This window comes from Paraburkholderia unamae, from assembly GCF_003096875.1.
In the GTDB taxonomy this organism is placed as follows: Bacteria; Pseudomonadota; Gammaproteobacteria; order Burkholderiales; family Burkholderiaceae; genus Paraburkholderia; species Paraburkholderia unamae.
Genome location: NZ_QEOB01000005.1, coordinates 282,190 through 396,984, shown reverse-complemented (window position 1 = coordinate 396,984; position 114,795 = coordinate 282,190). Strand labels below are relative to the sequence as shown.

General features: G+C 65.2%; 105 protein-coding genes (2 of these 105 cut by a window edge). 37 read left to right on the top strand and 68 right to left on the bottom strand.

Going from position 1 to position 114,795, the window contains the following annotated elements; genetic code table 11:
* The 3 genes in view from C7402_RS13540 to C7402_RS13530 are tightly spaced (each overlapping or abutting the next) and all read right to left on the bottom strand, a layout consistent with a single transcriptional unit that may run on beyond the window.
* Positions 1-473, bottom strand: partial view of a flippase-like domain-containing protein gene (locus tag C7402_RS13540; protein WP_112177043.1) — the beginning only. It extends 538 nt beyond the left edge of the window; the window shows 473 of its 1,011 coding nt (coding positions 1-473); it begins with the start codon at positions 471-473; its stop codon lies off the left edge, out of view.
* Positions 470-1,279, bottom strand: coding sequence for a HalD/BesD family halogenase (locus tag C7402_RS13535; protein WP_116611022.1), 810 nt, complete (start codon positions 1,277-1,279; stop codon positions 470-472). Before C7402_RS13535 ends, C7402_RS13540 begins: the two co-directional genes overlap by 4 nt.
* Positions 1,276-1,977 (bottom strand): CDP-alcohol phosphatidyltransferase family protein, encoded by a 702-nt coding sequence (locus C7402_RS13530; RefSeq protein ID WP_116611021.1) that lies wholly within the window; start codon positions 1,975-1,977, stop codon positions 1,276-1,278. Before C7402_RS13530 ends, C7402_RS13535 begins: the two co-directional genes overlap by 4 nt.
* A gap of 220 nt (positions 1,978-2,197) precedes the next feature.
* Here C7402_RS13530 and C7402_RS13525 point away from each other — a divergent pair, with 220 nt between their 5' ends.
* Positions 2,198-2,632 carry a hypothetical protein gene (locus C7402_RS13525; protein WP_112177046.1) on the top strand — a complete coding sequence of 145 codons (435 nt, stop codon included), beginning with the start codon at positions 2,198-2,200 and terminating at the stop codon, positions 2,630-2,632.
* Between the two features lie 72 nt (positions 2,633-2,704).
* Here the strand turns inward: C7402_RS13525 and C7402_RS13520 are convergent, their stop codons facing one another.
* Positions 2,705-3,232: a hypothetical protein gene (locus tag C7402_RS13520; RefSeq protein WP_181565787.1), complete on the bottom strand. Its 528-nt coding sequence runs from the start codon at positions 3,230-3,232 to the stop codon at positions 2,705-2,707.
* On the opposite strand from C7402_RS13520, the gene C7402_RS46285 reads away from it, so the two are divergent.
* The 4 genes from C7402_RS46285 (at position 3,152) to C7402_RS13505 (ending at position 6,379) form a co-directional block, all read left to right on the top strand.
* Positions 3,152-3,514, top strand: coding sequence for a hypothetical protein (locus tag C7402_RS46285; RefSeq protein ID WP_133254489.1), 363 nt, complete (start codon positions 3,152-3,154; stop codon positions 3,512-3,514). The two genes, C7402_RS13520 and C7402_RS46285, sit on opposite strands and share 81 nt — an antisense overlap.
* Before the next feature lie 410 nt (positions 3,515-3,924).
* Positions 3,925-5,091, top strand: coding sequence for a porin (locus tag C7402_RS13515; protein WP_112177047.1), 1,167 nt, complete (start codon positions 3,925-3,927; stop codon positions 5,089-5,091).
* Positions 5,092-5,330: 239 nt separating this feature from the next.
* Positions 5,331-5,738 (top strand): sugar ABC transporter ATPase, encoded by a 408-nt coding sequence (locus tag C7402_RS13510; protein ID WP_244314836.1) that lies wholly within the window; start codon positions 5,331-5,333, stop codon positions 5,736-5,738.
* A 134-nt stretch (positions 5,739-5,872) separates the two neighbouring features.
* Positions 5,873-6,379: a metal-dependent hydrolase gene (locus C7402_RS13505; protein WP_112177080.1), complete on the top strand. Its 507-nt coding sequence runs from the start codon at positions 5,873-5,875 to the stop codon at positions 6,377-6,379.
* A 129-nt stretch (positions 6,380-6,508) separates the two neighbouring features.
* On the opposite strand, the gene C7402_RS13500 is transcribed toward C7402_RS13505, so the two are convergent.
* Positions 6,509-7,033, bottom strand: a complete 525-nt coding sequence (locus C7402_RS13500) for a hypothetical protein (RefSeq protein WP_133254488.1) — start codon at positions 7,031-7,033, stop codon at positions 6,509-6,511.
* Positions 7,034-7,430: 397 nt separating this feature from the next.
* Complete coding sequence (locus C7402_RS13495) at positions 7,431-7,634, bottom strand: DUF6900 domain-containing protein (RefSeq protein ID WP_112177050.1); 204 nt, start codon at positions 7,632-7,634, stop codon at positions 7,431-7,433.
* Between the two features lie 342 nt (positions 7,635-7,976).
* Between C7402_RS13495 and C7402_RS13490 the strand changes: the two genes are divergently transcribed.
* Positions 7,977-8,642, top strand: coding sequence for a helix-turn-helix domain-containing protein (locus C7402_RS13490; protein WP_116611019.1), 666 nt, complete (start codon positions 7,977-7,979; stop codon positions 8,640-8,642).
* A 22-nt stretch (positions 8,643-8,664) separates the two neighbouring features.
* On the opposite strand, the gene pcaQ is transcribed toward C7402_RS13490, so the two are convergent.
* Complete coding sequence (gene pcaQ, locus C7402_RS13485; protein WP_116611018.1) at positions 8,665-9,675, bottom strand: pca operon transcription factor PcaQ; 1,011 nt, start codon at positions 9,673-9,675, stop codon at positions 8,665-8,667.
* Between the two features lie 143 nt (positions 9,676-9,818).
* Here pcaQ and pcaH point away from each other — a divergent pair, with 143 nt between their 5' ends.
* Together pcaH and pcaG are read left to right on the top strand one after the other, a co-directional pair.
* The gene (pcaH, locus tag C7402_RS13480; protein ID WP_112177053.1) at positions 9,819-10,523 is read left to right on the top strand and encodes a protocatechuate 3,4-dioxygenase subunit beta; all 705 of its coding nucleotides are present in this window, start codon (positions 9,819-9,821) and stop codon (positions 10,521-10,523) included.
* Positions 10,524-10,526: 3 nt separating this feature from the next.
* The gene (gene pcaG / locus C7402_RS13475) at positions 10,527-11,114 is read left to right on the top strand and encodes a protocatechuate 3,4-dioxygenase subunit alpha (RefSeq protein ID WP_116611017.1); all 588 of its coding nucleotides are present in this window, start codon (positions 10,527-10,529) and stop codon (positions 11,112-11,114) included.
* A gap of 190 nt (positions 11,115-11,304) precedes the next feature.
* Here pcaG and C7402_RS13470 read toward each other — a convergent pair whose 3' ends face one another.
* From C7402_RS13470 to uvrA, 3 genes are all read right to left on the bottom strand, one after another.
* Positions 11,305-11,883, bottom strand: coding sequence for an NnrU family protein (locus C7402_RS13470; RefSeq protein ID WP_112177055.1), 579 nt, complete (start codon positions 11,881-11,883; stop codon positions 11,305-11,307).
* A gap of 321 nt (positions 11,884-12,204) precedes the next feature.
* Entirely contained in the window at positions 12,205-12,435 is a 231-nt protein-coding gene (locus tag C7402_RS13465) for an H-NS family nucleoid-associated regulatory protein (RefSeq protein ID WP_112177056.1), read from the bottom strand.
* Positions 12,436-12,742: 307 nt separating this feature from the next.
* Positions 12,743-18,640, bottom strand: coding sequence for an excinuclease ABC subunit UvrA (uvrA, locus tag C7402_RS13460; RefSeq protein ID WP_116611071.1), 5,898 nt, complete (start codon positions 18,638-18,640; stop codon positions 12,743-12,745).
* A 718-nt stretch (positions 18,641-19,358) separates the two neighbouring features.
* Here uvrA and adhP point away from each other — a divergent pair.
* Positions 19,359-20,387, top strand: a complete 1,029-nt coding sequence (gene adhP / locus C7402_RS13455) for an alcohol dehydrogenase AdhP (RefSeq protein WP_112177063.1) — start codon at positions 19,359-19,361, stop codon at positions 20,385-20,387.
* Positions 20,388-20,471: 84 nt separating this feature from the next.
* On the opposite strand, the gene C7402_RS13450 is transcribed toward adhP, so the two are convergent.
* The 4 genes from C7402_RS13450 to C7402_RS13435 form a co-directional block, all read right to left on the bottom strand.
* Positions 20,472-20,771, bottom strand: coding sequence for a putative quinol monooxygenase (locus C7402_RS13450; protein ID WP_116611016.1), 300 nt, complete (start codon positions 20,769-20,771; stop codon positions 20,472-20,474).
* Between the two features lie 52 nt (positions 20,772-20,823).
* Positions 20,824-21,921: an NADH:flavin oxidoreductase/NADH oxidase gene (locus C7402_RS13445; protein ID WP_112177064.1), complete on the bottom strand. Its 1,098-nt coding sequence runs from the start codon at positions 21,919-21,921 to the stop codon at positions 20,824-20,826.
* Positions 21,922-22,129: 208 nt separating this feature from the next.
* On the bottom strand, positions 22,130-22,813 hold the full coding sequence (locus C7402_RS13440; RefSeq protein ID WP_116611015.1) for a type 1 glutamine amidotransferase domain-containing protein: 684 nt from the start codon (positions 22,811-22,813) through the stop codon (positions 22,130-22,132).
* Positions 22,814-22,970: 157 nt separating this feature from the next.
* A complete protein-coding gene (locus C7402_RS13435) occupies positions 22,971-23,573 on the bottom strand; it encodes a TetR/AcrR family transcriptional regulator (RefSeq protein WP_116611014.1) in 603 nt (200 codons plus the stop codon).
* Positions 23,574-23,702: 129 nt separating this feature from the next.
* Between C7402_RS13435 and C7402_RS13430 the strand changes: the two genes are divergently transcribed.
* Positions 23,703-24,353 (top strand): SGNH/GDSL hydrolase family protein, encoded by a 651-nt coding sequence (locus C7402_RS13430; protein WP_116611013.1) that lies wholly within the window; start codon positions 23,703-23,705, stop codon positions 24,351-24,353.
* A 91-nt stretch (positions 24,354-24,444) separates the two neighbouring features.
* Here C7402_RS13430 and cyoD read toward each other — a convergent pair whose 3' ends face one another.
* The 5 genes from cyoD to C7402_RS13405 form a co-directional block, all read right to left on the bottom strand.
* Complete coding sequence (gene cyoD, locus C7402_RS13425) at positions 24,445-24,774, bottom strand: cytochrome o ubiquinol oxidase subunit IV (RefSeq protein WP_112177068.1); 330 nt, start codon at positions 24,772-24,774, stop codon at positions 24,445-24,447.
* Positions 24,775-25,386, bottom strand: coding sequence for a cytochrome o ubiquinol oxidase subunit III (gene cyoC / locus C7402_RS13420; RefSeq protein ID WP_112177069.1), 612 nt, complete (start codon positions 25,384-25,386; stop codon positions 24,775-24,777).
* Positions 25,386-27,419: a cytochrome o ubiquinol oxidase subunit I gene (gene cyoB / locus C7402_RS13415; RefSeq protein ID WP_112177070.1), complete on the bottom strand. Its 2,034-nt coding sequence runs from the start codon at positions 27,417-27,419 to the stop codon at positions 25,386-25,388. The genes cyoC and cyoB overlap by 1 nt, the downstream gene beginning before the upstream one ends.
* 7 nt (positions 27,420-27,426) lie before the next feature.
* Positions 27,427-28,314: a ubiquinol oxidase subunit II gene (gene cyoA / locus C7402_RS13410; RefSeq protein WP_116611070.1), complete on the bottom strand. Its 888-nt coding sequence runs from the start codon at positions 28,312-28,314 to the stop codon at positions 27,427-27,429.
* Between the two features lie 338 nt (positions 28,315-28,652).
* Positions 28,653-30,206: an NADH-quinone oxidoreductase subunit M gene (locus C7402_RS13405; protein WP_112177071.1), complete on the bottom strand. Its 1,554-nt coding sequence runs from the start codon at positions 30,204-30,206 to the stop codon at positions 28,653-28,655.
* Positions 30,207-31,042: 836 nt separating this feature from the next.
* On the opposite strand from C7402_RS13405, the gene C7402_RS13400 reads away from it, so the two are divergent.
* Entirely contained in the window at positions 31,043-31,522 is a 480-nt protein-coding gene (locus tag C7402_RS13400) for a hypothetical protein (protein ID WP_112177072.1), read from the top strand.
* A 124-nt stretch (positions 31,523-31,646) separates the two neighbouring features.
* Positions 31,647-33,149, top strand: coding sequence for an MFS transporter (locus tag C7402_RS13395; protein WP_116611012.1), 1,503 nt, complete (start codon positions 31,647-31,649; stop codon positions 33,147-33,149).
* 24 nt (positions 33,150-33,173) lie between these two features.
* Here C7402_RS13395 and C7402_RS13390 read toward each other — a convergent pair whose 3' ends face one another.
* The 6 genes from C7402_RS13390 to C7402_RS13365 form a co-directional block, all read right to left on the bottom strand.
* Entirely contained in the window at positions 33,174-34,613 is a 1,440-nt protein-coding gene (locus C7402_RS13390; RefSeq protein WP_112177074.1) for a sugar efflux transporter, read from the bottom strand.
* 606 nt (positions 34,614-35,219) lie between these two features.
* Positions 35,220-36,944, bottom strand: coding sequence for an acid phosphatase (locus tag C7402_RS13385; protein WP_116611011.1), 1,725 nt, complete (start codon positions 36,942-36,944; stop codon positions 35,220-35,222).
* 138 nt (positions 36,945-37,082) lie between these two features.
* Positions 37,083-37,964: a proteasome-type protease gene (locus C7402_RS13380; RefSeq protein ID WP_112173176.1), complete on the bottom strand. Its 882-nt coding sequence runs from the start codon at positions 37,962-37,964 to the stop codon at positions 37,083-37,085.
* Between the two features lie 68 nt (positions 37,965-38,032).
* Positions 38,033-38,833 (bottom strand): transglutaminase family protein, encoded by an 801-nt coding sequence (locus C7402_RS13375; protein WP_112173175.1) that lies wholly within the window; start codon positions 38,831-38,833, stop codon positions 38,033-38,035.
* Positions 38,834-38,911: 78 nt separating this feature from the next.
* The gene (locus tag C7402_RS13370; RefSeq protein WP_116611010.1) at positions 38,912-39,865 is read right to left on the bottom strand and encodes an alpha-E domain-containing protein; all 954 of its coding nucleotides are present in this window, start codon (positions 39,863-39,865) and stop codon (positions 38,912-38,914) included.
* A 58-nt stretch (positions 39,866-39,923) separates the two neighbouring features.
* On the bottom strand, positions 39,924-41,330 hold the full coding sequence (locus tag C7402_RS13365) for a circularly permuted type 2 ATP-grasp protein (protein ID WP_112173199.1): 1,407 nt from the start codon (positions 41,328-41,330) through the stop codon (positions 39,924-39,926).
* Positions 41,331-41,627: 297 nt separating this feature from the next.
* On the opposite strand from C7402_RS13365, the gene C7402_RS13360 reads away from it, so the two are divergent.
* Entirely contained in the window at positions 41,628-42,254 is a 627-nt protein-coding gene (locus C7402_RS13360; RefSeq protein ID WP_165841884.1) for a DUF2459 domain-containing protein, read from the top strand.
* On the opposite strand, the gene C7402_RS13355 is transcribed toward C7402_RS13360, so the two are convergent.
* The 3 genes from C7402_RS13355 to C7402_RS13345 form a co-directional block, all read right to left on the bottom strand.
* On the bottom strand, positions 42,248-43,714 hold the full coding sequence (locus C7402_RS13355; RefSeq protein ID WP_116611008.1) for a glycosyltransferase family 2 protein: 1,467 nt from the start codon (positions 43,712-43,714) through the stop codon (positions 42,248-42,250). The genes C7402_RS13360 and C7402_RS13355 overlap by 7 nt on opposite strands.
* Before the next feature lie 21 nt (positions 43,715-43,735).
* Positions 43,736-44,353, bottom strand: a complete 618-nt coding sequence (locus C7402_RS13350; protein ID WP_224038831.1) for a cytochrome b — start codon at positions 44,351-44,353, stop codon at positions 43,736-43,738.
* Positions 44,354-44,723: 370 nt separating this feature from the next.
* Positions 44,724-46,187, bottom strand: coding sequence for a catalase (locus tag C7402_RS13345; protein WP_116611006.1), 1,464 nt, complete (start codon positions 46,185-46,187; stop codon positions 44,724-44,726).
* Between the two features lie 429 nt (positions 46,188-46,616).
* Between C7402_RS13345 and phaP the strand changes: the two genes are divergently transcribed.
* Positions 46,617-47,180 carry a TIGR01841 family phasin gene (gene phaP, locus C7402_RS13340; RefSeq protein WP_116611005.1) on the top strand — a complete coding sequence of 188 codons (564 nt, stop codon included), beginning with the start codon at positions 46,617-46,619 and terminating at the stop codon, positions 47,178-47,180.
* A 109-nt stretch (positions 47,181-47,289) separates the two neighbouring features.
* Here the strand turns inward: phaP and C7402_RS13335 are convergent, their stop codons facing one another.
* The 5 genes from C7402_RS13335 to C7402_RS13315 form a co-directional block, all read right to left on the bottom strand.
* A complete protein-coding gene (locus tag C7402_RS13335; RefSeq protein WP_244314835.1) occupies positions 47,290-48,330 on the bottom strand; it encodes an alpha/beta fold hydrolase in 1,041 nt (346 codons plus the stop codon).
* A gap of 73 nt (positions 48,331-48,403) precedes the next feature.
* Positions 48,404-49,093 carry a FadR/GntR family transcriptional regulator gene (locus tag C7402_RS13330; protein ID WP_112173167.1) on the bottom strand — a complete coding sequence of 230 codons (690 nt, stop codon included), beginning with the start codon at positions 49,091-49,093 and terminating at the stop codon, positions 48,404-48,406.
* 126 nt (positions 49,094-49,219) lie between these two features.
* Positions 49,220-50,140 (bottom strand): aldose epimerase family protein, encoded by a 921-nt coding sequence (locus tag C7402_RS13325; protein ID WP_116611004.1) that lies wholly within the window; start codon positions 50,138-50,140, stop codon positions 49,220-49,222.
* A gap of 21 nt (positions 50,141-50,161) precedes the next feature.
* Complete coding sequence (locus C7402_RS13320) at positions 50,162-51,100, bottom strand: SMP-30/gluconolactonase/LRE family protein (protein WP_425273782.1); 939 nt, start codon at positions 51,098-51,100, stop codon at positions 50,162-50,164.
* A gap of 14 nt (positions 51,101-51,114) precedes the next feature.
* On the bottom strand, positions 51,115-51,849 hold the full coding sequence (locus tag C7402_RS13315; protein ID WP_112173165.1) for a ribonuclease activity regulator RraA: 735 nt from the start codon (positions 51,847-51,849) through the stop codon (positions 51,115-51,117).
* A 524-nt stretch (positions 51,850-52,373) separates the two neighbouring features.
* Between C7402_RS13315 and C7402_RS13310 the strand changes: the two genes are divergently transcribed.
* The 7 genes from C7402_RS13310 (at position 52,374) to C7402_RS13280 (ending at position 61,415) form a co-directional block, all read left to right on the top strand.
* The gene (locus C7402_RS13310) at positions 52,374-53,681 is read left to right on the top strand and encodes an MFS transporter (RefSeq protein ID WP_373864447.1); all 1,308 of its coding nucleotides are present in this window, start codon (positions 52,374-52,376) and stop codon (positions 53,679-53,681) included.
* A 69-nt stretch (positions 53,682-53,750) separates the two neighbouring features.
* A complete protein-coding gene (locus C7402_RS13305; RefSeq protein ID WP_116611003.1) occupies positions 53,751-54,575 on the top strand; it encodes an NAD-dependent epimerase/dehydratase family protein in 825 nt (274 codons plus the stop codon).
* A 276-nt stretch (positions 54,576-54,851) separates the two neighbouring features.
* Complete coding sequence (locus tag C7402_RS13300) at positions 54,852-56,003, top strand: branched-chain amino acid ABC transporter substrate-binding protein (RefSeq protein ID WP_112173163.1); 1,152 nt, start codon at positions 54,852-54,854, stop codon at positions 56,001-56,003.
* A gap of 228 nt (positions 56,004-56,231) precedes the next feature.
* Positions 56,232-56,786, top strand: a complete 555-nt coding sequence (locus tag C7402_RS13295) for an RNA polymerase sigma factor (protein ID WP_165841883.1) — start codon at positions 56,232-56,234, stop codon at positions 56,784-56,786.
* A complete protein-coding gene (locus C7402_RS13290; protein ID WP_165841882.1) occupies positions 56,779-57,852 on the top strand; it encodes a FecR family protein in 1,074 nt (357 codons plus the stop codon). The genes C7402_RS13295 and C7402_RS13290 overlap by 8 nt, the downstream gene beginning before the upstream one ends.
* 93 nt (positions 57,853-57,945) lie before the next feature.
* Complete coding sequence (locus C7402_RS13285) at positions 57,946-60,372, top strand: TonB-dependent siderophore receptor (RefSeq protein WP_133254486.1); 2,427 nt, start codon at positions 57,946-57,948, stop codon at positions 60,370-60,372.
* 8 nt (positions 60,373-60,380) lie between these two features.
* A complete protein-coding gene (locus C7402_RS13280; RefSeq protein ID WP_165841881.1) occupies positions 60,381-61,415 on the top strand; it encodes an alpha/beta hydrolase in 1,035 nt (344 codons plus the stop codon).
* 96 nt (positions 61,416-61,511) lie between these two features.
* Here the strand turns inward: C7402_RS13280 and C7402_RS13275 are convergent, their stop codons facing one another.
* The 8 genes from C7402_RS13275 to C7402_RS13240 form a co-directional block, all read right to left on the bottom strand.
* Positions 61,512-62,711: a porin gene (locus C7402_RS13275; protein WP_112173158.1), complete on the bottom strand. Its 1,200-nt coding sequence runs from the start codon at positions 62,709-62,711 to the stop codon at positions 61,512-61,514.
* A 136-nt stretch (positions 62,712-62,847) separates the two neighbouring features.
* A complete protein-coding gene (araD, locus tag C7402_RS13270) occupies positions 62,848-64,599 on the bottom strand; it encodes an L-arabinonate dehydratase (RefSeq protein WP_112173157.1) in 1,752 nt (583 codons plus the stop codon).
* Between the two features lie 44 nt (positions 64,600-64,643).
* Positions 64,644-65,570: an ABC transporter permease gene (locus tag C7402_RS13265; protein WP_116610998.1), complete on the bottom strand. Its 927-nt coding sequence runs from the start codon at positions 65,568-65,570 to the stop codon at positions 64,644-64,646.
* Positions 65,570-66,451, bottom strand: a complete 882-nt coding sequence (locus tag C7402_RS13260) for an ABC transporter permease (RefSeq protein ID WP_116610997.1) — start codon at positions 66,449-66,451, stop codon at positions 65,570-65,572. Before C7402_RS13260 ends, C7402_RS13265 begins: the two co-directional genes overlap by 1 nt.
* Entirely contained in the window at positions 66,448-67,539 is a 1,092-nt protein-coding gene (locus C7402_RS13255) for an ABC transporter ATP-binding protein (RefSeq protein WP_112173154.1), read from the bottom strand. The genes C7402_RS13260 and C7402_RS13255 overlap by 4 nt, the downstream gene beginning before the upstream one ends.
* A gap of 106 nt (positions 67,540-67,645) precedes the next feature.
* The gene (locus C7402_RS13250) at positions 67,646-68,785 is read right to left on the bottom strand and encodes an ABC transporter substrate-binding protein (protein ID WP_244314842.1); all 1,140 of its coding nucleotides are present in this window, start codon (positions 68,783-68,785) and stop codon (positions 67,646-67,648) included.
* Positions 68,786-69,046: 261 nt separating this feature from the next.
* Positions 69,047-70,627, bottom strand: a complete 1,581-nt coding sequence (locus tag C7402_RS13245) for an aldehyde dehydrogenase (NADP(+)) (RefSeq protein WP_116610995.1) — start codon at positions 70,625-70,627, stop codon at positions 69,047-69,049.
* Between the two features lie 32 nt (positions 70,628-70,659).
* The gene (locus C7402_RS13240; protein ID WP_112173151.1) at positions 70,660-71,607 is read right to left on the bottom strand and encodes a dihydrodipicolinate synthase family protein; all 948 of its coding nucleotides are present in this window, start codon (positions 71,605-71,607) and stop codon (positions 70,660-70,662) included.
* A 350-nt stretch (positions 71,608-71,957) separates the two neighbouring features.
* On the opposite strand from C7402_RS13240, the gene C7402_RS13235 reads away from it, so the two are divergent.
* The 4 genes from C7402_RS13235 to C7402_RS13220 all read left to right on the top strand — a co-directional run bounded on the left by C7402_RS13235 (position 71,958) and on the right by C7402_RS13220 (position 77,158).
* On the top strand, positions 71,958-72,692 hold the full coding sequence (locus C7402_RS13235) for a gluconate 2-dehydrogenase subunit 3 family protein (RefSeq protein WP_116611067.1): 735 nt from the start codon (positions 71,958-71,960) through the stop codon (positions 72,690-72,692).
* The gene (locus tag C7402_RS13230) at positions 72,693-74,468 is read left to right on the top strand and encodes a GMC family oxidoreductase (protein ID WP_112173150.1); all 1,776 of its coding nucleotides are present in this window, start codon (positions 72,693-72,695) and stop codon (positions 74,466-74,468) included.
* A gap of 8 nt (positions 74,469-74,476) precedes the next feature.
* Positions 74,477-75,832 carry a c-type cytochrome gene (locus C7402_RS13225; protein WP_116611066.1) on the top strand — a complete coding sequence of 452 codons (1,356 nt, stop codon included), beginning with the start codon at positions 74,477-74,479 and terminating at the stop codon, positions 75,830-75,832.
* Positions 75,833-75,964: 132 nt separating this feature from the next.
* Complete coding sequence (locus C7402_RS13220; RefSeq protein WP_112173193.1) at positions 75,965-77,158, top strand: porin; 1,194 nt, start codon at positions 75,965-75,967, stop codon at positions 77,156-77,158.
* A gap of 108 nt (positions 77,159-77,266) precedes the next feature.
* Here C7402_RS13220 and C7402_RS13215 read toward each other — a convergent pair whose 3' ends face one another.
* Both C7402_RS13215 and C7402_RS13210 read right to left on the bottom strand, forming a co-directional pair.
* The gene (locus C7402_RS13215) at positions 77,267-77,485 is read right to left on the bottom strand and encodes a hypothetical protein (RefSeq protein ID WP_112173149.1); all 219 of its coding nucleotides are present in this window, start codon (positions 77,483-77,485) and stop codon (positions 77,267-77,269) included.
* A gap of 67 nt (positions 77,486-77,552) precedes the next feature.
* Positions 77,553-78,359 (bottom strand): AraC family transcriptional regulator, encoded by an 807-nt coding sequence (locus tag C7402_RS13210; protein ID WP_112173148.1) that lies wholly within the window; start codon positions 78,357-78,359, stop codon positions 77,553-77,555.
* A gap of 113 nt (positions 78,360-78,472) precedes the next feature.
* Between C7402_RS13210 and C7402_RS13205 the strand changes: the two genes are divergently transcribed.
* Positions 78,473-79,423, top strand: coding sequence for a DMT family transporter (locus C7402_RS13205; protein WP_116610994.1), 951 nt, complete (start codon positions 78,473-78,475; stop codon positions 79,421-79,423).
* A 60-nt stretch (positions 79,424-79,483) separates the two neighbouring features.
* Here C7402_RS13205 and C7402_RS13200 read toward each other — a convergent pair whose 3' ends face one another.
* Together C7402_RS13200 and C7402_RS13195 are read right to left on the bottom strand one after the other, a co-directional pair.
* Positions 79,484-80,482 (bottom strand): fatty acid desaturase, encoded by a 999-nt coding sequence (locus tag C7402_RS13200; protein WP_116610993.1) that lies wholly within the window; start codon positions 80,480-80,482, stop codon positions 79,484-79,486.
* A 49-nt stretch (positions 80,483-80,531) separates the two neighbouring features.
* Entirely contained in the window at positions 80,532-81,575 is a 1,044-nt protein-coding gene (locus C7402_RS13195; RefSeq protein WP_116610992.1) for a sugar ABC transporter substrate-binding protein, read from the bottom strand.
* 187 nt (positions 81,576-81,762) lie between these two features.
* Between C7402_RS13195 and C7402_RS13190 the strand changes: the two genes are divergently transcribed.
* On the top strand, positions 81,763-82,797 hold the full coding sequence (locus C7402_RS13190) for a LacI family DNA-binding transcriptional regulator (RefSeq protein WP_116610991.1): 1,035 nt from the start codon (positions 81,763-81,765) through the stop codon (positions 82,795-82,797).
* A gap of 105 nt (positions 82,798-82,902) precedes the next feature.
* Positions 82,903-83,490: a flavin reductase family protein gene (locus tag C7402_RS13185; protein WP_116610990.1), complete on the top strand. Its 588-nt coding sequence runs from the start codon at positions 82,903-82,905 to the stop codon at positions 83,488-83,490.
* 83 nt (positions 83,491-83,573) lie between these two features.
* Here the strand turns inward: C7402_RS13185 and C7402_RS13180 are convergent, their stop codons facing one another.
* Together C7402_RS13180 and C7402_RS13175 are read right to left on the bottom strand one after the other, a co-directional pair.
* A complete protein-coding gene (locus C7402_RS13180; protein ID WP_116610989.1) occupies positions 83,574-84,878 on the bottom strand; it encodes an MFS transporter in 1,305 nt (434 codons plus the stop codon).
* A gap of 43 nt (positions 84,879-84,921) precedes the next feature.
* Complete coding sequence (locus C7402_RS13175; protein WP_116610988.1) at positions 84,922-85,695, bottom strand: putative hydro-lyase; 774 nt, start codon at positions 85,693-85,695, stop codon at positions 84,922-84,924.
* A 190-nt stretch (positions 85,696-85,885) separates the two neighbouring features.
* Between C7402_RS13175 and C7402_RS13170 the strand changes: the two genes are divergently transcribed.
* From C7402_RS13170 to acuI, 4 genes are all read left to right on the top strand, one after another.
* On the top strand, positions 85,886-86,818 hold the full coding sequence (locus C7402_RS13170) for a LysR family transcriptional regulator (RefSeq protein WP_112173140.1): 933 nt from the start codon (positions 85,886-85,888) through the stop codon (positions 86,816-86,818).
* A gap of 158 nt (positions 86,819-86,976) precedes the next feature.
* Positions 86,977-87,993 (top strand): SLAC1 anion channel family protein, encoded by a 1,017-nt coding sequence (locus tag C7402_RS13165; protein WP_116610987.1) that lies wholly within the window; start codon positions 86,977-86,979, stop codon positions 87,991-87,993.
* 58 nt (positions 87,994-88,051) lie between these two features.
* A complete protein-coding gene (acuR, locus tag C7402_RS13160; protein WP_116610986.1) occupies positions 88,052-88,687 on the top strand; it encodes an acrylate utilization transcriptional regulator AcuR in 636 nt (211 codons plus the stop codon).
* Positions 88,688-88,733: 46 nt separating this feature from the next.
* A complete protein-coding gene (gene acuI, locus C7402_RS13155) occupies positions 88,734-89,717 on the top strand; it encodes an acrylyl-CoA reductase (NADPH) (RefSeq protein ID WP_116610985.1) in 984 nt (327 codons plus the stop codon).
* A gap of 15 nt (positions 89,718-89,732) precedes the next feature.
* Here the strand turns inward: acuI and C7402_RS13150 are convergent, their stop codons facing one another.
* Positions 89,733-90,629 (bottom strand): helix-turn-helix domain-containing protein, encoded by an 897-nt coding sequence (locus C7402_RS13150; RefSeq protein ID WP_116610984.1) that lies wholly within the window; start codon positions 90,627-90,629, stop codon positions 89,733-89,735.
* A gap of 191 nt (positions 90,630-90,820) precedes the next feature.
* Between C7402_RS13150 and C7402_RS13145 the strand changes: the two genes are divergently transcribed.
* Positions 90,821-91,705 carry an NmrA family NAD(P)-binding protein gene (locus C7402_RS13145; RefSeq protein WP_116610983.1) on the top strand — a complete coding sequence of 295 codons (885 nt, stop codon included), beginning with the start codon at positions 90,821-90,823 and terminating at the stop codon, positions 91,703-91,705.
* Positions 91,706-91,771: 66 nt separating this feature from the next.
* Here the strand turns inward: C7402_RS13145 and C7402_RS13140 are convergent, their stop codons facing one another.
* The gene (locus C7402_RS13140) at positions 91,772-93,475 is read right to left on the bottom strand and encodes a hypothetical protein (RefSeq protein WP_208948935.1); all 1,704 of its coding nucleotides are present in this window, start codon (positions 93,473-93,475) and stop codon (positions 91,772-91,774) included.
* A gap of 436 nt (positions 93,476-93,911) precedes the next feature.
* Between C7402_RS13140 and pstS the strand changes: the two genes are divergently transcribed.
* On the top strand, positions 93,912-94,949 hold the full coding sequence (gene pstS, locus C7402_RS13135; protein WP_425273779.1) for a phosphate ABC transporter substrate-binding protein PstS: 1,038 nt from the start codon (positions 93,912-93,914) through the stop codon (positions 94,947-94,949).
* Positions 94,950-95,015: 66 nt separating this feature from the next.
* Here the strand turns inward: pstS and C7402_RS13130 are convergent, their stop codons facing one another.
* Positions 95,016-95,210, bottom strand: a complete 195-nt coding sequence (locus tag C7402_RS13130; protein WP_244314834.1) for a hypothetical protein — start codon at positions 95,208-95,210, stop codon at positions 95,016-95,018.
* 395 nt (positions 95,211-95,605) lie between these two features.
* On the opposite strand from C7402_RS13130, the gene C7402_RS13125 reads away from it, so the two are divergent.
* From C7402_RS13125 to C7402_RS13115, 3 genes are all read left to right on the top strand, one after another.
* Positions 95,606-96,804 (top strand): IS3 family transposase gene (locus C7402_RS13125; RefSeq protein WP_165841886.1). Its coding sequence is split into 2 segments (ribosomal slippage): positions 95,606-95,921 and positions 95,921-96,804, totalling 1,200 coding nucleotides; the frame shifts between segments, so codons are not numbered across the junction.
* 589 nt (positions 96,805-97,393) lie between these two features.
* Positions 97,394-98,233, top strand: a complete 840-nt coding sequence (locus C7402_RS13120; RefSeq protein WP_133254485.1) for a class I SAM-dependent methyltransferase — start codon at positions 97,394-97,396, stop codon at positions 98,231-98,233.
* Positions 98,234-98,268: 35 nt separating this feature from the next.
* Positions 98,269-99,447, top strand: coding sequence for a GNAT family N-acetyltransferase (locus tag C7402_RS13115; protein ID WP_133254484.1), 1,179 nt, complete (start codon positions 98,269-98,271; stop codon positions 99,445-99,447).
* 26 nt (positions 99,448-99,473) lie between these two features.
* Here C7402_RS13115 and C7402_RS13110 read toward each other — a convergent pair whose 3' ends face one another.
* The 18 genes from C7402_RS13110 to C7402_RS13030 all read right to left on the bottom strand — a co-directional run.
* Positions 99,474-100,826, bottom strand: a complete 1,353-nt coding sequence (locus C7402_RS13110; protein WP_112173129.1) for an MFS transporter — start codon at positions 100,824-100,826, stop codon at positions 99,474-99,476.
* 125 nt (positions 100,827-100,951) lie between these two features.
* Complete coding sequence (locus tag C7402_RS13105) at positions 100,952-101,392, bottom strand: hypothetical protein (RefSeq protein ID WP_116610977.1); 441 nt, start codon at positions 101,390-101,392, stop codon at positions 100,952-100,954.
* Positions 101,393-101,486: 94 nt separating this feature from the next.
* The gene (locus tag C7402_RS13100) at positions 101,487-101,717 is read right to left on the bottom strand and encodes a hypothetical protein (RefSeq protein ID WP_112173127.1); all 231 of its coding nucleotides are present in this window, start codon (positions 101,715-101,717) and stop codon (positions 101,487-101,489) included.
* A 103-nt stretch (positions 101,718-101,820) separates the two neighbouring features.
* Entirely contained in the window at positions 101,821-102,204 is a 384-nt protein-coding gene (locus C7402_RS13095; RefSeq protein WP_133254483.1) for a hypothetical protein, read from the bottom strand.
* A 48-nt stretch (positions 102,205-102,252) separates the two neighbouring features.
* On the bottom strand, positions 102,253-103,074 hold the full coding sequence (locus C7402_RS13090; RefSeq protein WP_133254482.1) for a hypothetical protein: 822 nt from the start codon (positions 103,072-103,074) through the stop codon (positions 102,253-102,255).
* A 61-nt stretch (positions 103,075-103,135) separates the two neighbouring features.
* Positions 103,136-103,870, bottom strand: a complete 735-nt coding sequence (locus tag C7402_RS47990; protein WP_165841880.1) for a lytic transglycosylase domain-containing protein — start codon at positions 103,868-103,870, stop codon at positions 103,136-103,138.
* Positions 103,867-105,270: an OmpA family protein gene (locus C7402_RS13080; RefSeq protein ID WP_165841879.1), complete on the bottom strand. Its 1,404-nt coding sequence runs from the start codon at positions 105,268-105,270 to the stop codon at positions 103,867-103,869. The genes C7402_RS47990 and C7402_RS13080 overlap by 4 nt, the downstream gene beginning before the upstream one ends.
* A 1-nt stretch (position 105,271) precedes the next feature.
* Positions 105,272-105,862, bottom strand: coding sequence for a hypothetical protein (locus C7402_RS46920; protein WP_165841878.1), 591 nt, complete (start codon positions 105,860-105,862; stop codon positions 105,272-105,274).
* Between the two features lie 3 nt (positions 105,863-105,865).
* Positions 105,866-106,603 carry a TadE/TadG family type IV pilus assembly protein gene (locus C7402_RS13075; RefSeq protein WP_116611064.1) on the bottom strand — a complete coding sequence of 246 codons (738 nt, stop codon included), beginning with the start codon at positions 106,601-106,603 and terminating at the stop codon, positions 105,866-105,868.
* 2 nt (positions 106,604-106,605) lie between these two features.
* Positions 106,606-106,959 carry a DUF192 domain-containing protein gene (locus C7402_RS13070; RefSeq protein ID WP_112173123.1) on the bottom strand — a complete coding sequence of 118 codons (354 nt, stop codon included), beginning with the start codon at positions 106,957-106,959 and terminating at the stop codon, positions 106,606-106,608.
* On the bottom strand, positions 106,956-107,843 hold the full coding sequence (locus tag C7402_RS13065; protein WP_116610973.1) for a type II secretion system F family protein: 888 nt from the start codon (positions 107,841-107,843) through the stop codon (positions 106,956-106,958). Before C7402_RS13065 ends, C7402_RS13070 begins: the two co-directional genes overlap by 4 nt.
* On the bottom strand, positions 107,843-108,691 hold the full coding sequence (locus C7402_RS13060; RefSeq protein WP_116610972.1) for a type II secretion system F family protein: 849 nt from the start codon (positions 108,689-108,691) through the stop codon (positions 107,843-107,845). The genes C7402_RS13065 and C7402_RS13060 overlap by 1 nt, the downstream gene beginning before the upstream one ends.
* A 13-nt stretch (positions 108,692-108,704) precedes the next feature.
* Entirely contained in the window at positions 108,705-110,648 is a 1,944-nt protein-coding gene (locus C7402_RS13055; protein WP_116610971.1) for a TadA family conjugal transfer-associated ATPase, read from the bottom strand.
* An 18-nt stretch (positions 110,649-110,666) separates the two neighbouring features.
* Positions 110,667-112,343 carry a type II and III secretion system protein family protein gene (locus tag C7402_RS13050; RefSeq protein ID WP_116610970.1) on the bottom strand — a complete coding sequence of 559 codons (1,677 nt, stop codon included), beginning with the start codon at positions 112,341-112,343 and terminating at the stop codon, positions 110,667-110,669.
* A 67-nt stretch (positions 112,344-112,410) separates the two neighbouring features.
* The gene (gene cpaB / locus C7402_RS13045; RefSeq protein ID WP_116611063.1) at positions 112,411-113,427 is read right to left on the bottom strand and encodes a Flp pilus assembly protein CpaB; all 1,017 of its coding nucleotides are present in this window, start codon (positions 113,425-113,427) and stop codon (positions 112,411-112,413) included.
* A 24-nt stretch (positions 113,428-113,451) separates the two neighbouring features.
* Positions 113,452-113,664, bottom strand: a complete 213-nt coding sequence (locus tag C7402_RS13040) for a hypothetical protein (protein ID WP_112173118.1) — start codon at positions 113,662-113,664, stop codon at positions 113,452-113,454.
* Positions 113,648-114,340 (bottom strand): hypothetical protein, encoded by a 693-nt coding sequence (locus C7402_RS13035; RefSeq protein ID WP_133254481.1) that lies wholly within the window; start codon positions 114,338-114,340, stop codon positions 113,648-113,650. Before C7402_RS13035 ends, C7402_RS13040 begins: the two co-directional genes overlap by 17 nt.
* A gap of 5 nt (positions 114,341-114,345) precedes the next feature.
* Positions 114,346-114,795, bottom strand: the 3' portion of a protein-coding gene (locus C7402_RS13030) for a hypothetical protein (RefSeq protein WP_116610968.1). It continues 369 nt past the right edge of the window; 450 of the gene's 819 nt are visible here — the last part of the coding sequence; its start codon lies beyond the right edge, outside the window; its stop codon occupies positions 114,346-114,348.

Below are 114,795 nucleotides of genomic sequence, written 5' to 3'. Positions count from 1 at the left end.
AACGTCGCGATGATCGCCGCAACGCCGAGATCGCGCGGCGCGCCGTTCGCGGCATAGGCCGAGAACAGCACGATGCCGAACACGGCGAACACGATCTGCGCGACGGCCTGGAGCGTGGTGCTCACGGTGATGGCCGCGGCCGCGTCGCGCATCGACATGCCGCGCTGCGCGAGCTGGCGCACCATCGCCACCGGGCCGCCGATCTGACCGGCCGGCAGCAGGCTGTTGACCGATTCGCCGGTCCAGCGCGCGAGCAGCGCGTCGCGCTGGTCGACCCGTGCGCCCTTGCCGAACAGCACGGCGATCGCGCCCGCGTCGAGCGCGAGCGGCACGACGTGGAACGCCGCGACGAGCGCAAGCCCCCAGCCGGCGGCCGCGAGCGCGCCCGTTACCGAGCCGAGGCCCTGCCACGCGAGCAGCGCGATGAAAAGTGCCGTGCCTATCGACAGCAGCAGGATGGCGGCACGACTCACACCTTGCCTCCGAACGCCTTGCGGAACACCTGACGGAAGCCGAAGTACGCAATCGCGTCCTTCATGTTCGAGATGAAACGCCGCCACGGACGCATGTTCGGGTTCGTCACATATTCGAGCGTGAGCGAGACGCGCACTTCGCCGTCGAGGCTCGGCGTCACGCGGTGGCGCAACTTGTCGCCGTCGAACACGATGAGCGAGCCCGGCGGATATTGCACCGAGCCCGGCAGGTCCGCCTTGTTCGGGTCTTTCGTGTGCAGCTCGTAGTCGAGCTTGCACGAGGACTCGTCGATCACGCCGAGCAGCACCGTATAGCGGCGGCCGTCGTAGTACGACGTGTCGTAATGCCAGCCGATATGGTCGCCCGCGCGCGTGTAGTAATAGAGCGCGTAAGCGTGCGGGTCGTCTTCGGGCGAAAGCTGGAGCCGGTCGCCCGTGATCTTTTCGAGCCACGCGATCAGTTGCGGCGAGCGGTACAGCTCGGCGATATACGGCGCGAGGCGGTCGATGGTGTGGCGGCTCACGCTGCCACCCGCCTTGTGACCCGGCAGATAATTGCGGTTGACCTCGGGCAGCAGCGCGTTGGCTGCGTCGATCAACTGCTGCGTGGCGTCCGCGGGCAGGAATTCGGAGAGATACAGGAACGAGCCCTGGCTCTGGTACTCCTCGCGCAGGCGGCCCGAATTCAACGGGCGCAGCGCGCGGCCAACCGCGCCCTCCGGGTCCCCGGCCGCGGCCCTCGAAAGGCCGGCTGACGACGGGATGGGAGACGTTACAACCTGTTCTTCTTCTGCTTGCACACTCATCGGCTGATCCACACCTGACTGGTTTCCTTGCCGGGACGCATGCGGCGCGTGACGCGCACATAGTCGAGCACCACCCAGACGGCGAACAACGGCGCCCCGATCGAAGCCGCGATGATGAACGGCGAGGCGACGCCCGTCAGCGTGACAAGGGGTAGCAGATACAGCACGTCTTCGGTCTCGAAACCGCCCGCGAACGCCTGTTGCGTACCGGCCTTGCCGGCCATTTCCTCGATGCGCATGCGCAGGAAGAAGATCACGGCGACGGCCACACCCGCAACGCCGCCGAGCACGGCCGGCGGCACGCGCCAGTCGGCGCCCGTTGCGGCGGCCACGACGCCGAGGCCGTAACCCATGCCGAAGAACAGCAGGACGGTCACGAGCGCGTCGGCTGCGAGATCGTAGAAATGCCCGATACGGCTGGTTTTGCCGCTGATGCGCGCCAGTTCGCCGTCGGTATGATCAACAAAATTCGACAAAACGATCAGAAATGCGCCAATATTGGCGTGCAGAAAGTCGCCGCGCGCCAGATAGAAGGCACCGGCGAGTCCGATCAGCAGTCGCAGGGTGGTCAGGTGATTCGGGGTAACAGGCGTGGGGACGAGCGGCGTCACGAGCCAGCGTGCGGCCCGCGCGTCCCAGGTGCGCGGAAGCGGCGCCGCGCGCGGGGCCGCTTTCTCAGGTTTGTCTTTTCCAGTCATAACCTCGCAATATATACGGCTTCCAGAAAACTTGCAGGTTTTCCGACGTTCAAGCCTCAATCACCTTACGCAATGTAATATTTGTGCCGAACCCCATTCCGCAGCGCCGCAAGCGAAATCGCCAGAACCCGCGTAGAGTGCATGCCTTCGCAGCGGACCGGGCATTGTGCGCTCGCCGCATTCCGGCATCCGCGCACGCACTTTTCGCGCCTTATTTGCAATGAAACGTTTCCCCGTCGCTGTCTTTTTCGCCACTGCTATCGCGTGCTTCGCGAACAACGCCCGCGCCGTCGTCATCGACGACTCCCTGACCTGCAAGGAGTCCGCGCACGACTTCATCTCGGCGCTCATCGACCAGAAACTGATCCAGCCGAAACCCATGCGGGTGGAAAGCAATTCGATCAACGCGTTCTGGCCCGCGCAGGGCCAGCATATGACGGCGTACGGCTTCAGCGTGTTCGCCGTGGTCGGCTTTCAGAAGGACGATCCGCTCTTTCGCACCGGCGACGGCAAGCCCATCGCACCTTCGGCCTACGGCGCCGTCGTGGTCGCCACGCAGGCCAAGGTTCAGGCGGCGCTCACGGCGGCGGGCAACAACGCCATCGTCCACCACGCCGGCCCGCTGCTCACCGCGATTTTCTGCCAGCAGGACTGAGCGCCCGGCGGCGCGCGCCGATCCGGTTTCGGGGCGCCGCCGTTTGATTCTTCTCGTTGACGCTACTCGTCGTTATTCGATGCGCCCGAAGCCGCCCTCGGCCCAGGCTTCGGCGCGCGCCTTCGTGAGCTTGAAGTTCGGCGCGACGCGCGCCTCGGCCAGTTTCTCGCCGAACACGTCGAATGCGCCGAGCAGTGCATAAGGTTCGTACTCGTCGGGGACGATGTCGAGCGTCACGTCCACGTCGCCCTCCCCGGTCTGCACGCTCACGCGCTTGTGCAGCAGCGCGCGCAGTTGCTGCTCGTGCCGGCGCAGCACCTCCGAGGCGGTCTTGACGAGCGTATTGAACGCGCCCGTGTCGAGCGGCTTGGGATTCTTCTTGTCGCGGCCCATGGTCCAGGGGCCCACGAGCGCGGGCTCCGGCTCGCCGTCCTTGATCATTTCGACGGCCCAGCCGTCGTCGTCCTCGTTCTTGATCACGCGCGCCGTCCAGCCGTCCTTGCGCCACAGGCGCGGCTCTTGGATCACCTCGGCTTCGGCTTCGGCGGCGGGGTCATCGGCAGGGAAATCGGGATCGACAGCGGGCGAGGAATCGGTCATGGCGGGTTTTTCATCGGGTTCTGCGAGGCCTGCCCGTTGCCGGGCAAGGGCAAGATTTTACCCCCATCGCGCCGCGCACCGGACATTGCGCCCGCACGCGCCCTCGATGCCGATTATCGCGCCGTGGAATTTTCATTCCGGCGCAATACCCGACTCATATTCGCGTCACGGCTTAATCATTGCGAATTTTGCAACGCACCATTCCGCAATATGCGATTAATTGAAGCGATTTTCTGGGGAGCAAAAAAAAACGCGGCCCGAGAGCCGCGTAAAAACAGATGAAAAAAGACCACCCTTGGTCGAGGGCTGTGCAAATTGTATCGCCACACCGCATCGGTGTTCAGCGCTTAATCTGGAACAGTACCTTCCAGAAAATTACCAGAATCGAACTTGAAAACGACGCGAAACCGCGCTATGGCCCGCCCCGCGCGGCTTTGTCGCACCGTCGCAAGCGTACAACGGATTTTTAAGAACGCACATTTTGTCGCAGTCGTTAATCACAAGAAAAATCCCTTTATATGCATCATGTTACGAGAATTAGTGCTGATACTGAAATGAGATATAGACATTGTTGCGGTAATTAACGTCAAGAGTCGAATTCACAGGCTTAGACTGCGTAGCGAATCACTCGAACACGAAACCGATTTTCCGAATTCGGCCGTGAAATACCCAGGTACTGACCGGAGAAAAGCATGAAAAAAACCCTCATTCTTGCAGGTGTCCTAAGTGCATTTGCAATGAGCGCCCATGCGCAAAGCACCGTCACACTGTATGGCTCGCTCGACGCCGGCATCGTCTACGCCAATAACGCGGGCGGCCACAGCCTGTGGGCGCAGGGCAGCGGCGCCCTGTCGAACAACTATTTCGGCCTGCGCGGCGCCGAAGACCTGGGCGGCGGGCTGAAAGCGATCTTCACTCTGGAAAGCGGTTTCAACATCAATAACGGCGGCTACAAGAACGGCGACAACGGCTTCAACCGCCAGGCCTACGTCGGCCTGAAGAGCGACCAGTACGGCACGCTCACTCTCGGCCGGCAGTACGACTCCATGGTCGATTATCTCTCGCCGCTCGCGGAGGCCGGCGCGGGCTTCGGCAACAATCTCGCGGGCCACCCGTTCGATAACGACAACCTCGCCCAGAGCTACTCGATCAAGAACTCGGTGAAGTACGCGAGCGCGAACTACGCGGGCTTCCAGTTCGGCGGCCTGTACGGCTTCAGCAACGACGCCAACGGCTTCGCGAACGGCCGCGCATGGAGCGTGGGCGCGTCCTACGCCACCGGCCCGCTGAACTTCGCCGCCGCCTATACGCAACTGAACAATTCCGGCGGCCTTGGCGCGGCCAACAGCGCCGCTTCGGCCGACGAGAACATCTCGGCACGCATGCAGCGCTCGTTCGGCGCGGGCGTGAACTACACCTATGGCCCGGCGCAGGTGGGCTTCGTGTGGACGCACTCGCAAATCGACGGCATGCAGAGCCTGTCGAGCGGCGGCAGTGTTCCGCTGCCCGGCCTTTCGGGACTCAACCTGCATCTGGACAACTATGAGATCAACGGCGCCTACCATCTGACGCCGGCACTCGCATTCGTCGGCTCCTACACGTTCACCGACGGCACCGTCACGGGCACCGGCAACGGCAACAACAGCCCGAAGTGGCACACCGTGGTGCTCGGCACCGACTACTCGTTCAGCAAGCGCACGGACGTCTATCTCGCCGGCGTCTATCAGCACGCTTCGGGCAACCTCGGCTACAACGCCGACGGTTCGGGCATCTCGAATGTCGCGGCGATCAACACGCTCTCGCCCTCCTCGACGAACAACCAGGTCGCCGCAACGATCGGTCTGCGTCACCGCTTCTGATCGATCGGCCTGGCAGGCGCGCGGCGCGATCCGCCGCGCGGCCTTTATCTTTCCTTTGCCTTTCCTTTACGAATTTGCGAAAACGGGACAGCGCACACGTGCCACGAGCGCGTGTGCGCTTCTTTTCTGTTTTCGTAACGGCAACATTCGATGCGGCGCGCGAGGCGGACAACGTAGCGTGCAGCGGGTACTCGCTGTTGCATCTTTTTACGTCTGCGAGGGGCTCGATTGAGATCGGCGTGCGTATACTCATTGGCACATTCCGCTGCATCGCTCATGCCACGCCGCCTATGAAAACGCTCACGCAACGTCTCCTCGCCGCCACTGCGCTCGCACTCGTCGCCGCTTGCGGATCGACGCCGCCTTCCAGCTCCGCCGACAATGGCGAGCCGATGATCTACGCGTCGTCAGCACGTTCGACGTCCTCGGTCGCGAACTGTCTCGAAGACCGCCTGCCGCACGTGCACACCTCGCGCGACGGCAACGCAACGGAGCTGAGTGTGGGCTCGCGTTCGGACGCGTCCTACCTCGTCACGCTCACGCCGAATGGCCACGGCTCCGTGATACGCGTGACGCATGGCGCTTCGGCATCGAACGATCCGCCTGAAGAAGAGTTGCGCTTCGACGTCGCGCGCTGCACGACCTGAGACGCCGACCTCATGACGGGCGGCAGCGCGTTCGAGGCTGCGCACGCCGCACGATAAACCGTGTGCCGCCCCCTGTCATAAAGGCGACACATCTGCGAAGATTGCGCCCCTTCGACTTCGCATCACTCCGCTTCATGGCATCAGGCACCGCACATCACGCCACCGGTTGGGCCGCCGGCGTCATCGCCGCCGCAATCGTCACGCATCAGGGCGCGGACAGCCCATGGCACCTCTACGCCGCGCTGGCCTTCGTGGCCGGCGTCGCGGGCGGATCGGCGCCCGACTGGCTCGAAGTCGCATGGTGGCGCAAGAAGCGGCGCCTCTGGGTCACGCATCGAACCATCACGCACTGGGGCATCGGCTGGATTGCGTTGCTCGTGTGGTCTTATCACAAGCTCGGGCATCTGGCGATTGCCGCGCCGGCGTTCGGCTTTGCATGCGGCGGTGTGATTCACCTGCTAGCCGACTGGCCCAACCCGCTTGGCGTACCGTGGATCCTGCAACGACATTCGCTGAACTGGTGGCGCAGTGGCCGATGCGATCTGGTTGTCGTCGCCGCGTCCTGGGTGGCGGCCTGGTTTTTCGCCGTGCACGGCGTGCCGCGTGAGTGGTCGCTCGGACCGCTGAGTCGATTTGTTTAGTTCGTCAGGTATCCCAGGTAATCGATACCGCGACGCCTGAGTTGCGGCGATTGCCGTTGATCAGCGCGGCTCGCGCTCATCACGAAAGCCGCGGGGTTCAGGCGAGCGCCAACGACGCTCGCCGACACCTCACCAACGGGCGTTGCCGTTCGCGTTGCCGTTTCCGTTGCCCTGCCAGTTCGATCTTCCGTTCGAACCGCCGCCTTCCTGGTGGCCTCCTCCGCCCTGCCGGCCCTGCTGCCCCGGTCCGCCGCCCGCACCCGGATTGGCGCCTGGATTTGTGCCTTGATTGGCACCCGGATAGCCGCCGCGCCCGTTCGGATCGCGCCCGCCGTTCGCGGCCGTCGTCTGGCCAGGTTGCGGGCGGCGGCCGTCGTAGCCTCGCTGCTGTGCGGCGCGCGCGTCGTCGCGCGAGCCGTGCCAGTCGCCGCGCGGGGGGCCGTCGTGATAGCCGTGATAATCGCGGCCGTCGCGCTGGCTGCCCACCGCGATATCGACCTGGCCATAGCCATACCCCGGCGCATAGCCGTATGCGGGCGCCGCGCCATAAACCGGCGCCGTCGCGTAACCCTGGTCGGCGTAGCCATAACCCGGCCCAACGACACACCCCGCCAGCGAGCCCAGCGCGCCCACCGCCAACAACCGTTTAAACATATCGAAATCCCATACACAATCTGGTCGCACAGCGAACGGCCGGACCGACGCGCCCGGACTCGGGCGGCCATGTCGGCAACACAAACCCCACGCGGGCGGGATTCGGCGTTCCGCGCCGGCATCTTACCGGTAGCACCGTGCTCCGTGGAAATGTTCGCGAACTTTGTAACACAAAAGACCGCCGCAAACCCGATTCAAACCGGATACAAACGCTCGCATCCTGGCAGCAAGCCCAATAGCCCGCCACCCATGCAAAATGCCAATTAACAGAATGCCTGGCGCACGCCAGTATCGGCCGAATTAATCCGGATATGTTTCTTATCGTTTTAATAAAGACCCAATGAAAAAGCGGCGCCCTGATTAAGGAACGCCGCCTCCCAATCGCCTCAAACGGTAATCAGGCGTCTTGCTCGCACTCCGCGCGGCCCATCCGGTAGCCGACGAGCAGGCCGGCGTCATATGCCGATTCCAGCGCGCGGCCAAGGTCCTCGACGCTCACCACGTGCGCGTCGGCCGTGGGCTTGCCCGTCAGTTCGAAGCTCTCAATGCCGAGCGTCCTTCGCGCGATCAGCAGCAGTAATTCAAGTCGTTCGTCGTGCATTTTTCCCTCCAAGCTTGCTTTATATCATCTGATTTCAATGATAAATGTCAAAGCTTTATGAATTGCGCGACGCATGGACGCATTTTGAAGAATTACTCTAAAATAATAGACGAGTAAAGTTTAAAATCTGTAAAATCGTCGGAATCAATCTTTAAATATCTTTAAATTAAATCGATTGATTATCATTCCATTTTCGACTCTGGCACCAAAGGCGTCCAGGAACCGGTGACGGCGCAACGCCCCGGCCATCCGGCCAGGGTTTCGCATGGGCAAGCGTTTGATATGATCGGAAACACCATGCGCGGGCCACCCGCGCTGGCCGTCAGCCTCCCAACGTCGCCCATGGACACCACGCTCAACCCATCCGCCAGCCCGGCGACCACCGACCTCGGCCGCCGCGTGCGCGCCGCGCGCGTCGCCCAGGATCTGACACTCGATACGGCCAGCCGCCTGTGCGGCGTCTCGCGCTCGACTTTGTCGAAAGTCGAAAACGGGCTGATGTCGCCCACCTTCGACGTGCTCCAGAAGATCGTCGGCGGCCTGAGAATCGATCTGGCGGAGCTGTTCGGCACCACGCCCAAGCTCAACGCAGGCGGGCGCCGCGCGCTCACGCGCAGCGGCGCGGGCCAGCGCCATGCGTACCGCGGCTATCAGATGGAGCTGCTCGCCACGGATCTCGCCCACAAGGCAATGCTGCCCTTTCGCATCCGTATCACCGCGCACTCGCTGGATGCCTTCGACGACTGGGGCCGCCATGAAGGCGAAGAGTTTCTCTACGTGATCAGCGGCAGCGTGTGCCTGTATTCGGAGCTCTACGCGCCCACCTACCTCGAAGCCGGCGACAGCCTCTACTTCGACAGCCGCACGGGCCATGCGGCGATCTCCACGAGCGAGGAAGACGCCGAAGTGCTGTGGATGGCCACGAGCGCCCGCTTGGCGGGCGTCGTCCCGGAGGGCAAGCCCGTGTCCAAAGTGCCGCGCGCCAAGGCGAAGCTGCCCGCACGCTGAACGCGCGAGCGCGCCCGGCGGCTCAGCTCTGTGCGCCGCTCGGGCGCTTGCCGCCGCCAGCCGCTCTGGCGCGCCGCGAGCGCGGCGTAGCGGCCCCTTCCGGCACCACGTCGCGTTCGCGCGCCGCGCGCCGCACAGCCTCGATCAACGCGCGCCCGGCGGGCGTGGGCTGCGTATCCGTGCGCTGAATCACGCCCACCGGCTCCTCGCCGCCCGCGGAAGGCAACGGCAGCCGCACGAGCGTCCCGCGCCGCAGGTCATATTCCACGGCGCCCGCGGGCACGAACCACACTGCGTCGTTCTCGAGCGCCAGTGCGCGCCCCACCGAAACCGAGAGCAACTCCACGAACGCCGACAGCGTCGGCGCGCCCCAGGCGGCGAGCAGGCTGTCCGCCGCCTGGCGAATCAACGTGCCGAACGGCGGCAGCACGAGCGGAAACGTCGCGAGCTGCGCGGGCAGGCCCGCGCCTTGGGCGAGCGGATGCCCCGCACGCACCACCACGGCCAGCGGCTCGTTGTACAACTGCTCGAAACTCAGGCCGACCATGCGCTCCGGGTCGGCCACCCGCCCCACGGCGAAGCTGATCGCGCCGGTCTTCAGCCGCTCCAGCAATTCCGTGTTGGAGCCGGTCACGAGGCGCACGCTCACGCGCGGCCACTCCGCCGCGAAGTGGCGCAACGCCCCCGGCAGCAAGGCCGTCGCCACCGTCGGCAGCACGCCAATATCGATCGTCGCGGCCACGGCGCCTTCGTCGCGCGCGAGCAGCGCCACGCCCTGGCGCAGCGCGCTCACGCAGGCGCTCGCGTGCGGCATGAAAAGCTGCCCTTCGCGCGTGGGCACCGCGCCGTGGCGACCGCGCTCGAACAGCTTCACGCCGAGCACCAGTTCCAGTTCCGCGATCGTCTTCGAGACGGCGGGCTGCGTGATCGACAGACTCGCGGCGGCCTGCTGCACGCTGCCCATCTGCGCCACAGCCAGAAAGCACTGGAGATGACGGAATTTGACGCGTCCGTCCGCGAGCCGGTTTTGCATAACGATTCGTTATACGAGATACGAAAAAACATCATTTTGCATAACTTTTCGCATTGGATAAAGTGGCTGCATCGGCTCGCGTCGCCCCAACCCCTCAAGGCGGCGCGTGGCGTTCCCCCAATAATCCACTCAGGAGACACCCCATGGACGAGTCCATCCTGTCGCCGCGCGACTTCGACTCGCACCCCGCGTACGTTTATCCGCCGTACCGCTCGTCGGTCAAACGCGGCCCCACGCTCCCGCTCATTCCGCTGAAGGAAAAGCTGCGCAACCAGCACGCCCCCGTATACGGCACCGACGACCTCGGCGCGCTCGATCACGACCTCACGCGCAACGCGGCCAAAAACGGCGCACCGCTCGGCGAGCGCATCATCGTGACGGGCCGCGTGCTCGACGAAGGCGGCAAGCCCGTGCGCAACACGCTCGTCGAAATCTGGCAGGCCAACGCCGCCGGCCGCTACGTCCACAAGCAGGACCAGCACGACGCGCCGCTCGACCCCAACTTCCTCGGCGCGGGCCGCGCGATCACCGACAACGACGGCCGCTATCGCTTCCTGACCATCAAGCCGGGCGCCTACCCCTGGGGCAATCACCCGAACGCGTGGCGTCCGAATCACATCCACTTCTCGCTGTTCGGCGACTACTTCGGCTCGCGTCTCGTCACGCAAATGTATTTCCCCGGCGACCCGCTGCTCGCGTTCGACCCGATCTACCAAGGCACGCCCGAAGACGCCCGCGAGCGCATGATTTCGCGCTTCTCGCTCGACACCACCGAAGAAGGCTTCGCACTCGGCTACGAATTCGACATCGTGCTGCGCGGCCCGAACCAAACTCCCACGGAGCGTTGAACCATGGCACTCAAGGAAACGCCCTCGCAAACCGTCGGCCCGTACTTCGCATACGGCCTGTGTCCGCAGCAATACGACTTCGACTACAAGAGCCTCTTTACCGCCCACGTGGTCGGGCCTGAAACGCCGGGCGAACACATCACGCTGATCGGCCGCGTGATCGACGGCGACGGCAATGCCGTGTTCGACGCGATGCTCGAGTTTTCGCAGGTGGATGCCGACGGCCGCTATCCGGCCTCGCGCGCAGACATCGCGCAAAACGGCTTCCGCGGTTTCGCGCGCGTGGGCACCGGCACCGATGCGCAGAAGCGTTTCATCGTGCGCACCGTGAAGCCGGGCAGCGAGAACGCCGGCGAAGCACCGCACGTGAACGTGATCGTACTGATGCGCGGACTGCTCACGCACACCTTCACGCGCATCTACTTCGAAGACGAAGCCGCCGCGAACGCCGCCGACCCGGTGCTCTCGTCGGTGCCCGCCGCGCGCCGCGACACGCTCATCGCACGCCGTAGCGAACAAGCCGGCAGCATCGTCTACACGTTCGACATTCACATGCAAGGCGAACGCGAAACGGTGTTCTTCGACCTGTGATGGATCGCGGGGCGCGCAGTTGAAACCGTCTGGACTTTCGCGCAGCTTTCACGCGGGTTTAACGAACGCGCCCTATCATCGCGTCACTGCGATCTGATCGCGGAACTCCGAGCTGTACCTTGCGAAGCCTGCCATGCGCAGGCTTCTTTTTTGCGGCACGCGGCGCGTTCCAGCTACGCGCGCATCAGCTTCAGCCCAACGGGCGCACGCCGATCAGCACGCCGTGCAGCCAGAATGCGAACACGGCCCAGGCCACGAGGCCGACCACCACGACGATCGCGTCGCGCGACACCTGTCCCGGCGGATAGACGACCCCGGCTTCGCGCTCGCGACGGTTCTCGCCGCGCAGTTCGAACAGCGCCCACACCAGAAATACCGCGAAGAGAACGATGTCGTTGAGCGTGCCGTTGGCGAGCAGATGCGCGAACGCCCACAGCGCCACGCCGCTCACGAACGGCTGGCCGAGCGCGCGCTTGAAGTGATTGCCCGGCACGTAGGCCGCCACGATGAGGATGAAGGCAATGGCGGTGAGGAGCGCCGTGATGTGCGCGGTCCAGAAAGGCGGCAGCCAGATCGGCACCGGATAGCGGCGCGAAAGGCCGTAGCCGTACACGGTGAGCACGATGCCGAGGATCGAGAGCAGCGCGAACGCGCCACGCCACGCATGGGGACCAAAGCGCTCGATCTGCGCGGCGCGCCACGGGGCGGCCACGATGCGGATCGAATGCACGCCGATGAAGATCACGAGGCCCAGCACGAGTATCGCCATGACAACCTCCCTGCCGCAGCAAGATGGGAATGGGCGAGATTGTCTCGCAGCCTGGCCGCGCGGCCAACCGGCGATTTCAAAAAGGCTGACGAATTACACGCATGTGAATGCTGCAAAAGCGCAATAGTAAATCGCCGCGGACCAAACGGGCGCGCGCGATTAGTCGGCACGATTAATACCACGTCGTGCTGAAAGGTATTTTAAAACTACACTGAAAAATGCCTTACACCGCGGCATTGCGCGGGCATTACAGCAGGCGTCGCGAACGGCCGGGCGGCAACGCCGGCGCGCGTTTTCACGCACACTCGGGCGCCGTCATGGCTAACAGCGAAAATGCTCGATATCCTGTCCCGCATGCTTATAGCGCAAGAGCCAGGCTGGCATTTCACCCTCGCCATTCCAGCTATTGCCATATGCGTCGCGGTACTTCGGTAATTTTTCGCTTTCGGCAATGGACGCTTCAAGCTCTTCGAGCGTAATGCCGTACTCTTCCATGCGGCGTCGAATCCACACGATGAGCCGTTCGCGCGCCTCTCCATCGAGGTCGAACATCGATTAATTCCTCTCGCTTCGTCAAGGGCAAGACGCCGATGCAACGATCAGCATCGAATCGACTTTCCTGAAAAGACAAAGGCTTCGCGCTAACAGACTGCGAAGCCTTGCTGCACTGATGAGGTGGTTCGGGCGTGAAACCCGTGACCGGTTCGGAGGGGATGGCAGTCCGCTGCTCCGCTCGCCAGGTGACGCCGCTACAGGTGAGCGAACGTTTGCTGCAAGCGGAACCCATGATACCTTGCGCGCGCGGCACAGATCAAGCGGTTTCAAGGCGCAACGGGCCTCTGCGGCCCGTTGCGCGCGGTCAGTGCGCGGCGGCCGACCCCGTTGCGCGCCGCTTTTCTTCCGGCTTCCGAACCGCCGGCGCCGGCTCGCCTGGACGGCGTGCCAGCACCGGCGCGAGCGCCGCGCCGGTGTGGCTCGCGCGCACCTTCGCGAGCGCTTCGGGGTCGGCGGCGGCGACGATGGTGCCGCCGCCCACGCCGCCTTCCGGCCCGAGGTCGATGATCCAGTCAGCCTCGGCGATCACGTCGAGATCGTGCTCGATTACGACGACGCTATGCCCCGCGTCCGCGAGCCGGTGCAGCACGCTGATGAGGCGCGCGACATCGGCCATGTGCAGACCCACGGTCGGTTCGTCGAGCACATAGAGCGTGTGCGGCGCTTTCTGCCCGCGCCGCGTGACGTCGTCGCGCACCTTGGAAAGCTCGGTCACGAGCTTGATGCGCTGCGCCTCGCCGCCCGAGAGCGTGGGCGAAGGCTGGCCGAGCGTGAGATAGCCGAGGCCCACGTCCTTCATGAGTTGCAGCGGATGCGAAATGCTCGTGATCGCCGCGAAGAACTCCACGGCTTCGTCGATCTCCATCGTCAGCACTTCACCGATATTGCGGCCGCGCCAGGTGACCGCCAGCGTTTCCGGGTTGAAGCGCTGGCCGTGACACACGTCGCACGGCACTTTCACGTCGGGCAGGAAACTCATGCCGATGGTGCGCACGCCCTGGCCTTCGCACGCCGGGCAGCGCCCGTCGCCGGTATTGAACGAGAAGCGCGACGCGCTATAGCCGCGTGCGCGCGCCTCAAGCGTATCGGCAAACAGCCGGCGAATCGCGTCCCATACGCCGATATAGGTCGCGGGGCACGAGCGCGGCGTTTTTCCGATCGGCGTCTGGTCGACTTCGAGCACGCGGTCGATGGTTTCCCATCCGCTAATCGAATCGCAGCCCTGCCACGTATGCGAAACCTCGAGCTTCGGCTTCGCGCTCGTGCGCGCGAGCACGCTCGAACGGCGCTCCGCCGCGCTCGGCGCTTTCTCCTTCACGGCCTTGCGCGCGCGGCGCTCGGCAGGCGACGACAGCACCGAGCGCCCCACCGCGTCGAGCAGGTTGGACAGCAGCACGTCGCGCGCGAGCGTCGACTTGCCCGAGCCGCTCACGCCCGTGATCGCCACGAGGCGCCCGAGCGGAATCTGCGCGGTGACGTTGCGCAGGTTGTGCAGCTTGCCGCCGTGCACGGTGAGCCACTGGCCCGGCACCGCCTCGCGTCCCGCGCGCGCCGGACGCACTTCGCGGCGCGGTTGCAGCGGGTGGACGATCGGCTGCGCGAGGTAGCGGCCCGTGATCGAGTCGGCCTGCGCCGCGAGATCGGCCACACTGCCCTGCGCGACCACGCGGCCGCCGCGCTTGCCCGCGCTCGGCCCGATATCGATGATGTGATCGGCGCGCCGGATCGTGTCCTCGTCGTGCTCCACCACGACGAGCGTATTGCCCTTCTCGCCGAGGCTGCGCAACGCGTCGAGCAGGATCTGGTTATCGCGCGGATGCAAGCCGATGGTCGGCTCGTCGAGCACGTAGCACACGCCCTGCAAGTTGCTGCCCAGTTGCGCCGCGAGACGAATGCGCTGCGCCTCGCCGCCCGAGAGGCTCGGCGCGGCGCGATCGAGGCTCAGATAACCGAGCCCGACTTCTTCAAGGAATTGAAGGCGGCTGCGGATTTCGCTCACCACGTCGCGCGCGATCTGCGCGTCGCGGCCATTGAGCTTCAGCGTGTCGATCCAGCGGCGCGTGTCCGCCACCGTCCATTGCGCGACATCGACGATCGCGTGCTCGTCGAACGTCACGGCGCGCGCCACCGGATTCAGTCGCGTGCCGCCGCAATCGTGGCACGGCTCGTCGACCACGCCTTCGGGTTCCTGCTCCTCGGAAGGCAAGGTTTGCTCGCGGCCGCGGCCGTCTTCGGCGACGATCGTGTCGTCGTAGGCCGCGCGTTGTTCGCGCGTGAGCGCGAGGCCCGTACCCACGCAGGTCGTGCACCAGCCATGCTTGCTGTTGTACGAGAACATGCGCGGATCGAGTTCGGGATAGCTCGTGCCGCACACCGGGCACGCACGCCGCGTGGAAAGCACCTTGACCGTGCCGATGCGCGACGTCGAGCCGCCGTTGCCGAGCGCGTGATCGAGGCCGTCGAGCGGCGCGAGCAGATGCACCACGCCTTTGCCCGCTTCGAGCGTCGCGTCGAGCATCGCGCGCAATTGCGCCTCGTTTTCCGGCTCGATCACGAGATCGCCCACGGGCAGCTCGATCGTGTGTTCGCGGAAGCGGTCGAGCTTCGGCCACGGCGCCACGGGCACGAACTCGCCGTCCACGCGCAGATGCGTATTGCCGCGCGCCTTCGCCCACTTCGCGAGATCGGTGTACACACCCTTGCGATTGACGACCAGCGGCGCGAGCAAGCCCACATGCTGGCCGCGATGCTCGCGCAACAACTGCGCGACGATCGCATCGACGCTTTGCGACGTAATGGGCGCGCCGTCATGCACGCAGTGCTGCACGCCGAGCTTCACATACAGCAGACGCAGGAAGTGCCACACCTCCGAGGTCGTGGCCACCGTGCTCTTGCGCCCGCCGCGCGAAAGACGCTGCTCGATCGCGACGGTCGGCGGAATGCCGTACACGGCATCGACTTCGGGGCGGCCCGCGGGCTGCACGATCGAACGCGCATACGCATTGAGCGATTCGAGGTAACGCCGCTGCCCTTCGTGAAAGAGGATGTCGAACGCGAGCGTGGATTTACCCGAACCCGACACACCGGTGATCACGTTGAAGCGGCCGTGCGGAATATCGACGTCCAGGGCCTTGAGGTTGTGCTCGCGCGCGTTCACGATGCGCACGACATCTTCCCCTTGCACTTCGCGGCGCGCCTGAGCCGCGCGCAGCGCGGTTTGCAGCGCCACGCCCTCTTCCTCGGCGAGCAACTCGGCGCTGCTGCCGAGCGCCGCTTCGTAGCGTTCAAGCGCCGCGCCCGTATGCGAGCGCGGGCACGCGATCACGTCGTCCGGCGTGCCGACGCACACCACTTCGCCGCCCGCATCGCCGCCTTCGGGGCCGAGATCGATCAGCCAGTCGGCCGCGCGGATCACGTCGAGATTGTGCTCGATCACGAGCAGCGAATGACCGCCCGCGAGCAGCTTGCCGAAGGCGCGCATGAGCTTGGCGATGTCGTCGAAGTGCAGACCCGTGGTCGGCTCGTCGAACATGAAGAGGCGCCCGCCGCCTTCCTTGCCGCGCGACTGCGCGGTTTCGGCGAGATAGCCCGCGAGCTTGAGGCGCTGCGCCTCGCCGCCCGACAGCGTCGGCACCGGCTGCCCCAGCTTCACGTACTCGAGGCCCACGTCCACGATCGGCTGCAACACGCGCAATACTTCGGCATCCTCAGCGAAACATTGCACCGCTTCGCTCACGGTGAGGTCGAGCACGTCCGCCACCGACAGCGTGCGGCCGCCGCGCTCGATCTTCACCTCCAGCACTTCCGCGCGATAGCGGCTGCCGTCGCAATCGGGGCAGCGCAGATACACATCGCTCAGGAACTGCATTTCGATATGCTCGAAGCCCGAGCCGCCGCAGGTCGGGCAGCGCCCTTCGCCCGAGTTGAAGCTGAACATGCCGGCTGTGTAGCCGCGCTGCTTCGCAAGCGTGGCCTTGGCGAACAGCTTGCGGATCTCGTCGAACGCGCCCACGTAGCTGGCCGGGTTCGAGCGCGCCGTCTTGCCGATCGGCGACTGATCGACGAACACGGCGTCGCTGATCTGCTCCGCGCCGCTCAGCTTGCGGAACGTGCCCGGCGCTTCCGTGGCCTTGCCCAGATGGCGCGCGAGCGCGGGATACAGCACGTCCTGCACGAGCGTCGACTTGCCCGAGCCCGACACACCCGTCACGCACACGAGGCGCTGGAGCGGAATCTGCACGGTCACATCGCGCAGGTTGTGCTCGCTCGCGCCTTCTAGCAGCAGGTTCGGCGTGGACGCATCGACCAGCCGGCGCTCCCAGTGCGAAGCGTCGGCAACGGCGCGATGGCCGCCCAGGTATTCGCCCGTCAAGGTGCCCGAGGTGCGAATATCGTTGGGCGTGCCGTCGTAGACGATCGTGCCGCCGCGCTCGCCGGGGCCAGGGCCCATGTCGATGAGACGGTCGGCCGCGAGCATGACCGAAGGGTCGTGCTCGACCACGACGAGCGTATTACCGGCGTCGCGCAGGCGATGCATCGCCTCGACAATGCGGTTGAGGTCGCGCGGATGCAGGCCGATGCTCGGCTCGTCCAGCACGAACAGCGTTTTCGTGAGCGAGGTGCCGAGCGCCGTAGTCAGGTTGATGCGCTGCACTTCGCCGCCCGAGAGCGTGCGGCTCTGGCGGTCGAGCGTGAGATAGCCGAGCCCCACGTCGCACAGGTATTTCAGACGCGTGCGCACTTCTTCGAGCAGCAGCTTGAGCGCGTCGTCGAGCAATGATGAGGAAAGCGAAAGATTGTCGAAGAAACGGCGGATGCGCTCGATCGGCAGCAGCATGACGTCATGCACCGTGAGGCCCGGCAGCGCTTCGAGCTGCGCGCGCGTCCAGTCCACGCCATGCGGCAGGAAGCGCCCCGAAGGCGCGAGCACTTCGTCGGCGTTCTGCTGCGTGCCGAGACGCCACTGCAAGGCTTCGGTCTTCAGGCGCGCGCCGCCGCAGGTCTCGCACGGCGTGTAGCTGCGGTACTTCGACAGCAGCACGCGAATGTGCATCTTGTACGCTTTCGATTCCAGATACTGGAAGAAACGCTTCACGCCGTACCACTGCGTTTGCCAACTGCCCTTCCAGTCCGGCGCGCCGTTGATGACCCAGTCGCGTTGCGGCTCAGTCAGCTCCGACCACGCGGTGTCGCGCGGAATGCCCGCCTTGGCCGCGTAGCGCATCAGGTCGTCCTGGCACTCCTTCCACGCCGGCGTTTGCAGCGGCTTGATCGCGCCGCCGCGCAGCGACTTGCGCTCGTCGGGAATCACGAGCCCCCAGTCCACGCCGATCACGCGGCCGAAACCGCGGCACACTTCACACGCGCCGTAGGCCGAATTGAACGAGAACAGCGCGGGCTGCGGGTCCGCATAGCGCAAATCGCTGTCCGGGCAATGCAGGCCGGTCGAGAAGCGCCAGATCTGCGGCTCGGCAGGCGCTTGTTCATCGTTGTCGGCCATCACGTAGACATTCACGCGCCCGCTGCCACGCTTGAGCGACGCTTCGATCGCCTCCACCGCGCGGCTTTTCTCCACGTTCTGCATGCGGAAGCGGTCGGCGACCACGTCGAGCAGCTTGCGCGTGCCTTCGGCGGTCTTCACCTCGCGCTGCGCCTGCACGCGCGTATAGCCGCTCGCCGAAAGCCATTGCGTGACTTCGTCCTCGGTGGTGGTGTCGGGCAACTCAACCGGAAACGTGACCACGAGGCGCGGATCGCCCACGGCCGTGCGCGCCATCAACTCGGCGTAAATCGTTTCGGGCGTGTCGTGCCGCACCGGCTGCGCCGTCACGCGGTCGAACAGATTCGCGGCGCGCGCGTAGAGCAGCTTCAGATGGTCGTTCAGCTCGGTCATCGTGCCGACCGTGGACCGCGAGCTGCGCACGGGATTGGTCTGGTCGATGGCGATGGCGGGCGGCACGCCGTCCACGCGATCGACCTGCGGCCGGTCCATGCGGTCGAGGAACTGGCGCGCGTAGGCGCTGAAGGTTTCGACGTAGCGGCGCTGGCCTTCCGCGTACAGCGTGTCGAATACGAGGCTCGACTTGCCCGAGCCCGAAGGCCCGGTCACGACCGTCATTTCGCCGGTGTGCAGGTCGATGTCGAGGTTCTTGAGGTTGTGCTGGCGGGCACCGCGGATTCTGATAGATCGGTTATCGCTCACTTGCGCTGGCATTCCGGATGGATCACACGCGTGGGGCCGGACGGCGCGCGAATTGGGGGCATAGGCGCGGCCCGGCAGCTTGCAGCGCGGCGCACGGGAAGTTCGCCGCGCGGCCCTGGCTGTCAGCCTCAGATTCTACTGTATATTTATACAGGCCGCTGGACGCGTGACTGGCGGCGCATTGGGCACGAAATCGGACGGATTTACGCGCCAGATCGCTTCATCGCGCCGCCGCGTGCCACATGCCCTCCTACGCCGTGCTCGATGCCGCGTGCCCTCGCAGATATGCCTCGCGCGGCCTGACCGGCGCAAAGCGCACACGCGCCAAATCGTCGGCAGCGCATTTATTTCGGAGGCCGAATCGATAGCGTCATAACCCCAGAACCTGTGCGGCAATCGTGCTGTGACCGGCTGTCGCACATGTCTCGCCCCCGGTGCACGAGGCTCCGCCAGGGATAGGGCTCAACGCCCTTTCTTCATTTGCCGGTGTTCACCAGAACTTACCCGAAGATCGTTCGAAACCTTTCCGGCCAGGGCGACCAGAATTTGCGCATTCTCATCGCAGGCGAAACGGGTTTCCCTCACACTTGAAAGCCAGCCGCGAACGCACGGCGACACCGCGATGCGCAACGCATCCGGTCGCACGCCGCCACTCAACCATGCATGTGTCCAGAGCGAGCATGAAAGCGCAGACTCTGGATCGACAAGGAGCCCGACGATGAACAAGACGATGCAAGCAGCCGTAGTCCGCGCGTTTGGTCAACCCCTCGTTCTCGAGGAGGTGGCTGTCCCAACGCCCGGTCCGGGCGAACTGCTCGTGAAAATCGAGGCGTGCGGCGTTTGCCACACGGACCTGCACGCCGCCCATGGCGACTGGCCGGTCAAGCCGCAGCCGCCGTTCATTCCCGGCCACGAAGGCGTGGGGTATGTGGTGGGCGTGGGCGCCGGCGTCAAGCACGTGAAGGAAGGCGACCGGGTGGGCATTCCGTGGCTCTACTCGGCGTGCGGCCATTGCGAGCATTGCCTCGGCGGCTGGGAAACGCTTTGTGAGCAGCAGCAGAACACCGGCTACTCGGTCAACGGCGGCTTCGCGCAATACGCAAAGGCCGACGCGAACTATGTGGGCCTGTTGCCGAAGGGCGTCGATTTCATCGAGATCGCGCCCGTGCTTTGCGCCGGCGTGACGGTCTACAAGGGACTCAAGGTCACCGACACGCGCCCCGGCAACTGGGTCGTGATTTCCGGTGTGGGCGGGCTCGGCCACATGGCCGTGCAATACGCGCGCGCAATGGGGCTCAATGTCGCGGCCGTCGATGTTGACGATGCGAAACTGGAACTCGCGAAGCGGCTCGGCGCGACCGTCACGGTCAACGCGAAGACCACCGACCCCGCCGCGTATCTGAAGAAGGAAATCGGCGGCGCGCATGGCGTGCTCGTCACCGCCGTTTCGCCCATTGCGTTTTCACAGGCGCTCGGCATGGTGCGCCGGGGCGGCACGGTGTCGCTCAACGGCCTGCCGCCCGGCGACTTCCCGCTGCCGATCTTCGACATGGTGCTGGGCGGCGTCACGGTGCGCGGCTCGATCGTCGGCACACGCCTCGATCTCGAAGAGTCGCTGATCTTCGCGCAGGAAGGCAAGGTCAAGGCAACCGTTTCCACCGACAAGCTGGAGAACATCAACGACGTGTTCGCGCGCATGGAGCGCGGTGCAATTGAAGGCCGCGTCGTGCTCGATTTCGCGAGCTAAGCGGCACTCGATGTAAAAGCAGGACGCCGCGGCGAAGCGGCGTCCTGCGCCGGCCGACATGCCGGCCAGCACGCAAACGCGGTTTCAGTCCGCGACGTCCACGCCAGAGAGCACCTTCACTTCTGGCGGCTCGGTCACCCACGCACCGATCTTCGCGCGATACGCAATGAAGTGCGCGCTGTCGCGATGCGCCTGCACAGCGGCCTCGTCGACATAGGCTTCGTACAGATGGAAGCCCGGTGCGCCATCGGCGCGGCGCAGCAGATCGTAGCGCAGATTGCCCGGCTCCTTGCGCGTGTGCGAAACCATCTCGCGCATCAGCGCTTCGACTTCAGCGACATGCCCGGCCTTGGGCATGAGGCTCGCGAACACATAGACGGTCATCGGGATTCCCTCATCGTTAGCGGTTTTGCCGATCGGCAACATTCGGCGTGTTTCAGCCGACCTTGTAGCGTTCGAGCCAGTGCGCGTATGGCGCGGGCAAGGTCCACGCCGCACGCTCGACGCCCAGTTCCTGGGCCGCGAAGTACGGCCAGTGCGGATTCGCGAGGTGCGCGCGGCCCACCATCACGAGGTCGAGTTGCTCTTTCGCCACCGAGCGCTCGGCCAGTTCCGGCGTGCCGATGCCCCACGCCGACGACACCGGCAGCCCGGCCGCGCGGCGCACCTTTTGTGCGATCGGCGCAAGGAACGCGGGCGCCCACGGAATCTGCGCGGTGGGCGTCGAGAAACCCACGCTCACGCCCAGCATATCGAGCCCTTCGCGCTTGAAGCCCTTCGCGAGTTCGATCGATTCGGCGAGCGTTTCCTCGTCGCGCCCATCGTATTCGATCACGCCGAAACGCGCGGTCAGCGGCAGGTGTTCCGGCCAGACCTTGCGCACCGCGGCCAGCGTTTCCAGCAGGAAACGGCTGCGGTTTTCGAGGCTGCCGCCGTAGGCGTCGTCACGCTGGTTCGAATGCGTCGAGAAGAAGCTCTGGCCGAGATAGCCGTGCGCAAAATGCAGTTCGAGCCATTCGAAGCCCGCGTCGAGCGCGCGCTTCGCGGCCGCCACGAAGTCTTCGCGCACGCGCGCGATGTCATCGAGCGTCATGGCCTTCGGCACCTTCGGCAGATGCGCGCCGAACTCGATCGCCGAGGGCGCGATGGTCTGCCAGCCGCGCGCGTCGCCTTCGGGAATATGGTCGTCGCCTTCCCACGGACGGTTCGCGCTCGCCTTGCGGCCCGCGTGCGCAATCTGGATGCCGGGCACCGCGCCCGCCGCCTTGATCGCGGCGACGGTGGGCTTGAACGCCTCGGCCTGCGCGTCGTTCCACAGCCCCGCGCAAGCGGGCGTGATGCGGCCTTCGGGCGAAACCGCCGTGGCCTCGACGATCACGAGCCCCGCGCCGCCGCGCGCGATCTGCGCGTAGTGCACGTGGTGCCAGTCGTTGATCACGCCGTCGACGGCCATGTACTGGCACATCGGCGGCACGGCGATGCGGTTGCGCAGGGACACGCCCTTGAGCTTGAACGGTTCAAACAATGCGGACATCTACAGCACTCCTTTCTGGCGCACGTCGCGCTGCGCGCGGCCTGCGCCGGTTGGCGAAAACGGGATTTCCTCGCGGCAACACACAGCCGCGCAGCCGCGGCGAGCGGTGCTCGCAGCGTTGCCGAAAGGAAAAGGAAATAGGGACTGCGGGCGGGCAAACGTACGTGACGCGCGCTTGCCCGCGTTGCGGTGCGGATCGGCGGCGCGATCAGCCTTGGCGCAGCGCCGCGAGCAGGGCCTCGGCAACCGGCTCCGACGACGCCGGGTTCTGCCCGGTGATGAGCAGCCCGTCGGTGACCACGTGCGGCTGCCAGTCGGCGACCTTGGTGTACTGGCCGCCGCTCGCCTTCAACATGTCCTCGACGAGGAACGGCACGACGTCGGTCAACTGCACGGCCGCTTCTTCGTCATTCGAAAAACCGGTGACCGACTTGCCCGCCACGAGCGGCTTGCCGTCCGCCCCCTTCACGTGACGCAGCACGCCCGGCGCGTGGCAAACGGCAGCTACGGGCTTGCCCGCCGCAATCGTCTTTTCGATCAGCGCGATCGAAACGGGGTCTTCGGCCAGATCCCACAGCGGGCCGTGGCCGCCGGGGTAGAACACGGCGTCGAACGCGCTCGCGTCGATGTCGGCAAGACGTTTCGTATTGGCAAGCACCGCCTGTGCATCCTTGTCGGATGCGAAACGGCGCGTCGCGTCGGTTTGCGCCGAAGGGTCGCTGCTCTTCGGATCGAGCGGTGGCTGGCCGCCCTTGGGCGAAGCGAGCGTGAGGTCCGCGCCGGCGTCGCGCAGCGCGTAATACGGCGCGGCGAACTCCTCCAGCCAGAAGCCCGTTTTCTTGCCCGTGTTGCCGAGGTCTTCGTGCGAGGTCAAAACGATCAGTACCTTCATCGGCGTTCCTTTATCGGTGAGGTTCGGGTGCTCGCGCACCCCGTGAAAACCGGTCCTGGCCGCATCGGCTATTAGACCGGTCGTCTAGTAGAATCACACAATGCGCGGCGCTCGCGGCCAGACTTCGGGGCCGCTCCCGCTGCTGCTTCGCGTTCGATCAGTTGCCCGGAGGCAGGTTCAACAAGATTCGCGTGGTCGTCATCGCCGAGTCGAGCGGCTTGCGGTCACGATGGATTTTTTCGAGCAGCGTGGCGCCCAGCCACAGTTCGTAGAGCGTCACCGCCGTGGTCGCCGCGTCGCTCACGCTCGCGAGCGAACCGTCGGCGCGCCCTTCCTCGATGCACGCGGCAATGCGCGTGATGATCGCGTCCGTGCCGCGCCGCAGAACCTCGCGCATCGCCTCGGAAAGGTCGCTCACCTCCGCGCCCAGCTTCACCGCGAGACACTTGCCTACGGGGTCGTCGGCGCACTGGATCTGGCGCCACTCGTCCCAGTAGCGCATCAGTTTCGCGGCGGCCGTGCCCGGTTGCCGCACCAGCAGTTCGTCGAGGCGCTCCGCGTACTCAGCGAAATACGATGTGAGCAACGCCTCGCCGAACGCTTCCTTCGAACCGAAATAGTGATAGAACGAACCCTTCGGGACGCCGGCCGCCGCGAGGATCTCGTTGAGTCCGACTGCCGAGAAGCCCTTGCCCAGCAAGATGGGCATGGCGGTATCGAGGATGTGTTGCCGTACTTCGACGGCGGCCGCTGCATTCATGGGGTGGCATGTTACAGACCGATTAGACCAGTCGTCTAGTAATCTCCCATGCTGAGTAGTGGCATTGCAGTCCGGCCGGAGTTTCACATCGGCAACTCCGCAACCTCACCCCATTCGAGAGAGGCAACCATGACGTCACGCACCCTGCTCTGTTACGGCGATTCCAATACGCACGGCACGAAGCCGCTGACCGTACCCGGCGTATCCGAGCGATTCGGCCCCGCCGACCGCTGGCCCGGCGTGCTGCGCGAGCATCTCGGGCCGGGCTGGACCGTCATCGAGGAAGGCTTGCCCGCGCGCACCACGGTTCACGACGATCCCATCGAAGGCCGGCACAAGAACGGGCACGCCTATCTGCGCCCTTGCCTCGAAAGCCAGTTGCCGGTGGACGTGGTCGTGCTGATGCTCGGCACCAACGACCTCAAGACGCGCTTTTCCGTCACGCCCACCGACATCGCGAACTCGGTGGACGTGCTGCTCGACACGCTCGTGGCGTGCCGTGCGGGCCCTGGCGGCTCGACGCCGCATGTGCTGCTGATGTCGCCTGTGCCGATCGAGGAGATCGGCTTTCTCGGCGATATCTTCGCGGGCGGCGCGGCCAAATCGCGCCTGCTCGCCCCGCTCTATGAGCGCGTGGCCGTGAAGTACGGCTCGGCGTTTCTCGATGCGGGCGAGTTCGCCGCGGTCAGCCCCACGGACGGCATTCACTACGAAGCCTCGCAACACCATCGGCTCGGCAAGGCCGTCGCCGAAGTCGTGCGCCAACGCTTTGGCGCCTGAGTCGCAAACCTGAGCCGCAAAAAGAAAAACGCCGCCGGCCCGAAGGCGCGGCGGCGTTTGCCGAAACGTTGCCGTTAGCGGCGCGATGCGCTTAACGCGACATCATGTTCATGCTGACGTTGTGCATGACCCACAGCGTACCGACCACGACAATCAACACGGTCAATACGGTGAAGCCAAACGCGGTCACGTTCCAGCGCTGACCCGACGACGTGTTCATGTGCAGGAAGAACACGAGGTGAACCACGATCTGCACCACGGCCAGCGCGGCGAGGCCGAGCAGCGCGGTTTCGCGCGGGAAGCCGCCGTGCAGCACGAGCCAGAACGAAGCGGCCGTGAGCACCACCGCCAGGACGAAACCGGCCACGTAGCTGCCTACGCTGCCATGGCTTTCTTCTTCATGGATGGAATGAGCACTCATTTAGATCACGCTCGCAAGATAAACAAAGGAGAACACGCAGATCCAGACGATGTCCAGAAAGTGCCAGAAAAGGCTCAGGCACGTCAGGCGGCGGATTTCGCGCTCGCCCAGCGTCGGCGCCTTCACGGCCTGAACCATCAGGACGATCATCCAGATCATGCCCATCGTCACGTGGATACCGTGGGTGGCAACCAGCGTGAAGAACGACGACAGGAACGCGCTGCGTTGCGGGCCGTTGCCCTCGGCGATCATGTTCGCGAACTCATGGAGTTCGAAGTACAGGAACGTCGCGCCCAGCAGGAAGGTGATCGCCAGCCAGAACAGCACTTGACCCTTGCGCTGCTTGTGCGCGCCGATCATCGCGAAGCCGTACGTGATAGACGACAGCAGCAGCACTGCCGTTTCCATCGCGACGCCATTGATGTCGAACAGGTCCTTGCCCGTCGGGCCGCCTGCGAACTGGTTCTGCATGACGGCGAACACTGCGAACAGCGAGCCGAACAGAATACAGTCCGTCATCAGGTACAGCCAGAAGCCGAACACCGAGTGTGACGGCGGGTGATCGTGGTGATCGTGCTCCGCGAGTGCGGCCGCACTTGTTTTCGTCAACATCAGTTGGCCTCCAGGGCTGCTTCAACCTTGCCACGGCGTTGCTTGTCTTCAAACGCCTTGACCAGTGCGCGGCTGCGCGCTTCTTCGTCTGCCCGGACCTTGGCGGCCGGGATGTAGTAACCCTCGTTCTTCTGGAAGCTGTAGGCGATGGCCGTGCCGAGAATACCGACGAAGCCAACGATCATGAGCCACCAGATGTGCCAGATGCCAGCGAAGCCGAGCACCAGGCTGAAGAAACCGATGAACACACCAGCGCTCGTGTTCGAGGGCATGTGGATGTCGGTGTACTTCGTGTTCGCGACGTCCACGGTTTCGCGGCCGGTTTCCTTCAGGTGCGCAAACTCGTCGAGTTCGCTCACGTGCGGAATGATCGCGAAGTTATACGACGGCGGCGGCGACGACATCGACCATTCCAGCGTACGGCCACCCCACGGATCGCCCGTCAGGTCGCGGTTTTCCGGCAGGTTGCGGTCGCGGATCGAGACATACAGTTGCAGCAGTTGGTGCGCGATGCCGATCGCCACGAGCACGGCGCCAACCCACGCGATGATCATCCACGGATGCCATGCCGGATTGTCGTAGTGGTTCAGACGGCGCGTTGCGCCCATGAAGCCCAGCACGTACAGCGGCGTGAAGGCGACATAGAAGCCCGAGAGCCAGAACCAGAACGCACGCTTGCCGAGCTTTTCGTTGAGCTTGAAGCCGAACGCCTTCGGGAACCAGTAGTTGAAGCCGGCGAGGTAGCCGAACAGCACGCCGCCGATGATCACGTTGTGGAAGTGAGCAATCAGGAACAGCGAGTTGTGCAGCACGAAGTCCGCGCCCGGGATCGCCATCATCACGCCGGTCATGCCGCCGATGGTGAAGGTGACCATGAAGCCGATCGTCCAGAGCACCGGCGAGGTGAACTCGAGGCGGCCGCGGTAGATCGTGAACAGCCAGTTGAAGATCTTCACGCCCGTCGGGATCGCGATGATCATCGTCATGATGCCGAAGAACGCGTTGACGTTCGCACCCGAACCCATCGTGAAGAAGTGGTGCAGCCACACGAGGAACGAGAGCACCATGATCGAGCAGGTCGCGTAGACCATGGTCTTGTAGCCGAACAGCGGCTTCTTCGCGTAGGTCGCGACGACTTCCGAGAAAATACCGAACGCCGGCAGGATCAGGATGTACACCTCGGGGTGACCCCAGGCCCAGATCAGGTTCAGGTACAGCATGGCGTTGCCGCCGCCGTCATTCGTGAAGAAGTGCGTGCCGATGTAGCGGTCGAGGCCGAGCAGCGCGAGCGTCACGGTCAGGATCGGGAACGCGGCCATGATCAGCACGTTCGTGCACAGCGCCGTCCACGTGAAGACCGGGATCTTCATCATCGTCATGCCGGGGGCACGCATCTTGATGATGGTGACGAAGAAGTTCACGCCGGTCAGCAGCGTGCCGACACCGGAGATCTGGAGCGCCCACAGGTAGTAATCGACCCCTACCCCCGGACTGTACGCAAGCTCCGAAAGCGGCGGATACGCGAGCCAGCCCGTCATCGCGAACTCACCCACGACGAGCGAGATCATCAGCAGGATGGCGCCGACCGCGGTCATCCAGAACGACAGCGAGTTCAGGAACGGGAACGCGACGTCACGTGCGCCGATCTGCAACGGCACGATGATGTTCATCAGGCCGACCATGAAGGCCATGGCCATGAAGAAGATCATGATCACGCCGTGCGCCGTGAAGATCTGGTCGTAGTGATGCGGCGGGAGATAGCCCGGTGCGTTGTACGCGAGCGCGAGCTGGGTACGCATCATGATGGCGTCGGCGAAGCCGCGCAGCAGCATGATGAGGGCGAGGATGATGTACATCACGCCCAGACGCTTGTGGTCGACGCTCGTCAGCCACTCCGTCCACAGATATTTCCACTTACCGAGGTAAGTGACTGCACCGAGGACCAATGCCCCGATGACTGCCATGCCGATCATCGTGCCGAGAATAATCGGCTCGTGATACGGAATGGCGTCCAGTGTAAGTTTTCCGAACATGCTTGGCTTACCCCTTGGTCACACACGACGGGTCACTGAAATTCGTGACGTGGCCGTTGTTGTACTTCGCGATGATGTTGTTGAAGAGCTTCGGGTCGACCGTCGAGAAGTACTCAACCGGAGCCTTCTCGCTCGGCTGCGAGACCGTTGCGTATTGATCCATGGAAAGCTGCGTCTGCGACGCCTTCACCTTCTGGACCCACGCGTCGAAGTCTTGCTGGCTCGTGGCGAGGGTACGGAACTTCATGTCCGAGAAGCCCCTGCCGCTGAAGTTCGCCGAAAGGCCGGCGTAGTCGCCAGCGTGGTCGGCGATCAGGTGCAGACGCGTCTGCATGCCAGCCATCGCATAAACCTGGGTGCCAAGCTGCGGGATGAAGAACGAGTTCATCACCGAGTCCGACGTGATGCTGAAGTTCACCGGCGTGCCAACAGGCACGGCCAGCTGGTTCACCGTCGCGATACCGAGATCGGGATAGATGAACAGCCACTTCCAGTCGAGCGCCACGACTTCGACGTTGATCGGCTTGACGTTCGATTCGAGGGGCTTGTACGGATCGAGCTCGTGCGTGGTTTTCCACGTGAGCACGCCGAGGAAGAGAATGATCAGCGTCGGGATCGTCCAGACGACGATTTCGATGGCTGTCGAGTGCGACCACTTCGGTGCGTAGGTGGCGTTACGGTTCGACGCACGATAGTGGTACGCGAACCAGAGCGTCAGGATGATCACGGGGATCACCACAATCAGCATGGCCCAGGTGGAGGTCGCGATCAGCTGCTTTTCCGCCACGCCCACGCTACCTTTGGGGTCGAGGAGCTCCATGTTGCAGCCGGAAAGACACATGGCCAATCCGGCGCTGACTGGAAGCAATAACCTTTGCAAGGTTGTTCTTTTCATCACGTTTGCCTGAATTTCATTCATTGAATAGTTCCGGGCACATCCCCTGACATCCAGCAAAGGAAGCGCGCCCGCATCATACAGCCGCTTTGATATTTCGCAATCAATGAATGTGGAAAATGACCTTTGTCAAAACGCGATTGAGACACTTTGTCGCATGTGTTCGCGAGGTTTGTCGCGCCTCGGAAACACACGCACGTCGCGCCCCACTCTCGTGTTGACAGTGGCCCGCCGCGGCTATTTTTCGAATCTCAGAATTCGAAAACCCTTACACACAGCAACGCGCCGCACGGCCTGTGAGCGGTGCGGCGCGTTGTTGCGTCGTCAATCTCTGGCAATCACGTCGGCGAATGCGGCGGCTGCGCGGCACGAACGTCCGTGCCCGCGCGAACTGCCTCGGCAGGTGCGCCGTCGTCGACGGGTTGCTTGCTGCGAAGGGCCTGGGTGACGAGGTTCGCCGCCGAGAGCTCGATCGCGTCGGTCATTGGCTTCGGATAGAGGCCAATCGCGAGCACAAACGCTGCAAGCGAAGCGAAGATCAGCGTTTCGCGACGGCCGATGTCGGCCAGCTTCGCGACGCCCTTGTTCGCCACAGCACCAAAGATCACGCGCTTGTACATCCACAGGGTGTACGCAGCGCTCAGGATGACGGTCGTCGCGGCAATCGCGCCGATCCAGAAGTTCACGCGGATCGCGCCCATGATGACCATGAACTCGCCCACGAAGCCCGACGTGCCCGGCAGGCCGAGGTTGGCCATGCAGAACAGCATCATGAAGGTCGCGTAACGCGGCATCACGTTGACGACGCCGCCATAGGCCGAGATCGAGCGCGTCTTGGTGCGGTCGAACAGCACGCCGATCGAGAGCAGCATCGCGCCCGAGACGAAGCCGTACGAGATCATCTGCACGATCGCGCCTTCGGTGCCGATCTGGTTGAAGAGGAACAGGCCCAGCGTGACGAGGCCCATGTGGGCGACCGTCGAGTACGCGAGCAGCTTGGTCATGTCGGTCTGCGCGAGTGCGAGCAGGCTCGAATAGACCACGGCCACGAGCGAGAGCGTGATGATGGCCGGCGCGAAGAAGTGCGCGGCGTCAGGCGTGATCGGCAGCGTGAAGCGCAGGAAGCCGTAGCCGCCGAGCTTGAGCATGGCCAGCATCACCGTCGCGCCGGTCGGCGCTTCAAGGTGGACGTCGGGCAGCCAGGTGTGGAACGGCCACATCGGGACCTTCACCGCGAAGGCCGCGAAGAAGCCGATGAAGACGAGGATCTGCGGGATGAAGCCGAGCGTGAGGTTGTGCCACACGGACATGTCGAAGGTGTGCGACTGGCTGTAGAGGTACAGCATCGACACCAGCATGAGCAGCGAGCCGGCCAGCGAGAAGAAGAAGAACTTCACCGCGGCGTAGGTGCGACGCGCATTGCCCCACGTGCCGATCAGCAGGTACAGCGGGATCAGCGTGGCTTCGAAGAACACGAAGAAGAGCATGCCGTCGGTCGCCGCGAAGGTGCCGACCATCAGGCCCGAGAGAATCAGGAACGCGCCGAAGTACTGGGCGACGCGCACCGTGATCGACTGCCACGAGGCAATCACGATCACGAGCGTCGTGAACGCGGTGAGCACCACGAGCCACATCGAAATACCGTCGATACCGAGTCGCCACGCCACGCCGAATTCAGGCAGCCAGTCGCGGAACTCAACGAACTGCATGCCGGCCTGATGATTATCGAAACCGGAAACGAGCGGGAGGGTCAGCAGCAGGCCGACGATGGCGCCAATGAGAGACAGCCAGCGGGCACGCTGCGGATGACGATCAGACCCGAGGCGCAGCACGGCCACGCCGAACAGGATGGGAATCCAGATCGCCAGACTCAGGAATGGAACGGATTGCATTTCAACAGGACCTTAAAAATGCGGAGCAAATAGCTTCGACAGCGCACGCTCTGGTGCGCAAGCAACTTGAAAGTTTGACGCGGGGTGAAAATCGAACCAGGCTGGCTGTAATGTATTTGTCAGCGACGAGGCGAAATGCAACACACGTTCAAGGGTTAACGAGGGTAAACGGAATACGGAAGTTTTGCAGCGCAACAACACGGGCCGGATCGAAGATTGATGCAAGTCATTGTTTTTATTCAGAAACGTACTAAGAGAAAAAACAACAAACAGGCCGTCTCGGCCCATTTTTGACCTCGAAAACCACGCTTTCGACCGCCAGGGCGCCGTGGGGCGCGGCAGGCTGTCGCGCTGCGCGGGCTGAATAATACATTACTTGTTTCTTTCGGTTCAATGACTTATGCATCAGGATGCGGCCCCCGGCGTCCTCCAAACCCCGTGCCAGCCCCATGTGCGGCACGTTTGCGCGGCGCAAAAAAAAAGCCCCGGCCGTTGTGGGGCCGGGGCCAACTCTCACGATGCGCCAGGCAACTGGAACACACGCATGGCGGCACTTTAGCGCCTTATGTTCCCGCAATTAAGCGCGCGGCCTGGAACAGTCCTTTCCCGGTCGCGCGAAGCCAGCGCCACCTCGACCCGATTCATCGCACCAATTCACAAATGAGAATCATTTGCATTTACGGAGAATTTGCCCGAGAATGGAGCCCATGCCGGAAACGCCCGGCACAACCTGAATGAACGCGGCGGCGCCCTGGCGCCCCGATTCCTTGTTCGCCAGCTCTGCAAGGGGCCGGAGTCACTGCTTGAGCAGCCGACTGCGGCCGACAGGAGGCTCCATGAACTACACCGCCCCTTTCGCAAGAAATGACACGCTGATCGACGACACCTTCGTCCAGCACCCCGACACCGTCGAGCAAACCGTGCTGCGCGCCGTGCGCACCTGGCTGCGCCCGCACTGCGACGCCTACGGCAAGGCGGAAAGCTGGCGCGGCGTGCTGGCCGACGCAGGACTCGGCGTGGACGGCATCGGCCACTTCGACCTGCTGATGGGCACGCTGCGCCGCGCCTCGTGCCGACCGCTCGACACGCGCTGCCGCTGCGCCTCCGAACTCGCGAAGGACGAAGGCTCGTTGTTGCAGGTGATCGCGCTCCTGCAATCCACGCGCAGCGAGGCCGCTGTGCGGTTGCTCAACGACTGGCTGCCCATGCCGAGCGTGAGCGGCATGCTCAAGACCGCACGCTGGTTCGCCATCGCGCTGCTCGACGCGGGCCTGCAACTGAGCGACCGCGCACGCCGCGTCACCTATATGCACTGATCGCACACTGACCATACCGGGCGCGGCGCATGAGCTCATAACCAAAAACGATTTGGGCGCGGGCCGCGCGACCGGTAGCATCTCGCGCTTTCCGCTATCTGCGCGCCCGAGCGCATCGCCTCGCATGTCCGCCCCTGCTTCTCCTTCTTCGCACAACACGTCCGGCCGCCCGGTGATCCGCAGCGCCGCCGACGTCTCACGGCTCGTCAACGCCGGGGCGGCCATCGGCAGCAACGCGCGCATCGTCGTCGCCATCGCGCTGGGCGGCGTTTTTCTCGACGCCTACGATCTCGGCGCCCTCGCCTTCGGCCTCAAGGACGTGGCGCGGGAATTCTCGCTTTCGCCCGCGGGGACCGGCTTCGTCGCCTCGGCCATCACGTTCGGCGCCATCGTCGGCGCGTTTCTCGGCGGCTTCCTGACCGATCGCATCGGGCGCTATCGCGTGTTCATGGCCGACATGTTCTTCTTCGTCGTGGCCGCCATTGCGTGCGCGCTCGCGCCCAACGCGTGGGTGCTCGGCGGCGCGCGCTTCGTGATGGGGCTGGGCGTGGGCATCGACCTGCCCGTGGCCATGGCCTTTCTTGCGGAGTTCTCGCGGCTTCAGGGCCGCGGCAACAAGGCCGCGCGCGTGGCAATGTGGTGTCCTGTCTGGTATGCGGCGATCAGCGTTTCGTACCTGCTGGTGCTGGCGTTCTACGCGAGCCTGCCCGCCTCGCACTCGCACCTGCTCTGGCGTTTGACGCTCGGCTTCGGCGCGGTGCCCGCGCTCGTCATCATCGCGATTCGCAGCCGCTATATCAGCGAGTCGCCGGTGTGGGCCGCGAATCAAGGCGATCTCGCGGGCGCCGCGCGCATCCTCAAGCGCTCGTACGGCATCGACGCGCAGCTCGCGCCCGAAGCCACCGCGAACGCCGGGGCGAAGCCCGCGCGCGTGGCGTCGTGGAAGAACTACGGCGCGCTGCTGCGCGGCGTCTATACGCGGCGCACGATCCTGGCCACGGTGATCGGCGTGGCTTCCTCGTTCGCGTACAACGCGGTCGCGTTCGGCCTGCCCGTGATCATCTCGAGCTTCCTGGCTCAATCGATGCTCACGACCATCCTCGCCTCGCTCGTGCTCAATCTCGGCTTCGCCTTCGTGGGCGGGCTGATCGCCGTGCGCACCGTGCCGCGCTTCGGCGCGTGGAAGCTCACCGTGTGGGGCTACACGATCCAGTTCGCCGCGCTCGTCGGCCTCGCGATCGTCGGCAAGCCGTCGAGCGGCCCCGAAGTCGTGAGCGCCGTCGCCCTGCTCGCGGCGTTCCTGTTCGGCCAGGGCGTGGGCCCGGGCTCGCACAGCATGACCTTCGCCTCGCTCGGCTATCCCACGTCGCTGCGCGGCGTGGGCGTGGGCTTCAATCAGACGCTCATGCGCGCAAGCTCCACGGTTTCGCTGTTCCTGTTCCCGGTGCTGGCCGCCGCGCTCAACACGCGCGTGTTCTGGATCATCGCGATCGCGCCGCTCGCGGGCCTCGCGGCGTTGCTGGCCATCCGTTGGGAGCCGTCGGGCTATGACGTCGACGCGGAAGATTTCGACGCCGCGCCGCCGGTGCGCGCCAACGCCGGACACGCCGCGGAGACCGTGCAATAACGCCGGGGCGCGTCCACTTGCCAGCTACTTGCGCGCCTTCATGCGCTCGCGCCAGTAACGCCGCACGGCGCGCGCCATCTTCGGATACTGCTCGCCCGGCACGGCGAACAGCACGAGCGCGCACAGCGCGAGCACGGCGCAAAAGACAAACGTGCCGCGATAGCCGAACGCCTGCACGAGCAGGCCCGAGAGCACGCCGGAGAGAATCGAGCCGAGACGCGCGGCGTTGAAGAACAGCGCCGTCGCCCGCCCCGGCGACGAGGGCATCAGATCCTGCACGAAGGTCATGCCAAGACACGACGTGACGGCGACCACGAACGCATTGAGGATCTGCATGGGGATCAGCGCCTGCACGCCGGGCGCCACCGACATCGCAACGAAGTACACGGCGTGCACCACGGCGCACGCCGCCAGCCACCACGGCTTGTCGAGCACCGAGGCGCGCGCGCCGAGCGCGAGCATCATCGGGATCTCCATGAACGCGCCGAGGCCGAGCATGATCGAGACGTCGATGCGCGTGCCATGCAGACCGTGCACGATGTAGAGCGGCAGCACGATCATCGTCGCGTTCGCGGCGAGGCCGATGAGTGTCAGCGCAACGATCGCGCGCATGATGTCTTTCTGCGAGCCCTCGGCGGCAAGCGGCAGCGGCGCCTTGGCTTTGCGCGTGGCCGTGGCCTTTGTCCTTGAATCCGACTTTGACTTCACGGACGGCGCGGCCAGCGCAGCGGAGTCGCGCGGCGCGCCCGGCTGCACCTCGGCCTGCGTGAGCGGCTGGCCTTCGTACTGCGCCGCGCCCTCCTCCGCCATTTCCCGCTCGACTTCGCCCGAGGTGGGCCGCGCCATCCAATGCTGCGTGGCGTGCTCGTCGGCGCGCGGCTCGCGCATGCGCCAGACGATCGCGCCACACGCCGCGAAGCTCGCCGCCGCGAACAGAAAGAGACCATAGAAGCTCGTGGCCGCGAGCACGAGCGCGCCGACCGCCGGGCCGAACACCCAGGCGGCCGAAAGAATCGTGCGCAATGTTGCGCTGGCGAAGGTGCGCTCGGCGTCGTCGCGCGCGGGCAGCGCCGCGCGGCTGAACGAGAACACGAGCGAGAGCGCGCAGCCGCCCGCGCCGATGAACGCAATGCCGACGATGAGCAATAGCCGGTAGTCGCGCACGACGCACAGACACAGATAGCCGAGCGTCGCCGCGCACAACGACACCAGCAGCAGCAGCTTGTGCTTGCCCGTGGCGTCGCTCCAGCGCCCCGCCGCCGTGCTCGCGATGACGCCGCTCGTGGCGATGGCGGTCATGAACACGCCCAGCCGTAACGGCGTCATGCCGGCGCGCTCGACGCCGAACAGCGACAGGTAAGGCGCGGTGAAGGACATCGCCACGCCCAGCATCAAGGTGGCCGCGGCGAGCGGCAGGAAACCGGGAATACGCAAAAGACCGGCAAAGCGCGAGTTCTTGAGCACGGCGCGGCGGGTAGTGGCGAGAAGTGAGTTTGCCGTGCGCGTGCAGCCACGCGACGGTCACATCGACGGCGATTATCGGGCGGAACTCCCACACTGTGCAAGGTTGTATCCGCCACGGCCAACATCTGGGTGCGCTATCCACAGCTTTGGTGGACAGGCTTGTGCGTAACCCTGGGACGACGCGCTCAAGTGCTTGATGCGATTCGTTTTGTGCGCAACGTCGCGGATTGTTGCAGCGGCGGCGCTGCGAGGAAAAACGCGCGTGGGCTTTTCCACAGTTTTTGGTGACAGCCCTGTGAGCAACTTCTGGATAGCTACGCCAAGTCCCTGATTGGAAAGACGAAGCCTGCAAACGACACGGAAGATGCACGTTTTTTGCGCAACAAGGTTGTCCACAGTTTTTGGTGACAAACCTGTTGATAACCGCCTGGGGATCGCGCCAACTCATTGATCCCACGGAGAGTTCATCGCTTCGGTCGCGCTTGCATCAATTTGCGCTTCCTGTGAGCAGTCCGGCAAGCGATGCGCAGGCGGCGCGAGAAGTTTCCCAACAAGCGCCGCCTTCGCCACATCGGAGCCCCCCACGGCCCACCGCGCTCCAGCCACTCAAGCGAGGTCGAGCGCGGCCGTGAGATCCCCCGGCGGCACGTCCCCGCGCGAGGCGAACGCCTGATCGCGCGAGGCCACGCCGTCGAGCGGCGCGAGGCCGTGCACGCGGCTGATGAAGCGCAGGATCGAAGCCGTGTCGTAGAACGTGTGATCGACGTAGCCCTTCTTCGCGAACGGCGCGATCACGAGCGCGGGAATGCGCGAGCCCGGCCCCCAGCGGTCGCCCACCGGCGGCGCAACGGGATCCCACCAGCCGCCGTTCTCGTCGTGCGTCACCACGATCACGGTGTTCGCCCATTGCGGGCCGCGCTGGATGTGCTCGATCACGGCGGCGATGTGACGGTCGCCCGATTCCACATCCGCGTAGCCCGCGTGCATGTTCAGGTTGCCCTGCGGCTTGTAGAACGTGACGGCGGGCAAGCGCCCCGCGTCGATGTCCGCGAGCAGGCGGTTGGTGGACGGATCGTCGCCCGTGCCGCCGTCGCGCAGATGGCGGGCGCGTGCGGCCGTGCCCGGCGCAAAATTCGCAAAGTAGTTGAACGGCTGATGGTGATACTGGAAGTCGGGCACCGCGCCCGTGTCGCGGTGATCGAGCGCGAACTGCCACGCGCCGCTATACCAGGCCCAGTCCACGCCCTTCGCCGAGAGCCGGTCGCCGATCGTCGCGTAGGTTTGCGGCGTGAGCACGCACGGGTTGGACGGATCGGCCAGCGCCGGATTGCCGTCTTCGGCGGGCCGCACATTGCTCGGCTGATACGGCGGCGCCATCGTGTTGACGGCATAGCCGTCGGGCGTGAAGAGTCCGTCGTTCACAAACTTCGGCGGTCCGTCGAGCGCCGACGCCGGCGACTTCGGCGCGGTCTTCAGGCGCGTGCCCGTGGGATCGTCGCCCTCCACGACCGAGGCGAGATGCTTCGCGGCGCCCGCCTGGATGTCCGGGTAATACGGCGCCTGCGCGGAAATCAGGAAGATATGGTTGAGCCACGAGCCGCCGAAGGCGGCCATGAAGAAGTTGTCGCACAGCGTGTACTGCCGGGCGATATTCCAGAGCCGCAGCGTCTGCGCCGAATTCTCGTAGTAGCCCATCACGAGTCCGCCCGAGTCGCCCCACGCGGCGAACTGGTCGTTGCGGCCCGCGTTGATCTGCATCTGGTTCTGATAGAAGCGATGCACGAGGTCGCGCGTGATGATGCCGTTCGGCAACGGCTCGCCGTGCGCGTCCACGATACGAAAGGGCTGGTTCGCGAGGCTGGGATGCGCATGTTCGTCGATCATGTAGCGCTTGCCGTCCAGTTCCTGCGCCTGAGGCACGAGGCCGCCCCAGATCTTCGGCAGTTGCGGCAGCGGCGTCTTGCCATCGCGATCGAGCTGCACATAGCGCTCGGCGCTCACGCTGGCAAGCGGCGTCTGGACGCCGGGATAGTTGCCGTACAGATTGACGAAGCTGCGATTCTCCGCGTAAATCACCACGATCTGGCGCACCTGGTCGCGCAGCGCGGCATCGACGCGCGCGTCGGCGGCGCTGCGGGTCGCGGCCGACGCGTTCTGCTCCGGTGTCTGGCAACCGCCCAGTGCAAGGCCCATGCCTACCGCGGCGAGTCCGCCGAGCACGCGGCGGCGCGCGGGGTCATCCGGGCCCGGGGTGGGCGCCGCGCCGGAAGGGCCGGTGGAAATGGCGTTGTCTGCGGGGCGCCCGGCTTGCGGGTCGTCGTCGTGCTTCATCAGCCTGCCTCCATGTCTTATCGGGGGGACGCGCGCCACGGCGCGCGGCGTACCGCGAATACTACGCAGGAGGATACCGGTTCCTTCGCCGCCAAGTCACTCGGGACGTTTGCCCACGCCGCCGCGCATGATTGCGTTTCAGCCGTCGCGCGGCATGCGCGGCACGATCGCCGCCGCGTTTGGCTGCGCCTGCGCGAGCGTTTGCGCGGGGCGTGGATCGGGCGCCTGGCCATCGTGCGCCGCGCGCGGCGCGCAGGGCAAATCCGCGCGCTCGTGCCGCGGCACGTTGCCTTCGTCGGTCCAGAGCGGATCGGGAATTTCGCCGAACACCTGACGCAGCCGCTCGCCCCACGTCGAATGGATCATCTGGAAATACGCATTCGACGAATCCAGCGACGCATAGCGCGTGACACGCAGCGAGTCGCGCTCGTACACGAGCAGGTCGAGCGGCAGGCCGACGGAAAGATTCGAGCGCAGCGTCGAGTCCATGGAGATGAGCGCGCACTTCGCGGCCTCGTCGAGCGGCGTGCGCGGCGTGAGCACGCGGTCGATGATCGGCTTGCCGTACTTGGACTCGCCGATCTGGAAATACGGATTGACGCTCGACGTCTCGATGAAATTGCCGGCCGCGTAGACCTGAAAGAGCCGCATGGGATGGTTGCCGATCTGGCCGCCCAGGATAAAGCTGCAATTGAAATCGACGTTGAAGCGCTCGAGGGCCTCGGCGTCGCGCCGGTGCACTTCGCGCACCGCCTCGCCCACCACGCGCGCGGCTTCGACCAGGGTCGGCGCGTTCCAGATCGTCGGGCGCGCCGCGTCCTGGGGCTCGGTCAACACTTGCAGCGTCGCCTGCGTGATCGCGAGGTTGCCCGCCACGAGCAACACGAGCACGCGCTCGCCGGGCGTCTCGAACACGGCCATCTTGCGCGACGTGCTGATGTGATCGACACCCGCGTTCGTGCGCGTATCCGAAAGAAACACGAGCCCCTGCTCCACCGCCATTGCCACACAGTACGTCATGCGCCTCCTCTGCCGCGCGCCGTTTCACATCCGTCCGGCCACGCGCGGTCTTCGTTATATCGGGAAAACTATTGTTGCGACGCCTGCGCGCTCACCTGCACGCTGACGTCCAGCGTCTCCGCGGCACCGCCCACGCGCCGCCCGCGCACCGGCGCGGCCGCCTCGTAGTCGCGCCCCACCGCGATCCGGCAATACTTCTCGCTGGCGAAACACGCGTGCGTGACGTCCACGGTCACCCAGCCGTTGTCGAGCCAGACGTCGACCCATGCGTGGCTCGCCATCTCGGGCACGTCGCCCGGGTCGAGGTAGCCGCTCACATAACGCGCCGGCACGCCGCGCGCGCGACACACCGCCAGCATCACATGCGCGTGATCCTGACACACGCCACGACCTAGCGCGAGCGCGTCGGCCGCCGTGTGTGTCACGTCCGTGACGCCCGACTCGTAGCGCACACGCTCGGTCACGCGCGAAGCCGCGTCGAGAATGGCCGCCGCGTCGTCGAGCGGCGGCAGGCTGTGCGCGAATTCGGCGAGGGCCGCGTCGGCCTCGGTCAGTCGCGTGGGCGACGTGAAATGATGCATGGGCACCGGCCCCTCGCCTTCGGGCAAGCGGCCGTCCGGCAGCGGCATGGTTTCCACTTCGCCGCGCACGCGCAGGCGGATTTCCGTGTGCGGACGCGTGAGCACGAGCGTCATCAGCGCGTTGCCGTAGGCGTCGCGGCCCGCGTCGAGCTTGCCCGGCGCATCGACATGCCATTGCGTGACGATCTGCGTGGACGTGGTGAGCGGCGAAAGCCGCAACTGCTGGATCGAATAGTGCACGGGCGCTTCGTAGCGGTACACGGTGTCGTGCCGGATTGCGAGTTGCATGACGGTTTTCCTCCAACAAGACGATGGAAATATCGATGAGCCATATCGGTCAGCCGTATCGGTCAGCGCTCAACCGCCCTACCCGACCGGCAACATCAGATAGGTGCGCGCGACCTGATTGCCCAGTTCGTACACGCGCGCGAGGAACTGCGTGAGATACGTGTGCACGCCCATCGAGAAGATCTGCCGCAAATCCGCATAGAGCAGTTCGGCGCGCAGCTTGCCCGCCGTGCGCTCGACTTCGCGCGAGGTGCCGGTGCGCAACATGGCCAGATTCGCGCACACGCCGTCCAGCGAGGCGAGCAGCGAACGCGGCATCTGCTGGTTCAGGATCAGCAACTCCACCACGCGCGCGGGCGTCACCACGTCGCGGTAGACCTTGCGATAGATTTCGAGCGCCGAAACCGAGCTGAGAATCGAGGTCCAGTAGTAGAAGTCTTCGAGCTGGCGCGCGGCCGAGCGCGAGTCGGCGTTCTCCACTTCGACGAAGCGCACGTCGAGGATGCGCGCGGTGTTGTCGGCGCGTTCGAGGAACGTGCCGAGCTGCGTGAAGAACAGCGCGTCGTCCTGCAACGCCGTGCCAAGACGCACGCCGCGTGAGAGATGCGAGCGGAACTTCACCCATTCGAACAACGCGTCCGGATGCGATTCGAGCTCGCCGCTGCGCAAACGCTCCACGAATTGCAGCCAGGTGTCGTTGATCGTTTCCCACCATTCCGTCGTGAGCGTGCCGCGCACCGCGCGCGCGTTCTCGCGCGTCGCTTGCAGGCACGAATAAATACTCGACGGATTCGTTGGGTCCGCAACGAGAAACTTGAGCACGTTGCTGCTCGTCGTTTCTTCGTGGCGTGCGTCGAAGGCCGGCTCCAGTTCGGAAATACGCAGCATCGCGCGATGCGTGCGCGCCTCGGCGTCCGCGCTGCCCGGCAGCAGCAGCGCCTTCAGGTTGATGTCCAGCATGCGCGCGGTGTTCTCCGCGCGCTCCATGTAACGGGCCATCCAGAACAGATGATCGGCAGTGCGGCTCAGCATGATCGGACCTCTTCTCCTTGAGCGTGCGGCGTAGGCAGCGAAATCACAGGCAATGAAATCATTCGAGCACCCAGGTGTCCTTGGTCCCGCCTCCCTGCGACGAGTTGACGACGAGCGAGCCCTCCTTGAGCGCGACGCGCGTCAGTCCGCCCGCCGCCATCTGGATCGTCTTGCCCGAGAGCACGAAGGGACGCAGGTCGATATGGCGCGGCGCGATGCCCGCTTCGACGAAGGTCGGGCAAGCGGAAAGCGACAACGTGGGCTGCGCAATGTAGTTGCCGGGCCGCGCGATGAGCCGCGCGCGAAACGCCTCGATTTCCTCGCGCGTCGAAGCCGGGCCGACCAGCATGCCGTAGCCGCCCGCGCCGTGCACCTCCTTGACCACGAGATCCGGCAGATGCTCCAGCGTCCACGCGAGATCGTCGGGACGCCGGCATTGCCAGGTCGGCACGTTCTTCAGGATCGGCTTTTCGCCCAGATAGAAGTCGATCATGTCGGGCACATACGGATAGATCGACTTGTCGTCGGCCACGCCCGTGCCCATCGCGTTGGCGAGCGCGACGCGGCCCGCGCGGTACGCCGTGAGCAAGCCCGGCACGCCGAGCGCCGAGTCGGCGCGAAACGCGAGCGGGTCGAGAAAGTCGTCGTCCACGCGCCGGTAGATCACGTCTACGCGCCGCGGCCCCTGCGTCGTGCGCATGAATACATAGTTATCCTCTACGAAGAGGTCCTTGCCTTCCACCAGCTCGACGCCCATTTGCTGCGCGAGAAACGTGTGCTCGAAATACGCCGAGTTGTACATGCCGGGCGTGAGCAGCACGACGACCGGGTCGTCCGCGCCATCGGGCGCGACCGAACGCAGCGTATCGAGCAGCAAATCGGGATAATGCGCGACCGGCGCCACCTTGTGCTGCACGAACAGTTCGGGAAAGAGCCGCATCATCATCTTGCGGTTTTCCAGCATGTAGGACACGCCGGAAGGCACGCGCAGATTGTCTTCTAGCACGTAGAACGCGCCGTCTCGGCCGTCGCGCACGATGTCGATGCCCGCGATATGCGCATACACGCCGAGCGGCAGGTCGATGCCCTGCATCTCCGGCCGGTACTGCGCATTGGTATAGACCTGCTCGGCGGGAATCACACCGGCGCGCACGATGTTGCGCTCGTGATAGACGTCATGCAGAAACAGATTGAGCGCCTGCACGCGCTGGCGCAGACCGCGTTCGAGCAACGCCCATTCGTCTGCGGGAAAAATGCGGGGAATGAGGTCGAAGGGAATCAGCCGCTCGGTGCCCGAAAGGTCGCCGTTCACCGCGAACGTGATGCCCACCCGCCTGAACAGCAGGTCCGCCTCGGCGCGCTTGCGCGCCATCGTCTCACCAGTCTGCTTTGCCAGCCAGCGCTGGAAGCGTTCGTAGTGCGGGCGCACCGCGCCCTCGTCGCGCATCTCGTCATAGACTTGCATCGGTTCGTTCTCGCGCGTGAATGCAGTGTCGCCCGGCATTTCGTCAATTTCGTGACATTGCGACGAGATGCCCTGCGCGCTGCGGTACAAACGAAAAAGCAATTGATATGCCATCGCGCAAGCCGTCATGGATGCGCCCAATTGGTGCAACTCGGGCATGATCGCTGTATCGAAACGGCGCGCGCCAGTGAGCGGCTACGCGCGCGCCTCAAGGTGGTGCACCCTGACATGAACGGAACCGGCGCTACGCGCCCACGCCCACTGCGCATCGCGGCTTGGCGAGCGAGTTTCGCACTGATGCTCGCGTTCGCGCTCGCCGCGCGCCCTGTTTCGCGCGCCGCGCCGCTCGCGACTGCGCAACCGCCGACCGACACACCGGCGCGCACCGCTATCGCCGTGGTTCAAGGCGAGTGGCACACCGATATCTGCTTGAGGAAAGGCGACGCCAACGCCTGGATCGCAGCGCTCGCGCGCGGCTTCGACGAGGCGCGATTCTTGTGCTTTGGCTTCGGAGAAAAGCGTTTCATGGTCGAAGGCCGCCACGATCCGCTCACGATGCTGGGCACGCTCACGCCCAGCGAAGCGGCCATGCAGATGACGGTGCTGCGCGCCACGCCGGAGAGCGCATTCGGCGTGCAAAACGTCGTGGAAGTGCCCGTGGACGACGCCGGGCTGGAGGGCCTGCAACGCTATCTACGCGCCTCGTTCGCAACGGACGCGGCAGGCGCGCCGCAACGGCTCGACAACGGCCCCGATGACGGCAGCCTCTATTTCGCGGCGTCGGCGACCTATGACGCCTTCCACACCTGCAACACGTGGAGCGCGCACGCATTGCGCTCGGCAGGTCTCGCGACGGTGCCCGACACGCTGTTCGCCGGGAGCCTGATGCGCGAAGTGCGCGCCGCGCTGGCGCGGGCTCACTGAGACGCCGCGCCCTCGCGATTACGCGCCGCCGCAAGGCCGGTGCGCCGCTGCACACCCCATTTGCGCCGCCCGAGCAGGAAGTGCAGCCAGCCGAGCGCCGCGCCGCTGTGGCGCATCAACTGGAACGAGAACGGCTCGAAGATGGCGGCCAGCAGCGCCATGCCGAAGCTCGAATGCGCGCGGTCGCCGCTCCAGCGCCGGTAGAGATGGACTGAGTACAGGTGAAATGCGAGATCGATGGCGATCTTGCCGACGATCACGCCGAGCACGGGCAGCACGATCGTGAAGCGGCCGTCGAACAGAAAGCCGAGCAGCAGCGCAAACGCCGTCAAACCATAAATCGGCTGCACGGTGTCGAACGCCTTGACCGGCAACATCATGAGGCCGAGCTTGCCATAGCGGCGATTGCCGGTCATGTCGCGATACCAGTACTGCGTTTGCAGAAAGCCCGCGAACCAGCGGCGCCGCTGGCGCAGGAAGCTCGCGAGCGTGCCGGGCGCGTCGGTGCGTGCGCGGGCCGTGCCGAGCACGCGCACGTCCCAGCCAAGACCTTCGCGCGCCGAGTGGCGGCGCAGGCGGTGGATCAGTTCGTAGTCCTCCACGAGGCAATGCGGATCGAAGCCGCCCACGGTCATCACCGCGTCGCGGCGAAAACCCGCGAACGCGCCGGAAACGAGCAACAGGCTGTCCGCTCGCATCCACGCAAAGCGCGAGATGAAATTACGGATGTACTCGTAGGTCTGGAACCACTGGAAAAAGCGTCCGCTCAACGTATGGTCGCAAACCGGCGTGAGCAGCCCCGCCGCCGCCACGAGTTCGGGCTCGCTGCCGAACGCGCTCGACATCGCGGCGCAGGCGTCCGGTTCGAGCAGCGTGTCGGCGTCCACGGTCATCACCGTTTCGGTTTCGATGGCCAGCAACGCGGCGTTGAGCGCGCGGGCCTTGCCGCCGTGCGCGAGCCTCAGCCAGCGCAAGCTCGGGTATTGCGGCGAAGGCGCACTCAACCGCCCTTCGCCGGGATCGGCGAGACCATAGCGGCCGGTGAGCAGCGCGGCGGTGCCGTCGGTCGAGCCGTCGTCGGCAATCACGATCTGCGCGGGCGCGCGCGTTTGCGCGAACAGCGCGTCGAGCGTGATCGGCAGCACCGCGGCTTCGTTGTGCGCGGCGACGATCACGCCGAGCGCAGGCAGCTTCTCAACGCTAACGGCACTGACGTTCGCGGGCGGCGCAAGCAGCACGCGCGCTTTCCACGCGACGAACAACAGCAACACCGTGTCGTAGACGACATAGGCAATGCCGGTCGACCACGCGACCACGCCTTGCAGGAAGAACGCGCGCGCGAACAGCACGAACCAGAGCACCATGACACTGAGATGAATCACGATGCTCGCCAAAGGCGTAGGAGGCGGCGCGAGGCGCGGCGACGTGCGCGCGAGCGCCTCTTGAAGCGTGTTTTTCAAGTCGTACCCTTCTCGTGTTGCTCAAGGCATCATCCGGCGCAGCACCGAATGACGGTCGATCCATTGATGCTTGAGCGCGCCCGCAATGTGCAGCGCAAGCACGCCGTAAAGCGCATAGCTGCACGCCGTATGCAGCGCGCCGAACTGGTTGTGCAACTGCTCCTTGGTGGCCGGATCGAGATTCATGATGAAGCCGATGCGCGGCCATTGCACGAGGCCGAACAGATACATGGGATGCGAGGCGGCGGCAACCCACGCGGAGTCGTGCAGCCAGCCCGAGAGCGGCATGGCGAAGATCAGCACATAGAGCGCGACGTGTGCGGCATGCGCCGCCGCGCGCTCCCAGCCCGGAAATTCGCGCGGCAACGGCGGCGGGCGATGCGTGAGACGCCACAGCACGCGCAGGATCGCGAGCCCGAGCACGGTGATGCCGATCGACTTGTGCGTGTCGATCACGAAGCGAATGGCGGTGTCCGACAGCGTGCCGTCGGGCAGCAACGCGGCCGTGAGGCCGAGCGCGACGTTCGTGAGGATCAGCAGCGCGATCAACCAGTGCAGGAGCACCGCGACGCGCGTGTACTTCTGCGCGCCGGCGGCGGCATCGGCGAAAGCGGATTCGGCGGAAAGGGAAGTTTTCACGTGAGCGTGCGGTAGCGGGACAGTAGGGATAACGCGGCGCGCGGCAAATTTATTCCCGCCGCGCAACGCCTGCCGCCGGGCCTGCGCGATGCGGCCCCGAGGCGACTCGCGCATTATGCGCTCTTGCGCCTGACGCCGCAGAAGCCGCCAGATGGCAGGCCTGCCAGTTTCGCAGCGGTAACGACGCGTTCGGCGCCGGCGCGCCGCCATGCAACGGCAAAGCCCATGAAACGCGCATGAAACGTGCATGAAACGTGCATGAAGCGCACATGAAAAAACCGGAACGGTGCGCAAGCCCCGTTCCGGTTTTTTCCATCGCTATCGCGTCAAACCGGCGCGTGCGGTGCGACCGCCGCGCGCCGTCGGCAGCTCACTTCCCGCTGCCCGCCTTTTTCTCGATCTGCGCGCCCACGGCCTCGTCGATCTTCTTCCAGTAGTCGAACACGCGCTCGCGCACGGGGCTGCCCACGCCGCTCAGGCTCGCCACCACCTGGTCGATGAGCGACTCGCGCTGCTTGTCGTTGAAGACGTTGCGCACGAGATCGCCCGGCTGGCCGAAGTCGTCGTCCTCGGCGTGCAGCGTGTAGGCGCTGCGCACCAGGTCGCCGTCGGCTTCCCAGCCGTCGTCGGCGGCGCCGGTCGTGTCCGCCCACGGGCGGCCGAAGCTGTTCGGCACATAGGTAGGCGCGTTGCCGCTATGTTCGTAGGCCATGTTGCCGTCGAACATATAGGTCTGCACCGGCACCTTCGGACGGTTCACCGGCAACTGATGGAAGTTCGTGCCGATGCGCGCGCGCTGCGCGTCGTTATAGGCGAACGCGCGGCCCAGCAGCATCTTGTCCGGCGAGAGACCGATGCCCGGCACCGTGTTGCCCGGCGAGAACGCGGCCTGCTCGATCTGCGCGAAGAAGTTCTCCGGGTTCCGGTTGAGCGTCATCGTGCCGACCTTGATGAGCGGATAGTCCTTGTGCGACCACGTCTTCGTGAGATCGAACGGGTTGAAGCGGTACTTCTTCGCCTCCGCGTACGGCATGACCTGCACGGAGAGTTCCCATGCCGGAAATTCGCCGCGCTTGATCGCCTCGAACAGGTCGCGGCGATGGAAGTCCGCGTCCTCGCCCGCCTTGGCCGCGGCTTCGGCGTTGGTGAAGAACTGCATGCCCTGCTTCGTGTGGAAGTGGTACTTCACCCAGAACTTCTCGCCCTGCGCGTTCACCCACATATAGGTGTGCGAGCCGTAGCCGTTCATGTGGCGCCAGGTTTTCGGCAGGCCGCGCTCGCCCATCAGGTACGTGACCTGGTGCGCCGACTCGGGATTGTTGGTCCAGAAGTCCCATTGCATTTCGGCGTCGCGCAGGCCCGAATCGGGCAGGCGCTTCTGGCTGCGGATGAAGTGCGGGAACTTCATCGGGTCGCGCACGAAGAACACAGGCGTGTTGTTGCCCACGAGGTCGTAGTTGCCCTCGGTCGTGTAGAACTTCAGCGAGAAGCCGCGCACGTCGCGCCACGTGTCGGGGCTGCCCATTTCGCCCGCGACGGTCGAAAAACGCGCCAGCATTTCGGTGGACGCGCCTTTCTGGAACAAGGCGGCCTTGGTGTAACGCGAAACGTCTTCCGTGACCTTGAGCTCACCGAATGCGCCCGCGCCCTTCGCGTGCGGCTGGCGCTCCGGCACTTTCTCGCGGTTGAAATGCGCCATCTGCTCGAGGAAATGCACATCGTGCAGCACGATCGGGCCGTCGGGACCGATGGTCAGCGAGTTGCGGTCGCTCACTGCCGGCGCGCCCGTGCTCATCGTCGATTGACCGAGGGACTTGTCGTTCGAAGCACCCATTACCACTCTCCAGAGGATTCGCGGTGGCGGCCGCGCGTGCGCCGCCGGGTCGATTGCCTCGGCGAACGCCGAGCGCAAGCGCCACCACCGCTAGATTGGGGGACCAACCCGGGCCGCTTGTGTGACGCTTTCGCCGCCCGGGCGAACGCCCATTCTGCCCCGTCTGGCAAAGCGCTGCGCTTAAGAGGATCAAGCGCGGACCGGCGCGCGGCGAAGGCGTTCGTCGGCTTGAAAATTTCCACCCAGAATCAGGCGTTTACATAATTGTTGCGACGCACAAAAAGTTCTTGACACGAATTATGGTTGCGTTAATATGAACTCGATTGCTGCATCGCACAAAACCTTCTCTGCGCGAACCGGTGATCGATCCGAAAGTTTTCTCTTTTTCGTAACGAAACCGACGCGTAGCGTCCCTACAGGAAAGACGACATGACTCTGCCGACCCCCGAACAGTTCGCCGCAACCCAGAAAGCCGGCCTCGAAACCCTCTTCGGCCTGACGAGCAAGGCATTTGAAGGCGCGATCAAGCTCGCCGAACTCAACATCGAAACGGCCCGCTCGGCGTTCGCGGAAAGCCAGGAACAAGCCCACCGCGCATTGTCGGCCAAGGACCCGCAAGGCTTCTTCGCCGCCCAGGCCGGCTTCGCCCAGCCCGCCGCCGAAAAGGCGCTCGCTTACGGCCGCAGCGTGTACGGCATCGTCTCGGCCACGCAGGCTGAGTTCGCCGCCGCCGCCCAGGCGCAGTACGAAACGCAGCAACGCACGCTCGAAACGCTCGTGGACAGCGCCGCGAAGAACGCCCCGGCCGGCTCGGAAGCCGCCGTCGCCGCCGTGAAGTCGGCGCTCAACGCCGCCACCAGCGCTTACTCGTCGGTGAACAAGGCCGCCAAGCAGGCTGTCGAATTCGCGGAAAGCAACTTCGACGCCGCCGGCAAGGCCGCGACGAAGGCCGTCGCGCAAGCGTCGGCACGCGTTGCCAAGCAGGCAGCGTAAGCGTCGCTTGCCGCCGGCGGGCAACGCCTGCCGGTCCCAAGACGGGCGTGGGCCTCGTGCAATACGAGGCTTCACGCCCGTTTGTCTTTGGTGCGCGCGCGGCGCCCGGTCAGCGCTCGCAGGTTTGCGTATCGAACATCGTCGCCAGCGCGCAGCCCGACGTGAGCATGCGCGCGCCGTCGTGCCCCACGCCCGGAACGATATGGAAGGTCTGGTTCAGGTTGCCCGGGTGGCGCGCTTGCAGGTAGCGAAAGAAACCTTGCGCGCGCGCCACGCGTTGCGCGCCCTGCGCCTGGGCGGCGCACGATTTGTCGAGTGAGGCCGAGGCCGGGTTGTGATCATTGCCGCCCACGAGATAGACGATGCGGCGCTTCACGTAGTCCGCTTCGAGCTGAGCGGCGCTGCGCCCGGCGATGAACGCGGGCCGGTCCTCCATGCCGTATTTCCAGCGGTCGAATCCCGGGCAAAGCGATGCGTCGAAGGCCGCGGGCGCGCCATTCGCATCGGGGCGCTGGCCGTCGAAATACGCATACGACGAAGGGCTCGCCACCACGAAACGCACGTCGATGCCCTGCGCCGCAAGTGCGTTGGCGCGCGACGCGATCGCATAGCGCTGCAACACCTGCGCGCCGCCCGAGTGCCCGGCGAACACGATCGTTTTCAGATTGGGAAAGAGACGCCGGTCGGCGAGATGCCGCTCTATATCGTCAAGCACAGCGTAGGAACTCACCGGCACGCCGCTCGCGGCGTTCGCCCCGGCCATCCACGCATTGCCCTTCCAGCTCAGGAGATCGCCCGGTGCGTCGTGCGCGCGCACGTCGGCGCCGCTCAGGAATTGCGGCGCGACGAGCAAGGTGCTCGCGGCATCGACGCCCGCCAGTTCCCGCGCGTGCTGGGCGGTGTGAAAGTAGGTATCGGCGTTACGCAGCCTGCCATGCACGATGACCACGGCGCGTTGCACGTCCGGCTGCGGCACGTTCCAGTCCGCGCTTAGATAAAGGGGAAACTGCGCGTGGCCTTGCGGGGTGTCGATGGCGAGGCGCGCGTCGGCGATCGCGTCGACGGGCCGCAGCGGCCGCGCCTGCACCGATGTCGTCGCAGCGACCAGAGCGGTCGCGATAACCAGCCAGCGCAGGACATTCAAACGCATGGAGGCGCTCGCCGCAAAAGGCAGACAAACAGACGGCACACACGCGCCGTCTGTGCAAGAAAAGCGCGGACGCTCAGGAACCGAACATGCGATTGACGGCGCGCTCCAGGTGCGCGCGCATGGCCGTCGCGGCGCGCTCGGCGTCGCGCGCCTGGATGGCTTCGAGCACTTCGAGGTGTTCCTGCTGCACGAGGCGCTGGCGTTCGATCGACTTCACGAGCGAGAGATTGCGCGAGAGGTTCATGCTGAACACCATCTGCTCCTGGATGCCCGAAAGCGCCGTGATGAAGAACTGGTTCTTCGAGGCGCGCGCCACGGCCATGTGAAACGCGAAATCGTCTTTCGCGCCGATGCCCGAGGTTTCGATGATGGTTTGCAGGTTGTCCCATTCGCGCCGGATCGCGGCGATGTCGTCGTCCTCCGCCTTCTGCGCGGCCAGCGACGCCGCGCCTGATTCGACCACCACGCGGTACTCGTAGCAGCGGCGAATGTCCGACAACGTTTCGAGCGGCGCGAAGCGGCGCACGTCCGGATCGGGCCTGCGCATGACCGTCGTGCCCGAACCGTGGCGCGTGGCGATGATGCCGTCCGCGCGCAGTTGGGCGAGCGCCTCGCGCACCGTGGGGCGCGAGGTCGCGAAGCGCTCCGCGAGCATGTGCTCGGTCGGCAGGCGCTCCCCTTCCTTGTATTCGCCCTCGATGATGCGATTGAGGATGTCGCTGTAAATCCGCGCCGGCATATTCGGCGCTTTCTGCTCAGACATGATCGGACGGTGCACTTTGGGTTGTCAGGAGTGTCGTCAATTGTAAGTCATATGGCGAGCCGGTAGCGCGCCCGCGCCCCCGTCCAGCCCCGTTTTACGCCTGTTGCAGCCCGTTCGGGCGTGTTTTTAAGCCGCTTTACCAATTTGCGCGCTCACGCGCATGCGCAGCGCCGCCGTTTGCGTCTCGCCCGGCGCGAGCCAGCGCAGGCCAAGCCCCGTGTGAATCGCGTCGGGCAAGCCAAGCCACGGCTCGACACAGTAGAAGTCCGAATCGGGCGCGAGCGTCCAGGTCGTGACCGCATACCACGACGCCGAACCGGGCCGCCGCAGATCGATTTCGATCGCGCGTTGCTGCGCAGGCATGTCGATGCGCACGGGCGCATCGGGCTCGCCGTCGAGGCAATGAAAGCGGTCGATGATCTGCGGGTCGTCGAAACGGTAGTGCGTTGCGCCCGGTGCGGGCGCGGTCGTCGCGCCGTCCGGCAACTGGCGGCGATGGACGTTGCGCGGCAGCGTGATCGTCGTCTCGCCGCGCTGGCCGTGCGGCAGCGCGAAGTAGAAGTGATGGCCCGCGTAGTACGGCAAAGGCGTGTCGCCGGTGTTTGTCGTGGTCAATTCCACGTCGAGCGTCGATTCGTCTTCGAGCCGGTAAGCGGCCTCGAAGCGAAAGCCGAACGGGTAGACCTCACGCGTCGCGGCGTTATCGGTGAGCGTCATGCGCACGCCGTCGCCTTGCGGCGCGACCTGGGCGGCAAACGGCAGGTCGCGCGCGAAGCCGTGCAGCGGCACGTCGCGCACGACGCCTTGCGCGTCGCGCCACCGGCCCATGCGGCCGTCCACCCAATGCCGCGCGATGAAAGGAAACAACAGCGGATTGCCGCCGCGGATCAAGCCCGGCCGGCTCCAGTCCGGCGCATCGGGCCAATGGATGATGGGCGCGCCGCCAATCGTCCACGAGAGCAGACGCGCGCCCGCCTGCGGCGCGACGAGCAGCCGCGAAGCGCCGCGCGCGAGTTCGATGACATCCTGGTTCTGAAACTGCGGCATGGTTCGCTCGATCGGAAGGAATCAGACAGCCGCGCGCAGCGCGCCCGCGAAATCGGGCTCGGGCAAGCCGCGCACGCCCGCGTCGATGGCGAACACCAGGCCGTCCTGCGCGCCGGGTTGCGGCGGGCAGATCGTCGTGACGTACAGCACGTCGAGGTTCGCACCGCCGAACGCACACATCGACGGCTTCGCAACCGGCACGGACACGCTGCGCTCCAGCCGCCCGGCGGGCGTGAAGCGCAGCAACCGGCCCGCGTCGTTCGCGCAGATCCAGTAGCAGCCATCGGCATCCACGGCCGCGCCGTCGGGCCGACCCGTGTAGTCGTGCAGATCGGCGAACACGCGCCGGTTGGTCGGCACGCCGTCGTCGATGTCGTAATCGAACGCCCAGATCACGCGGCTCGACGGATGCGAGTCGGACAGATACATCGTGCGGCCGTCCGGCGACCACGCGAGGCCGTTCTGCGTGCACAGGCCCTCGACCACGGGAGCGGACAAGCCCTCTTGCGCCGTGTAGCGATAGAGCTTGCCCGCCGGATGCGGTTGCGCGGCGTCCTGCACCATCGTGCCCGACCAGAAGCGGCCCTGGCGGTCGCAGCGGCCGTCGTTGAAGCGCATGTTCGCGGCGTCGTGCGCCACGCCCGCGAGCGCATGCACGCTCACCTCGCCCGTCCGCGCGTGGGCTGCCGGCTCGTGCAAGGTGACCGCGAAGAGTCCCGTTTCGAGCGCCGCGAGCACAGCGCCGTCACGCGCGAACGCGAAGCAGCCGATGCGCTCGGGCAGCGCCCACTCGGTGCGGCGCGACGTATCGAGCGCGTAGCGCACGAGCGTTTGCGCAGGTATGTCGACCCAGTAGAGCGCGTTTTCCCCGGCGCGCCACACGGGGCACTCGCCCACCGAGGAGCGGCGCGCATCGCGCGTTTCCAGCGCACGCGCCGCCATCGTCCCCACGTCGCTCATGATGGCTTGCGTGCTCAACGTTGTGCCTTCTTCCAGTCCTGATAGGCGGCGAGGGTCGCCTCGTTCGGCGGATACGTGCCCGGCAGCGCCGCGCCTGCCTCGATGCGCTCGGTGATGAAGCGTTCGAGCGTTTCCTGCTCGGTCGCGTCGCGCGCGACTTCCTCGGCCAGATGACGCGGAATCACGACCACGCCATCGGCGTCGCCCACGATGATGTCGCCCGGATACACGGCCACGCCGCCGCAACCGATCGGCACGTTCAGATCCACGGTGTGGTGCTTGCACAGATTGAGCGGCGCGGAGGCGCCCGCGCAAAAGACCGGAATGCCGAGCGCGGCGATGGTCGCGCTGTCACGCACCGGGCCGTCGGAGACCATGCCCGCCACGCCGCGCACCTTCATGCGCGTGGCGAGGATCGAGCCCATCGAAGCGGCATCGGTCACGCCACGGCAGTCCTGCACGAGCACCGCACCCGCGGGCACGGTCTCGACGCCCTTGCGCTGCGGATGCTCCGGGTTCTGGAACGCGCTCAACTGATCGAGGTCCTCGCGCGCCGGGATATTGCGCATCGTGAAGGCCGGCCCGACCAGGTTGGGCGCGCCCGACGCCGGTGCGGCGAGCGGCTTCACGCCATGCAGGAAGACGTTGCGCAGGCCGCGCTTGAAGAGTTGCGTGGTGAGCGTGGCGTTGGAAACGTGGCGCAGTTGTTCGAGCGCGGCGTCGCTCACGGGGATGGCGGGGGAATTCATCGTGTCTCGTCCGTTGTCGTGTGTCGTGGTGCGCGTGGCGCAAGCAGGCGGCTCGAAAAACTGTCGAGCAGATGGATCGCATTGTTGTAATACAACACGAAAATTGTCAACCAGCCATTGCGCTGCGGGCGAGCCTCGGATGTATGACGACTCGGTGCCGAAACGACCGGGCGCGCCAGCCGCACCATCGTAAAAATCGTCCGCGAAAAACGTGCGATAGATCAATAAACATCGAGCCAACCCGAGCAGAGGCCGCGCCGGGCGTCCGACCCCGATCCGGCACCAGGGAAATCCCCAGCGCATCAGGATTTGCTTTACAACTTTACCGCAAATAGAATGATGTCTTACATGAAGGGTCCGGTTCACGCGCGGCACGACCCTTCCTCGCGGCCAGCAGGAGACCAGCGGCACAAGCAGCCAGCGGCCAGCACGGGGCGCCACGCACAGAAACACATCCATTCGGGCTCCCCTTCCGGCACGGCCACGCGCCGGAAGGGGAGCCCGCCAACAGCAGGAGACGAGCAGTGCAACGCAAGACAATCAAGGGGGTGCGGTGGTGGATCATCGGCCTCATCATGATCGGCACCATCTTCAACTACCTCGCGCGCAGCTCGCTCGCGGTGGCCGCACCCACGCTGACTGAAACGCTTCACATGACCACGCAGCAGTACTCGTACGTGGTCACGGCCTTCCAGGCCTGCTATGCCCTCGCCCAACCCATCGCCGGCTTCGTGCTCGACTCCGTGGGCATCAAGATCGGCTTCGCGATCTTCGCGTTCGGCTGGGCCATCGCCAACATGCTGCACGGCCTCGCCGGCAGTTGGCCCGCGCTCGCCGCGTTCCGCGGCATGCTCGGCCTGACCGAAGCCGCGATCTTCCCGGCCGGCATGAAGGCCATCAGCGCATGGTTCCCGGCCAAGGAGCGCTCGGTCGCGACCGGCTGGCTCAACACCGGCACGTCGATCGGCGCGATGCTCGCGCCGCCGCTCGTCGTGTGGTGCATTCTCAAGTTCAACTGGCAGTTCGCGTTCGTGCTGACGGGCGGCGTCGCGCTGATCTGGGTGGCGCTGTGGCTCGTGTTCTTCAAGATGCCCGCCGAGCACCCGCGCCTCTCGCAGGAAGAAGCCGAGTACATCCGCGAAGGCCAGACCGCAGCGCAGAAGTCCACGCAAGGCCGCCGCGCCTCGTTCAAGGAAGTGCTCAAGACGCGCCGCTTCTGGGGCATCGGCATTCCGCGCATGCTCGCCGAGCCGGCATGGCAGACCTTCGGCGCGTGGATTCCGCTGTACATGGTCACCGTGCGACACATGAACCTGAAGGAAATCGCGCTGTTCGCGTGGATGCCGTTCCTCGCCGCCGACCTCGGCTGCCTCGTGGGCGGCTACCTCGCGCCGCTTTTCATCCGCTGGTTCGGCTGCTCGCTCATCACTTCGCGCAAGCTCGTCATCACGACCGGCGCGGTGCTGATGGTCGGCCCGGCCTGCGTGGGGCTCGTGGCAAGCCCGTACGCCGCCATCGCCCTCTTCTGCGTCGGCACGTTCGCACACCAGACGATTTCGGGCGCGCTGTTCACGCTCGCCTCCGACGTGTTCGGCCAGCACGAAGTCGCCACCGCCACGGGTCTCTCGGGCATGTTCGGCTACCTCGGCGCGACGGTGTTTTCGCTCATCGTCGGCGCAGTGGCCAGCACGATCGGCTATAACCCGTTGTTCGTATGCCTGATGCTGTTCGACATCATCGGCGCCTGCGTGGCGTGGCGCCTGATCTCGAACGAACAGAAGGACAACGCGGCCAGTCCCGCACTCCAGCCCTCGCATAACGTGAAGGCTTGATCGACATCATCACTGGCCGGCGCCCGCGAGGGCGCCGGCTTTCGGCATTTCCATGTGAGGACAATCACCGTGAAGAAAGTTGCATTGACCGGCGCGGCCGGCCAGCTCGGCACCGTGTTGCGCAAAGGCCTGCACGAGCGCGGCGTGAACCTGCGATGCGCCGCCGGCTCGAAGCCGCTTGAACCGCTCTTCGCGGGCGAGGACGTGATGCACGGCGACCTGCGTCAGCCCGACGTGGTCGACCGCCTGCTCGACGGCGTCGACGTGCTGATCCACATGGCCGGCACGAGCGTGGAACGCCCCCTGCCCGAGATCATCGAAAACAATCTGCGCGGGCTCGTCGAAGTCTACGAAGGCGCGCGCCGCCACGGCACGAAGCGCATCCTGTTCGCGAGCTCGAACCACGCGATCGGCATGTACCCGGTGGAAGACAAGCTCACGCTCGACTGCGCGTTCCGCCCGGACGGCTTCTACGGCCTTTCCAAGGCGTGGGGCGAATCGCTCGCGCGCCTCTACTGGGACAAGCACGGCATCGAGACCGTGAACGTGCGCATCGGCAGTTGCCTGCCGAAGCCCACTGAGTTCCGCCACCTGAGCACGTGGTTCGGCCACGAGGACCTGTTCCATCTCGTCGATCGCGTGATCAACGTCGATGAGATCGGCTTCGCCGTGGTGTGGGGCGTGTCGAACAACACGCGCAGCTACTGGATTCAGGAAGGCGCGCACGACGACGCAAAGCGCCTCGGCTACGAGCCGAAGCAGAATTCGGAAGACTGGGCAGCCGGGATTCTCGCGCGAGACAATCCGCTCGACGCGGTGGCGCAGCGCTACCAGGGCGGCAGCTTCGCGAGCTTCGATTTCACGCCGGCGGACCAGCGCGGCAAGCGCGCCTGATCTCCCGCCTTCCAGCCTGTATGCAGAAGCGCCCATTGCGGGCGCTTTTTTTTCGCCTCGCAAAGCCCCGCCACCAGGATTGCCGGACAAGCCGGCGGCTGTCCGACTATGCCGAATTCGGCATCGCCGCTGTTTATTTCCTGCAAGACCCGGCAGCTTTTGGACTCTTATATTGCTCAAAGCCGACCGCGAGAACCGGAACGCGAGGGGCAGGTGCCCGCAGAACCGTCAGGGGTGCAGGTACTGCACGATCCATCATTGAGGAGCACAAATATAATGAAGTTCCGTACCACAGCCATAGCCGCCGCCGTCATCCTGGGTACAACCCTGGCAGGCGCATCGAGCGCCTTTGCCGCCGCGCCGGTCGAAGTGAAGATCGGCTTCGCCGCGCCGCTCACAGGCGGTCAGGCTCACTATGGTGCCGATTTCCGCAGCGGCGTGCAGCTCGCGATCGAGGACATGAACGCGACCAACCCGGTGATCGGCGGCAAGTCCGTGCACTTCGTGCTCGACGCCCAGGACGACCAGGCCGACCCGCGCACCGGCACGACGGTCGCGCAAAAACTCGTGGACGACGGCGTGGTCGCCGTGATCGGCCACTACAACTCGGGCACGAGCATCCCGGCCGCGCCGATCTACGCGAAGGCGGGCATTCCCGAAATCGCCATGGCCACGGCCCCGACCTATACGCGCCTCGGCCTGCCCACCACGTTCCGCCTGCTGACTTCGGACACGCAGCTCGGCAGCGTGCTCGGCGACTACGCCGTGAAGGGCCTCAAGTTCAAGCGCCTCGCGATCGTCGACGATCGCACCGCCTACGGCCAGGGCGTGGCCGAAGAGTTCACCAAGGCCGCGAAGGCGGCGGGCGCCACCGTGGTCGCGCAGGAATACACGAGCGACAAGGCCGTGGACTTCCGCGCGATTCTCACGAAGATCAAGGAGGCAAACGTCGACGCGGTGTTCTACGGCGGCGCGGATACCCAGGCCGCGCCCATGCTCAAGCAAATGCGCTCGCTGGCGATCAAGGCGCCGCTGCTCGGCCCGGACATGGTCCAGTCCGCCAACCTGATCAAGGTCGCGGGCGAGGCGTCGGAAGGCACGCTGGCCGCGTCCGAAGGCAGCCCGCTCGCCCAGATGCCGGGCGGCAAGGCGTTCTCCGACCATTACACCAAGCGCTTCAGCCAGCCGGTGGAACTGTACGCGCCGTACGCCTATGACGGCACGATGGCCGTGTTCAATGCCATGAAGAAGGCAGACTCGACCGATCCGAAAGCCTTCCTCGCCGCACTGAAGGCGACCAACATGAAGGGCATCACCACCTCCGAACTGTCGTACGACCAGTATGGCGACCTGAAGTACGGCGGCGTCACGGTGTACAAGGTCGTGGGCGGCGAGTGGAAGCCGTTGCAGACCGTGGGCACGAAGTAAGGGGTTCCGGTCAATCGCGCGCGGGCGGAGGTGGGTTCTCCGCCCGCGCGGCCGTTTACGGCCGGAACGTCGCGGCCAGAACCTTGCGGCCCGAATCCCGTCGATCCGGCAGGAATCACGCCGCTGGACTTGCACGAAAACGCATAAACGATAATAATTCTCATTCGTAAAAATCGTAAGCGACCTGAAACCCGCGCCCGGACAGCGGCGGCTTTCTGCCAACCATTCGTGCAGCCATCCTCCAGCCTCGCCCACGCGTTCGCCGCGCATTACCGTACGCTGCTTGCGTTCGCGCGGCGGCGCATGCGCTCGGCGGAAGCGGCCTCGGATCTCGTGCACGACGCGTTCGTCAAGGTTGCCTCGCTGCAAGACTCGACCGAGATCCGGCAGCCGCGCGCGTTCTTCGTGCGCGTGATCGAAAACCTGCTGATCGACCGGTTTCGGGAAAGCCGGACGTCCTCGCACCTGCACGTCGACATGCTTGCGCACGACGACGATAATGACGCCTGCCCGGAGCTGGCCGTCGATCCCGTCGACCCCAGCCAGTTTGCCGAAGCCTCGCAAACCGCGCGGGCGCTCGAACAGACGGTGAACGCCCTGCCGCCGCGCTGCCGCGAGGTCTTTCTGCTGCGCAAGGTGCACGGGCTTTCGCACGAAGCTATCGCGCAGCGTCTGCAAATCAGCAAGAACATGGTCGAAAAGCATCTGCGGCGCGCGCTCCTGGACCTGCTCGAATTCGATCGCGACGCGCATGGCGCAGGTACGCCGTCCGACCATGACTAAGGATCATCAGCACGCGGGTATGCCCGATTCGTTCCCAGCCGACCTCGCCGCCGACGCGCAAGCGGCCGCGCGCACGCGCCGCATTCGCGCACAGGCCGCCGTGTGGATCGTGCGTATCGACGCGGGCCGCGCCCGGATAGACGACGCGCGGCTTGCACGCTGGTGCGCGCGCTCCCCGCAGCATGGCAAGGCCTTCGAAGCGGCGCTCAGGCAGTGGCGCGAGGCCGATGCGCTGCGCGCGCCGACGCATGCAAAGTCCGCCCCTGCGGGCAACATCACGAAACCGCGCACGCTGGCGGCTTTCCGACGCTTTGCATTCACCGCGCCGCGCGCCGCGTTTGCCGCCCCATTTGCCGCCGTGATCGCGGCGATCGGCATAGGCGCCGCGCTCTATGCGCACGCCCCCGACTACGCAACCGCGCCAGGCGAATTGCGCACGCTCGCGCTCGCAGACGGCACCATCGCGAAGCTCGATGCGGACTCGGCCATCGACGTGCGCTACACGCCGAACGAGCGCAGCATCGTGCTCGCGCGCGGCCGCGCGGCCTTCGAAGTCCGGCACGGCGACCCGCGCCGCTTCGTCGTGCATGCGGGCGGCGGCGAGATCGTGGATATCGGCACGGCCTTCCAGGCGAGCACGCCGTCGCTCAATCCCGCGCGCACCGGCGACGTACTCGTGACGGTGACGCAGGGCCGCGTGGCCGTGCGCAACGCGGCCGGCAGCAGGGAAGCCGTGGCCGGGCAGAGCGTGGCATTCGGCGACGGCGACCGTGCGCCCGCCATGGTGGGCGTGGACCTTTTCGCCGCCACGGCATGGCAGCGCGGCCGCATGGTGTTCACCGACGCGCCGCTCGGCGACGTGGTCGCCGCGCTGAACCGCTACTGGAACGGCCACTTCGTCTACGTGCGCGGCAGCGCGGCCGCCCTGCGCGTGTCCGGCAACTTCGCGATCGGCGCGCCCGCGCGAGCGCTTGCCACCCTCGCCGAAACGTTGCGTCTGCAATCAACGCAGATCGCGGGCCGCATCGTCATTCTCTCCGCGCCGGAGGCAGCGGCAACGCAGTAGCACGCACCGCGCAAAAAAATTTTGCGCGGGACATCCGGTTTCTTCGCGCTCAAACGTCTATTCCCTCATCAGCAACAAAAACGGGGAATTTCGTTGTACTTACCACCATCATTCAAACCGCTCGCTATTTGCGCGGCGGCCGTCGCCCTCTTCGCCACCCTGCCCGTCACGGCTCAAAGCCAGACAGTCGGCCAGCAGAACACGGCCCACGGCAGCCCACGACTCGATTACCGCATCGCCCCCTCGGACCTCAACACGGCGCTCAACCAGTTCGCTGAAACGAGCGGCATTCAGCTTGTCTACACGAGCGCGCTCGTGGCGGGCAAGCGCTCGCCGGGCTTCGCGGGCCACGCCGACGCTTCCGGCGCGCTCGCGCAACTGCTGCGCGGCAGCGGCCTGCGCGCCGTGCGCGGCCAGAACGCCGCGTTCGTGCTGGAGGCCGAACCCACGCCGCCCACGGAAACCGGCGCGCTCAACGAGACCTCGCTGCCCGCCGTGACAATCAGCAAGCGCAGCATCGTCGAGCAAAACGACCCCACCGTCGCGAGCGCGGCGCTGAAGTCGAGCGTGCCGCTCACCCGCACGCCGCAATCGGTTTCGGTCATCGAACGCCAGCAGATGGACGTGCAGAACGTGCAGTCGGTCGCGCAGGCGTTGCGCTATTCGGCTGGCATCGTGCCGGAAACGCGCGGTATCGGCGACCGTTACGACAGCTTGCAGATGCGCGGCTTTGGCGGCTTCGGCGGCAACGCCGTCTACGTGAATTTTCTCGACGGGCTCAACCTGGGCCGCGGCCTTTCCTACGCCGTGCCCCAGATCGAACAATACGGACTGCAACGCATCGAAGTGCTGCGCGGGCCAAGCTCGATTCTTTATGGCCAGGCGAACCCCGGCGGCGTGGTCGTGCTGGAGAGCAAACGTCCCGAAGCGGATCACGTCAACGAGGTGATGCTCGGCGCGGGTACGCACAACCGCTGGGAAGGCGCGTTCGACCTGGGCGGCGCCGTGGACGCCGACCAGCGTGTGCTTTACCGCTTCGTCGGCCTCGCGCGCGACACCGACACGCAAGTGGACGGCACGAAGGAACAACGCATCTACGTCGCGCCCTCGCTCACGCTGCGCCCCGACGCGAACACGGAGCTCACGCTGCTCGCCAGCTACCAGTACGACCCGAACAACGGCTACTACGGCTTTCTGCCGCGCTATGGCACCGTCTCGTACAACCCGAACGGCATGATCGGCACCGGCTTCAACGACGGCGAGCCCGATTTCGATCATTTCCGCCGCGAGCAGGCTTCGCTCGGCTATGCGTTCACGCACCGCTTCAACGACACCTTCACCGTCCGGCAGAACGCGCGCTACATGCATATGTGGAGCGACTACCAAACGGTCTATTCGAGCGGTTACACGAACACGACCAATCGCTACCTGAATCGCCTGACGACGGCTTCGCTCGAACATCTCGACGCGCTTTCCACCGACACCCAGCTCGAAGCCGACTTCGCAACCGGCGCGGTGCGCCACGCGGTGCTCATGGGCCTCGATTACCAGATGACGATGTCGGACCGCCGGCTCGCATCGGGCAAGGCCCCCGCGCTCGACATCACGGCGCCCGTGTATGGGCAGGCGATCGCCACGCCCACGCTTGCCAGCTACACGCGCCAGCGCACCGACGACCTCGGCCTCTACTTGCAGGACCAGATGACGCTCGGCAAGTGGTCGTTCGTGCTCGGCGCGCGCGAGGACTTCGCAACAACGAGCGCGAACGAATACGTCAAGCACACCTCCACGTCACAGTCCGACCGCGCCTTCACCTGGCGCGCTGGCCTGCTCTACGCGTTCGACAACGGCCTTTCGCCCTTCGCAAGTTTTTCGCGCTCGTTCCAGCCCATCACCTCGGGCACGACGGCCGACGGCAGCCCGCTCAAGCCTTCCACGGGGCGACAGTTCGAAGTCGGCCTCAAGTATCAGATTCCGGGCACCACGAGCTTCACGACGCTCTCGTTCTACGACCTCGAACAGCACAACGTGTCCACGCCCGACCCCAGCAACGCGAACTACCGCGTGCAGACGGGCGCCGTGAAAAGCCGCGGCGTGGAGCTGGAAACGCACTTGAACGTCACGCGCGATCTCTCGCTGATCGCCGCGTACACCTATACGAGCGCATGGGTCGCGAGCGCGAACGATTCGTCACTCGGCCACACGCCCGCCGCCGTGCCCAAAAATACGGCTTCGCTCTGGGCGGATTACACGCTGCATCGCGGCCCGCTCAAGGGTTTCGGCATGGGCGCGGGCGTGCGCTATATCGGCAGCACCTATGGCGCGGCCGACGACTCGTTCAAGGTGGGCTCCTTCACGCTCGTCGATCTCGCGCTGCACTACGAATTGCGCAACTGGCGCTTTGCCGTCAACGCGTCGAATCTCTTCGACCGCCAGTACGTCGCCGCCTGCGCAAGCAGCACGCAATGCTTCTGGGGCGTTCGCCGCGAGGTGATTGGCACCGCGCGATATCAATGGTGAGGTTGAGGATGAAACATCGTCGCACTTTCTCCCGCCGCGCGGCTGGCGTGCTCCTTGCCCTGGCGCTGGCGCATACGGCCGTTGCCCAGGCGCAGGTTCCACATGCATCGGCCAAAGCCGATTCAACCGTAACTCATTCGGATGCCGAATCAACTGCCTGGCCACGCGCCCTGCTTCCCGACACCGAATCGTTCGTGCTCGAAACGGGCGCGCAGGGGCCTCGCTACCGCGTCTGGCTCTATCGGCCCACGCCGCACGGGCAAGCGAGCGCCGAAGGCGAAGCCGCCAGCGCGCCCGCGCAAAGCGCTGCGCCGCCATTGCTCGTGCTGCTCGACGGCAACGCGACATTCCCTCTCGCCGTGAGCGCCGCGCGCTTGCAGGAACGGCTAATCGGCCCCGTGGTGATTGCCGCCATTGCCGCCGACAACGACGCGCTGTTCGACGAACGCCAGCGCTTTCGCGACTTCACGACGCCCAATCGCGACGGTTGGGGCGTACCGCGCAACGCACACGGTGCGCCGCTCGATACGGGCGGCGCGCAGGCGTTCGAAGCCGTGGTCAACGAGGCATTGCCGCGCGCCATTCAGGCGCGAGTCGAGATATCGGCGCAACGGCGCATGTTGTTCGGGCATTCGCTGGGCGGCTTCTTCGTCCTGCACGACGCGCTCGCGCATCCGGGCGCGTACTCGCGCTATATGGCGGCAAGTCCTTCGCTCTGGTGGAACGCGGGCGAACTGCTTGCGAGCACTCGCGCGGCTGGGGATGCCGGGCGAAACCGTGCGCCGGGCACGCGGATTCCGCTCGCGATTCGCGTGGGCGGCGACGAGCAGCGGGTCGCGGCCGATGCAACGCCGGCGCGCATCGAGCGCGTGACCCATGCCGCGATGCTCGACAACGCCCGCGCGTTTGCCGACTTGCTGAACGCTACGCCCGCGCTCGGCTTCGACGCGGATATGCAGGTCTACCCCGGCCAGAATCACGTGTCATATCTGCCTGCCGCGATCAGCGAAGCAGTCGTGCTGGCGAGCGGACACGGGCGATAGCAAAAAAAACGGCGGTGCAGGATCCCCATCGACCCGGCACCGCCGAACATACTGCTTTCGGAGCGTGAAGACTTCTAAACGACCCTGAATCCAGCCTTAGAAGCGGTGAACGATACCGATCGCGCCCGCCACCTGGCTGCGCGACGACGAAGGCGCGCTGTTCTGGCCGTCGCCGATGTCAGCCGTCGCGTTGATGATGTTGCCCGCACCGTTGTTGCCGAGCGTCTGACCTCCCGCGCGCTGGAACGCCTCGACGAAGTAGATACCCGTGCGCTTGGACAACGAGTAGTACTGCGAGAGGTTGTACTGCTGGTACGAAGCCGCGCTCTGCACGCCGTTGGCCTTGGTCGCGCGCGTGTAGGCGAAACCGGCCGCGAGATCGAGCGTGGTGAACGGCTTGTAGTGCAGCACGACGCCGCCCGTGTTCCAGATCTGCGTGTCGAAGAACTTCGAGTTGATGCCCGGGATGTACTGAACGTTCGAGTACGCCGCCGAAATATCCCACTGCGAGTTGAACTGGTAGCCCGCCGTGACGGCGAGGCGCTGCTGCGCCTGGGCGGTCTGGAAGCCGTTGGTGATGGCCGACACGCCCGGCTCGCCGTTGCTCGACGCCGTCGAGTTCGCACCCCACGCGCCGCCGCCGCTCGCCGAGTTGTTCAGACGCTCGAAGCCCACGGCGATGCCCGCCGGACCATGCAGATATTGCGCCGCGATGCTCCACGACTGGCCCGCGCCGGTGCTGCCCGGCACGCCGCCCAGCGCGTACATGCCGCTCACGGTCAGGCCCGCGAAGTTCGGCGACGTATAGACAAGCGCGTTGTTGATGCGATAGATCGTGTCCATCGAGTCGAGGTCGCCCGGGTGCGCGCCGTATGCGCCGGTGAGCCACGTGGTCGGGCTGTACGGCGAAAGCAGCGTGTAGTACGGGGCGTACTGGCGGCCACCCGTCAAGGTACCGTAGTTCGCGTTCGCCACGCCCACCCATGCGGCGCGGCTGAACATCAGGCCCGAGGTCGATTGCGCGCCGGTTGCCGAGTTGTAGCCTTGCTCCAGCTGGAAGATCGCGCGCGTGCCGCCGCCCAGGTCCTCACTGCCCTTCAAGCCGATGCGCGAACCGGCCCACACGCCCTGCACCATCTTGACGACCGAGCGGCCGCCTGCATTGCTGCCAAGCGCAGCCGAGCTGCTTTGATAACCAATGCCGGTATCGACGATACCGTACAGCGTGACACTGCTTTGCGCATGAGCGCCGAGCGCGGCGAGTCCAAGCGTGGACGCGAGGATAGTCTTTTTCATCTGTAGTCCTATCTTTAGTCGTTGTGGTTTGAAACTGGTTAAAACCCTGATTGCAACATTTTCTCCTGTACAGCAGAGGGCGCAACACCCCTGAAGCGCCCCCTGCCGCGCCGGCCTTTGCGGCCGGCTCGTCTCCTTAGTGAATCTCGGGCTCGCCGCCCGCACTGGCGCACGAACCGCCCGCGCCGTCACGCTGCATGAAATCGAATTCGCAGCCGTTGTTGGCCTGCATCACGTGCATCTGGTACATCGCGCCATAGCCGCGCGTGAAGCGCGGTTCCGGTGCGACCCACTCGGCCTTGCGGCGCGCCATTTCCTCATCGGAGATCAGCACGTTCAGGCGGCGCTCCGGCACGTTCATCTCGATCAGGTCGCCGTCCTTGACCAGTGCGAGCGGACCGCCGATGAACGATTCCGGCGCCACGTGCAGCACGCACGCGCCATAGCTCGTGCCGCTCATGCGGGCGTCGGAAATACGCAACATGTCGCGCACGCCCTTCTGGAGGATCTTTTGCGGAATCGGCAGTTGGCCCCACTCGGGCATGCCCGGCGCGCCAACAGGACCCGCGTGCTGGAGCACGATCACGCTGTTCTCGTCGCAGTCGAGGTCTTCGCTGTCGATGCGCGCGGCCATGTCGTTGTAGTCCTTGAACACAACAGCCTTGCCCGTGTGGACGTGCAGGTGCTTTTCTGCTGCGCCCGGCTTGATCACGGCGCCGTCCGGCGCGAGGTTACCGCGCAGCACGGCGAGGCCCGTATCCGGCATGAGCGGCTTCGCACGGCGATAGATCACCTCTTCGCTGTAGATTTCCGCATCGGCAATGTTCTCGCCGAGCGTCTTGCCGTTCACGGTCATCTGCGTGCCGTCGATCAGGTCGCCCAGTTCCTTGAGCATCGCGCGCAGACCGCCCGCATAGTAGAAGTCCTCCATGAGGTACTTGCCGGTCGGGCGGATGTTCGCGAGCACCGGCGTGCGGCGCGCGATTTCGTCGTACTGCGCGAGCGAGAGATCGACACCGGCGCGGCGCGCGAGCGCGATCATGTGCACGATCGCGTTGGTCGAGCCCGAAAGCGCGAGACACGTGGTCACGGCGTTATCGACTGCCTTGCGCGTGATGATGTCCGAAGGCTTCAGGTCTTCCCACACCATCTCGACAATGCGCATGCCCGTTTTCGCCGACATCTGCGCGTGGCGCGAGTCCGGCGCGGGAATCGAGGCGAAGCCCGGCAGCGTGAAGCCGAGCGCTTCCGCCGCGCTCGTCATCGTCGATGCGGTGCCCATCGTCATGCAGTGGCCCGGCGAGCGCGCAATGCCGCCTTCCACGCCCTTCCAGTCCTCTTCGGTGATCTTGCCCGCGCGCAGGTCGGCCCAGTACTTCCAGGTGTCCGAGCCCGAGCCGAGCGTCACGCCGTTCCAGTTGCCGTTGAGCATCGGGCCCGCAGGCAGGAAGATCGTCGGCAGGTCCATCGAGATCGCGCCCATCAAGAGCGCGGGCGTGGTCTTGTCGCAACCGCCCATCAGCACGACGCCGTCGGCCGGATACGAGCGGATCGTCTCTTCCGCTTCCATGGCGAGGAAGTTGCGGTAGAGCATCGTGGTGGGCTTCTGGAACGGCTCGGAGAGCGTTTGCACCGGCAGCTCGATCGGGAAACCGCCTGCTTGCCAGATGCCGCGCTTGACCTCTTCCACACGCTGCTTGAAGTGCGTATGGCAAGGGTTCATCTCGCTCCACGTATTGAGGATGGCGATCACCGGCTTGCCCGCGTATTCTTCGCGGCTGTAGCCCATCTGCGCGGAGCGCGAGCGATGGCCGAACGACCGCAGGTCGTTCACGCCATACCAGCGGTGGCTGCGCAGTTCTTCGGGGGTCTTTCGCTTCTTGCTCATCTTGCGTTGCTCCAGGTGTTTCCAGTAAAGCCGCCGGCGGCGCGCTAGCGTTGTTCCTTCACGCGCGACACGAGCTGTGTCGGGCTGACGAATTGCAGGGCGACCAGCACCCACGCAAGCGTGATGGCCATATAGATCATGGCCATCGCGTCGATGGATTGCGGCGCACGCACGCCCGTCGAGAAGACGGCGTAGTACAGCGCAACCACCAGCGTTTGCGTGTCGGGTCCGGCGGTAAAGAAAGTGAGTTCGAACATGCCGATCGTGCGCACCAGCACGAGCAGCCCCGCCGCCAGCATCCCGGGCACGAGAAGCGGCAGCAATACATAACGGAAATAGCGCAGCGTGTTCGCGCCGAAAATGCGCGCGGCCGATTCGAGGTTCGGATCGATCTGCTCGATGAACGGCGTCATCACGAGAATCACGAACGGCAGCGCGGGCACGAGGTTCGCGAGAATCACGCCGGGCAGCGTGCCCGCGAGGCCGATCTGGTACATGGCAGTGGCCATCGGAATACCGTACGTGACGGGCGGCACCATGAGCGGCAGCAGGAACACCAGCATGGCAATGCGCTTGCCTGGGAACTGCGCGCGCGCCAGCGCGTAGGCAGCGGGCACGCCCAGCGCGATGGAGAGCAGCACGACCGAGCCCACCACTTCGAACGTCACCCACAGCACGCTCGACAACTGGAAGTCGCGCCACGCCTGCGCATACCAGTGCAGCGTGAAGCCTTGCGGCAGCGGCGTGCCGAACCAGCGGGTGGCGATGGAGTTCACGCCGACGGTGGCGATCAGCAGCACCACGTTGAGCAGGAAGAACACCACGCCGCCCCAGACGAACACTTTCCAGAGCACCTCGGGCAAGCGCGAAGCGGGCTTGGCCTGCTCGACGTTGGCGGCGGACGTGGAACGCTCCCCGCTCGTCGTCGCTTCCGTGCTGAGGCCGGCCGCGTTGCGTTGATGTGCGGTCATCAGCCTTTCCCTCCGCTCACCGGGCCCGAGTAGAAGAAGCGCTTGGCGCTCAACATCGCGGCCACGACGATCAACTGCACGAAGCCCATCACGATCGCGATGGTCGAGGCGAGCGAGTAGTCATAGCTCTCGAACGCCGCCTCCGCTGCCGCGATGGAGATCACGCGCGTGGGACCGGCGGGCGCGCCGAGCAGCACCGCCGAAGGGAACACCGAATACGCCTGCACGAACGAAAGACACGCGGCCATCGTGAGACCGGGCGCGAGCAGCGGCAGATAGATTTGACGGAACTGCTGCCACGGGCCCGCACCGAGCGTGGCCGCCGCGCGCGCGAGCGTCGGGTCGATGCCCGTGATGTACGAGAGCGTAAGCAGGAAAGCGAACGGAAAACCCGAAACGATCAGCGAGATCAGCACGCCCCAGTAGTTGTGCGTGAGGCGGATCTCTTCGCTCGTGTACAGATGCAGCGCGTGCAGCGCCTGCGGGAACCAGCCGTTCGGGCCGAAGTAGCTGAGCATGCCGTCGGCGATCAGCACCGTGCCGAGCGTGACGGGAATCACAAGCAGCGTGGTCACGAGCTTCTGGTACGGCGACTTGCGGCGCAGCGCGAACGCGACCGGCAGCGAGAGCCCGACATTGATGATGGTCGCGGGCACCGCCAGCTTGAGCGTGACGAACACCGTGGGCCACAGCGCGAGGTCGTGAATGAACTGGAGGTAATTCGCGAACATGCCGCCGCCGTTCATCGGCTTGAACGACAGCACGAGACCGTAGGCGAACGGATAGAGGAACATCGCGATGATGAAGCCGAGCGCGGGCGTGACGAGCCAGCCGCGCGAATCGCGCGGCGCGCGGGTCAGCGACGGGATGAGCGTGCTCACGACGCACGCTCCGCGTAGGCCAGCACATGCGAAGGCGCAACGCGCAGCGTGGCGCGCTCGCCCGCTTCGAATTCGCCTTCCACGCGCGCCCACAGCTTGCCGAACGGCGCGTTGGCGAGCAGCAGCGAATCGCGGCCGCCGTATTCGACCATTTCCACTTCGACGTCGAACGCGTTGGCGTCGCCCGCGTTGGCACGCTCGAAGTCTTCGGGGCGCATGGCCACCGAGATCTCGTTGCCGCCGCTTTTGGCTGCCATATCGCCCATCGGCACGCCGGTCAGCGTGATGCCCGACGACGACATCGCAATGTGGCCGCCCTGCTCGCCGGTAATGGCGAACGGCAGCACATTGCGAAAGCCCATGAAGCGCGCCACGTGCAGATTCGAGGGGCGGCTATACACTTCCTTGGGCGTGGCCACCTGCTGCACGACGCCCTCTTTCATCACGACGATGCGGTCCGCCATCGAAAGCGCTTCGTCCTGGTCGTGCGTCACGTAGATCGTCGCGCGCTCCAGTTGCCCGTGAATGCGGCGGATTTCCGCGCGCATTTCAATGCGCAGCTTGGTGTCGAGGTTCGAGAGCGGCTCGTCCATCAGCACGAGCGGCGGCTCGATCACGATGGCGCGGGCAATGGCCACGCGCTGCTGCTGGCCGCCCGAAAGCTGGCCCGGCAGCTTGTTTTCGTGGCCCACCAGTTGCACGAGTTGCAGCGCCTCGCGCGCGCGGCGCTTCGCGTCTTCGCGCGGCACGCCCTGCATTTTCAGGCCGAAGCCCACGTTTTCCAGCACCGTCATGTGCGGGAACAAAGCGTAGTTCTGAAACACCATGCCGAAGCCGCGCTTCTCGGGCGGCAGCACGTCGATACGCAGGTCGTCCAGCCAGATGCTGCCGCTCGTGAGCGGTTGCAGACCCGCAATGCAATTGAGCGCCGTGGATTTTCCGCAGCCCGAAGGCCCGAGCAGCGCAATGAATTCGCCGCGGCGAATGTCGAGGTCGAGACCGCGCAGCGCCGCGAGTTGCGTCCCCTCCGCGTTGGTGAAACTACGGCACACCGAGTCGAGGCGCAGACGATCGAAAGAATGCTTCATGACACGTTCCTGACCAGCATAGTCAACTACACGAGCATGGATCGCGAACGGCGTTCAACACTGAAGCCCATGAGCGCCGTGCGTCCATCGCTGACTCTTCCTCGCGTTACTGGGACTTCTGCGAGCCGACTTCGCGGTCCCATTTCTGGAACGCCGCGACCATCGCCTGCGCCGAAAGCGGCTGGACATGCGGATAGGCCGTGAGCCACTTCGCATACTCGGGGCGGCCGTACTTCGCGATCACATCCTGGCTTTCCTTCGGCGCCATTTGCAGCGTGACGTCCTTCACCGCCGGGCCCGGATAGAAGTAGCCGTCGTCATACGTCATGGCCTGCTGCTGCGGTTCGAGCATGAAGTTCATGAGCTTGAGCAGCACCGCGAGCTTCTCTTTCGACACGCCCTTGGGCACGACCATGTAATGGGCGTCGTTCACCCACGTCATGTTGTTGAACGCCTGGACCTTGAAGTCGGCGGGCACGATGCCGAGCGCGCGCGGGTTGATGTCCCAGCCCGTCACGGTCACGGTCATGTCGCGCGTGCCCTCGCCCAGTTCCTTCATCACCGCCGAGGTGCCGCCGGGGTAGTACGGCACGCACGAGTTCAGCTCCTTCAGGAACGCCCAGGTCTTGTCCCAGCCGTTGATCGGGTCTTGCGGGTTCTTGTCGCCGAGCAGATACGGCAGGCCCATCAGGAACGTGCGGCCCGGGCCCGAGTTGGCCGGACGCGCGTAAATCAGCTTGCCGGGGTTCGCCTTGCACCACGCCAGCAGTTCCTGCGGCGTTTGCGGCGGCTTGGCGACCTTGGCCGGGTTGTATTCGATCAGCGGACCGGCCGGCATGTACGACACTTCGAGGCCGTAGCCTTGCGCGAGGTCCTGCATCTTGCGCGGGCCCGGCGCGTACTTGTCGAGCACGCCCGGCAGCGCCGCCTGCTGGTCGGGAAGCAGCTTCATCCACAGGTTCTGTTCGATGCCCGCGGCGAGCGCGTCGGTGCCCGTGAGCACGAGATCGATGTCCGCGCGGCCGGCGGCCTGCATCGCCTTGATCTTGCCAGGCAACTGCGGCGCGGGCGCGTTGGTGTAAGTGATGTTGGAGACGAGGTTCGGATTCTTCGCCTTGAACGCCTCGAAAGCCTTTTGCGTGAGCTGGAGGTTCCCGGCCACGTCGACAATGTTGAGCGAAACGGGATCGGCCTTTGCCGCGCTCATGCCGAGCGCCGTGGCGGCCGCCACACACACGGCCAGCATCCTGGCCTTCAAACGTCCATCGAACATCGCATCTCCTCGCATCTGTCTATGGAATTGTTTTCTCGCAACCCGTTGATTCTTTTATAACTGGGCCACGTTAAAGGATGCCGAACCACGTACCAAGTTGTCAAGCAACGTCAAGCTTTTTGCGAGACTGTTGTGAGAATGCTGTGAGGCGGTTGTTGGCCTGCTGTTGGCCCGGTGTTGGGCAAAGCGCCTGCGGGACTGCCGCAGGCGCTTCTCCGGCCCGCTTTCGCGGGATTACTTGCGCACCAGTTCGCCGTCGCGCAGACGCCACAGCGCGAGCGGATTGTCGTTCTGGAGTGTGACCGGCAGAAGTTCGGCCGGCAGATCCTGATAGCAGACCGGGCGCAGGAAGCGCTCGATCGCCATCGCGCCCACCGAAGTCGTGCGCGCGTCCGACGTGGCCGGGAACGGGCCGCCGTGAACCATTGCGTACGACACTTCGACGCCCGTCGGGAAGCCGTTCGCGAGAATGCGGCCCGCCTTGCGTTCGAGGATCGGCATGAGGCGCGCGGCCATCGCGTAATCGTCGCGGTCGATGTGCAGCGTCGCCGTGAGCTGGCCTTCCAGGTGCTCGGCCACACGCGCGAGTTCGGCTTCGTCGCGGCACGCCACGACCACCGAAGTCGGCCCGAAAATCTCGTCCGACAACGCGTGCTGCGCGAGGAACTGCTCGGCGCTCGCCTTGAAGAGGACCGGCAGCGCGTCGCAGTGCGCGTCCGTCTTCGTGCCTTCAGCCAGATTTTCGATGCCCGGCAACTGCTTGCGCGCCGCAACGGCTTCGCCATACGTCGAGGCGATGCCCGCCGTCAGCATGCTTTGCGAGGGCTTTTGCGTGAGCGCCGCGCTCGCTGCCTTCACGAAGCGGTCGAGTTCCGGCGAGTCGATCGCCAGCACGAGGCCCGGGTTCGTGCAGAACTGGCCCACGCCCATCGTGAGCGAATCGACGAAGCCCTGCGCGAGCGCTTCGCCGCGTGCGGCCAGCGCCGCGGGCAGCACGAGCATCGGGTTGATGCTGCTCATTTCCGCGTAGACGGGGATCGGCTCGGCTCGCGCGGCCGCGATGTGCGACAGCGCGAGACCGCCGCGACGCGAACCCGTGAAGCCCACCGCCTTGATGGCCGGATGCGCCACGAGCGCTTCGCCCGCTTCGTTGCCGCCGCCGAACACCAGCGAGAACACGCCTTCGGGCAGACCGACGTCAGCCACGGCCTGCTGAATGGCGCGACCCACGAGTTCCGACGTGCCGGGGTGCGCCAGGTGCGCCTTCACGACGACCGGGCAACCGGCGGCCAGCGCCGAGGCGGTATCGCCGCCCGCCACCGAAAACGCCAGCGGGAAGTTGCTCGCGCCGAACACGGCCACGGGGCCGACCGGAATACGATGCGCGCGCAGGTCCGAGCGCGGCAGCGGCTTGCGCTCGGGCAGCGCCGAGTCGAGCACGGCGCCGCACCAGCGGCCGTCGCGCACGAGCGACGCGAACAAGCGCAGCTGGCCGACCGTGCGGCCGCGCTCGCCTTCCAGGCGCGCCTTGGGCAGCGCCGACTCAAGGTGCGCACGCTCGATCAGCGCTTCGCCAATGCCGAGAATGCGTTCGGCGATCGCTTCGAGCAGGCGCGCACGGGTCTCGTGCGGGGCGGCGCGGAAGGCGTCGAACGCCTGCGCCGCGAGTTCACAGGCGCGCGCGACTTCGGCCTTGCCGCCGAGGCCGAACGACGGCTCGATCTCCTGGCCGAGCGCGGGCGCGAAGGCGCGCATCTCGCCCGCCTCGCCGCGCACCGCTTGCGCGCCCAGCAGCATTGCTCCGTTAATCTGCATGTTCGCTCCGTTCAAGTGCTTGTTGCCGCCGCTCAGGCGTTGGCGGTTTGTGCCGAGGCGGCCAGCTTCTGCTCGAATGCGAGCAGCGCCTTGGCCGCGTCGCCGATGGCCGGCAGGGCTTCGGCCGGCGACTGCGAGAGCAGCGGCAGGATCGGACCCATGTCGGCGATGCCCGAAAGCGTCACGGCGTCGTGCAGCACGCGGATGAGCGAGATGTCGTCGCGCAGCGTTTCGAGCGGCATGAATGCATCGTAGAGGCGTTGCGCTTCTTCTGCACGGCCTTCCTTCGCCGCCTTCAGGAGCGCCATGATGGCGTTCGACGCGATACAGCCCGAGCCCGTGGTCCAGGCGGCCAGGCCGAAGTCGCGCACATGCACGAGCGCCGGGCGCTCGCCCATGCCCGACACGACCTTCGAAGCCGGCACGCTTTCCAGCAGGCGGCGCAGGTACGGGTCGTTCGCCGGGTCCTTGCGCACGATGGCGTACTTGACCGCAATGAGCGTGCCCCGGTCGATCAGGCGCACGAGCGTGTCGACGTCGACATAGTCTTCGCTCTTGATATAGAGCGTGAGCGGAATGCCCGCGGTGTCGGCGATGCGCGTGAGGCCCGTTTCCACGCCGGCGGGCGTGGTGAAGCCCGACAGCGGCAGCACCATGGCCGTCTGGTATTGCGTTTGCGCGAGGATGCGCGCCTGGTCGAGCATCTTGCCGTAGTCGGGACCGATAGCCGGAATCACGCGCGTTTCGGGCGCGGTGAGGTCGGCAAGCATGTCAAGCAACTCGCGGAATTCGCTCACGGCGACGTGGTACAGATTCGCATTGCCGCCGTACAGCAGCGTGCGGATACCGCCCGCTTCCATATGGCGGATCAGCTTGCGGTTCTGTTCAACGTCGAGGGAGAAGTCAGGGCGGCGTGCGAGCGGCGGCACTGCCATCACGGTCGAGGCGAATTCGCTCTCGAGAATCGGGGACACGTTCATGAGGCCTCGTGCTGGGATGGTGGGTTGTCAATACAACGCACAGTAGCATTCGCTCGTCATAGTTGTCAAACAACTTATTGCATTTGTTAGGGTTTGTTCGGAGAGCGCCTGAACGCGACCCGCAGTGACCCGGAGCCACCCCGAACAGCCCGAGGCCGCCCCGCTGCCCTTTGCGCGATCGGTACAGCCCTGGTAACGGATTATTGTAAAATCACCGCCGAATCATGGAACCGGTTCCATTTAATATGCCCGGACTGATGGCCGCTGCGGCGGCATGCATGCGTAGCGGCGAAGATCGCTGCGCGGACACGGTGGATTCACGCCGTGCCGAACTCATACAGAATCCTACAATGCCCGAATCTCCTCTCACGACACGCCGGGGCTTCCTACGTACGGCCGCCGTCCTGGTTCCCGCCAGCGCGCTGGCCGGCTGCGAGGGCGGCTCGAAGCCGTCGAGCGCACCGGCCGCCGCCAGCGCGGACTCCGCGCCCGGCGCCGCGCAGGCCGCCGCCTACAAACCGCGCTTCTTCGACGCGCGCGAGTGGGCCTTTGTCGAAGCCGCCGCCGACCGCCTGATTCCCGCCGACGCCGAAGGCCCCGGCGCGCTGCAAGCCGGCGTGCCCGAATTCATCGACCGCCAGATGGACACGCCCTACGCGCACGGCGCGCTCTGGTACATGCAGGGTCCGTTCCAGCAAGGCGTGCCCGAACTCGGCTACCAGTTGAAGCTCGTGCCGCGCGACATCTACCGGCTCGGCATCGCCGCCGTGAACGCGTATTGCACGAAGGCGTACGGCAAGAACTTCGACGCCCTCGATACCGCCACGCGCGACAGCGTGCTCGCCGCGCTCGAAGCGGGCAAGGTCGAACTGGACGGCGTGCCGGCCACGGTGTTCTTCGGCCAGTTGTTGCAGAACACGCGCGAAGGCTACTTCTGCGACCCGATCCACGGCGGCAACCGCGACATGGCCGCGTGGAAGATGATCGGCTTTCCTGGCGCGCGCGCCGACTTCATGGATTTCGTGAACCAGAACGGCAAGCCCTACCCGTATGGCCCGGTCTCGATCAACGGGGAGCGTACGTAAATGGCGATCAAGAAACCTCATGTCGATGCCGTGGTTGTCGGCTTCGGCTGGACCGGCGCGATCCTCTCGAAGGAACTGACCGAAGCGGGCCTGAACGTGGTCGCGCTCGAACGCGGCGAGTATCGCGACACGTACCCGGACGGCGCGTACCCCAACACCATCGACGAGCTCACGTACAACATCCGCAAGAAGCTCTTCCTCGACCTGTCGAAAACGACCGTGTCGATCCGCCACGGCGTGAACGACACGGCGTTGCCCTACCGCCAGCTTGCGGCCTTCCTGCCCGGCGAAGGCGTGGGCGGCGCGGGCCTGCACTGGTCGGGCGTGCATTTCCGCATCACGCCCGAAGAGTTGCGCCTGAAGAGTCACTACGAAGAGCGCTACGGCAAGAAGTTCATCCCCGAAGGCATGACGATCCAGGACTACGGCGTCACTTACGACGAACTGGAGCCGCACTTCGACTTCGCCGAGAAAGTGTTCGGCACCTCGGGCCAGGCGTACAAGGTGAACGGCAACGTGGTGGGCGACGGCAACGTGTTCGAAGCCGCGCGCAGCGACAATTTTCCGTTGCCCGCGCAACTGAATACGTATTCGGCACAGCGCTTCCATGACGCGGCGAAGTCGATCGGCCTGCATCCGTACCGCCTGCCTTCGGCCAACACGTCGGGTCCGTACACGAACCCGTACGGCGTGCAGATGGGCCCGTGCAACTTCTGCGGCTTTTGCAGCGGCTACGCGTGCTACATGTACTCGAAGGCCTCGCCCAACCTCAACATCCTGCCCGCGCTCAAGCAGGAAAAGCACTTTGAACTGCGCTCGAAATGCCACGTGCTGCGCGTGGAACTCGACGACACGAAAAAGCGCGCCACGGGCGTGACGTACATCGATCCGGCGGGCCAGGAAGTGTTCCAGCCTGCCGACCTCGTGATCGTCTCGGCATTCCAGTATCACAACGTGCATCTGCTGCTGCTCTCGGGCATCGGCAAGCCCTATGACCCGGTCTCCGGCGAAGGCGTGGTGGGCCGCAACTTCGCGTACCAGAACCTCTCGACCATCACGGCGTTCTTCGACAACGACACGTACACGAATCCGTTCATCGGCGCGGGCGGCAACGGCGTGGCCGTGGACGACTTCAACGCCGACAACTTCGACCACGGCCCGCTCGGCTTCGTGGGCGGCTCGCCGCTGTGGGTGAACCAGGCCGGGGTGAAGCCGATCAGCGGCATCGCCACGCCCGCGGGCACGCCGAACTGGGGCAGCGCGTGGAAGAAGGCCGTGAAGGACCACTACGCGCACACCATTTCGATGGACGCGCACGGCTCCAACATGTCGTATCGCGACGTGTACCTCGACCTCGACCCGACCTACCGCGACTCGTACGGCCAGCCGCTTCTGCGCATGACCTTCGACTGGAAGGACAACGACATCAAGATGGCGCAGTACGTGACGGGCCAGATGCAGAAGATCGCCGAGGCGATGGGCCCGAAGGCCATCAACGTGTACACGCGCCAGTTCGGCGCGCACTTCGACTCGCGCCGCTATCAGACCACCCACCTCGTGGGCGGAGCCGTGATGGGCAACGATCCGAAGACGAGCGTCATCAACCGCTATCTGCAAAGCTGGGACGTGCCCAACGTGTTCGTGATGGGCGCCTCCGCGTTCCCGCAGGGGATCGGCTACAACCCGACCGGCCTCGTCGCCGCCCTCGCCTACTGGAGCGCGAAAGCCATTCGCAACCAGTATCTGAAGAACCCCGGTCCCCTGGTGAGCGTGTGAAGAGCCGCATGAAGCAGACCCTTTTCTCCACGTGCGCGAACGTTGCACGCACAACCGTTGCGGGCGCGGCCTTCACAGCACTCACCGCCTTCGCGTCAATCTCCGCGCATGCGGCAGACCAACCGGATGCGGCGCTCGTCGCGCACGGCGAATACCTCGCGCGCGCCGGCGATTGCATCGCCTGCCATACGATGCAAGGCGGCAAGCCCTTCGCGGGCGGCCTGAAGTTCGACACGCCGATCGGCGCGATCTATTCGACCAACATCACGCCCGACGCGAACACGGGCATCGGCAAGTGGAGCTACGACGACTTCGCCAGGGCCGTGCGCCAGGGCGTGCGGCCGAACGGCGAGACGCTCTACCCCGCGATGCCCTACCCGTCGTACGCCCGCCTCTCCGACGACGACATGAAGGCGCTTTACGCGTACTTCATGCAGGGCGTCGGGCCCGTGCAGGCGCAGAACCGCGCCGTGGACATTCCGTGGCCGCTCTCGATGCGCTGGCCGCTCGGCATCTGGCGCACGCTGTTCGCGCCCAAGGTGCAGGCGTTCGACGCGTCTCACTACAACGACGCGATCGTCGCGCGCGGCGCGTATCTCGTGCAGGGTCTCGGCCACTGCGGCGCGTGCCACACGCCGCGCGCGAGCACGATGCAGGAGCTCGCGCTCACCGACCTCGAAGGCGACGACTTCCTCGCGGGCGGCGGCCCGATCGACGGCTGGGTGCCGTCGAGCCTGCGCGGCAACCCGCGCACGGGCCTGGGCAGCTGGAACGAGGACGACATCGTGCAGTTCCTCAAGTCGGGCCGCAATCTGCACACCGCGGCCTTCGGCGGCATGACCGACGTGGTCCAGCACAGCATGCAGCACATGAACGATGCGGACCTGCTCGCCATCGCGCGCTACCTGAAGACGCTGCCTTCGAACGACGCGAAGGAAACGCCGTACGCCTACGACGCCACGGCTGCCGGCAAGCTGCAAAACGGCGACGCGAGCACGCGCGGCGCAGCCGTGTATCGCGACAACTGCATGGCCTGCCACCGCAGCGACGGGCGCGGCTACACGCGTGTGTTCCCGGCGCTCGGCGGCAACCCGGTCATGCAGGGCAAGGACCCCACTTCGCTCATTCACGTGCTGCTCTCCGGCAGCGCGCTCGAAGGCACGAAGTCGGCACCCTCGACGTTCACGATGCCGCCGTACGGCTGGCGTCTGTCCGATCAGGAAGTGGCCGACGTCTCGACCTTCGTGCGCACGAGCTGGGGCAACACCGGCGCGCCCGTGAGCGCCGAAGACGTCGCGAAGGTCCGCAAGACCGTCACCGTGAGCGCCCCCGAGCTGCCGCCCGGCGCCTCGCTCAAGCGCTGACGCTTCCCCGAAGGACACCCCCTTTTCCTTCCCGCGCAAACCGCCGGCCGCCTCGTTCGCGAGGCGGCCGGTGCGTGCGTGCATAACTAGAATCGCCGACGAGGCGATCCGTAGACAATGAAACAACAAATGATGAGAAAACACCTGCTCGCAGCACCGGTCCTGTTGTCCTTCGCGGGCATCGCCTCGGCGCAAGGCTCGATCACGCTGTACGGCATCGCCGACGCCGGCATCACCTACCGCAGCAACGAGCGCACCGGCACAACCGGCGCGTACACGGGGCATTCGAACGTGGCCCTCTCGACCGGCAATCTCTCCGGCAGCCGCTGGGGCATCAAGGGCAAGGAGGATCTGGGCAATGGTCTCGCCGCGATCTTCCTGCTCGAAGACGGCTTCGACATCACGAACGGCACCTCGGGCCAGGGCGGACGCCTGTTCGGCCGCCAGGCGTTCGTGGGCCTCGCGGACCAGCGCTACGGCTCGTTGACGATGGGCCGCCAGTACACCTCGCTCGACGACTTCGTCGGGCCGGTCGCGCCGGTCAACTACATCGGCGGCTTCGGCGCGCATCCGGGCGACATCGACGATCTCGACCAGACCACGCGCGTGGACAACTCGATCAAGTACACGAGCGCGAACTACGGCGGCTTCACGTTCGGCGCGCTGTACGGCTTCGGCGGCCAGCCGGGTAGCCTCAAGCGCAAGAACACCTGGAGCGTGGGCGCGGGCTATGCGAACGGCCCGCTGCGCATGGGCGTGGGCTACGAGCGCTCGGACAACAGCAAGACCGGCCTCGACGACGCCACCTATGGCAAGTGGCAAGGCACCTACGACGGCACCTTCAACTCGTCGATCAACGAAGGCTACGCGAGCGCGCAATCGCAGCAGGTGGTGGCGGCGGGCGCGACGTGGGACTTCGGCCAGGCCGTGGTGGGCGTGAACTACAGCAACGTGCAATACCGCTCGGGCGCAAACTCGCTGTTCGCGGGCAACGCGATCTTCAATATCGCGGGCATCTTCACGCAGTGGACCGTGCAGCCGCGCACGCACCTGTTCGCGGGGTACAGCTACACGCGCGGCAGCGCCGTGCAAGGCGTGGACGAAGACGCGCAGTACCACAACGTTTCCGTTGGCGCGACCTATGATCTCTCGACGCGCTCCACCGTGTACCTGCTCGCGGGCTACCAGCACGCATCAGGCATGACGCTCGACGCGGCGGGCAACCCTGTCGCGGCCACGGCGTCGGTGTCCGACAAGGGCAACGGCCACTCGTCGGCCACGCAGTCGCAGGCGATCGTGAGCGTGGGCTTGCGTCAGAAGTTCTAAGCAATCCACCGCTTCGTTGCAGACGCAACAAAGCCGCGGGCGCTCATGCGATGAGCGCCCGCGGCCTGAAATCTTTTGCACCACCCGGGTGCATGAATGCATGCACGCTCAGTGCAGCACCTCCGGCCGCGCAAGCAAACCGTAAAACTCGTCGATCGTGACGGTCGGTGCGAACTGGGAGAGCGTGGCGACGATCACGTCGTCGCAAATCGCCGACCCCGCCGCCGATTCCAGCCGAACGCCGGCCGCAGCGGCCTGGTTCCCGGCCAGCTCGAGAGCGATCGACAGGATGAAGCGGGCGTCGGACTGGGTGAGTAGGGTTTTCATGCCTGCTCTAACGGCGCGCAGAGGGGAACCTTTAGCGATTTCGTCGCGGGGGCGCGCCGCCCCATGCTCAACGCGTGCGCGCGACGAACTGGCCGGGGCTCGTGCCCGTCAAGCGTCTGAACATGGCGATGAACGCCGACGACGTGGCGTAGCCCAGATCCAGCGCCACTGCCTCCACGCTGCGCCCCGCACGCAGCATCGGCAGCGCGTTCACGAGCCGCACGCGCTGGCGCCATTCCGTCAACGACATGCCGAGGCCGCGCTGCGCGCGCCGCATCAGCGTGCGCTCGCTCATGTGAAACGCATCGGCCAGTTCGGCGAGCGAGCGGTTGTCGGCGGGGTTCTCGCGCAGCACCTGGAGCACGGCGTCGAGGTCGGCGTCGTCGGTGTGGGGCACGAAGCTGCCCGTGGTGGCGCAGGTCGAAAGCTGATCCACGAGTACGCGTAACAAACGCGCGCGCTGCGGCTCGCCCTCTTCGTCCGCCGGCGTTTCGCGCAGATGCTCGAGAATCGCGCGCACGAGCGGCGACACCATCACCGCGCAACTCGTTGCGGGCATGCGCGTGCACAGGTCGCGGCTGATGTACACCGAGCAATGCACCGTCTCCTGCTCGTTGAAGCCCACATGCGCGGTGCCGGGCGCGATCCACAGGCCGAGATGCGGCGGCGTGATGTAGTGCTCGTCGCCCGCCTTCACCTCCGTCGTCCCGCTGAACGCATAGACGAACTCGCCCCACGGATGGCACATCTCCGGATACGTGGCGTGCGAAGGCATGTGCTCCATGCGAAAGAACACGGGCGTGGGCAGCACGTCGGTGAACGGCGGCAGACGCAGATGGCGCGCCGGGCGGGGGCGCAGAGGCGTTTTGGGCATGGCGGTCCAGGGCTATCGATTGTCAGTTTTGCGCTATATGCGCGCAACCCGACGCATCAATACTACGCTCGCTCCCGCATCTTCAGCGAAAATTTCGAGTCAGTGAGACAGCCATGAGAAAGCAAATCGACGCAGCGGCCGTGGCCATCATGGTGACGCTGTGCCTCGCGTGGGGTCTGCAACAGGTCGCGCTCAAGGCCGTGGCCGGCGACATTCCACCCGTGCTGCAAGTCGGGCTGCGCTCGGGCGTGGCCGCCGCGCTCGTGTGGCTGTTCAACCGGCTCGTCGCGCGCGAGCGCTGGCTGCCAGGCGTGGCGCGCGGCGCGGGGCTCGCAACGGGCGGCCTGTTCGCGCTCGAATTCATGTTCGTGGCCGTCGGCCTGCGCTGGACCAACGCCTCGCACATGGCCGTGTTCCTCTATACCGCGCCGATGTTCGCGGCCATCGGCCTGCATCTGCGCCTGCCCGACGAACGCCTCACGCGCTTCCAGTGGAGCGGCATTGCGCTCGCCTTCGCGGGCATCGCCGCCACGTTCCTCGGCCCCGCGTTGATGGGCGGCGGCACGCCCGCCTCGCCGCTATGGCTGCTCGGCGACTTCATGGGCGTGTGCGCGGGCGCGGCCTGGGGGCTCACCACCGTCGTCGTGCGCACGAGCCGGCTGAACGACGCGCCCGCCACGCAAACGCTTTTCTATCAACTGGCCGGCGCTTTCGTCGTGCTCGTGCCGGTCGCGCTCGTCACGGGGCAGATGCGCTTTCACGGCACCCCGCTCGCCTGGGCGAGCCTCGCGTTCCAGACGCTGCTCGTCTCGTTCATCAGCTATCTCGCGTGGTTCTGGCTGCTGCGACGCTATCTGGCCGCGCGCCTCGGCGTGCTTTCGTTCATGACGCCCATGTTCGGCGTGGCGATGGGCGTGGCGCTGCTGCACGAACGCGTGGAGCCCGCGTTCCTGTTCGGCTCGGCGATGGTGCTGCTCGGGCTGCTCGTGGTGAACGCCCAAGGCTGGGTGCGCCAGGCCTTCGGCCGCCGCGCGCAAGACACGCACGGCGCGCAGGCTTCGTGAAGTTGCGAGGCCGCGAGGTCGTCAAGCGAACACGGACGATACGCTGACTACAGGCCTGCCTTACGCCACCGCATCGCCGCGCTTGCCCACCGGCAACTCGCGCACGACGACATACTCGGGATCGCGTTGCTGGCGCGCGAAGATGGCGAGAATCTCGCGCCACGCGTGCCACAGTCCCGCATAGGGCTTCGGCATTTGTGCAGCGACCGCAGCGTGGAAAGCGGGCAAGGCATGAAACGGCACGCTCGGAAACATGTGATGCTCGATGTGGTAGTTCATGTTCCAGTAGAGAAAGCGCACGAGCGGATTGAGCTTCACGGTGCGGCTCGACACGCGATGATCGAGCACGTTCTCCTTGAGCCCCGTGTGCTGCGTGAGCGCACACAGCTCGTGCAGCCAGGTGCCATAGGCGCGCGAAACGAACAGGAACAGGATCGGCAGCCAGCTATGCGCGATCAGCGCCCAGGCGAACACGGCCACGTAGCACGCGAGCAGCACACGTGAATTCGCGCACATCTTGCGATACTCGGCTTCGGGCACGACCGCTTTCGCGCCCTTCGTGACAATGCCGAAGCTGTGCAGCACGATGGCACCGAGAAACTGGATGCCATGCGAGATGCGCAGGAAGTCGGTCACGAGCTTGACGTAGCTGAGCGGCCGCTTGAACGCCAGTTCGGGGTCCTGATAAGGCTCGGCGGTCAGATGCGTGAAGGTGTGATGCCGCGCATGCAGCCAGCGGCTGTACACCTGCTCGCGCCACGACATGAAGCAGATGATCCAGTAGGCGGCTTCGTTGAGCCAGCGCGTCTTGAACGCCGTGCCGTGCCCCAGTTCGTGCGCCGCGGCCTCGCTGAAGGCGAACACCGTGCCATACAGGAGGAAGGCGGGCACGGCCCACGCCGTGCCGAGCGAGAACCACGCGAGCCCGCCCGTCGCCACGACGAGCGCGAGAAACCCGCCCACCTGGACGAGCCCGCGCGCGTCGGTGCGCGTCGAGAATTCCTTGAGGCGCTTGCGGTCGATCTCCACCCTGTACCACGCGTTCATGTCGATATTCATTACCGTGCTCCGCGAGAGGCTGTCTGTGTTGTCCAGTCGTGCTTGACACTCAACGGTACGAACCGGCGTACTTCTGCACGGGCGCAAGGTTGTCGCGCGTGACGAAGCTCGGACCGGAACTCACCGTCGAGCCGGTATAAACGGGCTTCAGATCGTATTTGGCGAGGCGCGCCGCGACCTTCTTGTCGTCCTTGAGCGCGGCGACGATATGCGCCGGGTCGGTGGTCTTGTCGCGCACCGCGATCGCCATGGCCGCGACGGAGAGATAGCCCTGAAGATAGGGCTGCTGATCAATGGCGAACTGGATCTGCCCGGCCTGGATCGCCTTGAGGATATCGGGCGAAAGATCGAAGGTCGCGATATACAGCTTGCCCGCCTTGCCGGCGTCGTTCACGCCGCGCAGCACGCCCATCGCCTGGTCGGGGCCGAGCGCGAGCACCGCCTGGGTGCTGGGATGCGAGCGCAGGTACGCGGCCACCTTGCTTTCGATGACGGTGGGGTCTTCGCCGCTGTCCATCGTGGACTTCTTGTAGTCGGCGCCAATGGCGTCGGCAAAGCCCTTGCAACGGTCCCAGAGCGCCTGGATATCCGCGCCGTGATTCACGCAGAGAAAGTCATGAATGCCCGCCGCCTTCGCGCGCTCGCCCGCGGCCTTGCCCGCTTCGTATTCGGCCTGCCCCACGTGCAGGATCGCGCCGAGCTTCATGCCGGACTCAGGCCCGCCGTTGATCGTGATGATCGGAATGTGCTTGGCCTTCACGCCCGCCAGCCCCTTCTGGATCATCTCCAGATTCGGCACCGTGGTGATGACGCCGGCGTAGTTGCGCGCCGAGGCCTGCTCAAGAATGCGGACCATGTCGCCGGTGTCGCCCGTGGGCGGATTGCGGTAATCGACCGGCACGCCGAAGTCCTCGCTCGCGTCGCGCATGCCGTTTTTCACGGTGTTCCACCAGACATTCGAATCCGAGCCGTGACTCACCATCACGAATCGTTCCGCCGCGCTCGCCGTATTTGCCGCGAAACCGCTGCACAACGCAACCGCCGCAAGCGCAGCGGCGCAAACGCGGCCCACGCGAAATCTGGTCATGTTCATGACGATGTCTCCGATATATGTGATGTCGTTGCCCGCCCGGAATGGCCCGCTCAGGACGATTAGAATGTAGTTGAATGAATTTCCGCTCTCAAACGGAATATTGAGGATAATTCCTCAACGCTCCTCAATCCGCTCATCAACGTATCCGGCAATCGCATTCCTCTAACGAAAGGCACGGAAGCCGCGCATGAACACGAGACGCAAACCCACCATGGAAGACGTCGCGAAGGCCTCGGGCGTGAGCTACTCCACCGTGGAGCGCGTGCTCAACGGGCGAGGCGGCGTGGCGCGCGACAAGGAAGCGCGCGTGCTCGAATGGGCGCGCAAGCTCAAGATGGATCGCGCGCTCGACGAAGTCTCGGTGCGCTGGTTGCGTATCGCCATCGTCACGCAGAAGCCCGACTCGCCCTACTACCTCGCCTTGCGCCATGGCTTCGAGCTCGCGCAAAAGTCGTTCGAAACGTACCGCGTGGTGTGCCAGCTCACGTTCTTCGACGACCTCGAACCGCAGTCGCTCGCGCGCGTGATCGAGCGCGCCGCGCAAAAGGCGGACGGCATGATCGTCGTGGCATATGAACATCCCGTGGTGGTGGACGCGCTCTCGCGCGTGGCGCGCAAAATGCCGCTCGTGACCATCGCGAGCGATCTGCCCGACACGGGCCGGCTCGCCTACGTGGGCATCGACAACCGCTGCGCGGGCCGCACGGCCGGCGAACTGATGGGCCGCTTTCTCGGCGAGACGGGCGGCCAGGTCATGGTGATGGCGGGCCTGCGCACCTACCTGGGCCACGAGGAGCGCGACGGCGCATTCCGCTCGGTGCTGCGCAGCCGCTTTCCGGCCTGCGAGGTGGTCGCCACGCTCGAAAGCCACGAAAACGCCGCATCGACCGAACGCCTCACGCGCGACGCCTTCAGGAAATATCCGGCGCTACGCGGCATCTACAATCTGTCGGTTGGCGACGAAGGCATCGCGCGCGCGCTCAAGGCACTCAAGCGTGAGCACGCAACGGTATTGATCGGCCACGAACTCACCGCGATCAGCCGCTCGCTGCTGGCCGAAGGCGTGATGGACGCCGTGCTCGACCAGAGCCCGTTCGTCGAAGCCGTGCGCGCCGTGGAAGTGATCCTGGGCCACTACAAGCGCGGCGCGGCTTCGAGCCTGCCGCTGCAAACGCCGATGTCGATTTACTTGCAGGCGAATCTGCCGCCGGCAACGCCTTGAGCGCCGTTGCCGCTTCCCGAGTTCGGCACAGGTCCGCGCGCCGCAGACTTCGGGTTTCTGTTGTAAAGTCGCTCGGGTTCCGACTCACAGCGAATCCAACGCCTCATGGAAACCCTCTCGACTTTCGCGCCCGTAGCGCTTGAGCATGCCAGCCGCCTCATCAATCACGGCCCCACCGTGCTCGTCACGAGCAGCGACGGCAAACGCCGCAACGTGATGGCCGCCGCGTGGTCCATGCCTGTGGAATTCACGCCGCCGCGCATCGCCATCGTCATTGACAAGCGTACGTTCACGCGCGAACTCATCAACGCGAGCGGCACGTTCGGCGTGATCATTCCGGGTGCCGCCGCGATCGACCTCACCTACGCCGTGGGCAGCGTGAGCGGCCGCGACACCGACAAGTTCCAGCGCTTCGATATCGCCGCCGTCACGGGCCCGAAGCTCGGACTGCCGTTGCTCGAAGCCGGTTGCTCCGCGTGGATGGAATGTCGCCTGATTCCCGAGCGCCACACCGAAGACGCCTACGACACCTGCTTTGCCGAAGTGGTCGCCGCCGCGGCCGATCCGCGCGCGTTCCGCAACGGCCACTGGGAACTCGACAGCAGCAACGCCGACCTGCACACGATCCACCATCTCGGTGCGGGCAATTTCGTGCGCGCCGGCGATACGATCAAGGCGCGCGAACTCGCGTAGCGGCGCTAACGGCGCTAACGGCGCTAACGGCACATTACGCGCCGTTAGCGTGGATTACGTTATTTGCGGCGTCATTGGCTTCCTCAAGCCGATTCGAGTTCGCGTCCACGCGTTTCCGGCAGCGTGAGCGCGGCCACGATCAGCACGCCGTAGGCGATGATCGCGAAGATGCCGATGCTCGGCCCAAGGCCGAACTGCTTCGCGAGCGCGCCAATCAGGAACGGGAACAACGCGCCGACGGCGCGGCCCACGTTGTAGCAGAAGCCCTGCCCCGAACCCCGCACGCGCGTGGGAAAGAGTTCCGTGAGAAACGCGCCCATGCCCGAGAAAATGCCCGACGCGAAAAAGCCAAGCGGAAAGCCGAGCCACAGCATCGCGGCGTTCGTGAACGGCAGCGAGGTATAAGCGAACGCAATCGCCATGGAGCCCGCCGCGAACAGGATGAAATTCGGCTTGCGGCCCAGCCGGTCGGTGAGCCACGCGCTCGACAGATAGCCCACGTACGAGCCCGCGATGATCATCGCGAGATAGCCGCCCGTGCCCATGACGGTGAGATGGCGCTCGTTCTTGAGAAACGTGGGCAGCCAGGTGGTGATCGCGTAGTAGCCGCCTTGCGCGCCGGTTGTGAGGAGCGCCGCGCGCAAGGTCGTGGAAAGCAGCTTCGGCGCGAAGATTTCGGTGAAGCGCGGCCGGTCGCCCGCCTCGGCCTGGGCAGCCTTCGCTTGCGAGAATACTTCGGGTTCCTTGACATATCGCCGGATCACGAGCACCAGCAACGCGGGCACGAGACCGACGAGAAAGAGCGAACGCCAGGCGAGCCCCGCGGGCAGCACCGAAAACAACACGGCGTAAAGCATCGCGGCAAGGCCCCAGCCGAGCGCCCAGCCCGATTGCACGAGCCCCACCGCCTTGCCGCGATCCTTCGCGCGGATCACTTCGCCGATCAACACCGCGCCCGCCGTCCATTCGCCGCCAAAGCCGAAGCCCATCAACGCACGCGCGGCGAGCAACTGGCCGTAGCTCTGCGCGAGTCCGCACAGCCCGGTGAAAATCGCAAACCACAGCACGGTAATTTGCAGCGTACGCACGCGCCCGATGCGGTCAGAGAGTATGCCCGCCAGCCACCCGCCCAGCGCCGAGGAAAGTAGCGTAAGCGTGCCGATGAACCCGGCGTCGCCAAGGCTGATGCCCCAGCTCGCCACGAGCGTCGGGATCACGAACGACAGCATTTGCGTATCCATGCCGTCGAGCATGTAGCCGACCTTGCAACTCCAGAACGCCTGGCGCGCCTGCGGCGACGCATCCGCGTACCACGAGCGCTCCCGCACGGCGGCGTCGGACGAAGGCGCGGATTCGACGGCGGACGCCGCGAGTATCTTGCTGTCCATCTGTGGCTCCTGTTGATAGACGTACTAATGAATTCAGCGGGCGCTAGAAAACGGCCAACGAGGCGTTGGTGATATCGGTCATGAGCATGTGGCCCGGCGCGTGCGCGATAGCAAGCGGCAGCTTCGCGTCCATCAACGCCGTTTGCGCGGTAACGCCGCAGGCCCAGAACACGGGCAGCTCGCCCGCGCGTATCGCGACCGCGTCGCCGAAATCGGGCCGCGCGAGATCGGCAATGCCCAGCTCCGCCGGGTCGCCGATATGCACCGGCGCGCCATGCACGGCCGGAAAGCGGCTCGTGATCTGCACCGCGCGTATCGCGTCGGGCCCGCGCATGGGGCGCATCGACACCACCAGTTCGCCGCCGAACACGCCCGCGCGCCGGTTCTCACGGCGCGTGCGATACATCGGCACGTTGCAGCGCGCCTCGACATGGCGCAGCGCAATGCCTTCGAGCGCAAGCATGTGCTCGAACGAAAACGAGCAGCCAATCGCAAACACGACGAAATCGTCCTGCCAGATCGCTTCGAGCGAGCCGACGCGCTCGCTCAACTCGCCGTATCGATACACGTTGTAAGCGGGCACGTCGTTGCGGATATCGATATCGCGTCCGAGCATGGCCACGCGAAAATCGCCGGGCTCACCCACGCCGAGCAGCGGGCACGCCTTCGGATTCGCATGACAAAAGCGCAGAAAATCGTGCGCATGCGACTCGGGCAGGATTGCCAGATTGGCTTGCGCATACTCGCCGCAATGGCCCGCGGTGGGACCGCGAAAATCGTGGGTGCGCACGGCAAGTCGGAATTCGTATGGAGTCATGGTCTCGGGGCGTGACGTGAAATTCAGGGCGGCGCGGTGCTACGCCGACTCGTTAGGGCGAAGCATAGAAAAGACAAAAAATTGACGCCAACTAGTTTTTCTTCGGTCTCGCGAATAGAATTTCTTAACGGATTTACGGGTTTTCCCGCAGTTTTTTTGACCGCCCTCGCCCTCTCCACTCACGCGCGCCATGAATACGCGATTTCTGGAAACCTTCGTCACGCTTGCGAAGCTGCGCAGCTTTCGCACGACGGCCACGGCGCTGCACGCCACGCCCGCCGCCATTTCGCAGCGCCTCAAGGCGCTCGAAGACGAATTGCAGACCGTGCTGGTCGACCGCGAGAGCCGCGAATTCCGGCTCACGCCCAACGGCGAATATCTGCTCGGCTACGCGAAGGCCGTGGTCGACGCCACGCGCCAGCTTCAGGCCGCCGCCTCCACCGAAGGCGCGATGCGCGGCAAGCTGCGCCTGGGCGTGATCGAAACGGTGGTGCACAGCTGGCTTGCCGACTACATGCGCCGGCTCAGCCAGGACTATCCGCAACTCGAAGTGGAACTGGCCGTGGACGTGAGCGTGGTGCTGCAACGCCGCCTCATGGCGGGCGAGCTGGATCTGATCATTCGCGTGGAAGGCAGCGACGAAACCTCCGTTGTGTGCAACGCGCTCGCGAACTACCCCGTGCACTGGATCGCGCGCGCGGGCTTGCTGCCGCCCTCGCGCAGCGGCCTCGCGCGCCGCGTGCTCCAGCATCCCATCCTCACGTTCGGCCGGGGCACCGCGCCGCATCGCGCGCTCGAAGACATCGTGAGCAAGCTCGCGCTTGCCAACGGCGTGAGCCTTTCCGACACCCGCATCACCGGCTCGCCCTCGATCTCGGTCATCGTGCAACTGGTGCGCGACGGCTTTGGCGTAGCCGCCATTCCGCGCCTTTTCGTCGACGACCTGATCGCGCGCGGCGAAGTGGTCGAATTGCCGTTGCAGCCGCTGCCGCCCTCCATCGTCGTCTCCATGTCACGCCGCACCGATGCGCCGCTCGTCGTGCACGGCGCCGCCAACGCCGCGCGCGCGGCCTGTCACGACTATTGCGCGCACAGCGAACCGCGCTTGATCGAGCGGCTTTGAAGCGTGGGCACATACGCGACGATTGCCGGGTCGAACCGGCTATGATCGCTTCGCGGGCAAGACCGCAATGCCTGTTTCGCACACCCAACATTTGAAAACATTCGACGGCGCGCACGCCGTTTTCTCACCGCGCGTTTCCATCCGGCGAGGAGCCACGCATGAGCGAACGCATCGATACGCCAGCCGCCTATGGCAGCCCGGTCGCTACCGCCCAGGCCGGCCGCCTCGGCTATCTGCCCGTGGCGTTGTTCGGATCGGTCATGGGGCTCTCGGGCCTCTCGTCGGCGTGGCGTCTCGCGCATCGTGTGTATGGCATGCCGCTATGGATCGCCCAGGCCATTGGCGCGCTCGCCGTGCTGGCCTTCCTGCTGATCGGCTTCGGCTACGCCACCAAATGGCTCACCGCGCCCCAGGCCGTGAAAGCCGAATTCGACCATCCGATCGCGGGCAATCTGTTTGGCACGTTGTTCATCAGCCTGTTGCTGCTGCCCGTGTCGCTCGCCGATGTGAGCGTGCCGTTCGCGCGCGCCGTCTGGATCGTCGGCGCGATCGGCATGACCGTGTTCGCGTGGTTCGTCATCATGCGCTGGCTCAGCCAGCGCCAGCATCCGGCCCACGCGACGCCCGCGTGGATCGTGCCCGTGGTGGGCCTGATCGATATTCCGCTCGCCGCGCCCGCCGTCCAGGTCTCGGGCATCCACGGCTTTTTGCTGCTCGCGCTCGCCGTCGGCCTCTTTTTCGCGGTGCCGCTCTTCACGCTCATTCTCTCGCGCCTCATGTTCGAGGAGCCGATAGCGGCGAGCTTGCAGCCATCGCTGCTCATTCTGCTCGCCCCGTTCGCCGTGGGCTTTTCCGCCTACGTGACCGTGGTTGGTGAAGTCGATCGCTTCGCCGACGCGCTCTACATGCTCACGCTCTTTCTCCTCGCCGTGCTCGCGGGCCGCTTGCGCTATCTCGCGAAGGCCTGCCCGTTTCGCCTCGCCTGGTGGGCCGTGAGCTTTCCGCTCGCGGGCTCCGCGGTCAGCGCCGTGCGCTACGCCGATCACGCGCCGGGCGTCGTCACGCACGGCATCGCGATCTTCCTGCTGGCCAGCGTGACGGTGCTGTTGCTCGCCATGGCCGCCCGCACGCTCTGGGGCGTATTGCGCGGGGAACTGGAAACGCTGGCCCACTGAACAGACGCCTGAAGCAGCGGGCTTGAATTTTATAGACGATCGGTCTAATATCGCCGTCATGGAACCGAACATCGTCAAGCCACGTCGCGGCAGGCCGCCCAAAGATCCGCGCGCTCACGCCGACACGCGCGAAACGCTCATCCGCGCGGGCATGGAAATGCTGACCGAGCAGAGCTTCGCGGCCACGGGTCTCGAAGCACTGCTCAAGCGGGTGAATATTCCCAAGGGTTCGTTCTATCACTACTTCGAGAGCAAGGAAGCGTTCGGGCGCGAACTCATGGACGCGTACGACACGTACTTCTGCGCGAAGCTCGACCGCTGGCTGCTGGACGACACGCGGCCCGCGCTGGAACGCCTCGGCGCCTTCGTCGAAGACGCGAGCAAAGGCATGGCGCGCCACGGCTACACGCGTGGCTGCCTCGTGGGCAACCTGGGCGTGGAGGTCGATATCCTGCCGGAAGACTTCCGCGAAACGCTGGAGCGCATTCTTCAGGGCTGGCAGGCGCGCGTTGTCGCCTGCCTGCGCGAAGCGCAGCGCGAGGGTGTGCTCGAGAAGCGCATCGACCTTGCCGCACTGGCCGCCTTTTTCTGGATCGGCTGGGAAGGCGCGGTGCTGCGCGCGCGGCTAGTGCGCAGCGCGGCTCCGCTCGGCACATTCTTCAATGGATTCATTGCCGGGCTGCCTCGCGCATAACCGGCCGCAACGTCAACCGATCATTGCTTCAGGAGCGAAATGCATCATGTTCAAAGCCATTCTCATTGATAAGGAATCCGGATCATATGGCGCGAGCGTCGCCGAAATCGACGAGGCGCGGCTGCCGGAAGGCGACGTGCTCGTCGATGTCAGCCACAGCACGCTGAACTACAAGGACGGACTCGCCATCACCGGCAAAGGGCCGGTGGTGCGCAGCTTTCCGATGGTGCCCGGCATCGACTTCGCTGGCACGGTCGCCCAAAGCGCGAACGCCGCGTACGCAGTGGGCGACAGGGTCGTGCTCAACGGCTGGGGCGTGGGCGAGCAGCACTGGGGCGGCCTGGCGCAAAAGGCGCGGGTCAAGGGCGAATGGCTCATTCCGCTGCCCGCCGGCTTCACACCACGGCAGACGATGGCGGTCGGCACCGCCGGTTACACGGCCATGCTTTGCATTCTCACGCTGGAGCGGCACGGCCTCACACCCGCGCATGGCGAAGTGCTGGTGACGGGCGCAAACGGCGGCGTGGGCAGCTTCGCCATTGCGCTGCTCACGCGCCGCGGCTATCGCGTGGTGGCGTCCACCGGCCGGTTGCAGGAAGCGGACTATCTGAAGCAGCTCGGCGCTGTAGAGGTCATCGATCGCGCCTCGTTTTCCGAGCCCGGCCGCCCGCTGCAAAAAGAACGCTGGGCGGCCGCAATCGATTCGGTGGGCGGCCATACGCTCGCGAACGTCTGCGCGAGCCTGCGTGCGGACGGCGCCGTTGCGGCCTGCGGCCTCGCGCAAGGCATGGATTTTCCGGCAACGGTCGCGCCGTTCATCCTGCGCGGCGTGAGCCTCTTTGGCATCAACAGCGTTACGCGTCCGTTCGCCGAGCGGGAGAAGGCGTGGCAAGCGCTGGGCGAAACGCTCGATCTCAAGCAACTGGACACCATCACGCGCGAAATCGGGCTTGCCGAGGCCATTCCGGCCGCTGGCGAGTTGCTCGCCGGTCACGTGCGCGGGCGGCTCGTGGTCGATGTGAATCGCTAACGCTGCTGCTGACGATCACGCCGGCAAACGACGCGCCCCGCCCCGCCGATCCTGCATCTTCACGAGCGCGCGGGGCGCGACGCCGAGAAGCCGCGTCATCCAGTGCGCCATATGACTTTGATGCGCGAAGCCGGCCTCCAGCGCGACCTGGCTCACGCTGAGCCGGCCTTCGAGCAACAGCGCCTTCGCGCGCTCGACACGTCGCCGCACAACGTATTGATGCACCGGCATGCCGAGCGTCTGACGAAACAGCGCCTTGAAATGCGGCACGCTCATCTCCGCCAGCGCGGCGAGCTCGTCAAGCGTGAGGCGTTGATCGAGATGGCATTCGATATAGTCGGTCACGCGCGCCGCCTTGTGCGGCGCGAGCACGGCGCTGCCGCCGCGCCGCGAATCCACGCAACCCAGCAGCCGCACGACCATCGACGTGCCAACGCTTTCCGCAAACAACGGATCGGAGGCCGCGCCCGACTCCAGTTCCGCGAGCAGCGCACCCGCGAGCGCATTGATGCGGGGATCGCGCAGTTGCAGATGAGGAAGGAGCTCGCGCCGCCCCGCGCTGCCCTCCATTTGTTGCGCGATCGATCGCACGAAGGCGTCATCGAAGCTCACGCGCAGGATCGTGCAGTCCGCGTCATCGGTCCATTCGCCATCGGTTCCGGCAGGCACGACATCGGCGTCGCCGTGCGCCTGGAGTCTTGACTGACGCCGGCCGTCGCACGCGCAACGCGCACGCACGGGCGCGCCGATATGGATGCCAATTCGATGCTGCGCCATCGCGGGCAAGCGATGCTGCCCCGCACTAATGCGCAACAGTTGCGCGCCGCCGCCGTGCCAGCCCAACCCCTCGCTGGAACGCAGGCTGCGGCTCGCGCCAGCCTGCCGGTTCGAATCTGCAATCACCGCGCTCATGGCAATCCTCTCCTGGCGTGAGAGCCGTTTGGGCATCGCGGCCAGTCTACTGGATTCGCGCGGCGCGCGTGCGGCGTCGAGAACGTCATATCGAATCATCCGTTTGCGCGCGGCGTCATCCTTTCCTGCGCGCGTTGCCGTGCGCGTGCGCCTACGATGAGGCATACCACGCCAACCTGGAGAAACGAAACATGTTCGTGATTTTCGGAGCATCGGGCAAGGCCGGCCGCGTCACGGCCGCCGCATTGCGCCGCGCGGGGCAGCCGGTGCGCGCCGTGGTGCGCAACGCGCGTCATGGAGACAAGCTCGCTGCAATCGGCTGCGAAATCGCACTGGCCGATCTGACCGACGCCGCCGCGGTGGCCGCCGCGCTTCGGGGCGCGCACGCCGTGCAGTTGATCTGCCCCGTTCCGGTCAATGACAAGCACCCCGAATCAACCATGCGCGCCACGATCGACGTCGCGACCGACGCCTTGCGCGAGAACCCGCCCGCGCGGCTGCTCGCCATCTCCGACTATGGCGCGGAATTGCCGCTCAATACCGGCATCACGCGGCTTTTTCACCATCTCGAACAGCGCCTGCGGCCTGTCGAGACCCACCTGACCGTGCTGCGCTCGGCGGAGCACATGCAGAACCTGGACGCCTTCCTGCCCACGGCGCTGGCAAGCGGCGTGCTGCCGAGCCTGCATCTGCCGCTGGAGCACCGCTTTCCCACGGTCGCCGCACAGGACGTGGGCGCGGCAAGCGCCGAACTGCTGCTCGATGCGCCGCAGGGCGGCACAAGTCGCCTCGTGAGCATCGAAGGGCCGCAGCGCGTGAGCGTGAACGACATCGCCGCGACACTCGGCGAAGTGAGCGGGCGCACGATCGCGCCGCTCGCCTTGCCGCGCGAGTCATGGTCGCCCACGCTCCTGAAGGCCGGGCTCAGCGAGGAGCACGCGCGGCTCATCACTGACCTCTACGATGTTCACAACACCGGCAAGATCGACGTGCAAGCAAACAGCGAGCGGCGCTTCGGCGCGACCGGCTTGCGCGAGGTGCTCGCTTCGCTCGTGTCGAAACTCGCGACCCGGTAAAGCGCACTTCCCGAAAGAAAACGGCCGGGCATCGCACCCGGCCGTTCTTGCCTCGCTACGCGATGCTTAGAACCACTTACCAGACGATGCTCCCGGCGCGAGCGACACGCCGCGCAGCACTTCGCCAAAGGCGGCGTTGCGCAGCGTGACGAAATGCTCCTGCGGCGCGGCCGTGGTGTTGCGCAGCACGTCGCGCACGGCGACGAGACGGTTCGGGTCCGCGCCCGTGTCGCCGTTGCCGCTCACCGTGGAGGTGATCGCCCAGATCGTGACCGTGCCATCCGGTTCGACATGACCCGCGATATTGCGCAGGCCGTCGGTGGCGGGCGACCACGACAAGCCGGTCGCGCTATTGATGCCCTCCGGATAGTGCGCCACGCTGTACGACGTGCCCAGGTTCAGGCCGTTCTGCACCGTGTACGCGAGCTTCCACGACTTGGTGCCCGCGTTGTACACCCACTTTTGCAGGCCCGCGCCGGTCTGCTGCGCGGCGTGTGTGTACAGGTCGGCGCCGCCCGCGTAACCGTCGCCTTCGTCGGCCACGTAGAGCGTATTCGCATCGGCGAACCAGAGTCCGAACGGATAGGCCACCGTCGTCGCGGACTTGTTCGGCGTCGCCGGGAAGCCCGCGAGCACGCACACATTGCTCGGCAGGCCGCTCGTCGCCACTGTCGTCGAGTCGTACGCCAGCGGATTGGCCGGCAGCTTCGCGCCGGCCACGGGCACGCCTACGCCGCCCGAGGGGCAAGCCTTGCCCGTCGTGTCGACGAAGTACACCGTGTTCACGCCGTTGCTACCGCTGCCCTTCGTGAAGTACACGACGTTGTTGAATACGGTCAGGCCGCGATAGTTGTCATCCTTGCCCACCTTGTCGGCCTTCGCGCCCAGTTGCGTGACCGAGAAGCTCGCGAGCGGCGTCGGCGCGCCCGGCGTCTGTTGCGCCTCATGCTGATTGCTCGCTTCGATGAACTGCGCGCCCGCGCCGAGAATCACGCCCACGGGCTGCGGATTCGCGCCGTTGCCCGCGTTGCCCACGGTGTAGTAGAAACCGTTGCCCTTGCCGTTGTCGTTGCCGTTGTTGAGCAGCGCGCTGCGGCCGTTATTGCCGCTGTATGCGTTGGTCTCCGTAAAGCTGAAGTGCCCTTCGGCGTCGAGGCGCGCAACGGCGCGATAGAACGTCTGGCCATCGGGGTTCGTCGGATCAATCGCGCCAGGCGTGTTCGAGTTCGACACGTCGATCGTGTTGACCGGCGCAACGTAGCCCATGAACGTCAGGAAGCGGCCGTCGCTCGAAAGGTTCAGCGCGAGTTCGGACTTGGAGCTGAAGCTCGTGACGAGCTGGTCGTGGCTATTGCCCGGATTCACGCTGTTCGGCACCTCCAGCGTGCGCACGACCTGTCCCCATGGCGTGATGGTGTCGAGAAAGATTCGCGCCGTGAGGCCGAAGCTCGGGTCGTAAAGCACGTTGTTCCACACCGCCGGATAGGTGCCGTCGTACGGCGCGCCGCCCGTCGGGCAGCTTGCCTGGGCGCTATTGCAGTGGGGCGGCAACACCATGCCCGGCGTGATGTTGCTCGACGCGTTGTCGTACACGCTGCGACTCACCACGAGCACCCCTTTGCCGCCGAAGAACGGATCGGCGTTCTGCGCGAACGCGCCGGCGCTCGCGCAAGCCAGCGCGAGAGCAAGGGAAAGACGTGAAGGTTGTGCCGCGAGTCGTGCCTTGAAGCTCGGGCGGCAAAGTGCGGAGCAAACGGTGTTGATGGCCATCTGTAGCATCTCCGTAAGGAATTAGAAGCTTTTTGTCAAGAGAAACTCGAGGTCAACCGTAGTACCGTAGCGGCACTTCATGAAGCTTTCGTTGCAGCTATGTGCGCTACCGCACACTTCTTTCCTCGCTGAAATCGTCATGCTCAATCATGCGCGGCCCGAAATGCTTCTCGATTATTTCGTTTGCTATCCTCATTATTCTGCCGATCGACGAGGTCATGCATCGCGAATAGCGAAGCGCACGATAGCCGGATTCAACTTGAATCCCGGCCGTCACCGTCCTGTAATGGCTATGAGGCGGAGCGTTCAATACGAGGAGGCAGGTGCAGCCGGCAAAGGCGCGGGACCTCGCCTGATCGGCCGCCTGGAAGAAGCTTTATTGCCCTGGCCAATCGGGCTCCGCGATTTTCCCCAAGCGTTTAAACGGGAGAGCCTTGTGAGACCATTGCGCCCCCTCATCGTCGCGCTCATCTGCGGCGTCTGTGCGGTCACGACCCGCGCCGAAGGCGTGAACGGCGCCGGCAGCACGTTCGCCGCTCCGCTCTACACCCGTTGGGCCGCGGACTATCAGAAGTCGGGCGGCGGCAAGGTGAGCTATCACGGCACCGGCTCTTCGGACGGGCTCAAGGCCGTCGAGGCGCATACGGTCGATTTCGCCGGAACCGATGCCCCGCTGAGCGCCGAGCAATTGAACAAGGAAGGCTTGCGGCAGTTCCCCACCGCCATCGGCGGCGTGGTGCCGGTCGTGAATCTTCCGGGCATCAAGGCCGGCCAGTTGATGCTGACGGGCGAAGTGCTCGGCCAGATCTTCCTCGGCAAGATCCTCTACTGGGACGACCCGGCCATCGCGCGCCTCAATCCGAAGACCAAGATGCCCGACACGCCCATCGCCGTCGTGCGGCGACTCGACGGCTCAGGCACGACGCTGATCTGGACACACTATCTCTCGCAGGTCAGTCCCGAATGGAAGCGCAAGGTGGGCGAAGGTACAAGCGTGCGCTGGCCGCTCGGAATCGGCGGCAAGGGCAACGAAGGCGTCGCGACCTTCGTGGGCTATCTGCCGGGTGCGATCGGCTATATCGCCTGGGACTTCACGAAGCAGAACCGCTTGACGTACACCGCGATGACGAATGCGGCAGGCGTGATCGTGCAGCCCGGCGCCCAGTCGTTCAGCGCGGCGGCGGCCAACGCCGACTGGTCCGGCTCGCTTTATCAGGTGCTGACCAATGAGCCGGGCAAGGATGCGTGGCCCGTGATGGGCGCGACCTACGTGCTGCTACAGGCAGCACCGGACAAGCCCGCGCGCAATGAGGAAACACTGAAGTTTTTCGATTGGGCGCTCACGCACGGCGAACCCAGCATTCAGGCGCTGGACTATATTCCACTGCCGGCCCCGGTAATCGCGACGATCCGCGCGCAATGGAAGGGGGACCCAACCGACGTCGCCGCCCGCAAGCCCGTTGCGGGGCAATAGCGGCGAGATTCTCCAGGCAAGGGTCGTTTTCTGTGGGCGATGAAGATAGCGCCGGGACGAAGGGATTCAGCGCATGCCGGCTTTGCGCTTGCGGGAGTCGCACTTGCGGCAGAGATCGGTCAATAGCCAGCGCGCGACCGTTTCGGGGCGATTCGCGCCGTACTGCGCAGACCGTGTTTCGTTGTCGTAGCGCACGATGACGCTTCCCGTCATCACGCGATAAGAGCCCGCGTAGTTCACGCCATCCAGTTCGATACTCAAGGAGTGGGCGGTTTCGTATTCTGCAAGAGCCAAGATAAACGCGGAAATGTCTAAATTATGACAATATCGTTTCGCGCCGCAATTGGTCAATTAAATATGCGTTTTGTTTCATATTAATGCTTTCGCGCCCTTACTGGGGCCGGTGCGCGTGCCCCCTGAAATCCGGTCGCGCCATTGCCGCATGTCCCAGGTTGCCATAGGCGGTGACCGCAAACCATCGCTCCCCAACGGCGCCGCTCCAGGCATTCACCCAGCGCGTCGCCATCATTCTCTCGGTTGCGCCTTCGGCGTTCATCAGCCGTGGAGCGGCCCCACGTATCTGAGGACACGAGGACTCTCTTAAAATAAGAGGTAGTCTTGTGCCTAACAGTAAGCCTAGTCATTACGTGGAACCCATCGAAATTCTGACCGAGCCGGAGCGCCGTCGTCGGCGCACCCCGCAGGAAAAAATCGCCATCGTGCAGGAAACACTGGAGCCGGGAGCGTCCGTATCGGGCGTGGCACGCCGGCACGGCCTCAACGCCAACCAGGTGTTCGGCTGGCGAAAGCAATACCAGGAAGGCAGTCTGGCGGCGGTGAAGGCAGGTGAATCTGTTGTGCCCGCATCCGAGCTGACCGCCGCCATCAAGGAAATCAAGGAACTGCAACGGCTACTCGGGAAAAAGACAATGGAAGTCGAAATCCTGAAAGAAGCCGTGGAATGGGGCCGCTCAAAAAACCTGATTGCGCGCTCGCCCTTGCTGCCGGGGGACGACCATTGAAGACGGTCTGCGAAGTTCTCGGCATGGCGCGCTCTGGTGTAGCAGCGAAACAGGCTCGCTCGCCCGATTGGCAAGATGGTCGTAGCGCCAAACCGACCGACGACACGGAATTGGTCGAGGAAATCCAGGTCCACGTAGCGCACCTCCCAACTTACGGCTACCGACGCATCTGGGCACTGCTGCGCCGTAGTCGAGAACAGGCCAGCGCGCCGTGCATCAATCACAAGCGCGTGTATCGGGTTATGCGTGAGCACCAGTTGCTGCTGCGTCGCCCCGGCGTGCGGCGAGACAGTCGGCGGCACGACGGTCGCGTTGCCGTTGACCGTAGCAACACCCGCTGGTGCTCCGATGGCTTTGAGTTCCGGTGCGACGATGGCACGCCGCTGCGCGTCACGTTCGCGCTGGACTGCTGCGACCGGGAAGCGATTAGCTGGGCGGCGACGACCGGCGGCCATAGCGGTGATGTGGTGCGCGACGTGATGTTGGCCGCCGTCGAACAGCGCTTCGGCACCACGCAGGCTACACAGCCCATCGAATGGCTCTCGGACAACGGCTCGGCCTATATCGACCACCGCACACGCAGCTTCGCTCGTGAACTGGGACTTGAGCCGCTGACCACGCCGGTCCGTTCGCCGCAGAGTAATGGCATGGCGGAATCGTTCGTGAAGACGATGAAACATAATTACGTCGCCTATATGGACAAGCCCGATGCACCAACGGCGCTCTCGCGTCTGGCTATCGCGTTTGAACACTACAATGAGCGCCACCCGCATAAAGCCCTGAAATACCGCTCGCCGCGCGAGTTCAGGCGCGCTGCGGTGCCATCAACCTAACGGTGTCTGCGTGTCCTGAGTTACAGGGGCAACTCCAAGCCGTTTCATGGCCAGGCTAACGCGGTGAATGGCGTAGCGCCTGCGGCGCGCTTCGGTGTCAACTCGCGCGATCATCGTCTCGCCTCTTCCAGTTGAGAGTATTGGACAGACCAGGTCCGGAAAACCCATTCACACCGATATGTCGCCAAGACACCGCATCGCACACATGGCATCGAGCGATGAGCGCTCATTAAGACACGAAAATATCGGTGGAGAAATCCGGGAGACTATCGAGGGTGCAATCCATAAGAAAGCCGCTGCGGAGCGAAGTGAAAGCTCCCACACGACAACGCCCCTGGTTTCCTGTCACTCACAATAAAACGCGCATGTGACAGTCGTTGTGACGCTTCACCGCGATACCTGCATTTCGTCTGGATTTGCCCCGGTTTTGTCGTGTTTTTGTCCTAATTCAACCGAGGATTGGCGGCGTCGCCGCGCCTTGCCGCGCGAACATAGTCGAATAACCAGCCCTTCCCCGGGAACGTTCATGGCGCACCATTCCATGCGAACGACGACGCACCGCGGGCCGAGAATGGCGCTCGGACGTGCATTGAAGCAACCATTGCTAAACGCCGTGGCGCGACTGCCCGACAGCGTGCAGCGCGCCATGTTCAAGCCGCCCGTGCGTCGTATCTGCATCCGCGTGCCGCTGCTGCGCGCGGTGTACTCGGGTTGCCTGCGGCGCCACCCCATCGACCTGCAATACGGCACGGACACGAGCGGCCTGGTCGACTCGTCGACGTTACAGCGCGACGCGCGCCTCGTCGACCAGTTGAGGCCGTACATGGGGTCGCAGCCGACCATCATCCGCCGCGCGCTCGACACGCTCGGCGACGTCGCCGGTTATACCTTCATCGACATCGGCTGCGGAAAAGGCCGCCCGATGATCGTCGCCTCCGAATATCCCTTCGCACTGGTGCTGGGCTACGACATCAGCGCGGACCTCGTGAGAACCGCGAACGCCAACGCCGTGGTGATGGCGCGGCGTTTTCCGCAACGCCCGCCCATTCGCGCGCTGCACGCCAATGTCGCCGATCTCCAGGTGCCCTCGGGCAACGTGGTTGTGTTCATGTTCAATCCGTTCGGCGTGGAACTGATGGCGGCGTTGCTGGCAAAACTCGAAGCGGGTCTCGCGAGCGGCGCGATCGATCATCTCTTCATTGTCTACGACAACCCCGTATGCGGCGAGGCACTCGACCGCTCGCCACAGTTGAAACGCTGGTTTGCCGGCGTACTGGCCTACGATCACAATGAAATCGGCTTCGGCCCGGAAGATGCGGAGAGCGTCGTCATCTGGCAAAGCGTGCGCGGCGCGCGCCCCGATTCGTACGCCGACCGCAACCGCCGCATTGCGGCAAAAGACGGGCTCAGCGCTTCGCTCGAAGCCTGACCCACACGTTGGGCGAATTCATTCAGGAGACGCCTGTGCCGACTTCCGTGCTCGCGATGTACGAGTCGTCGTCCCCGCTTGCTGATTTCCGCTACGCAGTGCACGCCTGCAAGCGCATCGATGCGTTTCGTGCATTCGAGCCGTCATGGCGAGCACTGTGCGCCGCCGCCGAGGCGCATTCGCCGTTCATCGATTTCGCTTACTGCGAGGCCGCGGCAGCCGAAGCGCTGGCAAGCGGCGCGACCATCGAAGTCGCGACCGTGCACGACGCGCACGAACTGGTGGCGCTCTGGCCAGTCGCGATCGTGCGCAAGGGTGTATTGCGCAGCGCGCAAACGCTCGGCTGCGGATGCGGCGAAGAATATGGCGGCCCGCTCATCGCAGACACGCGGCGCACCGAGCTTTACGATGCGGCGCGCGAGGCGATCCGACGCATTCACGCCGACGTGCTCCATATTCCCATGCTCGAAAACGGTGGCTCACTCCAGCGTGCGCTCGACGCGGCGCCGCAGTCCTGGGTGCAAACGTCGCTGCCCGCGCGCTGGCGCGTGATGCCCGGCTATGCGATCGGACTGCGCGCGTATGCGTCATGGAACGATTACCTCGCCACGCGGCCTTCTACGTTGCGCTCCGCGCTGCGCGCAAGCGGCAGACGCTTGCGCCGCGAGGGCGACGTGCGTATTGGCTGGTGCGAAAGCGCGGAAGACACCGAACGCGTGCTGACGTGGCTATTCGCGAACAAACGGCAGTGGGCGCTCAAGCGCGGAATCGACTCGCGCTACTTGATGGATGAGCGCGTGCGCGACTTCTTCATCGACCTCGCGCGGCGAGTCGATTTGCACAGCACGCCCCTCGTGGCCCGCATCGAGGTCGACGGGCGGCCCGTGGCGGCCTCGGTCAATCTCGTGGGCGCGCGCGCCGTCGAATATCTGATCACGACCTACGACGAAGCGTTTGGCGTGTTCTCGGTGGGCAACCTGCTGGTCGAATACATCGCGCAATGGGCGCACGCGCATGGCCGCGACTTCGATTTCCGGCCGCTGCATGGCGACTACAAGGCGCGCTGGGCCGATCGCGAAACACGGCATGAATCGCGCATCATCGTGCTCAACGCGCGCGGGCGCTCAATTGAATTGCCGCTGTCGTGGGCCCAGGTGAAGCGCGTTTATCGCAAGGCGGCGGCCGTCGCCGCCGCGCGCCTGAAATCGGCTTGAAAGCGGGTTTCAGCAGCTCGGGCCGCTCACGGCCGCACCACCCCGCCCGCCTCGTGCGTGTCGCCATGCGCGGATTCGTCAAGCGATTCGAGCGCCGGGTTGTGGTGAAGGAGCAGTGCCGCGGCCGCGCCGATCAAACCGGCTCCCGCAAGACATAGCAGGCCCGCACCGAAGCCGCCCGTGCTGTCCTTGATCCAGCCCATCGCATAAGGGCCGAAAAAGCCCGCGAGATTGCCGAGCGAGTTCACGGCGGCGATGCCGCCTGCCGCCGCCGCGCCCGAGAGAAACGCGGCGGGCAGCGTCCAGATCACCGGCAGGCAACCGAAGATCCCAAAGCCCGCAATGGAGAGCGCGAGCATCTTGAGCACCGGATTGTCGAGCCCGGCGGCCGCCGCAATGCCGGCCGCCGCGACAACCAGCGCGAACGCGACATGGCGCTTGCGTTCGAGCCGCCGGTCGGAATGGCGCGCCCAGAACACCATCGAAACGACGCCGACCGCATAAGGCAGCGCCGTCACAAAGCCGGTTTGCAGATTGGTGAGCCCGAATGCCTTGACGATCTGCGGCAGAAAGAAGCTCAGGCCATAATTGGTTGCGTTCGCACCGAAATAGATCAGCGCCACGGCCAGCACGCGCGGATTGATGATCGCCTCCAGCACGCTGAACGTACGCACCTTCTCCCGATGCCTGCGCTCCTGCGCCTGACGATCCACGAGCCAGCGGCGCTCGTCGTCGGCAAGCCACGTTGCGTCCGCGGGCTTGTCGGTCAAATAGAACAGCACCGCCAGCGAGAGCACGAGCGCGGGCGCGGCCTCGATCAGGTAGACCCACTGCCAGCCGGCCAGGCCGCCTCTGCCGTCGAGCGAAAGCAGCGAACCGGAAACCGGGCCGCCGATCACGGTGGACAAGGGAATCGCCGCCATGAAATAGCCCACCACGCGCGCGCGGTATTTGGCGGGAAACCAGAGCGTGAGCAAGAAGATGATGCCGGGAAAGAAACCGGCCTCGGCAATGCCGAGCAGAATGCGCAGCGCGTAGAACACATGCGCGTTCGACATGCCGGTCATGGCGGCAATGTGCGGAATGAACGCCATCGCGCCCGCAATGATGCCCCACGTGAACATGATGCGCGCGATCCAGCGCCGCGCGCCGAAGCGCTCCAGCAGCAGATTGGAAGGCACTTCGAAAAAGAAATAGGCGATGAAGAAAATGCCCGCGCCAAAGCCGAACGCGCTCGCGGAAAGATCGAGCGCCTTGTTCATTTGCAGCGCAGCAAAGCCGACGTTGACCCGATCGAGGTAAGCCACGAAATAGCAGACGATCAGGAACGGGACGAGCCTTGCCGTCACGCGCCCCATGGTGCGAGTTTCGAGCTCCATGCATGTCTCCTTCGGGGCCGTCGCGAACGGCCGGTTAGTTTGATGTCGTTAAAGACTAGTCGGTCGCGGCGCGATACAAAAGATCGGTTCACATGGTGGGATTCGTCTGCGGCGAGTGGCGAGCGCTAAAGCTTCGGACAGGAAAGCACCGGCACCGCTTGCGTCATGACGCCCGGCGACGCGTTGTTCGCGGGTCTGCCTTGCGGCGGCGTGGAAACGAGGCGCACGCTGTTCGTGTCAGCGCCTGTGCCTACGTTGGCGAGCGCGTACTTCTCTTCGCTGCCTTGAGGTTGCCAGTAAGCGCGAAAAACCGGCCCGTCGATGAAAACGAGCAGCGTGCCATGCGTTCTTTGCCCGCCGGATACGAAATCGACGGGCTCGCCGTTGCGAACCGCGAAGCCCGCGTCGGCGCCAGCGGCGTTCGAACCGACGAGCTTGCCGCATGGCGGCGCGGCATCGGTAGCGGGAGCGGCGTTGGGAACGGGTTCGGCGGCGCGAGCGGGCTGGAGCGTGAGCCATGCCGCGCTGAAACACGACCACAACGCGAGCGTGAGCGTCGTTTTCATGCGCCACCTCGGAAACTCGTCATCGACTGGCGAGCGGCGCGCAAGCCGCGTTCCCGCATGCGAAGCGCCAATGCCGGAGGGCCGGTGGAGGCGCTTACGCCTCGTCCGCGTCGTGGTCCAGCGCGTCGATATCGATTTCGAGCACGCGGCAAACGTCGCGCACGAATGCATCCATGGCGGCGGCGCACTCCGGGCTGCCCGCCGGGAAGTCTTCGGGATTCTTTTTGCCCTGCGCACGACGGATCGCCCGAATGCTGGCTTCGAGCGCACGCGCCTCCAGCCAGATGGGATGATTTTGCGGATATTCGGGATGTTCGCGCGCCATGGCTGTTATTTCGGCAGCCTTTGCGCGAACTTTAGGCATTTCTCACGCAAATCGTTCCGTCGACGCAGGCGAGCCGGTAAAAGCTCCCGGCCCGTCTGTCCCATTACGACTTCATCTGCTGCTGCAAGTCGCCGCAAATCGCGGCTTTTTGCTGGTCGAATTCCTTGGGATTGTTTTGCTTCATCTGGCGCATGCCATTGACGGTTTGCGCCGCATTTTGCCAACCCGCGTCCCAGTCCTTCGCGAAGTCCCGGTCCTGGGAGAACTTCTTGCCCGCATTGCTCTTGTAGTTCGACACGGTGGATGCATCGACGCCGCAAACCTCGGAGGCGACGCGCGCATTATTCGCGGCGAATTGCGCGCCCGACTTCGCGAGCTTTTGCATCTGGTCCTGGCTCTGCGCGTGCGCGACGCCCGCGCCGAGCGTCAATGCGGCGGCGCATGCCATCAGGGAAAAGCGAACGAACGAATAAGAACGAATTTTCATTGACAGGTCCTCAAATGCGCTTTGAAAAACAATGGAAAGCAATCCGAATCAATGCAATGCGCTCACGGTGAGCGTGACTGCATGCCCGTTGGTGACGGTGTCCTGGCGCATCACGAGACCGGTGGCCGGGCAAAAATGATCGACCACATGTGACTTCATCGCGAGGTTCGCGGTATGACCCATGAGCTGCGCGTTGTCGGCCTGCATGCTGCGGTCATAGGTGACGGGCCAGCACGCAAATGTACCCGCCCCGGTCTGGAGTTGCTCCTGCTTGCCGACCGCCTTGTCGCTCGTGGTCGTGACGAACTTCGGCACGTTCATGGTGCCCACCGACTGGCCCATGTTGGCCGCCGTGCCCGACATCGACCCTTGCGTGCGCGTGCCGGCAATGCGCTGCCCTTCGCTCGTGATCTCGCCCACGTAGCTCAGGATGCCGCTCGTCTGCGCCGACATCATGCCGTTGAGGCTGGCCGCACCGCTGCTGCCGTGCATCGAGCCGTTGCTCGTCTGCTCGGGCTGCGCCGCCGCCTTGCCGTCGACGATCGTGAAGTGGACATCCGATTCGCTTTGCATCGGTTGTCCGCCCATCGACATTTTCATCGCCGCGTGGATCTGGCCGTTACAGTTGTTACCGTCGCGTTTCGAAAACTGCGTGACCGTGTAGGTCACCGTGCGTTGACCCGGCGCGAGCGTGGCGGTGAAGCCGCCGCCCTGGTGCATCCACGGCGCATCGCAGGCCGCCGCCGCCCAGGCTTGCGAACCCGCCGTCGCACAGGCAGCCGCAAGGCCCAGCGTCAGCGCGAAGCGCAGCGCAGCGCGAGTGCCGCGACGGTCCGATCCCGCATTGGGGCGGTAAGTGTCATGCATCATCGATTCTCCGCTTGCCATGTCAAAAGCCGAATCCTGGAGACCTCGCGCGCGAGCGTCAAGCCTAGCGATACTCAGTGAGCATCATATGTAACGGCGGCGACACCGTTGCGGACGCCTCGTTCGATGTGCCGAAGCGCGCCCGGAACGCCGCATAGCGCGAAAGCACGCGCGGCACGTAGGCCTGCGTTTGCGCGAATGGCGGAATGCCGCCATAGCGGCTCACATTCCCTTCGCCCGCGTTGTAGGCCGCCAATGCGTAGCGCAGGTTGCCCGAAAACTGTTGCAGCAACTGGCTCAAATAGAGTGCGCCTGCCGCCACGTTCTGCACCGGGTCGTTTGCATCCGAAACACCGAAGCGCAGTGCGGTGGCCGGCATCAATTGCATCAAACCGCGCGCGCCCGCAGGCGAAAGCGCACGATGGTCGAAGCCCGATTCGACGTCGATCACGGCAGCGACCAGCGCCGGATCGACGTTCGTCGCCTGCGATACCGCGCGGATCACCGGCTCCACCGTCGCGTAGTTGCAGTCCGCGCACGAAGCCGCGCGCGCGGGTGCCGCGAAGCGTGCAACGCGCGTTGGCGTCGTTGCGAGCCGTGTGCCGCTCAGCACGACGCCGCGCGCCTTCGCAAGCTCCTCCACAGGCGTGGGCGCAGGCGCGCTCTTTATGGAAGCGCGCACGGCACTTGCCTGCCCGCCGACGATATAGATCACGCCGCCCGCATGAGCGGGTGCGCCCAGGCACGCCAGCCCGAAGGCGAACCCAAGCCCTGCGACGGCGGCGTGCCCGCGCATCATGGCTTCACGAGTTCGACGCGACGGTTCTGCGCGCGCAGCACGTCGGTCGTATTCGGCACGAGCGGCTGCGTCGAACCATAGCCCTTCGCCGTGAGCGTGCCCGTCACACCGGCGCTCTTGAGGTACTGGGCGACCGATTCGGCCCGCGCTTGCGACAGCGTCATGTTGTGCGCGTCGCCGCCGCTCGAATCGGTGTGCCCCGCCACTTCGATCTTCCAGTCGGCGTGCTGCTTGAGCAGCGCGGCCATGCGATCGAGCACGGGCTTCGCATCGGCGCGCAGCGTGCTCTTGTCGAGGTCGAAGTTCACGCCGTAAAGCTGCACGTGCCCCGTCTGTTCGAGTTGCGAGGCCGTCGCGTCGCCCGCCTTGCCCGACGCATCGCAGGTGAGTTTGCTTGCGCCAATGCGCTCGCCCGCGCTTTCCTCCACGCCCGAAAACGTATGCGCGTCCGCCTTGAAGAGTGCCGAGAACACCTGCTTGCCGTCCGGGCTGAACACCATGATGCCGGGCGTGCTCGTATTCGACTGCTGCTCGTTGCGCGTGAGCCTGAGATAACCGCCCGCGTCGATGCCGCCTACGATCGTGCCGAGCACCTGCGCCACGCGCACCGGATCGCTGCCCTGCGATTCGAAGTAGCAGCCTTCCACCCCCGCGCCATGCTGCTCCAGCAACACGTAGCCGCTGGAGCCGAAGTTGAGCGGGAAGTGATAGAGGCCCGCCACTTGCCGGACCGACGCCGCCGCACCCGCCGTGCCATAGGCGGAAAAGCGGCTAAGGCCGATGCCATACGGCGCCTGGTCCGCCGACGACGACAAGGTCAACCGCAGGAAGCTCGCCTGCACGGGCTGCTGCAACGGTCCGCGCAGCACGACGCCGGGGCCCACGCTGTCCGCGCCGGGAAAATCGGCGTCATACGCCGTATTCCACGGGCCATTCGCGCTCGACGCCGTTTCGACCTTCACATGATGCGGCGTCACTTGCCGCTGCGGACTGCTCACGAACGCGAACGAGTCGATCCGCGCCTCGCCTGGCAGCGCGAGCACCAGTTCGTACTGGTTGCCGTTGACCTGAATGCCGGGCGAATCGGGCACGCCGTCAACGAGACGGAACCAGTCCGAGCCGCTCTTGCCCACTGCGAATGCGCCCTCGCTCAGACTCGCGACATCGACAGGCTCGACGCCGGTTGCAGAGGCGGCGCTGGCAGGCGCGGCCGTAATGGAAGGCGCGGGAGGCGCGGGAGGCGCCGAGGCCGCTGCGTCGACAGGTGCGGAGGCCGCCGTCTCGCTTGCCGTCGCTTCATGCTTGCGATGGCACCCCGCAACGAGCAGCACGCCGGCCGCCAGCAGCGTGAGTGCGATGGGTCGTCGATGTCGAAGAATCCTGCCTGACGGTTGGGTCAATTCACTGTACTCCTGATTGCTGCGCATGGGTAAGGATGTGGATTTCGTCCAGATTGGTGCGAATGCGCGCCTGTAGCGCATTGAGCTTCGCGCGGCTCGCGCCATTGCGTTTGGCGGCGTCGAAGTCGGCGAGCGCGTCCTTGAGATCGGCCTGCGCCTGCTCGCGCTGTCCGTTGACCAGACGATGCGCGCCATTGTCCGCCTGCTCGTTGGCGGTGCCGTCGGCGTTGAGCAGGTTCGCTCGCAGCCGGTGGTCGCCGCGCACGTCGTCCGCGAGCGCACCGGGGTCGCCGGACGACAGGGTCGCATTCATCGGAGCATGCCTGCGTGCAAGGCGCGATTGTGCGCTTCCGGCGACGCCCGGCGTATCGGCACTCACGGTGGCGTTCACCACGCCGCCCGAGGCCGACACGGGCGTGCTTGCGGGCTTCGCAGGCGCAAGCGAACGCGACGAGATGATCTCCACGCCGTCCTCATGCCGCACGGTGAGCCCCGTCAGCGGTGCGTCGCCGCTCTGTGCGCCCGCGTGGCCGCCCACGGCAAGCAAGGCCAGCAACAAGGCTTGCGTGATGGCTCGACTGCGCTTGTCCATCGCTCAGCCTCCGCGAAACGGCGACTGCATCCGCACGATCGCTTCGGACTCGATAGGAATACGAAAGCCGCCCGACGCCGACGAATAGGCATAGCAGCGATTCATATTGCCAGGCAGCCCCAGGCCGCCGCTATTGCCGGTCGAATAAATATTGCTGATGCCGTTCACCAGATAGAAGATCACACGATTGATAAACGGCACGTAGAGATCGTAGCAATACGTCACGCTGATTTTCAGCAGGTTCGCGTCCTGGATCGACAGACCCGAACTCGCGCCCGGTTGCGTGTTCCGGTACATCAGCGTGTCGTTGGGAATCTCGGTCACGCTCGTGCCCGCGTAATAGTTGGAGCGGCCAAAATCCGAGAGCGCCGCAGTTGTCGGGTTGATGACCGTAAGCGACGTAATGCCAGGATTGCGCGCTTCGACCGTCGCCGTGACCACCGCCATCTGCTGCGTGGCGAGACCGTTGGCATGCGCGAAAAGCGGCGCGATACCACGGCCGAACCCATTGAGCATCGCGGCTTTGCGGCCGTTTTCCACCGCCCCCGCGCGCGCCGCCTGGAGCGTTGCATAGTTCACCGTGCTCTTGGCCTGATACAGCAGCGCGAACTGGATCATGCCGAGGCAAAGCAGCAAAAGCACCGGCATCACGATGATGAACTCCGTGGCCGATTGTCCGCGCTGCTTGCGCGGTGCGCCCGCGCGCGAGCGGCCGGCGAATGGAGAACGTTGCGCCCGCATCATCACGCGCCCCCGGCTTCGATTTCGAGCTGCATGCCGGGCGTGAGACCGAGCGCCAGGCGGCGGCCTGCCTGGAGTTCCAGCACCGCCGCCGCGCGCCAGTGCGCGCACAGTCGCCGCGGCCCCACGTTGTCGCGCACGCTCACGATGCGGCGCGCGCGGTCCATGAAGACCACGTCGATCGGCGCGTGCATGAACCAGGTATGCACCGAATTGCACGGCTCGATCAGCAGCGCGTCGCGCTCCGCGATCGAGCGCCGGCCCATCCATCCCTTCAGGCGGTCGAACATGCCCGTGGTCACGTCGAGGTCGAGTGCGAGCGGCTTGCCCGCCGCGGCAATGCGCGCGGTCTTCACAACAGCCCCTCCTGCATGAACTTCATCACAATCGGAAAACCGAGCACGATGAACGTGACCGGAAAAATAAACACCACGAGCGGAAAGATGAGCTTCACCGGCGCTTCCATGGCCTGCTTCTCCGCGCGCTGGAAACGCTCCGTGCGGCGCTGCTCGGACTGGAAACGCAGCGTGGTCGCAATGCTGCCGCCCATGCGTTCGGACTGCACCACCGAGCTCACGAAGTTGGTCACCTCGCGAATCTGCAAGCGGTCGTCCATGCGGCGCAACGCATCGGCGCGCGGCAGGCCCGACTTCAGGTCGCGCAACACATGTTCGAACTCGCGCTTGAGCGGCCCGCCCGGGCCCTTGCTCACGGCCTGCGTGAGCGAGCCATTCAGATTCAGCCCCGCCTCCATGCTGAGCGTGAGAAAGTCGAGATACACGGGCAACTGTTTTTCCACCTGCTTGACCGTGCGCGCGCGAATATCGCGCAGCCACAAGCGCGGCAAGAGCGAGCCCAGCAAGGCCGCCGCGAGCGGAAACATCAGGCTGCTGCTGCCCAGCCAGCGCGCGACCAGCAACGCCATGATCAGCGCAATGGCCGCTGCCACGAGCGAGAGCGAAATGAACTGGCGCGCCGAAAGCAGATAGCTTCGGCCGGTCAATTGCAGTTGCAGTTCGACGCGTTTGACGATGCCCGGCGGATACAGACGCCCGAAATGAAAGTCGAGAAAGCGCACGAGCGGCCACAGCACGCGCAGCGGCGTGGAAAGCGGATCGAGAAACTCGCGGTCCTCACCGGGCACCCGCTTGCCGAGCATGGCGAGCGAACGCGCGATGAGACCGAGAAATACGATCAGGCCGAGAAAGAGGCCGAAGGCCAGTACGATGGATAGCGTCATTACACGTCGATGTTGGTTATCTTCTGAATGGCCTTGTAGCCAAGGAACTCCATCACCGCGATCACCGCCAGCGTGGCCCAGCCAATCGGCTTGTTGAAAAGCGGCTCCATGGCGGTCGGCTCCATATGGCTGAGCACCAGCATCAGAAAGACGGGCAGGAGCGTCATCACCCAGCCCTGCGCCTTGCCCTGCGCCGTGAGCGAGCGGATCTTGCCTTCCATCTGCTGCTTGTCGCGCAGCGTGCGCGCCACCGTCTCCAGCGTTTCCGCGAGATTGCCGCCCACTTCGCGCGAAATCGAAATGGCCGCCGTCGCCATCAGAAAGTCCTGCATCGGAATGCGCTTTTCCATGTGCGTGAGCGCATCGGCCATATCCACGCCCAGGCGGATCTCGCGAATCAGCAGCGCGAGTTCCTGAGAAATCGGCGGTCGCGATTCCTGCGCCGCGCTTTCGAGCGCCACGGGAAAGCTCGCGCCGGCCCGCAACGCGCTCGCCACCATCAGCAGCGCATCGGGCAACTGGCGGTCGATCTGCTGCAAGCGGCGGGTCTGAATGCGCCGCACGACGAAGCGCGGCGCGAGCAGGCTGGCCGGCACGGCGATCACCGTCATGACGATGCTTTGCGACACCACATAAACCGCGAGCGGAATCGCGACCACCGCGAGTGCGCTCATCGCCGCCACCTGCTGCGTGTTGATGAAGATGAACAGGTCGGCGAGGTTCGAGCCCACCTCGTCGCCCACGCGGGCCGTGCGGCGCACGAACCACGTCTTGCCCTGCGAGACGACACACCACATCACCACGGTCAGCAGCACGAACACCGTGCCCAACATCCATGCAGTACTCATCGGCAGACTCCGTTCACTCCTGGAAGATGGAGGTATCGACCTGGATGCCGCGACGGATCAGATCCTGGTAGAAGTCGGGGATATACCCCGTGGAATGGAACGTGCCCTGCACCTTGCCTTCGCTGTTGTAGCCGCTCTGGCGGAACACGAACACGTCCTGCATCTGCACCGTGCCCGACTCGATGCCGCTCACCTCGGTCACGTGCGTCACGCGGCGCGTGCCACACGAAAAGCGCGTTTGCTGCACGATCAGATCGACGGCCGACACCACCTGCTCGCGAATCGCATGGACGGGCAAGTCCAGACCGGCCATCAACGTCATCACTTCAAGACGCGAAAGGCAGTCGCGCGGCGAGTTGGCGTGCGCCGTCGTGAGCGAGCCGTCGTGGCCGGTGTTCATGGCCTGCAACATGTCGAGCGCTTCGCCGCCCCGGCATTCACCCACCACGATGCGGTCGGGGCGCATGCGCAACGTGTTTTTCACGAGATCGCGAATGTGCACCGCGCCCTTGCCTTCCATGTTGGCGGGCCGCGCCTCCAGCGAAACGAGGTTGCTTTGCGAAAGCTGGAGTTCGGCCGCGTCTTCCACGGTCACGATTCGTTCGTTATCCGGAATGAAATTCGACAGCACGTTGAGCAGTGTCGTCTTGCCCGAGCCCGTGCCGCCCGAAATGACGATATTGGCACGCCGCTCCACCGCGACGCGCAAAAACTCGATCATGTGCGGCGAAAGCGAGCCGAAGCGCACAAGGTCCTCGCCTTGCAGCTTGCGCTTCGAAAACTTCCGGATCGTGATGTTCGGCCCCTTGAGCGCGAGCGGCGGGATCACTGCGTTGACCCGCGAGCCGTCCCTCAGGCGCGCGTCGACCATCGGCGAGCTTTCGTCGATGCGCCGGCCAAGCGGCGCGACGATGCGCTCGATCGCGCCGAGCACCGCCTGATCGTCGGTGAAGATCGTGGAGGAGCGCGTGAGCTGGCCACCGCGTTCGATGAAGATTTCGTTGTAGCGGTTGACCATGATTTCCGTGATCGACTCGTCGGCGAGCAACGATTCGAGCGGGCCGAGGCCGATCACTTCATCGAAGATGCTTTTAAAAAGCGCCTCCGTGGGAATACCGGGCCGCGCGAAGGTCGGATCCGACGAAAGCACCGTGCGCAACAGACCGCCCACAGTCGTGGAAAGCTCCTCTTCGCTCATGCGCGCGACATTCAGGCGCCGCAGGTCGATTGCCGCGATCAGCCGCGCGTGACCGCTCTTGCGCAACTCGATCCCTTCGGGGGTGTTGAGCCACTGAAGTTCCTGTGCGTCCTCGGGCGCGGCGCGCATCGCGCCGGACACAGGCGAAGCCGTCGTGCTCACGGCAGGCTGCGGCGCACGCATGACGGGCGGCGGCGCCGGGCGCTCGCGCGGCATCGCCACGACGCCCTTGGGCATCGCACCGGCCATGGCGAGCCCATCCGTGCCCGTGCGCAGCAATTGCGCCGATTCGACGGACGTGGCGGAATTGGCCTCGATGGTTTCGCGCGCAACGTTTTGTGCCTGAACCGCGGGCACGGCCGCCGTATTCATCGACTCGCCCGCGGCCCTGGCATCGCTCACGCCTTCGCGCGCGGCACCGGCCTCCACCAGATGCAGCGCCTGCGACGCGCCTTGCTCGCCACGCGCGACGGCAATGCGAAACGAGGCGATCTCGATCGAGTCCGCGCCAGTGAGCGGACCATACGACGTGATCGGCGCGCCGTTCACGAGCGTCGAGGCAAGGCCGCCCTTGTCCTCGATATACCAATGCCCGTTACGCGGTTCGATGATGGCCTGCACCCGGCCGATCAACAGTCCCTTGAGCACGATGTCACAGGCCGGGTCTTTCCCGAGCGTCGCGCGCTTCGTCAAGGCATGCGTCTGCGCCCGGCCGTCACGGCCCGTGATCGATACCTGCAATTGCTGATCGTCTTCCATCGCTCACCGCCTTTCGCGTCAATGTCCGTACATCGCCCGATTGGTCTCGTCCGGAGCGGGCAAGACCGCGCTGCGGCGCGCGCGCTTCTCCTCTTCCTCGCGCAAAGCCTGCTCGCGCCGCGCGTTGGCGTCCGGCAGCGGGCTCGGGTTGCCGTATTCGCTGCGGTAATCGGCCTGAATATCGGAGCCGTTCGTCGTGAGTTCGGTCATCTTCTCGCTGTCCGCGTCGACGATATACGGCGTCACGAGCACGATGAGATCGCTCTTGTTGTTGCGGAAGTCGGTGGACTTGAACAGGTGCCCGAGCACGGGCAGGTCGCCCAGCAACGGCATCTTGTCGATGGCCGTCGACGCGTCAGCGTTGATGAGCCCGGCCAGCGCCAGCGTTTCGCCCGGCCTCACCGAAAGCTGCGACGTGGTGCGCCGCGTGATGAACGCCGGATAACCCTGCACCTGCACGGTGGGATCGATCTGGCTGATTTCCGTGAGCAGGTCCGTGGAAATAATGTTGTGCGCGTCCACCGTGGGCGCGATCTCCAGACGGATGCCATACTCCTTGTAGATCACGTCCTGCGCGCCGAAGCCCGCCGAAACAGGAATCGGCACTTCGCCGCCCGAGAGGAACGTGGCCTTGCCGCCGCTGCGCGAGTTCAATTCCGGCGAAGCGAGAATGTACGCGTCGCCGTCGTCAACGAGCAGATTGATCTTCGAGAAGATCGACGTCGCGATACCGAGGAAAGCTCCGCTCGCCGCGCCCCCCGCCATGCTCGGCGCGTTGTCGAACACGGCCGTGCCGGTGTCGGGAAACGGCTTGTAGCGGCCCGTGCGGATCGCATTGCCCGCGACCGACGCCTGCGGGCCGTTGATCTGCTGGTCCCACGCAATGCCGAGATTACGCTCGGCCGTTTTCGAAATTTCCAGAATGTCCATCTTGAAGTGAACCGTCTTCTTGAGCGACGCGCCGTCGTCGGGCTCGATCAGGTTCACGACATCGGGCAAGCCCGCAAGCGCGGCCTTCACGAGATCCTTTTGCTCCGGGTGCACCTTGCCGCGCACCACGAAACGATTGCCGTCGGCGTCGATGCGCAGGTCCTCGACGAAGCCGAGCGAATGCTGCAAGCGCGACAGCGTAGTGGCGCGATCCTGCTCGGACACGGAGATCTTGGTGCGCAGCGCTATGCCCGATTCGTTCCAGACCACGAGCGATGTATCGCCTGATTGTTGCGCGAGCAACAGCAATTGATGATCGACCACCGAGGCGTTCACCACGTCGCCGTTGCCCACGGCCACGCGCTTGACGCGGCCAGGCACCGGAATCACCTTGACCTCGCCCTTGTACAGATAGAGCGTGGACGGCGTGCCCTGCGCGTACTCCACCACCGCGTCGTCCGCGTCCGGCGCGGCGGCTGCGGGCCGATACTTCACACGGCGCATGGTAGCCGGGGGCAACGCGGGCGCGGGCGGCCTGGCAGCTTCGGGCGCAACATCGCTTTGCGCGGCTTGCGGCGCCGACACCGCAGAGGCGGGCACGGCCGACGCGGGGCTTGCCACGGCGGCCGAAGCGAACACCGGCCCGGACGCCACGGCTTCCCCCTCGGCATGCCCGTGAATGGACGGCACGACGAGGCTCATGGCGCAAAAGAGGCGCATTCCCCGGGCGATATGCCTCGTTCCGCGTTTTCGTTCGATCGTCATGGCTGTTTCACTTCTTCTGACTTCTTTTGATTGGAATGGAGGACCGCGCGCCCGGCCGGCGCGCGGATCACTTCGCGCGGCCGGTTCCGCTCACGGCGTCCTGAATCTGTTGCATCGCGCGCTGCTGGGCGTCGGTGAGCGCCGCCATGCGCTGCTGGACGTCGGCGACATTGCGGGCCGCCGCCGGTTCGCCAGGCAGCGTCTTTGCGTCGAGCGCGGGCCGCGTCGAGACGTTGCTGTCGCCCTTGCCGCCCACGATGTACTGAATGCCGCCGTTGTCGTCGTCGCCAAAGAGCGCGGCCTGCTGGACGGCGACCGGCGGCGTCGCCGCCTTGTCCGCGCGATTGCGCAATACCGCGCGCAGCGTGCCCACCTTTTGCGCGAGCGCGATCCGGGCGGCCTGCTCGGGGTTCACCTGGAGCGTCACGCTGTCGTAGCCCGAGCGCTGCTGGCCATCGTCCTGGCGCGACATCGCTTCGCCATAGTCGCGCGGGCGCGTGTCGCGGCCCGTGGCGATGACCGTGAGATCCGAGAGCAGGAGGTGCGCCGACTGGCCCGGATCGCCCGAGCCCGAATGGCTCGTGGACGGCGCAACGAGAAACAGGTCGATGCGGTTGCCCGGCTGAAGCATGTTGTCCGCCGAATTCGTGGCGTCGATATCGATCGTCAGCGCGCGCATGCCGGGCTTGAGCATGTCGCTGAAATCGCGCACGTTGTACGCCGAAACATCGGCCCGGCGTACGGGCGTGCCGCGCTTCACGGGGCGCACGAGCGTGAGGCCCGACATCGAGTCGAAGTCTTTCGCACGCACGGTGTCGTCGTAGACGAAATCGGCGGGCACTTCGCGCGCCGCGAAGTTTTCGGACGTGAGCGGCGCGCCGGGTTTGAGATCCGCGACCGGCACGACCACGGCGACCTGGTTCTGCGTCTGCATGGATTCCATGAGCGATTCGCGCATGGCGGCCTCACGTCCCGACATGTAGCGGAACATCCACCACGTGAGCAAGCCGGCCGCTACCACGGCTACGCCGAGCAGAACCCACGGGTTATTGATGAGCGTGCGAGTTTTAATTCTTTTCAACATCATGATGAGCCACGTTTGACTGGTTCAGGGCATGGACAACGCGTACGAGTACGCGGAATAGAACGACTTGAATGCCGCGAGCAATTGCGCCATGACCGAGTGGTCGCCGCCGATCAGCGCGACGACGATAAGCAGTACGATCAACACGTATTCGACATACGCCTGACCGGCCTCGCGGGCGCGCGGCGCGCGGCGTCGAACCCCACGGCCTTTGCCCGCCTTATTCGTAAGAGACATTGATCACCACCGAAGTCGAGCCTCGCGCCTGCGTGAACGCGGCGTCAAGGCGATAAGCGTCCTTTTGCATGGCGAGCGCATACCCAAACGGCGCACTGCCCGCACTGCCCACCGCCGCGCCGCCCGCGATGGCATGCCAGCCGGCGCGCTTGAGCAACTGCGCGTAATCCGCGCTCGCCTGCGCGAGCGACGGTTCAGGCAAGGACATCTGCACGGTGCGCGCGAGCTTTCCGCCGTCGCTGCTCGTCATGTCCAGCAGGATCTGCCCCGAGGGCAACGGGTAGTTCGCGGGCCGCAGCATCCGCGGCAGCGCCGCCGCCTCGCCCAGGCGCATCGCGCTATAGAGGCCGCGTACCGGCGCGGACTGGCCCAGCGGCAATTGCAGTGTGTAACTGCATTGCGCCGATAGCGCGCTCACCAGCAGCATCGACTTGTCCTGCATGCGGTGCGTGGCCACGCCGCGCCGCTGCCAGTATTGCGTGAAGGCGCCGGCCACCTGGTTCGACGTGAGGTTGAAGGTGATGAGCGCCGCCTGCGTGGGCGTGCCGTTGACCACCATGTCGTGGCCGATCCATTCGACCTTCTGTCCGGCCACCGGCATCTCGCCGCACGTGTCATCCGCCCTGGCGTGTGCCGCCGCGCCGGCCAGCACGCACGCGAAGATCGCTTTGACCATGTGCATCACCGGCTCCCCAGGCGGTCTTTCGGCACCACGTCCGGTTCGATGCGCCCGAGATCCAGATGGGTGATGTCGATGCCGAGCGGCGCGAGCACGTCGAGCCCGTAAGCGAGCACGGAGCCCTTCGCCGTTGGCACGGCGTTGGCGATCATCGCCTTCGCCTTGTCGCTGCCGTCCGGCGTCCACGTATTGGTTAGCACTGCGTTGTGATCCGCGAACGTCACACCTTGCCACGAGGGCCAAAGCTTTGAGAGCGTCGGGCTGTTGTAGCCCAGATGCAGTGAAACGTTTGCGCGCTGCTGGTTGTTGACCGGCAGATCGAAGCCCGCGCCGATACCGCTCACGAACCCGAGCGCGTTGAGCGCCTTGTCGGCGGCCGTGCCCGTGCTCCCGCTAGATGAACTCACCTGCAAGTCGTTGTAGCGTTGCAGCATGTCCTTGCCCGCCACGTC

Excerpts from the sequence above, each read along its gene's own strand:
- C7402_RS13535 (WP_116611022.1), bottom strand. The coding sequence starts at position 1,279 with ATGAGTGTGCAAGCAGAAGAAGAACAGGTTGTAACGTCTCCCATCCCG.
- C7402_RS13530 (WP_116611021.1), bottom strand. The coding sequence starts at position 1,977 with ATGACTGGAAAAGACAAACCTGAGAAAGCGGCCCCGCGCGCGGCGCCG.
- C7402_RS13525 (WP_112177046.1), top strand. The coding sequence starts at position 2,198 with ATGAAACGTTTCCCCGTCGCTGTCTTTTTCGCCACTGCTATCGCGTGC.
- C7402_RS13520 (WP_181565787.1), bottom strand. The coding sequence starts at position 3,232 with ATGACCGATTCCTCGCCCGCTGTCGATCCCGATTTCCCTGCCGATGAC.
- C7402_RS13515 (WP_112177047.1), top strand. The coding sequence starts at position 3,925 with ATGAAAAAAACCCTCATTCTTGCAGGTGTCCTAAGTGCATTTGCAATG.
- C7402_RS13505 (WP_112177080.1), top strand. The coding sequence starts at position 5,873 with ATGGCATCAGGCACCGCACATCACGCCACCGGTTGGGCCGCCGGCGTC.
- C7402_RS13500 (WP_133254488.1), bottom strand. The coding sequence starts at position 7,033 with ATGTTTAAACGGTTGTTGGCGGTGGGCGCGCTGGGCTCGCTGGCGGGG.
- C7402_RS13495 (WP_112177050.1), bottom strand. The coding sequence starts at position 7,634 with ATGCACGACGAACGACTTGAATTACTGCTGCTGATCGCGCGAAGGACG.
- C7402_RS13490 (WP_116611019.1), top strand. The coding sequence starts at position 7,977 with ATGGACACCACGCTCAACCCATCCGCCAGCCCGGCGACCACCGACCTC.
- pcaQ (WP_116611018.1), bottom strand. The coding sequence starts at position 9,675 with ATGCAAAACCGGCTCGCGGACGGACGCGTCAAATTCCGTCATCTCCAG.
- pcaH (WP_112177053.1), top strand. The coding sequence starts at position 9,819 with ATGGACGAGTCCATCCTGTCGCCGCGCGACTTCGACTCGCACCCCGCG.
- pcaG (WP_116611017.1), top strand. The coding sequence starts at position 10,527 with ATGGCACTCAAGGAAACGCCCTCGCAAACCGTCGGCCCGTACTTCGCA.
- C7402_RS13470 (WP_112177055.1), bottom strand. The coding sequence starts at position 11,883 with ATGGCGATACTCGTGCTGGGCCTCGTGATCTTCATCGGCGTGCATTCG.
- C7402_RS13465 (WP_112177056.1), bottom strand. The coding sequence starts at position 12,435 with ATGTTCGACCTCGATGGAGAGGCGCGCGAACGGCTCATCGTGTGGATT.
- adhP (WP_112177063.1), top strand. The coding sequence starts at position 19,359 with ATGAACAAGACGATGCAAGCAGCCGTAGTCCGCGCGTTTGGTCAACCC.
- C7402_RS13450 (WP_116611016.1), bottom strand. The coding sequence starts at position 20,771 with ATGACCGTCTATGTGTTCGCGAGCCTCATGCCCAAGGCCGGGCATGTC.
- C7402_RS13445 (WP_112177064.1), bottom strand. The coding sequence starts at position 21,921 with ATGTCCGCATTGTTTGAACCGTTCAAGCTCAAGGGCGTGTCCCTGCGC.
- C7402_RS13440 (WP_116611015.1), bottom strand. The coding sequence starts at position 22,813 with ATGAAGGTACTGATCGTTTTGACCTCGCACGAAGACCTCGGCAACACG.
- C7402_RS13435 (WP_116611014.1), bottom strand. The coding sequence starts at position 23,573 with ATGAATGCAGCGGCCGCCGTCGAAGTACGGCAACACATCCTCGATACC.
- C7402_RS13430 (WP_116611013.1), top strand. The coding sequence starts at position 23,703 with ATGACGTCACGCACCCTGCTCTGTTACGGCGATTCCAATACGCACGGC.
- cyoD (WP_112177068.1), bottom strand. The coding sequence starts at position 24,774 with ATGAGTGCTCATTCCATCCATGAAGAAGAAAGCCATGGCAGCGTAGGC.
- cyoC (WP_112177069.1), bottom strand. The coding sequence starts at position 25,386 with ATGTTGACGAAAACAAGTGCGGCCGCACTCGCGGAGCACGATCACCAC.
- cyoB (WP_112177070.1), bottom strand. The coding sequence starts at position 27,419 with ATGTTCGGAAAACTTACACTGGACGCCATTCCGTATCACGAGCCGATT.
- cyoA (WP_116611070.1), bottom strand. The coding sequence starts at position 28,314 with ATGAAAAGAACAACCTTGCAAAGGTTATTGCTTCCAGTCAGCGCCGGA.
- C7402_RS13405 (WP_112177071.1), bottom strand. The coding sequence starts at position 30,206 with ATGCAATCCGTTCCATTCCTGAGTCTGGCGATCTGGATTCCCATCCTG.
- C7402_RS13400 (WP_112177072.1), top strand. The coding sequence starts at position 31,043 with ATGAACTACACCGCCCCTTTCGCAAGAAATGACACGCTGATCGACGAC.
- C7402_RS13395 (WP_116611012.1), top strand. The coding sequence starts at position 31,647 with ATGTCCGCCCCTGCTTCTCCTTCTTCGCACAACACGTCCGGCCGCCCG.
- C7402_RS13385 (WP_116611011.1), bottom strand. The coding sequence starts at position 36,944 with ATGAAGCACGACGACGACCCGCAAGCCGGGCGCCCCGCAGACAACGCC.
- C7402_RS13380 (WP_112173176.1), bottom strand. The coding sequence starts at position 37,964 with ATGACGTACTGTGTGGCAATGGCGGTGGAGCAGGGGCTCGTGTTTCTT.
- C7402_RS13375 (WP_112173175.1), bottom strand. The coding sequence starts at position 38,833 with ATGCAACTCGCAATCCGGCACGACACCGTGTACCGCTACGAAGCGCCC.
- C7402_RS13370 (WP_116611010.1), bottom strand. The coding sequence starts at position 39,865 with ATGCTGAGCCGCACTGCCGATCATCTGTTCTGGATGGCCCGTTACATG.
- C7402_RS13365 (WP_112173199.1), bottom strand. The coding sequence starts at position 41,330 with ATGCAAGTCTATGACGAGATGCGCGACGAGGGCGCGGTGCGCCCGCAC.
- C7402_RS13360 (WP_165841884.1), top strand. The coding sequence starts at position 41,628 with ATGCTCGCGTTCGCGCTCGCCGCGCGCCCTGTTTCGCGCGCCGCGCCG.
- C7402_RS13345 (WP_116611006.1), bottom strand. The coding sequence starts at position 46,187 with ATGGGTGCTTCGAACGACAAGTCCCTCGGTCAATCGACGATGAGCACG.
- phaP (WP_116611005.1), top strand. The coding sequence starts at position 46,617 with ATGACTCTGCCGACCCCCGAACAGTTCGCCGCAACCCAGAAAGCCGGC.
- C7402_RS13335 (WP_244314835.1), bottom strand. The coding sequence starts at position 48,330 with ATGCGTTTGAATGTCCTGCGCTGGCTGGTTATCGCGACCGCTCTGGTC.
- C7402_RS13330 (WP_112173167.1), bottom strand. The coding sequence starts at position 49,093 with ATGTCTGAGCAGAAAGCGCCGAATATGCCGGCGCGGATTTACAGCGAC.
- C7402_RS13325 (WP_116611004.1), bottom strand. The coding sequence starts at position 50,140 with ATGCCGCAGTTTCAGAACCAGGATGTCATCGAACTCGCGCGCGGCGCT.
- C7402_RS13320 (WP_425273782.1), bottom strand. The coding sequence starts at position 51,100 with ATGAGCGACGTGGGGACGATGGCGGCGCGTGCGCTGGAAACGCGCGAT.
- C7402_RS13315 (WP_112173165.1), bottom strand. The coding sequence starts at position 51,849 with ATGAATTCCCCCGCCATCCCCGTGAGCGACGCCGCGCTCGAACAACTG.
- C7402_RS13300 (WP_112173163.1), top strand. The coding sequence starts at position 54,852 with ATGAAGTTCCGTACCACAGCCATAGCCGCCGCCGTCATCCTGGGTACA.
- C7402_RS13290 (WP_165841882.1), top strand. The coding sequence starts at position 56,779 with ATGACTAAGGATCATCAGCACGCGGGTATGCCCGATTCGTTCCCAGCC.
- C7402_RS13280 (WP_165841881.1), top strand. The coding sequence starts at position 60,381 with ATGAAACATCGTCGCACTTTCTCCCGCCGCGCGGCTGGCGTGCTCCTT.
- C7402_RS13275 (WP_112173158.1), bottom strand. The coding sequence starts at position 62,711 with ATGAAAAAGACTATCCTCGCGTCCACGCTTGGACTCGCCGCGCTCGGC.
- araD (WP_112173157.1), bottom strand. The coding sequence starts at position 64,599 with ATGAGCAAGAAGCGAAAGACCCCCGAAGAACTGCGCAGCCACCGCTGG.
- C7402_RS13265 (WP_116610998.1), bottom strand. The coding sequence starts at position 65,570 with ATGACCGCACATCAACGCAACGCGGCCGGCCTCAGCACGGAAGCGACG.
- C7402_RS13255 (WP_112173154.1), bottom strand. The coding sequence starts at position 67,539 with ATGAAGCATTCTTTCGATCGTCTGCGCCTCGACTCGGTGTGCCGTAGT.
- C7402_RS13250 (WP_244314842.1), bottom strand. The coding sequence starts at position 68,785 with ATGCTGGCCGTGTGTGTGGCGGCCGCCACGGCGCTCGGCATGAGCGCG.
- C7402_RS13245 (WP_116610995.1), bottom strand. The coding sequence starts at position 70,627 with ATGCAGATTAACGGAGCAATGCTGCTGGGCGCGCAAGCGGTGCGCGGC.
- C7402_RS13240 (WP_112173151.1), bottom strand. The coding sequence starts at position 71,607 with ATGAACGTGTCCCCGATTCTCGAGAGCGAATTCGCCTCGACCGTGATG.
- C7402_RS13235 (WP_116611067.1), top strand. The coding sequence starts at position 71,958 with ATGCCCGAATCTCCTCTCACGACACGCCGGGGCTTCCTACGTACGGCC.
- C7402_RS13230 (WP_112173150.1), top strand. The coding sequence starts at position 72,693 with ATGGCGATCAAGAAACCTCATGTCGATGCCGTGGTTGTCGGCTTCGGC.
- C7402_RS13225 (WP_116611066.1), top strand. The coding sequence starts at position 74,477 with ATGAAGCAGACCCTTTTCTCCACGTGCGCGAACGTTGCACGCACAACC.
- C7402_RS13220 (WP_112173193.1), top strand. The coding sequence starts at position 75,965 with ATGAGAAAACACCTGCTCGCAGCACCGGTCCTGTTGTCCTTCGCGGGC.
- C7402_RS13215 (WP_112173149.1), bottom strand. The coding sequence starts at position 77,485 with ATGAAAACCCTACTCACCCAGTCCGACGCCCGCTTCATCCTGTCGATC.
- C7402_RS13210 (WP_112173148.1), bottom strand. The coding sequence starts at position 78,359 with ATGCCCAAAACGCCTCTGCGCCCCCGCCCGGCGCGCCATCTGCGTCTG.
- C7402_RS13205 (WP_116610994.1), top strand. The coding sequence starts at position 78,473 with ATGAGAAAGCAAATCGACGCAGCGGCCGTGGCCATCATGGTGACGCTG.
- C7402_RS13200 (WP_116610993.1), bottom strand. The coding sequence starts at position 80,482 with ATGAATATCGACATGAACGCGTGGTACAGGGTGGAGATCGACCGCAAG.
- C7402_RS13195 (WP_116610992.1), bottom strand. The coding sequence starts at position 81,575 with ATGAACATGACCAGATTTCGCGTGGGCCGCGTTTGCGCCGCTGCGCTT.
- C7402_RS13190 (WP_116610991.1), top strand. The coding sequence starts at position 81,763 with ATGAACACGAGACGCAAACCCACCATGGAAGACGTCGCGAAGGCCTCG.
- C7402_RS13185 (WP_116610990.1), top strand. The coding sequence starts at position 82,903 with ATGGAAACCCTCTCGACTTTCGCGCCCGTAGCGCTTGAGCATGCCAGC.
- C7402_RS13180 (WP_116610989.1), bottom strand. The coding sequence starts at position 84,878 with ATGGACAGCAAGATACTCGCGGCGTCCGCCGTCGAATCCGCGCCTTCG.
- C7402_RS13175 (WP_116610988.1), bottom strand. The coding sequence starts at position 85,695 with ATGACTCCATACGAATTCCGACTTGCCGTGCGCACCCACGATTTTCGC.
- C7402_RS13170 (WP_112173140.1), top strand. The coding sequence starts at position 85,886 with ATGAATACGCGATTTCTGGAAACCTTCGTCACGCTTGCGAAGCTGCGC.
- C7402_RS13165 (WP_116610987.1), top strand. The coding sequence starts at position 86,977 with ATGAGCGAACGCATCGATACGCCAGCCGCCTATGGCAGCCCGGTCGCT.
- acuR (WP_116610986.1), top strand. The coding sequence starts at position 88,052 with ATGGAACCGAACATCGTCAAGCCACGTCGCGGCAGGCCGCCCAAAGAT.
- acuI (WP_116610985.1), top strand. The coding sequence starts at position 88,734 with ATGTTCAAAGCCATTCTCATTGATAAGGAATCCGGATCATATGGCGCG.
- C7402_RS13150 (WP_116610984.1), bottom strand. The coding sequence starts at position 90,629 with ATGAGCGCGGTGATTGCAGATTCGAACCGGCAGGCTGGCGCGAGCCGC.
- C7402_RS13145 (WP_116610983.1), top strand. The coding sequence starts at position 90,821 with ATGTTCGTGATTTTCGGAGCATCGGGCAAGGCCGGCCGCGTCACGGCC.
- C7402_RS13140 (WP_208948935.1), bottom strand. The coding sequence starts at position 93,475 with ATGGCCATCAACACCGTTTGCTCCGCACTTTGCCGCCCGAGCTTCAAG.
- C7402_RS13110 (WP_112173129.1), bottom strand. The coding sequence starts at position 100,826 with ATGGAGCTCGAAACTCGCACCATGGGGCGCGTGACGGCAAGGCTCGTC.
- C7402_RS13105 (WP_116610977.1), bottom strand. The coding sequence starts at position 101,392 with ATGAAAACGACGCTCACGCTCGCGTTGTGGTCGTGTTTCAGCGCGGCA.
- C7402_RS13100 (WP_112173127.1), bottom strand. The coding sequence starts at position 101,717 with ATGGCGCGCGAACATCCCGAATATCCGCAAAATCATCCCATCTGGCTG.
- C7402_RS13095 (WP_133254483.1), bottom strand. The coding sequence starts at position 102,204 with ATGAAAATTCGTTCTTATTCGTTCGTTCGCTTTTCCCTGATGGCATGC.
- C7402_RS13090 (WP_133254482.1), bottom strand. The coding sequence starts at position 103,074 with ATGATGCATGACACTTACCGCCCCAATGCGGGATCGGACCGTCGCGGC.
- C7402_RS47990 (WP_165841880.1), bottom strand. The coding sequence starts at position 103,870 with ATGATGCGCGGGCACGCCGCCGTCGCAGGGCTTGGGTTCGCCTTCGGG.
- C7402_RS46920 (WP_165841878.1), bottom strand. The coding sequence starts at position 105,862 with ATGGACAAGCGCAGTCGAGCCATCACGCAAGCCTTGTTGCTGGCCTTG.
- C7402_RS13075 (WP_116611064.1), bottom strand. The coding sequence starts at position 106,603 with ATGCGGGCGCAACGTTCTCCATTCGCCGGCCGCTCGCGCGCGGGCGCA.
- C7402_RS13065 (WP_116610973.1), bottom strand. The coding sequence starts at position 107,843 with ATGACGCTATCCATCGTACTGGCCTTCGGCCTCTTTCTCGGCCTGATC.
- C7402_RS13060 (WP_116610972.1), bottom strand. The coding sequence starts at position 108,691 with ATGAGTACTGCATGGATGTTGGGCACGGTGTTCGTGCTGCTGACCGTG.
- C7402_RS13055 (WP_116610971.1), bottom strand. The coding sequence starts at position 110,648 with ATGGAAGACGATCAGCAATTGCAGGTATCGATCACGGGCCGTGACGGC.
- C7402_RS13050 (WP_116610970.1), bottom strand. The coding sequence starts at position 112,343 with ATGACGATCGAACGAAAACGCGGAACGAGGCATATCGCCCGGGGAATG.
- cpaB (WP_116611063.1), bottom strand. The coding sequence starts at position 113,427 with ATGTTGAAAAGAATTAAAACTCGCACGCTCATCAATAACCCGTGGGTT.
- C7402_RS13040 (WP_112173118.1), bottom strand. The coding sequence starts at position 113,664 with ATGTCTCTTACGAATAAGGCGGGCAAAGGCCGTGGGGTTCGACGCCGC.
- C7402_RS13035 (WP_133254481.1), bottom strand. The coding sequence starts at position 114,340 with ATGGTCAAAGCGATCTTCGCGTGCGTGCTGGCCGGCGCGGCGGCACAC.